The following is a 115343-nucleotide window of genomic DNA, read 5'->3' as shown; positions in this document are numbered from 1 at the left end:
ACTGCTCAGATAAAGATCTGCTCCAGTATTTAGGATCATGGATTCCTAAGGACTCTATATAAAGATGTTGAATCTTAAGGTCTGTGAGTTTTTTATGAAATTTTCTGTTCATTTCAATCATTTGTGTGTCTTCCGTACCACAATCGAAAATGTACTGCTGTTCTGCTGTAGCCATAGTCTTCACTTTATTGTCTGTAAGAAATTTAGGATTTAATGATATTGCAGATCCTAATACTTTATCTACCTGATAATGAGTATACCCTTCCCCGAATGAATTGAAGTCCAAAGCACCACAAGAACTTCCCACAATGCCAAATGTATGATTGTATGCAGTCCCAATATTCACAGCACCATAACCTCCCATGCTCCAACCCAGGATACCACGGGTTTTTTTATCATTTTTCACCGGATAGTTTTTATTGACAAAATCTACAAGTTCCTGCCCAATAAAAGTCTGGTACTGGGAATCTTTAACCAACGGACTGTCTACATACCACGAATTATAATTTCCATCCGGCAGTACATAAATCGTCTTATATTCCTGTGCTTTCTGAACCAGATCCGGAATGTCCTGTTTGATTGTCCGTTCAGGATTCCCACTGTAACCGTGAAGAATATAAACCGATGGATAGGTTGCTCCCTGCTGCACATCCGGTGTGATGATAATCGTTTTAACGGTCTTATTCATTTTGGCACTGAAAACCTCTTGATGAGTGACTTTCTGTGCGGAAAGCTGTGCAGATACCGTCAATACACAGACGATGCTTACTAAATTTTTCATAGGATAGAATTTAATTGATGAACTGGTACATCTGAAATCAATTGAAGCGGTCTTATTTTAAAATGAAATTTTATTGCTTTCACTTTTTTTGACGCAAAGATTTACTACTATGATGATTATTTAAGTGAGCTAAGAGAGAATCAATTAGCATTGATTCTATGAAGCGGACTCATCATCTTTTTTTTCTCTTTCTCTTGTTCTTATTTAGACGTTCAATTGTTCTTATTTATAGGACAAAGATGGGGCTCAGAAAATAAAAAAGCCTCAACATATGTTGAAGCTTTTGTCAGTTTATTTCTTTTTTTATGCGGCTCAGCTGAGTGGGTGTAATCCCCAGATAAGAAGCAATATGATGCTGTTTCAGTCTATCATGAAGCGGTTTGTTCTCCAGAAGCTGTAAATAACGCTGTTTGGCTGTTTCATGCTTTAAAGAGATCTCCAGCGGCTCTTTTTTTACTACCCAGTTTTTTTCCAGATAATGGATGTGAAATAATGCCAGGTCGTGGTATTGATTGATGAGTTCTCTGAAAGCTTTTGCCGGATATTTTATCACTGAACAGTCTTCTAAAGCAATGATATTAAAGTCGCTGGGCTTATCTTTGATAATAGCTGCCGTAGAAGCTACAAAACTTTTTTCTTCAAAGAAAATCTTATACACAGAATCTCCCTGCTCGTCTACAGTATAATATCCTACCAATCCTGATTTTATAAAATAATAGTATCTGGCGGCAGAGCCAGCTTCCTGGAGAAGGTCATTTTTGTGATATGTTTCCTCCTTACAGATATTCATCAGGGCTTTCACCGTTTCTTCTGACAGCGGATAATAACTATTAATCTGTTCTAAAAGGTCTTTCAAAGCTGATAATAATTTAATCTAAAATTTTCTTCATCATTAAATCAGTCTGGTCTTCATCACCCAGCCTGAATGTGTGGCTTCCGAATTCCTCAAAACCATTTTTCCTGTAAAATTGAAGGGCTCTCAGGTTTTTCTCCCAAACTCCTAACCATAGATAACTTTTGTTCAGGTTTTGAGCAGTTTCCAGAGCCTGGTCATAAAGCAATTGGCCTACTTTCTGTCCATGATGGCTTTTTTTGACATAAATACGCTCTATTTCCAAAGAAGTATCGTCTTGTAGCTCAGTTTGCGCAGCACCAGAGTTTAATTTAAGGTACCCAACAGGATTATCCTCTTCCCAGGCTATAAAGAAATAGGAATCAGGATTATTTAATTCCGACTTTACTTTTTCCGTACTGAAACTTTCTTCGAGATATGTTTTCATTGCTTCCTCAGTATTATTTTCTGCAAAGGTTTCTGAAAAAGTCTGTCTGCCTATATTTTGAATGGTTTCAAGGTCTTGTATTCCTGCTTTATGAATGATTATTGATGGCATATTATACATTTATTGCTCTAATTTATTAATAAGATTTTTTATTTCAGGTATGCTTAATTCTGTTTTTGTTTCTGTATTTAAAATATTTTTTAAAATTTTAAGATGAGCAGCCTTTAAAGCGTCTTCAGCTTTTACTTCCTGATCAGGAATCACGCCGACAGGTTCCCAGTTTTTATGGCTTATGACGGATTTTATTTGCCCAGCCGGGACCAATAGTAAATATTGATTTTGGATGATGAAATGATCTACCGGATTGGCAGCACCCCCTGTTTTTTCCCCGATTACTTCGGCCAGCTTATGTTCCTGTAAAAAGTAGGCAAGGCCTTCTGCTGCTGAAAAACTTTTTTTACTGGTTAAAATGTAGACTTTTTTATGAAGATATTTCTGTCCGGCAACTTTAGATTGGGTACTGTTTATCACTGTTTCCTCTTTATTTCTGAAGTATGTAGTATAAAGATCCGTTTTTTTATCAAAAAAATAACTGCAGAATAACAGAAGCATGTCATTGTCTCCGCCGCCATTCTCTCGCAGGTCAATGATCAGGGAATTGGTATTGGCAATAAAATTCATGGCAGCAGCCAATATTTTTTCACTGGATTCCCGCGATGCAAAGCCTTTGAAGTTGATATAACCGATATTACCTTCCAGGCGTTGAACGTTTTCAAATCCAAAATTTTCAAGGCTGTTATGAAAATTGTTTTCTTTTTCTCTTTCTTTCTCATCAACAGCTTTTTGTGGACTGTAGTTTTCGAGGTATTTAACAAAAAAATGTTTGTCTTTTATAGTTGTTCTCAACTTTTGAGTCAGAAAGGCAGCAAAGTCTTTTTTACTCAAATTCTTAAAAGTTCCTTTTTCAGATTCATTTTGAAATAAAGAATCTACTTTTTGGTAGGCTTTCTTATCAATATAGTGACTCTTCACTTTTTCTGTAATATCAGAGAGCACTACACTGGTGTCATCTTTCTGTGCATAAGAAACCAGAGAAAGGGAAAGGAAAATGCCGGACAGTATTTTTTTCATTGAAATATGATTTAATATTTCAGTAAAAGTATTTCAATGATCATACTTTAAATTGTAAAAATGGAAACTTAGATAAACAGCCAGATATTATTTTGTTCAATATCTACATTTTCAAAAAACTTTTTGGGACTAATTTTAGTGAATTCTTTAAAATCTTTAATAAGATGGGACTGGTCGTAAAAAAGATTTTCATAGGAAAGCTCTGTGAGGTTCCTTACTTTTTTATTGGATATCAGAACTTTACGAAATCTTTGTATTTTTCTGAATTCAGTCGCCGGCTTACCCAGATACCGCTTAGAAATTTTATTCAGATATTGTCTGGTTATACCATTTTTTGCTGCAATCTCCTCAATGCTGAGTTCAGTTTCAAAATCAGTCAATATGGAGTAAGCTAACGTTAAATCTTTATATTGAAATTTTGAAAGCCAATATTTTTCCAGCATTTCAATTTGTTTTTTTCTGTGGGGCTCATTAAAAACTGTATTCGAGATTTCTTTAAAATCCGAAAAATGGATATGTTCCTGCATAATATCACTGTTATCTGCCTCAAAAAACTGATACATTCCCAACGGCTTAAAATAAACCGTAATTTCATTAATAGACTGCTGATAAAAAATTTCAGTAGGAACAGAACATCTGGCAACAAAGTCAATCACTAAATTTTCGGATAAAGACCTCCGGATTTCCACCCATCCTTTATCCTGGGCAATAGTCACATTCTGACAGGCTGATACAATGAAATAGTTGTCCGGAAAAGTAAGATACCTGACCGGTTTATCGCTATCATCTTTTTCTACAAAATAATATCCTTCAATATATTTTTTAAGTATAGGATTTACCGGTTGATAAAAAGTAACTTTCATATAATCGCAGACTGGATTTTAATAACAGACACAAAATAATGTTCGAAAGTTTCCTCAGGACTTATGCTATGAAAATAATATTTTTTTAAACGCTTCAGAAGCCAGGTGTACCTGAACTGCCCAGTCGTCTGCGGCATCACTTCCTGCATCATCAGAAATATATTTCAGACACAGAAAAGGAATATTTTCTTTTTTTGCGATCAGGGCAAGCGGATACGCTTCCATATCTACAATATTATAGTCTGTTTCGGAATGATTCATCTCAAAACTGTCGCCGCTGCCGCAAATTCCTTCTTCCAGCCCGTTCATTTGAAGACCATATTCCAAAACTGGAGGAATGCCGGATAAAGGCGTTTCATAAAGACTGAAACCGAGACCTCTTACATCCATATCTCTTTGAATAAATTTGGTACAGCATACTACTTCACCCTTTCCAAAACTTTTACTTCCTGCGGAACCCAAATTAATGATCAGTTTAGGTTTTCGGAAATGAATTTCCCGGGTAAGCTCAATAGCAGCGTTTACTTTTCCTATTCCTGTTACCAGTTTATTTTTTCCTTCAAAAGCCTGTCCGGCCTCCGAATCCAAAGCAAAGACAAACAGGGTCTCTGAAACAGGATAATGAGCTTCGGTATTGATTTTTATCATTGAACATAAATATTTAAACAAAAATAAGGATTGAACACCTAAAACAGGAATTCTTTCTTCTTTTTTTATTAATCTGTATGGAATAAAAAAAACACCCCGGTTTGAGGTGTTTTTTATATTGAATATGCTAAATTATTATTCATTGAAACACTAATGTCACTAATCTTTTCACAAATTCCACGAATGTTGCTGACATTCAATAGTAACATTCGTGAATCTATTAGTGTTATTTGTGGTTAGGAAATTAACATAGTCAGGAAGCTGAAAGAGGAAGGTTGAAAGTAATTTTAGCCAATAAAAATTAAGAAATTAATCTTAAAAATTTAATAAAGTACATTGTCATTCTGTAGTTGGAACTCAATAACTTCTCTCTTCCAGCTTCAGGCTTCCTTACAGTATTACACACTGCATCCATCAGCATCACACGATGCACCTCCTTCTTTGGAAAGGTCTTTAAACGGACTTACTGTTTCTTTGTACGTCTGCTGAAGGGCATCAGCAAAAACTTCTGCAGGCTGTGCCCCGGATACGGCATACTTTCCATTCAGGACAAAGAAAGGAACACTGGAAATACCATTGTTTTTGGCCTCTTGAATATCCTGACTGATTTCATAATCAAACTGATCTGATGTTAAAGCCCGTCTTGCCTCATCTTCATCAATATTTAAATTCTTAGCAAGAAAAATAAGTTCTTCAATATCTCCTACATTTTTTCCGTCAATAAAGTGAGCTTTAAAAAGAGCTTCTTCCATCTCATTCGATTTATCATACTTTTTGGCAAGATGAAGTAATTTATGAGCAGTAAAAGTATTGATGATCAAAGCTTTTTCAAAATTAAAATCGATTCCTGATCCCTTTCCCATCTGGGCGACCTGACCAATCATTTGAGATGCCTGGTCTGCCGGAAAACCTTTTTTTTCTTTAAAATATTCAATTGTATTCTGAGGATGAGCAGCATCTAGGGTTGGATCTAGCTGAAAGCTCTTCCACTCTACTTCTACTTCGTCTTTGAATGGCAGCTTTTCAAGAGCCTGTTCAAAATTATGTTTTCCGATATAGCAGAACGGACACATAATATCTGACCATATTTCTATTTTCATTCTTTATTTATTTTAATTCTGATAGAATTATCAGACTACAAAATTAATACATTTCTTAATTGTAACAAAATTGATTACATTAAAGTGTACTTGTAGTTAACTTTTACTACTTTTTAATTATTGCCCCATCAAAATTTGTTACATTATTGACAGGGAATAATTGTTTTTTTCTTTTCAGTTCTTTTTTCCAGAATACTTCTCCATATAATCATTAAAAAAGCCAGCATACCAAATACAAAACCGATCCATGGATTGTAAGCGGCCCCTTTAGTCACGATCATCCAGCCTCCCAAGGTAGTCCCCAGTGTTACCCCCAGATTTCCAAAAGAAGTAGCTAAGCTGTTGGCAAATTCAAGAGAACCCGGTACAGAAGAAATCATATAGGTTGAAGCATTTTGAAAACTTGGAGAATACAGGAAACCCCAGATTGCTATACTGATAATATTGGCGAGCAGACTGTCTCCGGAAAAATACAGTAAAAATGGCATGATGACCGTACCGGAAAGAAACAGAGCCGTTGTTTTTGATACATCCCAGCTTAACATTTTCCCTGCTATCCAATTGGAAAAAACACCAATGATTCCAAACAGAAAAAGCATATAACTGATCATAGGTCCATCCATTCCTTTAACTTTATTCAGATAATCTGCAAAATAGCTGTAGGTAGAAAACCAGGCTGTTATCATGAAAAAATTCATAGCAGTACTGATGAGAAATGTTGGCTGTGTCAAAATTTTAAGCTGACTTTTGTAAGATTTTTTCTCTTTGACAGGCATTGGAGGAAGTAAAAAATAGATAACAGCCAAAGCTATCATACTGACCGCACTCTGGATAATGAAAGAAGATTCCCATATCCATACACTGGCCAGCCATGTTGCAAAAGGAACTGTTGTCACCATAGCCAGGGCAACCCCTATAAAAATAATCCCCATCAGTTTGTTAGCCTGCTTTTCATCAGCACCGGACACAGCGACAGACAATGCTGTGGCAATATAGACAGGCTGCAGAAAAGCCGGAAGCACCCTCACCAGCATCAGAAGCCAGAACGGTGGCGACAGTGAGGAAACTAAAGCAGCAAACAAAAAGATAAAAATTGCGGCAAGCATCACTTTCCTGCGATCAAACCCGGACATTAGTAAAGTCATGAAAGGCCCCGTTAAAGCAACGATCAAAGCAAAAGCACTGAGCAGCCACCCTGCTTTATCTACACCTATTTGATAATGTTCCGCGATTTGCGGAAGAATTCCAATGACCCCAAATTCAGTGGTAATAACTGCAATGAATCCAAGGCAGCCGATATATGCATATTTTTTCATGCTTATTTTCCTGCAGTTTTAAGATGTTGATGCACAAACTCTGCTATTTCATCAGTAGCCTTTTGGACCTCATTCAGGATCTCTCCCATATGCATGAAACCATGAACCATATCTTTATAAAAGCTGATACGAACAGGAATTCCTGCGTCTTTCATATGCTGTGACAGCTCTTCTCCTTCATCTCTCAAAGCATCATGTTCTGCAATAAGAACTAATGTAGGTGGTGTATTTTTAAAATCTTTGATCAAAATTGGTATTGCCAAAGGATTTGGATGGTCTGCTCCTTCAGGATGGTACCATTTCCAGGCTTGGATACCTCCTTCTTTATTAAGAACAGGGCCTGTTTCATACGTCTCCCATGATTTTGTATTGAGCTGATGATCTGCAGCAGGATAAATCAGTACCTGAAATTTCAACAGCTCTCCTATCTGGGTAGAAACACCTGTTGCAAGTGCGCCTCCGGCACTGTCCCCGATAATACCGATCTGGTTGGCATCAATTCCCAAAGATTCCGCATGGTCTGCGACCCATTTTACAGAATCGATGCAATCGTTTAAGCCTGCAGGAAAAGCATGTTCGGGAGCTAGGCGGTAATCCACAAAGATCACCACTGATCCGGTTTTATTGGCCAGTTTCCGAACTACAGCATCGTGGGTTTCAAAACTGCCGGCAATAAACCATCCTCCATGAATATAAATGATTGCTGATGAATTTTGGATATCCTTCCCTTTTGGGCGGTAGATCCGGACCGGAATCTGATGGTTTGCCAAAGGAATATTCAGCTCTTCTATCATGGCAACAGGTTCTTTTTTTCTGCTAAGCTGAAGGGACATGGTTTCAAGGTATTTTCGGGTATCCTCTAATGGATTCTTGGCATTGAATGAATGTATTTTTTCTAAGTGATTTAAAATCTGATTGATAGGTTCTGTTAACTGCATTGTTCTTATTTTTTATGTGAATACTATTTTTGGAACGTTGAGCGCTCTTGTTCCGGAACTGCTGTTTATTTTCAGTTTCTGAATGCAAAATTAATTTTCAAACCTTACATTTGCACTGTATACAGCTAATTGTACGGTACTAACAAATTTGTAAGCTATGGGAAAAATAAAGGAAAATTCAACGAATAACATCAATAAAAAGTACATACAGGAGTGTGATTTGTCTTATGCTGTCTGCAAGATCGGAGGCAGGTGGAAGCTTTTGATTTTAAACAGGTTAAAAGACGGAAAACTGCGTTTTAGTGAAGTGCGCGACCGGATCTGTGGAATTACCGAAAGAATGCTCACACTTCAACTCCGGGAACTGGAAAAAGAAGGGTTGGTAAAAAGAACAGTACATGCTGAAGTTCCGCCAAGAGTAGATTATGAGCTCACGGATATTGCCAGAGAACTGATCCCGATCTGGGAAGATCTGGAAAAATGGGGAACCAAACACAGGGACTTGGTTCAGGAAAATATGGGTAAGGCAGAGGCTGAAAATTAAGGCTGGGGTGCGTTTACTTTATTACTGAATACAAGATGAGCTAAAATGGCCAGCAGTCCAAAAGATGCTCCTACAAAGCATACTCCCTCCCACTGTGCATATTGCCAGGCTATAGAAGCCAGCCACGTTCCGAGGGATCCGCCGATGAAATAAGAAACCATATAAACAGTATTCAATCTGTTAACCGCATTGGATTTGATTAAAAAGTAATTGGTCTGGTTCATAATATGGCTGGACTGTACGCCCAGGTCTACCAGGATAACGCCAACGATCAGGCCCCAATAAGTTTCCCCTGCAAAATAGGTAAATGCCCAGCTTCCCACTACTATAAAAAGTGAGTACAATATGATTCTGTTGATATCCAGGTATTTCTGAAGTTTACCCACTTTTGCGGCGGCCAGTGCTCCTACAGCTCCGGCGAGCCCGAAGCTCCCTACTACGGAAGAGCCCGCATTGAAAGGCGGCTTTTCCATATGAAAGACCAACGTTGTAAATAAAGCACACATAGACCCGAAAGCCATCGCTCCCCGGAATGAAGCGAGACGTAAGATAGGCTGTGTTTTTGCCAGATGAACCACGGACTGCATTAGTTCCTTGTACGTTCCTTTGAAATTTGGCTGCATTTCCGGAAGCATTTTGTATACGGCGATCCACACTACGATCATTAATCCCGCTGCAATTCCGAACATAGCTCTCCAACCCCAGACTTCGCCTACGATACCGCCAATAAAGCGTGACAAAAGGATTCCAAGAAGCAACCCGGACATTACAAGTCCAATATTGGAAGATTTTTCTTTATCCGAAGATAATTCTGCTGCAATAGGCACAAACAGCTGTGGAATGACGGAAGTCGCTCCTATCAGCAGGCTTGCTGCGTACAGCATCCATAATTCGGTGGCAAAGGTCATCCAAAGCAACGATCCGAATACAAGAACCAAATCAAATAAGATTAATTTTTTACGGAAAAATTTATCTCCCAAAGGCACCAGAAGTAAAAGCCCCAGCGCATAGCCTACCTGGGTAAGCACAGAAATTCTTCCTGCTGCACTTTCAGAAACATGAAGATCGTCCGAAATCAGTGCCAATAATGGCTGGTTATAATAGTTATTGGCTACCACAAGACCTGAAATAACAGCCATAAGCCAGATTACAGTACGGGAGATGCCAGAGGATAAATTTGCCTGCATGATATGATTAGAATTATGAACTGCTAACGTTTAAGGGTTGAAACAGCCAAATAAAAAGTTCAGCTTAAGATCAGCAAAGATAATGAATTTATAAAAAAGAGGCCGTTTATTTGGAACGGCCTCTTTCAATCAACTATGGCATTTAATCTTAAAATAATTTGTCAGCAGTAAAAGCGGGAATTGTTTTTCGTCAGTTAATAGCTTTACAGAAAGTCAGCCATGTATTTTGTGTCTTATCTCTAACGTAAAGTATCTATAAATATTTTGTAGTTGCTTTTCTTTTTTTAAGATTATTAAAGTGATTTTTTTAAAGTCTCTATGTAAAGGATTTTTAGTTTTTTTTCAGCAAATTTGTAATAAGACACAATCTCAGATTAGTTCCATGGATTTTAAACAACAGCTTTTACAGCAATCTGCCGAGGCAAAAGAAATTTTCCTGCCTCATATTTCAGCCGATCCCGTTATTTTCGGATTTGAGCATAATGAACTTAAAGTTCTGCTTCTAAAGACCAATTACAGGCAAAAATGGCTGCTGCCGGGCGGCTATGTTAAAAAAGATGAAGATCTGGATGAAGCTGTTAAAAGAATCCTCAAAGAAAGAACCGGTGTTGCAGATGTTTATCTTGAAGAATTCGGAGTGTTCGGAAGAAAAAACAGAAGTGAATCTTATTTTGAGGATTTTGATGAAACTCTTTTTCAAAAACAACGGTTTATTTCTGTAGGATATTATGCACTTTATAACCCGTCAATGCTTAACATCATTCCCGATCAATACAGTGAGACCTGCGAATGGATCTTCCTCAGCAAACTGCAGGAAATTGAACTTGCGATGGATCACCGTGAGATCATTGAAAAAGCTCTTCTCATATTGAGGCAGAAAATTGCAGCAATACCTATCGGGCGAAACCTTCTTCCGGAAAAATTTACGCTTCCTGAACTTCAGAAATTATATGAAGCTGTGTTGGGAAAAGAACTTAACCGTGGGAATTTCTATACGAAAATGAAGTCTTTGGGAATCCTGAAAAAGCTTGAAGAACAGAGACGCGGTGGCGCCCATAAAGCTCCTGACCTCTACTCTTTTGATGAAGAAAATTATATCAGAGCTCTGAACAACGGGTTGAACAGCTGGTAAGATGATTGTTTTTTCCGATGAGCTCTATTGAAAAAAAGGTTTTCAGGTTTTAGAAATATTTGGGAAATTTGCAGAATGAAAATTATTCCGCTCAAAGAAGGCAACTTCTCGGCCAGCAAAACAAAGGACTTTACACTATTGACAGATGAAAATTTTGATACAGTGAAAGGAATTAAAATGTCTGTGCAGCCGTTTCTTATTATTACAGCCAATGATTATATCCTTCTTGATGCTGGCATAGGTTGGAAAAACGCTGAAGGAAAAACTGTCATTTCCGAGCTATTGGAAAAAGAGTATATAAAACCGGAACAGATCACAAAACTTCTTCTTTCACACCTTCATAAAGACCATATTGATGGGAGTATCATACGGAACGGCAATGATTTTCAGCCGGCATTTCCCAACGCAGAAATTTATATTCAAAAAAGAGAACTGGCTTTTGCAATGGAAAATAAAGGGAATCCTTCTTTTGATTTTGATACATTGGAAAAACTGATCAGCCTTCCCAATATTGTATGGATGAGTGAAGATCAGGGAGAGATCGCTAGCGGGATTTCTTTTGAAGTGGTGGGTGGCCATACCCCTTTTATGCAGGTATTCTGGATCAGAGAGAACGGTGAAACTGTTTTTTACGGAGCGGATGATCTTCCCCAGGAGTCTTACCTTAAATACCATCTTGCTTATAAAAGTGATTCTGATGGTAGAAAAGCAATGGAATTAAGACTGAAATGGCAGAAAGAAGCTGCTGATGAGCAATGGAAAATACTGCTTTACCACGATCTGGCCAAAGCAGTAATCCAAATATAATCTAATGCAAAAAATTGTTTTTAAAGATCATTAAACCACTTGTAAATATCCATTTCGGAAGGAATATTAAGTTTTTTCCGGATCCGGTTTTTTCTGTTCTGAATGGCTTTTGGAGTCACAAAAGTATAAGTTGCAATTTCCTTAGTAGTGAAGTTAAGTTTTAGATAAATGCAAAAAATCAATTCAGAGTTTTTGAGATTGGGGTGTATTTTAGCTATTTTGTCAAAAAAATCAGGGTAAACTAACCTGAATTTATTCAACAGACGTGGTGAATTTTCTTTAGCTAAAGTGATAATTTCGTCCTGCATAAAAATCTTTTGATTCAAATCTTCTAAATTAGATTGCGGTTTTTCGTTTTTCATAATATTTTCTCATCTCTACTTATTTCCGGTGCTTTAGTATGTACAGCACCAGTACCTATTCTTCTTTTCCTGTTATTGTAACAGTTGTTTATGGTGTTATGGAAGTTTAAGATTACAGTCTATAATTTATAATTCTAAATACACTTTCCGGATCGGTATTTTTTCTTGCAAACCTCTATCTGACGCTCATTCTTTAACTATTTTAAAAGCAACAAAGAAAGAGAAAATGATTAAAATTCTACAGAATTAAAATACCACATACATACCACGCCCCGCTTATAATTAGTGTATTTATTATATTTCCAGCTCAAAATTTAGGTTAAACTATACTTTTATATTTCAACAAATGTAGCAGATGTAAATTTTGTTTTTTATGATCTTAATCAATGTTCTTAAGGATTGTATTCTCTATTACCGGTGAATATTAAAAGATTTTAATATGAGGCCATCAAAATATTGTGGTATGTATGTGGTAGGACATATTGAAGAAACTCATTAAAATTGCCGTTCTTTACATTATTGAAATTTTCAGCTTTTCTGTTTATTGCATAATGAAAGACATGAATGGTTAAACATTTGTTTAAAATTTTAATTAGCTTATTATACCATGATTGTAGAAGATTTATTAATTTCATTTGGAGCAGAAACTAAAGCATATAAATCGAGTGATATCATTTTCCGCGAAGGAGAATTTCCTATGTTTTATTACCAGATTAAGCAAGGGCAGGTTAAGCTCAATAATTATACGGAGAACGGAAAAGAATTTATTCAGAATATATTTTACGACGGATACAGTTTTGGAGAGTCTCTTCTGTTTATAGACCGTCCTTATCCAATGAATGCAATCGCTATAAAGGATTCCCAAATTTTCAAACTTCCAAAATCGAATTTTTTGAATTTAATAAAGGAAAACCAGGAAGTTTCCCTGAATGTCTATCAATGTATGGCAGAAAGAATGTATTACAAATATATGATGCTTTATAATCTTTCTTTCCAGAATCCTATGCTGAAGCTGAAACAGCTAATGGATTATTTCAAAAGCTATGATGAGGACAAAACACCCTATTCTTTCCAAATTCCTCTGACGAGACAACAACTTGCCTCCCTTACCGGTCTGCGCGTAGAAACAGTAATAAGAGCCATAAAAAGTATGGAAAAAGATAAGATTTTGAAAATAGAGAATAGAAAAATTATGTACTGATTCTTACTTTAATAAATAGAATTTTACAGGATTTAAAACTCATCAAGCTGCTTCTGAAACTCTTCCAGATATCTCGCGATATGAATTCCATCCGCCAGCCCGTGGTGAGCTTCCACAGAAACCGGAAGAAACTTTCTTCCGTCACGGATGCTGAATTTACCGAATGTAATTTTCGGAACGGATTCAGAATTGTTATAACTGGTAGGATGAAGCAGGGCGCTGAAAGAATTCCATGGAATGGTTGAATGCCTGATGAGATCCTTACCAAGTTCACCATTATTCATCCTGATCCCTGATGTACGCTGTACATCCTCTATTTCCTCCTGCATAATACCATTGAACGTATTAAAGTCGTTTGAAAAAGGGATAAATGCAAAACCAAAAGTCCCGTCTGCCCTTCCTATTGTAGTTCCTGCATGAATGGCATCATATAAAACCACCTGATTGTCTACAATCCGTAATTTCAGCTCATCTACGGCATTTACGGCTACCATTGACCTGTGAAGATAGGTCGCGAAAAAAGAATGGCCGTTTTCCTTTGCATAGGCATAAGCTTTTGTACAGTCTACTTCTGTGGTAAATCCAAAGTATGGGCTGTCCATTTTTGAGAAAAATTCAAAATGCTCTTTCCTGTTCCATTTTTCGACGTCTATAATCTTCATTGATTTTTATTTGCTGCAAATTTCCGTAAGTTTTCCGGGTTTTAAAAGTTAATCAACAAAAAATATTGTAAAAATACAGCCTTGCTTTGGTCGGTTTTTTGATGCAAATAGAGCAGGTTTACATGATGAAATTCATTTTTCCAGTGTAAATAATTTTATATTTTGGCTTTAAATGCCATTGTTTAATCGCCGTAAAAAAATCAAGCATGGAGAAAGAGAAAATAGGATTCATAGGGCTAGGAAATATGGGCCATCCTATGGCAAAAAATATTGAAAAAGCAGGATTCCCGCTTTCAGTTTACAACAGATCATCTGAAAAAACTAAAGATTTTAAAGAAAAATCAACCGTTTACACTCAGATTTCAGATCTGGTGGAGAACAGCACCATCGTATTTACAATGCTTACCGATGACCATGCTGCCAAAGCAGTTTACGAAGATATCCTGAAATCGGACATTACTGGAAAACTTTTTATAGACATGAGCACGATCTCTCCACAGGCCACGGCAGAGCTCAGCGGAGCTGTTAAAATAAAAGAAGCAGCTTTCATCGATGCGCCGGTAGCCGGAAGTACTGTTCCTGCAGCAGAAGGAACGCTGATCATTATGGCAGGTGGTGAAGAAAAAGATCTTTCACGGGCCATGCCATATCTTGAAAAACTTGGAAAAGCAGTTAAGCATTTAGGTGAAAACGGAAAAGGAATTGCAGGAAAACTTTCCATCAATTATTTCCTGTCTGCTATTTACCAGGGATTGGCGGAAACCGTTCTGTTTGCAGATCAATTGGGAATTGACCGAACGGCCATGCTGGAAATCATCAACGAAAGTGCCAGCGGAAGTGGCGCTACCAAAGTAAAAACACCTATGCTGATCAAAAACCAATATGAGCCTGCTTTTGCTCTCGATCTCATGCTGAAAGATATTTTATTAGCTCAGAATGCCGGTGCTGATTTTCCTCTATCTGAGGTTCTGAGCAAAACCTACCAGTCTGCCCATGATGATGGTTTCGGTAAGGATGATGTGATCGGAATTATTAATTATTTGAAGAATCAGCCTGAAAAATGATACAATGATACACCTTTTTTATGCAGAAGCTTATTCTTTGCTTTGAACAATTTCATTCTGAGCCGTCGCTTTACTGAAAACAGTTGTTCCTATACTGGCTACAATGACGCAACTGATTGAAATCCATTGTAAAAAACTCAGTTCTTCTACCAGAAATACCCAACCCGAAAGAGCTGCAAATGCAGGTTCCAGGCTCATCAGAATACTGAAGGTCTTTGCGGGAAGTCTTTTCAATGCCATTATTTCCAGTGAAAATGGCAACGCACTAGACAAAATAGCCACTCCTAAACCTTTTACAAAAATAGAAGGCGTAAGATTGAATACAGCTCCGTCCCATATGGTAAAAGGGATGATAACCAGACTTGCGAATACCATTCCGGTGGTAACCGCATCTTTTCCATCCATAATTTTAGCCACTTTTCCACCCATGACGATGTATACCGCCCAAAACATTCCTGCAAGAAAAGCCAATCCAATTCCAACCAGATCAACATGATCGCTCTGCCACGGAACAATGAGTAATATCCCAATACAGGCCAGCAATGCCCATACTACGTCCAGCAATTTCCGGGATAAAGCAATGGCCAAAAATAAAGGCCCTGCAAATTCTACCGTAACCGCCAGCCCCAACGGGATCCTTTGAATAGCCATGTAGAAAACGAGATTCATCGCTGCCAGACCAATCCCATACATTGCACAGTACTTCCATTTTTGTGCGGTGAACTGCAAAAATTTCGGACGGTTAATCAAAATGAGCAACACAGCAGAAAGCCCGATCCTCAAACTAACAGTCCCAATAGGGCCTATCAGAGGAAAGAGCTGTTTAGCAATGGAAGCACCTCCCTGTACACAGATAATCGCTAGAAGTGTTGCTGAAATTGCCAGGTTTGAATTTTTCATTTCTAAATTTAATATTCGTAAACAACCTATAAAATGAATTTCAGGGTTAAACGAATTTTATTCCATAAGTTATAATCCGGATTTATCATCTAAGATAGCCACCCCAAATATATTAAAACTTTGCTTTTCCGGACACTTGCAATTATAGGTTATAATTTTAAGCATGTTAACAAATAAAAGGAGCAACGGTAAGCTGCTCCTTTTTTATAGATATGTGTTTTTATTAAACCTTGCTGGTCGTTAAACCAAACTTTTGTTTAAAAGAATAATAGAAATGGGACAGATTTTCAAATCCCAGTTCGAGATAAATATCAGATGGCTTTTTATTCCTATGCCGGATCTGGTAATACGCTTCTTCCAGTCTTTTTTCTTTAAGCCATTGTTTAGGCGTCATGTTGAAAGCTTTATTGAAATCACGCTTAAACCCCGAAAGACTGCGGCCTGTAAGCCTTGCAAATGTTTCCACCGGCACATTGAATTTGAAATTCTTATTCATAAACTCCTTAAGATCGATCTTATGCGGTTCTGAAAAATCAAAAAGCAGGTTTTTAAAATCAGGATTGGCCTGCAGAATCAGCTCAATTGCCTCTTTAACCTTTAAAACCGCCAGTCTGGAAGTGGCTGTTTTTGTTTTGTCAATATACGGAAGCAGTGAAGTAAAATATCCGCTGAAAAATTCATCAGACTCAAAAAAAAGCCTTTCATTATCTGGAAATCTTTCGGATGGGATCATTTTATATTCTGCTGCATACTGACGGAGCGTTTCCTGGTCGAGAGTTATGGACAGAAACTGGTACTTTTTATTCTTTGAAGGATGTTTTACCGTTCGGATCAGTTGATTTTTTCTGACGAGCACTACTGTATTCTCCTTTATAACAGTTTTGCCTTTGTCATGAAAAGCATGGGTTTCACCGGACAGCTGATAGCCCAGAAAATGATCGGGAATAAATTCCTCGTGCCCCCTGTACATTTCAAAAGCACAGGAATATACCAGTTTATCGAATATGATTTCCGAAGTTTTCTCCATACTACAAATATCTGAAATTTAAGCCATAACAGCAGCACCTGCCTCTGCAATCTCTTTATCCTGTTCAGGAGTTCCCCCGGAAGACGCTATTGCACCTATGATTTTTCCCTCAGCATCTTTGATGACTACTCCGCCAGCAATGGTAAGAAGCCCGTCATTGGAATTCAGCATGCCGTATCCATGAATGTCTGCTCCCGCAATGATTGTTCCCATTACATCACTGTCGACACCGAACATTACTGCAGTTTTCGCTTTCTTAACTGCAAAATCTATAACACCGTAAACACTGTCCAGTCTTGCCATGGTCACAAGATGTCCTCCTGCATCCACAACGGCAATACTTACAGGAATATTGTTGGATTTTGCTTTTTCTGTGGCTGCCTGAAGCGCTTTTGCAGCCTGGTTATACGTTATACTCATTGTTTAACTTTTTGCAGTCCATGCATCGGCCTGTAATTGTTTTACAAAATCTTCCGTTTCTTTAGGGTGTACATTCCTGAAATTAGAATTGTCATCCAGCGCTACATTCACAATCACCTCTGCCATAGACTGCGGATCCAGCTGGTGGGCAAGAGAATCGGCCGCCCCGTCAAAAGCAGATTCAGGAGTAAAGTTCACTTCAGGATTATACCATCGGAAAATAGAGTCTACTCCCCTGTCATTAAACCCTGTTCCAAAAACGCCCGGGTTACAGGTTGCGATCTTGATATTGAACGGAGCCAGTTCGGTTTTTAATCCCTCAGCAATAGCTTCCATAGCATGCTTTGAAGCACAATAAGCTGCTACATATGGAACCGTCCATAATCCTCCCATTGAAGTTGTGAATACAATCTTGCCTGGCTTCTTTTGTTCAATGAATTTTTTAACAAAGCCTTGTGCTAGTTGCAATCCGCCAAAAACATTCACATCGAACATAGAACGGATAAGCTCCAGTGGCTGCTCGGCAATAGGGCCTCCTTCCATAATACCGGCATTGCTGATCAGAATATCAATATCATATTTTTTAAGGATATAATTGATGTCCTGTGAATTCGTTACATCCAGTTTATCAACCGTAAGTTCGATTCCCTGTTCGGCTGCTTCCCTGATTAAATCACTCATCTGTGGATACACCTGTGCTGTTGCAATAACCTTGTGGCCTTTTTTAGCCAGATCAAATGCGGCTATTTTTCCGAAACCGCTTGCTGCGCCTGTAATTAAAATTGTTTTGCTCATTTTGTTTTCTTTTTTGTTACAGGACAAAGTTCATAGATTTCAGTAAGATATTTATTGCTGAAAAGTTCAATGTTTTATTGCTGGAAAGCTCTATATAAAAAACAGATTTATACTGATCATTTCAAACTGAACAGTATTTAAATCACTTAAAAATGCATGGGGAACAAGAGAGTTTAAGCTTGTGGAGAGATGATCATTAACTTTTGTCAATGACCGTAAGGAATACAGAACACTTTTGCCTTAATGTTTGTGTAATTTATGAATGGTATTTGAAGGCGGATATGTTATTCAGGTTTCTGCTTTTTTAATTCCCGTTTCTGTTTATAAAAATTTTTATCAGCAATGTAGATTGTTTTCTTTATTTCACAGTAAAGGGTTTCTTTATTTTTATCTGTAAGTTGTGTTGTTTTTACAATGACAATTTCATTTTCATTTTTTATCCGTTCTTTTATTTCATCCAATTCCTCTTTTGTGTAAATAAACTCCGCATAAAGGTCATTATTGGCAGGGCGCTTGAAATAGATTTCTGCAGATTTATCCCAAATAACGTATTGATGGTTGGTAAGATATATCAGCTGTACCATTGGGATGGGATCTACTGAAGAAAACATGCTGCCTCCAAAAATGGTTCCCATATAATTTTTGTTCTTATAACTGATAGGAAGTTTTATGCAGATCTTTGATAAATCTTCGGATACAGACTGTATTCTGGCAGTGCTTCTGCGGTACATAGGAGATACATTGAAGGCCCATTTAAAGAGCTTCGGCAGTCCGATAATCTTTGCTCCGTATTTGCTTACATTTTGGTAAAAACTCATTTTTAAAGTTTTAGATTATTAATAATTTCATCCATTAAAAGTTGAATATCTTCTTTCGCATATAATCTTCCTACCTGTGCCAGCCCAACTAACAGAGATAAAAGTTCCAAAGCCTTTAACCGGCAGTTCTTAATCATACGGAATTCTTTTTTTTCAATTCCTGATTCCAGAATTGCTGTTGTATGGGAAAGAATGGTCTCGTTGAAGTCTTTTAGTTTCTCTGTGATTTTTTCATCCAGTGAATTATAATCAGAGGCTAAAGTACCGGTCAGGCAGATCTGCTGCTTATCAATTAGAAAAAGGTAATAATTAAAAAGTTTTTGCAGTTTTTCCGTTGCTGAGAATGTATTCTGGGAATCTTTCAGACTCAGGATCCGTTGCCGGTGCAGCTCAATAATGGCCAGGCAAAGCTCTGCTTTGGATGGGAAATGGTAGTGTATAGAAGATGTTTTTATATTAATGCTTTTTGCTATATCAGCATAGCTAAAGGCATTATAGCCTCTTTCAGTGAGCAGTTTATTTCCTATTTCAATAATCTTATCTTTCGTGTTCATTTATCTATCTATTAGTAGGTAGATAAAAATACAAAATAAAATTGATTTTAAAGTTTTAATTTCAAACTCTTTAATATTTTCATACAAAATGCAGGATTGGTTAGATTTTTGAAGGCTAAAACATAACCAAACTTCTATAAATACAGAACGTTTTATAGAAAATCAAAATATTTTCCATTGAAGCTAATAACATTTACAAAAAAAGGCATTTACTGTCCTCAGGGTAAATTTTATATTGATCCCTGGAGACCTGTAGACCTGGCGGTCATCACACACGGACATGCCGACCATGCCCGCTGGGGAATGAAGAAATACCTTTGCCATCATTATACAAAACCAATTCTTTACCAGAGAATCGGCCCTGATATCGAGTGCCAGGGCGTTGAATACGGTGAAACCATAACCCTGAATGGAGTAAAAGTTTCGCTGCATCCTGCTGGACATATCATTGGCTCAGCCCAGATCAGATTGGAATATAAAGGATATGTTACCGTTATTTCCGGCGATTATAAAGTACAGGAAGACGGTTTGAGTACCCCGTTTGAGCTGGTGAAATGCAATGAATTTGTAACTGAAAGTACTTTTGGATTGCCCATTTACAACTGGCTGGAGGTCCCTGATCTCAATAAAAAACTTCAGACCTGGGTCCTCAAAAACCAGGAAAATGCAAAAACATCAGTATTTATAGGGTATTCTTTAGGAAAAGCACAGCGTATTATGAAAGCGGTGGAGGGTTTGGGAAAAATTTATGTTCACTATTCCATTGGAAAACTCAATGAAGCCTTTGAATCTGTCGGAATTAATCTTCCGGATTACACAGTCGCTGATTTCAGAGAGAATGCTAAAGAAGTTCAGCATGAAATTGTTATTGTTCCCCCAGCATTGCTTGACAGCAATATTATTAAAAAAATACCGGATGCAGCCACAGCAATCTGTTCCGGCTGGATGCAGGTCCGTGGTGCCAGAAGATGGCGAAGTGCCGATGCAGGATTTGCCATGAGCGATCATGCTGACTGGAAAGGGCTTTTGCAGGCCGTGAAAGCTACGGAAGCTGAAATTGTACATGTCACTCACGGACAGACCGAAGTTTTTTCGAAATATTTAAATGAAATTAATATCAAGTCAGATGTTGTACAAACCCAGTTTGGAGAAGATGAAGAAGAATCTGAAAAAGAAATCATTGAAAACCCCGGGCCATGAAACATTTTGCAGATTTGATCAACGCCTTGGAAACTACCAATAAGACCAATGCGAAAATAGACGCCATCATCGATTATCTGGAACGGGCTCCGGATGAAGATAAAGTATGGTTTATTGCTCTCTTTACAGGAAAAAGGCCTAAGAGAAATGTCAATACCAATTATATGAAAGAATGGGCCCTGGAGATCACACAGCTGCCGTTCTGGCTGTTTCAGGAAAGCTATTCTTCAGTGGGAGACCTGGGAGAAACACTTTCTCTCATCCTTCCCCCACCAGCCGAAAAAATCGACCGTACCTTATCCCAATGGATGCTGGATATTGTTCATTTAAAAGATAAATCAGACGCTGAAAAAAAAGAATTTGTATTAAAATCATGGAACGGGCTGGATTATACAGAACGCTTAATTTTTAATAAATTACTGGGCGGAAGTTTCAGGATCGGTGTTTCGGATAAAACACTCATCAATGCGCTGACCAGATTTTCTTCCCAGGAATCCAGCACTCTTATGCACAGCCTGATGGGTAAATGGGTACCCGGTGAAGTTACATTTCAGGAACTGATTTCGGCAGAAAATGTTAATCCTGATAATTCAAAACCCTATCCTTTCTGCCTGGCTTATCCGCTGGAAAAAGAGCTTGAAGAACTGGGAGATCCTGAAGACTGGCAGACAGAATACAAATGGGACGGAATCCGTGGACAGATTATCAGGAGAAATGATGAAGTCTTTATATGGTCAAGGGGTGAAGAGCTCGTCACAGACCAGTTTCCGGAAATAAAAGATACCGTACAGGCCATGAAAGGTAATTTTGTTTTAGATGGAGAAATACTTGCGGTGAAGGATTCTAATGTTTTAAATTTTAATGAATTACAAAAAAGATTAAACAGGAAAACTTTAACCAAAAAAATGCTGGCAGATATTCCTATTGAAGTTTTTGTTTATGACTTACTGGAGCTTGAGGGAACCGACCTCCGTGAAAAATCAATGGCAGCCAGACGGGCAATGCTCGAAGAATTACTGCTGAACGAAACCCCTCAAAATATTAAGCTTTCCCAGGTCATTAACTTTGAAAAATGGGACGATCTCAATACAATAAGGGAAGCATCAAGAGACATCAACAGCGAAGGTTTAATGCTGAAACAAAGAAACTCCCCTTATCATGCCGGCAGGAAGAAAGGTGACTGGTGGAAGTGGAAAGTAAGTCCGCTGACGATTGATGCTGTTTTAATTTACGCCCAAAAAGGCAGCGGAAGACGGAGTGCCTATTACACAGACTATACATTTGCAGTAAAAAACGGCGATGCTCTTGTCACCATTGCAAAAGCCTACTCCGGACTTACCGATAAAGAAATCATGGAAGTCAGTAAGTTTGTTAATAAGAATGCCATAGAAAAATTCGGGCCTGTCCGTACAGTAAAAGCTGAGCTGGTCTTTGAAATCGCCTTTGAAGGTATAGGATTCAGCAGCAGGCATAAAAGCGGTGTTGCCTTAAGGTTTCCAAGAATTGTAAGGTGGCGGAAAGATAAAACCGTGGAGGAAATAGATGAACTGGAAGAAATAAAAAAACTGATCCAATAATTGAAAGCATTTGAAAATACAGACGGGTTCAGGGTCATTCAGCAATGGATGGCTGATAAAGGTATTTCCCCTTTTAAATTCCAGGTAGATACATGGCAGAAATTCGGGAACGGATACAGTGGAATGGTCGTTGCACCAACCGGATTTGGAAAAACATTTTCTGTTTTCCTGGCTTTGATTTCAGATTTCATGAATCATCCTGAAAACTATAAGAAAGGACTGAAAATGATCTGGATCACTCCCCTGCGCTCCCTGTCCAAAGATATTGCCAAAGCGATGCAGGAAGCCATGGATGAAATTGGTCTCGACTGGACCGTTGGCGTACGAAACGGGGACACAGACCCGAAAGTCAGACAGCAGCAGGTTCGTAATATGCCGGAAATTTTGGTCGTTACTCCCGAAAGTCTGCACCTGCTCTTAGGACAGAAAAATCATGACCGTTTCTTTCAGAATCTGAAATGTGTTGCAGTCGATGAATGGCATGAATTGCTGGGCTCAAAACGTGGGGTTATGGTTGAGCTGGCTATTTCACAATTGAGAAAATACGTCCCGAAAATAAAAATATGGGGAATCACAGCAACCATTGGAAACCTGGAAGAAGCAATGGATGTCTTAATTCCTTACGATATTAAAAAAACAAAAATAACGGCCAGAGAACATAAAAAAATAGATATTCTTCCGGTTATTCCTGATGAGCTTGACATTCTTCCATGGGCAGGACATTTGGGTGCTAAATTAGCCGATAAAATTGTTCCCATTATTCTGGATTCAAAATCTACCATTGTTTTTACCAATACACGGAGCCAGAGTGAAATGTGGTATCAGCTTTTGCTGGATGCTTATCCTGATTTTGCAGGCCAGATTGCCATCCATCACAGTTCTATCGATGCCCATCTCCGGATCTGGATCGAAGAAAATTTAAGTGCCGGAAAACTTAAAGCCGTAGTATCGACTTCCTCGTTGGATCTCGGAATCGATTTTAAGCCTGTAGACACCGTTATTCAGATCGGTTCGGCAAAAGGAGTTGCCAGATTTCTTCAGCGCGCAGGACGAAGCGGGCACTCCCCTTTTGAAACCTCTAAAATCTACTGCGTCCCCACTCATTCTCTTGAGCTAATCGAGGTAGCAGCACTCAAGGAAGCAGTAAAACAGAAAGTGATAGAACCCCGGGAACCCCAGGTTTTGTGCTTTGATGTGCTTGTACAGTTTCTGATGACCTTAGCTGTGGGAGACGGATTTTACCCTGAAGAAACATTCGAAAGGATTAAAAAAGTATTCGCTTTTCAGGAAATGACCGATGAAGAATGGAAAAGCATTCTTGATTTCCTTACCATTGGCGGAAGTGTTTTAAAAAGCTATGAAGAGTTCCATAAGATCGTCATCATGGAAGACGGTCTTTATAAAGTAACCTCCAGGAAAATCGCCATGCTTCACCGTATGAACATGGGTGTTATCGTGAGTGATGCCATGCTGAAGGTAAAATTTATCTCCGGAGGCTATATCGGAATGGTGGAAGAATATTTTATTTCAAAATTAAAAAAAGAAGAAAAATTCATTCTGGCCGGACGAACGCTTGAAGTAGCCATGATCAAGGATATGACCGTATATGTGCGGGCTGCAAAAGGAAAAGCAATGGCTCCAAGCTATCTGGGCGGAAGGCTTCCGTTAAGTTCGAATTTAGGGCATTTTTTAAGAGAAAAACTTTCCCATGCTTTAAACCCGAAAGCTTCAGAAAAAGAGCTTAAATTTTTACATCCGTTATTAGCCAGCCAGGAAAAAAACTCCCATATTCCTAAAGATGATGAATTTCTCGTAGAGCTGATCAAAAACCGTGAAGGCTATCATCTTTTCATGTATCCGTTTGAAGGACGCCTCGTACATGAAGTAATGGCTGCGCTGATTGCCTATCGTGTCTCAAAGCTGGCTCCTATTTCCTTTTCCATGGCTATGAATGATTATGGTTTTGAACTGTTCAGTGATAAGGAAATTCCTTTAAATGAAGACAATCTGGATAAAATATTGACCAGGGAAAATCTGATGAATGATGTGATAGCCAGTATCAATTCTGCAGAAATGGCAAGAAGAAAATTCCGGGATATTGCAGTAATTTCAGGAATGGTCATCCAGAACTATGCAGGAAAGCAGCGCTCCAACAAATCCCTTCAAAGCTCTGCAGGCCTGATTTTTAAAGTGCTGGAAGATTATGATCCCAATCATTTCCTTGTCAGACAGGCCTATACCGAAGTTTTCAATATGCAGCTTCAGGAACCGCGTCTGGTGGAAGCATTTAAAAGAATAGAAAAATCAAAAATCATTTTAAAATATTCCCATACCTTTACACCCCTGAGCTTCCCTATTAAAGTAGACAGCCTCAGACAGACCCTTTCAAGTGAAAGCCTGGATTCGAGAATCAAAAGGATGGTGGAACAGGCAAGGAAAAGAGGTTGAGAATTTCAGTTCCCGCTTTCAGACTGGAAGTATTCCGTCCAACCTTTCTCGATCCCCATTCCCCTTCTCTGAAGGGGTGGATTTTTGCAAAGCAAAAAGACGGGGTAGTTAAAATAAAAACTATACAAAAATTGAATATTGCCACTAAAAATATCACTCTTAACAGCGAAGTTTTCACTTTAACCAACCAGCGTGCAGCCTTTTGGAAAAAAGAGAAAGCCTTAATTTTATCCGATCTTCATATTGGAAAAACCGCTCATTTCCGGAAAAACGGAATTGCTCTGGCCAATCATATCATGAAAAGTGATTTGGAAAGGCTCTCTGTTCTTATTGAATATTTTCAGCCGGAAAAATTTATTGTGGTTGGAGATCTGCTTCATGCAGGGGATAATTCTGATGTAGATGAGTTCTGCAGCTGGAGAAATCAGTATCCGGATCTTCAGTTCTGTCTTATTAAAGGCAATCATGATCGCTTGTCATTGGAATTGGAAAAAAAATTATGCTTGAATTTTAAATCCGAATCTCTTACCATTGATGGCTTTACTTTCGTGCATGATTTTGATAAAACCCTTTCTGAATTCCAGATCACAGGGCATATTCATCCCGGTGTTGTCCTGAATTCAGCGGTAAAAAACATCAGGCTGCCGTGTTTCGTGCAGACAAAAGATCAGCTGTTGCTTCCTGCGTTCAGTGAATTTACCGGTCTGGATACTAAAAATATTCCTAAAGGCGGAAAATTCTATGTTTTTACAGATTCTGAGATTCATGAAATATAAGCCGTATCAGCCTTCAATTTTAAAATAAAAGGACTGCCCCCGTTAAAAGACAGTCTTTGAAAATATACCAAAGGTGAAAACTATTTTTAATTTTTATTTAAACGGATGCTGTATAGGGTAATCAGTACAGTAGCCAACAGGAATAAAGCTCCGATCCATGGTGTACTTGCCAGGCCTAATGAAGATGTTACAACAATTCCTCCGGTATATGACCCTATCGCTATTCCTATATTGAACGCGGCAATATTGATCCCTGATGCTACATCTTCGGTTCCCGGAAGTTCTTTTTCTGCAATCTGTACCACCAGAAGCTGAAGCCCCGGCACACTGGCAAAAGACAAGCCTCCCAGAAGAAATAAGGTAATAATGCTTAAAACCTGATCACCAGCTGTGAAATAAAAGGCAAATAATACCAGTCCCTGAGCTGCAAACATCCACAGAAGTGCTTGTAAAGGATTTTTATTCGCTGTTTTTCCGCCTAAAAGATTTCCCAGAGCAATGGCAATTCCATAAATAAGCAGGATAAAAGTAACCGTAGACTCCTGGAATCCTGTGATCTGCTGTAGAATGGGTGATAAATACGTGAAAACAACAAATGTTCCTCCATACCCCATTGCTGTCATTAAAAATGCGAAAATCATACGTCTGTTTCCCAATACTTTGGGAAGGCTTTTTAAAGAAGCCGTCTGATCACTTTTAAGGTTTTTGGGAACCAAAAGCATACTGGCCAGCAACCCTATGATTCCAAGGAGAGAAACACCGATAAAAGTAGCCCTCCAGCCGAAATGCTGCCCTATAAAAGTCCCCAGGGGAACTCCCGTTACAATAGCCAGGGTAAGTCCTGCAAACATAATTGAAATAGCCGTTGCCCTTTTTTCTTCCGGAACCAGCGATGCTGCAATAGTAGAGCCAATGGAAAAGTAAACGCCATGTGCAAACCCGGTTAAGATTCTGGCCATGACCAGAGTAATAAATCCCGGGGCGATAGATGCCAGTCCGTTTCCGATAACAAAAAGGATCATGATTGAGATTAAAAGTATTTTGCGCGGTATTTTCCCTGTCAGTGCTGTCAGTATCGGAGCTCCTATAGCTACCCCGATGGCATACAGGCTTACCAGAAGCCCGGCTGATGGAATGCTGATTCCCAGATCTCCAGCCACTGTAGGAAGAAGCCCTACAATTACAAATTCTGTAGTACCTATTCCAAATGCACTTATGGTTAATGCCCATAATGCTGCCGGAAGTCCTTTGCTCTTCACAGCAGAATTGATATTCATCTGTATTTCTTTCTGATTATTCATTGCGTTGTAATTTTGTTGAATTGACTATGCAAATTTCCGATGAATAATTGTATTATAAAAATTATTTAAATTCTAGTTTATTATCAGAATAATAATATATTTGGTTTTTAAAATTTCCGTTCCTTTGCAGTAAAGACAGCTTATCCCAATGAAAAAATCAGAAGCCACCCGATTGAATATTCTTCAGAAAGCCTTTGAACTGATCTATGTAAAAGGGTATCAGACCACAAGCGTTGATGAGATCATTGCAACGACCCAGGTAACAAAAGGGGCGTTCTATTACCATTTTAAAACAAAAGATGAAATGGGATTGGCTATTATTAACGAACTTCTGATCAGTAATTTCAAAAGCACTTTCATTGAACCCCTGAAAAACAGTGACCATCCTTTGGAAAGCATTTACAAACTGATGTACGGAATTTTAATGGAAAACGATTTCTTAAAGGTTGAATACGGCTGCCCGGCATCTAATTTCACACAGGAAATGGCCCCATGGAATATAGAATTTACAAAAGCATTGAACACACTTTCTGCTCATTGGGAAAATGCAATCATAGAATGTATTGAAACAGGTAAGAAAAATGGGTCCGTAAAAGCAGATACCGATGCAAAAGAAATTGCTGTTTTTGTAATGTCCGGCTATTGGGGAGTAAGAAATTTAGGAAAACTGGAAAATTCAAAATCAGTGTATCTTATTTATTTAAAAGGACTTAAGACTTATTTTAAATCCTTTCAATAATTTTTTATCAAAAAACATACTAATTAGTATGTTTTTATATACCTTTGGAATGTTATAAAAAATTCAAAATGTACCAGACGCTTACATTTCTGCATTCCCTCTTCCGTTGGGTGGTTTTATTAAGTCTTATTTATGCCATATGGATTTCCTTTAAGGGATATTTTTATCATAAAACATTTACAAAAAAAGAAGATCTGGTCAGGCACTGGACAGCTACAATTGCTCATGTTCAACTGATTTTCGGGATCATTCTCTATACGAAAAGTCCAATTGTAAAATACTTTTGGAAAAATTTCAGTGAGGCCAAAGCATCATTAGACCTGCTTTTCTTCGGGATGATTCACATCCTGCTTATGATTACGGCTATTGTTCTGATCACCGTCGGTTCCGCTTTAGCCAAACGGAAACCTACGGACAGAGAAAAATTTAAAACCATGCTCATCTGGTTCACAATTGCACTGGTAGTTATATTTATTGCCATTCCGTGGCCGTTCTCCCCTATTGCCAACAGACCTTATTTCAGATAATTATGATACATTTATTAAAAACAAAAACCGGACGCCTGAGAGTTCTGGCCATTCTGGAAGGAATATCCCTGCTGATCCTCGTATTCATTGCTGTACCTGTGAAATACTGGCTAGGAAACCCTTCTTTTGTGAAACTAATGGGACCAGTTCACGGAAGCCTGTTCCTGCTTTTTCTGTTTAATACGTTAAGCGTTGGTGTAGAACAGCAGTGGAAATTCCGGGAGACTACCTGGAAAGTAATTCTGGCGTGCTTTATTCCTTTCGGAACCTTTTATATTGACTATAAAATACTAAGCAAATTATGAAAAATGGGCTGATTTTTTGCGGAATTATTCTTACGGTCTATATCGTTTACAGGGTGTACAGATACCAGACGTTAGATAAAGGCCTTGATACATTAATCCAAAAAGGAGCCATTATTCTGGACGTGAGGACAGAGAAAGAATTTAAAACGGGTCATATTGAAGGTTCTGTTAATATTTCTTTGGGAACCATCAGAGAAAGGTATACTGAACTTAACCGGGATAAAACTTATATCACAGTCTGTTCTCATGGCTTACGGAGTATAAAGGCTGAAAAGATCTTAAAGGAAAGAGGTTTTAGGCATGTGCATAACGGCGGTGCCTGGAGTGATCTTCAGGGATTGATAAAGTAAGGAGTTGGGAGCTGGAAGATGGAAGTTATTGAGATTAAAAACAGTTATGATTCTATTTCATTAAATTTTTTATTGAATAGACTATCCTGAGGTAATTTCGAGGAGTGCCTTTGACAAAATATCTTCCATCTTCCAACTTCCAGCCCCTTAAGTCAGATTAAATAGCATTATCCTTCATCCACACCACTTTCTGCTCCGGATGATGGGGCATCCCAATGATATCCCTGTACAGTTCAGGTCTTCTTGCCTTGATATATCTGCTTCCGCCGGCCTGATGCAGCTTTTCAGGAAAAATGGTAGCGGTTTCAGAACTGTCATCGAACGAACGGCATTCCGCAATAATATCCCCAAAAGGATCAATGATCATAGAACAGCCATTTTTAAGCTGATCATCATCCATCCCGATAGGGTTTGAGAAAACCACATAAATTCCGTTATCATAAGCTCTTGCAGGAAGCCATTTCATTAGCCAGTCTCTTCCTTTCATTCCATCAAATTCAAGGCGGAGCGAGGTAGGATCAGATTCCCTGTTCTTCCATAATTCCGGATCTACGAAGCCTGCTCCCGGTCTGGTAGAAGGTGTACACATGGTAACATGCGGCATGAAAATAAGATCTGCCCCCAAAAGTTTTGTAGCTCTTACATTTTCAATGATATTATTGTCGTAGCAGATAAGAATGCCACATTTCCACCCGTGAATGTCAAAAACACAATATTCATTTCCGGGTGTGAGATGAGGATTAATAAACGGGTGAAGTTTTCTGTATTTGGCTTTCAGTCCGGTTTCATCAACACAAACATAGGCTTTGAAGATGTGGCCATTTTCATCTTTTTCGAAGAGCCCTGCCAATATTGTGATGTTATGCTCTGCAGCGATTTGCTGTAATTTTGTTATGCTTTCGCCTGCAGGTATAAATTCTGCAATATCCAGAAGCTGTTCTTCGGAAAGGTTTCTGGCAAAAGTGTATCCGGTAACCGAACATTCGTGAAAGGCAATGACCTGTGAGCCCTTAGCCGCTGCTTCAGCCGATAGCTTTTCTATTACTGAAAGATTATATGCTTTGTCACCGTTTTTATTTTCAAATTGTGCAGTAGAAATTTTGAGATTGTCCATCTTTTTTTCTGCAAAGCTATCATTCAGGATCACCTGAAGATTGTAAAAAACCGACATTTCAGCGTAACTGGATAAAATTGACTGCCAGCTTTTCTGTTTTTAAATATTGATTGGGAGTAAGTCCTGTATTGCTTTTAAAGTCTTTAATCAGATGGGACTGGTCGCTGTAGCCTGAATCATAAGAAAGACTGGCCGTACTTTCACTTCCTGCATTTTCCTTCAAAAGATTGATGAAATGATGAAGCCGGATGATATTTCCGTATTTCTTCGGGGTAATGCCCATATAATTTTCGAATTTCCTTTCAAGATGCCGCTCAGAATACCCTGTGAACAGCTCCAGCTCTTTTGAAGATACCGAACCTTTGTTTTTAAGCATAAACTGTTGTACAACCCTGATCAGCTCATCATCGGAATTCATTTTTCCGGACATGAATCTGCTAAAGAAATGATTAAGCTTAATAATGATAAACCTGGGATCTGTTCCGGACAGAAGGTCTTCCTGAAAAGACAACAATTCATTTTTTAAAACATTTTCAGCTGAAATGATTTGGTTTTTCACCTCTTTTGCAGAAAGATTAAGAAGAACATTAAAAAAATATGGCTGAAAAACGACTGCAATCATGGAAAATGAACCTGCTGCTGTAAAATCTTTATATCCTGCAGGTTGTCCGTAAAAAAATGAAGAAGGAACCTGATCATTTGAACCAGCTGCATAAAAATTCCGGCTGCCGGATAAAATCAGCCCGGTACTGCCATCTGTAAATAACCTTAGCTGTTTACACTCATTTCCTGCATTTTCTAAAAAGATATAATGCCGGATATATGATGATAAATGCTTGGATGGCTTGATCTGCATGATGCAAAGCTACATAGAATAAAACATCTTTTATTTATGTTTTTAAAGAATTTTTTTAACTGTTACTACCACAAAAAAGTGGTGTTTGGTCAGGTATTTGAATATTTAATGAAATAAATATTATTGATTCCAGCTCCTGAGGAAATCAATTTAATTCAATACCAATCACTAAAATTATAATATTATGTCAACACAGAATTTAACCCACCTGGAAGCTATTAAAAAGATCAAAAAACTGTCGGAAAAGGCAAGAATATGCATGTTCTGTACAGAACTTGAAACCATACCGGTGAATTCCCGTCCCATGACCCTACAGGAAACGGATGATAGTGGAAATTTATGGTTTATCAGCAGTGCTTCAAGCAATAAAAATTTTGAAATAAAGGAAGACCGGAGGGTGCAGCTGTTCTTTATGAACAACAGCGATTCCCAATACCTTTCTGTTTATGGTGAAGCCTCTGTCTATAAAGACAAAGCCACCATTGAAGACAAATGGTCGCCAATGGCCAAGGCATGGTTTGACGGAAAAGATGATCCGAACGTTACCATTATCCGCGTAGAGCCTAAAGAAACTTATTACTGGGATACAAAAGCCGGGAAACTTGTCAGTCTGTTCAGTTTTGTAACCGCTGCTATTACCGGAATTAAAACAAATAATTCTGACGGTGTAGAAGGCAATGCCGTTATTTAAAAGAACAAAAACGGCCTTGGTTTCAGTATTTTACTGTACTAAGGCATATTAATATCCAATGCTAAAAACTCTGGCAGCCCAAAATTCCGGCTGCCAGAGTTTTTTTAATGATAAAAGCAATTTATTCTACCTCAAAAACAGCCTGTATCTCCACAGAAGAATTCACGGGAATAGAGGAAGCTCCCAAAGTGGCTCTGGCATGTTTTCCTTTTTCTCCAAAAATCTCTACGGTAAGATCCGAAGCTACATTCATCAGGTCCGCATGTTTTGTATAATCATCTTTTGTATTGAAAATTCCTGTCAGCTGTACACATTGTTTCACCTTATTGAGATCGCCGCCTACGGCTTCTTTCAAAACAGCTATAACATTGAGCATGGTAGCTTTTGCAGCCTCTTTTACCTGTTGTTCGGTAACGTCAACGCCCAATTTGCCGGGATTTAAGATTTTACCTTCTTTCAAAGCAACCTGATTGATGAATACAAGATTGCCAGCGCGTACAAACGGCTTGTAATTACCGGCAGGCTGCGGAACCTGCGGAAGAATGATATTTTTCTGCTTCAAAACATCATTGATATCCTGGGATTTTTCTGGAATTGTTACTGCTGCCAGTTTTTTAGAGAATGTTCCTTTAAGGGCTAAAGCTGTTTTGGCAAAATTCCTTCCCTGCAGCTCTGCCAGTCCACGCTCATCTTTTGTAGGTCTTTCAACATCTTTCAGTGATGCCATGCTTGTTACACCTAACACGGTATTTCCCTGTGGAATAGCTTTGTTGATATTATCTGTTCCTCTGATTCCGTTGGAAACCAAAACCATTCCATGAACCGCAAGGCTGTTCCAGAAGGCATTCAGTGCAAGTTCTTTTCCTGCCCCGCTTCCGGCAGACATAAAAACTGTTGCAGGCATCCCTTCCAGTGCATGACTGGTCCATAATTGAACAGTTTTGGATAAAAACTCACTCATTCCAGTACTGATATTCCCAAAATAAACCGGAGATCCGAAAGCAATTCCATCATAGGAAGGCAGTTCATCTACTGACGCTACAGGAATGTTCTTCAGTTTAGGATTGGAAGATTCTTTAACCTGCTTGATAACTGCAAATGCATTTTTACTGCTTTCAATACCGGATGCTATTTCTTTGGCCAGTTCATAGGTTCCGCCGTTGTCCGAGTGAATAAGAACCAATATTTTAGCTTTACTGTCTTGTGCCATGACTGTGGTGATTTTTAATAATAGAATTAATACAAAAACCGTACTTAGTTTTTTCATTTTTTGATGGAATAATAATTACAATACAAAATTAGTATTGTCGTTTTTATTAAATTTGCCAAAAATTCTATGCAGAACGACATCGTAAAATGCGGTTTAACAGAACAGACCGACAGCCGATTTGTAGACACCATTGAAAAAGAAGCTTATGTCTGGTGTGAAAAAGGCTGGAAACATGATGATCATGAGCATGCTCACCAGCGCTCCCAGCTTACGTTTGTGGAAGAAGGGTATCAGTATTTCCATATAGACCAGAAGATCTATCTTGTGCCTCAGCATCATGTGATCTGGATTCCTTCAGGAAAAGCACACAGGATAACTTCAGAAGCAAAAACGGTCAATTTAATGGTTTTTCTGTTTAAAACGGTTTTTGATGATGATTTCTATCAAAATGTTTGCGTCTTTGCTGTTCCTACTGTTTTGAAGGAAATGCTTTTATATGCCTCAAAATGGAATCAGCTGATTGAAGAAGATGAGGAACAGGATTTGTTTTTTAAAGCCATTCTAAAAAGTCTTCCCAATTTCTGCAGAGAAAACAGCTATCTTGAGATCCCGGTTCCGTCGGATGTCCGTCTTATTCCGGTCTGTACCTCTATTAATTCAAATTTTAAATACAGCCTGAACACTGATGAACTGACAGAAAAAGCACAGATGTCTGTAAGGAGTTTACAGAGGATTTTTAAGAATGAAACAGGAATTACCCTTCAGAAATACTTGCAGCTCGTCAGAATATTAAAAAGCATAGAACTGATTGATACGGGGCAGTATACTTTAAGCCAGATTGCTTATAAAGTGGGTTACCAAAGCCTGTCTGCCTTTACATCTTCTTATTATTCTATCATGAAAGCCAAACCCAAAGTAAAAAAACTAAGTTAAGGAGTTTCATCATGAGCCATATCTACCGGTTTGGATTCCGGTGATCCTTTTTCACGGAGCCATATAGAAAGAATGACTAAAGAGGCAACAGCCAGAAATTCACTCTGCCAGTTCTGAAAAGACTCAAACCAGAACCTGGACCCTGATATATACTGTACTGCAGTAACGGTGGGTTCTTTTTTTATGACCTGTTCTTCATTGAATTCCTTCATACTTCCATAGAAATGCATTGCTAAGCTGAGAATAAATAAAATAGCAAAAGCTAAGGATAAGGAATGCTTATAAATACTCAGCCATATTCCGCCTTTTTTTACCGGCCACGGAGCATTGGCATGGACTTTTGGTTCCCTGTCTACATCTTCTTTTTCTTCCAGGGATTTCGATTCACTGGAACCTTTCTGCCTTAGCGAGACCGTAAGTACAACATACAGCATCATCTGAAGAAATTCACTTTCCCAGTTTTCGAAGGTAGCCTGTATAAAATGTCCACTTCGGACATAGGCTCCCAGGCTGAGCATTGAGCTGCCTTCTTCTGCGAGGTCCTTATTCAGTGTTTTCCATCCCATGAAAAACTGTCCTACAAGGCTCAAAAGCATTAATGAAAGCAAAACAATACTTAAACTGTTACGGTAAAAGAAACTTTTTTTAGACATAATCAGCAGGTTAAAGATTTAAGATCAAAATTATAATCCCAAAGCTGGATATTGCTGCAGAATTTTATCCGTTGACAATCAGACCGCCGTTCGGGTGAATAACCTGTCCCGTGATCTGGGCGGCACCATTACCTGCAAGGAATAAAAAGCTGGCTGCAACTTCTTCCGGAGTAGCATTTCTTTCGAAAGGAGGTTTGTTAGGGTCTTCTTTTTCCTCTCCAAAGGTTTTTTTAGTAAGTGGTGTTGCAACCGGGCCTGGTGCAACTGCATTAATGCGGATTCCGTTTGGTTTGGCCTGAAGTGCCAGAGAACGTGTAAAAGATACAATAGCACCTTTGGTTGCGGCATAGTCCAGAAGCTCGGGATGCCCCTGATAAGCCGCTGCAGAAGTCGTATTAATGACACTGCTACCTTCTTTCAGGTAAGGAAACACAACTTTTGTCAGCAGGATCATTCCTATAATATTGGAATCAAAAGTTTTCCTGATATTTTTTTCTTCAAGATCTTCTATGTTTTCTGCCGGAAACTGTACGCCTGCATTATTGATGAGGATATCAATGCCTCCAAATTCGGAAACTACTTTCTTTGTGGTATCTTCACAAAAATCGTAATCATTGATATCCCCACTAAAAATGATGCATTTTCTGCCCAGCTGTTCAATCTGTTCTTTTGTTTTTTGGGCATCATTATCATCTTTATAATAAATAATGGCAATATTGGCCCCTTCCTTTGCAAAAAGTAACGCTGTTGCCTTACCTATTCCACTGTCTGCACCTGTAATAAGAACGGATTTATCTTTTAATTCCCCCATCTGAAATTACTTTAAAATTAGAAGTTGGTTAATTTCACTTTTAAAGCATCCTAAAATAAATTCTGTATAATATAACTGTGCATTCAGAGCCTGGGTTTTAGGATGCAGCTCCAGCTTTTTGGTAAGAATGATCTCCCCTTTATAAGAAAAAGCAAAGTAAGCAAATATCTTATAAGATGAGTTTCTGATGGGCGTACAGTATCCTGTGGTTGCAATTGACCAGTCGGATTCAAATATCTTGGCTACATTAAGAGCCATAGTTCGTGCAATATTTTCTGATACACAGTCGCATTCTTCAGCTTCCTGCCTGTCTACATTCAGCAGTTTTACTTTCTGAGGGAGCGTATAGGCTGTCATGCCTCCTTTATAAAACAGGGAGGCATTCGGCATCTGTGAAAAAGCCAGCTGCAGACATCCTGATGTAACGCTTTCTGCAATTGAAATTGTTTCATCCGCAGTCATGAGGGACTGGCTTATATATTCTAAAAGGCTTTTTTGAAATTCCATAATTTTAAATATTTAGTGGTGTGAAGGTGTGTTGTATTTTCGTCTACATATTTCTTTCCATTTCAAGGTCCCAGACTCTGTGTCCGGCTATTGCTGTCATAAACTGCTTATCAGTTCCGCCGTCTTTTGAAATAATCACAGCACGATCTTCATGTTTTTTCATGGCTATATTGCTGCTCTTATACAGTTCTTCTGTGCCTGCCCCGAAATAAATGGCCTTGCAATGCTTATAAGCTTCATTGATGAAGCGAAGACTAAGATGCTTGTTTTCGGGAGCCATCAATTCTGCTGCCGACTTTTCTCCAGCACCGATGTACAAAGCATCAAAGCAGACACTGGCCGTACTGGTAAGAGAGTGCTTTGGAATTACTGGTCCGTTATCGGTTCTAACGGGAGCCAAACTCGGTGCAATAATTTCTACTTTTGCCCCTTTACTTTCAAGTTTAGTTTTCAGATCAGTAAGAGCGGCTCCATCTGTACCATCGGCAATAATAAACCCGATCTTTCTGCTTTTGATAGTGTCCTTAACGGTATCCTTCATGCTTAATGCCTGGGATATTTTCGTCTTTGGCTCTCTTTCTTCACTCTGAAGGTCTGCGATATTAGCATCAGCAGGAATACTGTGGTTAGGCTGTTCTAATTTTTTAACTTTCACACCTAATTTTTCGGCTACTTTTTTGGCAAGATCATGATCAATAAAATTCAGCTGTCCTACCATTCTTTCCCTGATCTCGGGTATTGTTACCTTCGAGAGTTCAAAAACAAGGGCGTTCTGAAGATGGGTCTGTTCAGGAGCCGACTGGCTGTTATAGAATAATTTTGCCTGTGAGTAATGGTCTACAAAACTCTGACTTCTTCTTCTGACCTTTTCACCCGAAACTCTTTCCTGATGGGAAGTAAATCCGCCTTCTGACATCATGGCCTGGAAAGGACATCCGCCTCCGATGGAATTGGGTTCATAACTTACTTTTCCTTTGGCAATCTGCTGTCTCATATGCCCGTCACGCTGGTTGTTATGAACTGTATTGATAGATCTATTGATCGGTATTTCATGAAAATTAGGCGATCCTAATCTCGATAACTGGGTATCGGTGTATGAAAATAATCTTCCCTGAAGCAAAGGGTCATTACTGAAATCTATTCCGGGAACTAAATGTCCTGGATGGAATGCTACCTGCTCTGTTTCTGCAAAGAAATTGTCAGGATTTTTATTGAGGGTTAAAGTTCCGACGATCTCTACGGGAACTTCTTCTTCGGGAACCAGTTTTGTAGGATCCAGAAGATCAAAATCAAATTGATGTTCGTTCTCTTCCGGGATCAGCTGCACACCAAAATCCCATTCCGGATAAGCTCCGTTTTCAATGGCTTCCCATAAATCTCTTTTATGGAAATCAGGATCTACTCCGGAGATTCTCTGAGCTTCGTCCCAGGCTACAGAGTGTATTCCCAGTTTAGGTTTAAAATGGAATTTAACGAAATGAGCTTTTCCTTCGTCATTAATAAACTTGAAGGAATGAACTCCAAAGCCTTCCATCATTCTCAAACTTCTCGGGATGGCTCTGTCGCTCATGAGCCACATAATCATGTGCATGCTTTCCGGCATCAGCGAAATAAAGTCCCAAAATGTATCATGTGCAGAAGCAGCCTGCGGAATCTCATTATCCGGTTCTGGTTTTACAGCATGAACCAAGTCAGGAAATTTAATGGCATCCTGAATGAAAAAGACTGGCATATTATTCGCGACAAGGTCATAATTTCCTTCTTCTGTATAAAATTTGATGGCAAAACCTCTTACATCTCTCGCCAGATCGGTACTTCCCTTACTTCCGGCTACAGTTGAAAATCTTACAAAAACAGGAGTTTCTTTCCCTACCTCTGATAAAAATTTCGCTTTAGTATAGGCGCTAAGGCTTTTTTTGAGTTTAAAAACACCATGTGCTCCGGAGCCTCTTGCATGAACAATTCTTTCCGGGATTCTTTCGTGATCGAAATGGGTTATTTTTTCTCTAAGAATGAAGTCTTCCAGCAAGGTAGGACCTCTGTCTCCGGATTTTAACGAATCCTGATTATTGTTGATTTTCAGCCCCTGGTTGGTTGTTAGTTTTTCGTTTTCATTAGAAGTGCTGTGTGCTTCCAACTGGTCTAACTTCTTGTTGTTTTGGATATCCTTTTTCATATCAATTTATCTTTTAATGTGGTGTGAAGGTTAAAATCAAACTAAAAATCTTTTATGGATCATTCTTTTTCTGCCCTGTCTTTTTCCAAAGTGCTTAGCAGTTTATTGAGGTATTCTTCTTCTTTTAATACTTTATAGTATGCTGTTTTGGCATAGAGCGTAAAGTGTGAATTTTCAATATTTATTTCTGTATTCAGGTTTTCCGGAGGTAACGTAGTTTTACCATGATACTCGCTGATATTCAGAATATATTCTTTAATATAAGTGTCAATTACATTTTTCAGAATGTCACATTTTGCATTATTTTTTATCTTTTCTAATGATTTGATCAGAAAAGCGGTAACTCCGTAAGAATTGATAGCACTTGGGAAAAGAGATTCATTCTCTATCATATTGTTTTTATCATATAATCCGGAATGTATTAAAGTGTCGTTTTCAAATATCATATTCGTAGCGGTTATTAGTTATCGGAAATTTTTAAATATTTCTCAAAATAATGAAGGTCCTCCTTGTCTTTGATTGAAAGATAGAACATGATCTGCTCCGGTTCTTTCAGCCCTATACTGCCGAAACAGTCGAAATGTGCAATCAGAGCCTGTATATTCTCAATCTCTATGTCTTTCAGGATCACAAATAATAAAAAAATATTATTCTTTATTTCTTTGGCATAGATAGCTGCACCATCTTCAAACCAATTTCCTCTGTTAGAAACTTTAATGAAATCCTTATGCTTTAATGTTTTTACTATTTTATGACAATCCATATTTGAGTAATTGTGGTTATATACTTTCGGGAGAAGTTTCAACATCAATTTCTCTGAACTGCTGCTATTTTCAGTATTGTCACTGAGTTTTATAAAATCAATATGAATGGCATATGGCAATCTGCTGCTTCATGCTGTAGAGCAATGACCGGAATTTTTAATCATCTGAAAAGCCTGAAGCTTTAAACTGCCCTTACCTGGTTTAAGAATTGTATTGAAACTTATATTTCAAATGTACGCCTGAATAATTCACTTTTTTATGACCTCAGTCATATTAAGCCCTGCATTAATAAATAATTTTCCTGTTTTCTATGGTAATGCTTCCCTCTTTTTCCATTTTTTTTAAAGCTCTGATCACTGTTTCTACGCGTAAACCTACCAGATTGGCGATCTGCTGTCTTGTAAGCTGTACATGAAAGCAGCTTCCACAGCTGTCATCATGATAGCTTTTAAGATAATTAAGAAGCCCAGTGAGCCTTGAAGTAGGATTCAGAGAGGCCATATTCTGCATCATAATTGCTTTAAAATAAAGCCTATGGGAAAGACATGCATTCATTTCCAAAGAAAGCTTTGGGTCTGTCTTTATTAATTGGAGAAACTGGTCTTTCGGAACTCTTATAATTTCCAAAGGACTGATACAAATGGCATTCATAGGATAAAACTTATCCAAAAAGAGCATTGAATCCCCAAAGCTCTGATTTTTTCCGAGAATGTTGTGTATGAATTCTTTTCCTTCTTCATCATAATTGTTCAGCTTCACTTTTCCCTCTGTAATCTGTAAGTAATAAAGAGAATGGTCTCCCTCTCTGTATATAATCTCACCTTTTTTGTATTGTTTGGTTTCTCCTCCATATGAGTATAGCACTTCTTCAGCTATATTCATGCAGCTTATTGTCTTCATAGTTTTTTTATTTTATTTTCAATAAAAAATAGTGAAATTTATTATTGAAACCACGTTTAAAATAAATTTTTCAGATTAAAATATTTGAAAATTTATTTTCTGCTCTCTATCTGCTATCCTAATGGTTTTAGTAAAAAATTTATGAAATCAGATTCAATCAAACCAAATACAAATATTGAACCTTATTAATTTGTAAACTGTTAAAATAAGTTAAATAAATTAGCAAAAACAAAATATATTATTGAATTCTTAGAGATTAAATCATCATATTAATAAATATAAGTTTTCAATATAAGCTATAATCCCGACAGCTGCTGGAAAAGACATTAAAACCCGCTTTAAATAAAACGGGCTTTAAAATCTATGAATGATAAAAATTATTTTTTGATAACCTTAGCTGTATCTGTTTTTTTGGTAGCTGCAGGATTTGCAGTATGCAAAGTATCGGAAGGCACAGGAGTGGTAACAACAGCAGTGTCTGCTGGTGCCCTATCAATAATTACACTGTCTGTTGTTGTGGTAGAAGTGTCTACTTTTGTTTCCTTTTTGCAGCTCAATACAGTCAAGCCTAATAGCATTAATGCGATGGTAAATTTCATAATAGATATATTTTGTAATGTGTTCCAAAGATAATTCATTACTAAATGTCCTTTTATGACTTGGATCATAATGCTTTATTTTGATTATTTCGCAAACTTTTTGGTTCCTGCAACACATAAAATAACCCCAATGGTTACTCCCACCATACCTATGCTCACCTGCTCATGAAGAAAATAAGCTGCGAGTGCCAATCCGAAAAAAGGCTGCAAAAGCTGTAGCTGTCCTACCGTAGCAATACCACCCTGCGCCAGACCTTTGTACCAGAATATAAATCCAATGAACATACTGAAAAGGGAAATGTAAGCCATCCCAAACCATCCCTGGAAACTTACGGTCTCGATATGATCTGGAAAATAAATGAAAAATAGAGGAATCATTACCGGCAAAGCTAATACCAAAGCCCAGGAAATTACCTGCCATCCTCCTAATGTTTTTGAAAGTTTTGCCCCCTCGGCATATCCCATACCGCAAAGGATAACCGCAAGAAGCATTAGGATGTCGCCAACAGGTGAGGCGGATATTCCCTGCGAAACAGCATATCCTATTACCAAAAGGCTTCCGATAACAGAAAAAAACCAAAATATAGGATGTGGTCTTTCCCCTCCACGAAAAACTCCGAATACAGCAGTTGCCAAAGGAAGCATTCCTAAGAATACAATGGAATGTGCCGAAGTAAGGTATTGAAGTGCCAATGCGGAAAGAAGTGGAAAGCCAACTACACAACCGATAGAAACCAGCAAAAGGGGAAATATCTGATTCTTTTCAGGCCGTTTTTCTTTATAAATCATCAGAACGGAAAGCGCCAGAATTCCTGCAATAGCAGCACGGGCTATGGTAACAAAAATCGGGCTCATTTCCATTACGGCCAATTTGGTAGCAGGCATAGATCCACTGAATAGCAACACACCTATAAAGCCGTTAATCAACCCGCTTATATTTTCATCTTTAGAAATTTTATCTGTCATCATTTTCTATATTTTTTTGATAATTCAAAATTAAAGCACTGAAATAAATAAACACAGTCTCAGTTTTGTATATTTGTATGAGTACAGTTGTGAAAAATGAGCAAAGAATTTATCTATACAGAAATTGCTGAGGGAATTGCTTCCCAGATCAGAAATGGCGTCCTGAAGGCCGGAGACAGGTTACCTTCAGTAAGAATGATGTGCCAGGAACATCAGGTAAGCATGAATACGGCAAAACGTGTTTTCCTTGAGCTTGAGTCACAGTCTTTAATTGAGTCCAAGCCTCAATCAGGTTATTTTGTAAGCAGACTAATGTCTGTGAAGCTTCCTCTTCCCGAAGTAAGCCGGCCTTCTCTGATTGCCAATAATGACGAACCAGATGAACTGATCAGCAAGGTTTACGAAAATATGGGTAAAAAAGGGCTGAAATTTTTTTCTATCGGAATTCCTTCGGGAGACCTTCTGCCACAGGCCAAATTAAAGAAGGAGATCATTAATGCAACCCGTGAATTAAAAGATGGCGGAACGGAATATGAGGAACTTCAGGGAAATTTAAAGTTGCGGAGAATGATTGCAGTGCGTTCACTTCAATGGGGCGGAAATCTCAGCGAAAATGATTTGGTTACCACAAACGGTGGGATGAATGCCTTATCTTTCTGCCTGATGGCCTTAGGCAAACCTGGCGATACAATAGCCATTGAAAGCCCTTGTTATCCGGGTATTTTACAGCTGGCACACGGATTGGGTTTAAATGTACTAGAACTTCCTACCCACCCGACAACAGGTATTGAAATAGAAGCCCTGAGAAAAGTGATTCCACAGATAGATCTGTGTTTATTAATTCCCAATTTCAATTCACCGCTGGGAAGCTGTATGCCGGATGAAAATAAAAAAGAGATTGTGAGAATTCTTTCTGAAAATGGGATTCCTCTGATAGAAGACGATGTATACGGTGATCTTTATTTTGGAGCGAGCCGTCCGAAATGCTGTAAGTCGTTTGACAGAGACGGAAATGTGCTGTACTGCAGCTCAATTTCAAAGACGCTGGCTCCGGGGTATCGCGTAGGATGGATTGCACCCGGAAGATATAAGGATAAAATAATGAAGCTCAAGCTGCTCCATTCTACGTCATCTATTTCTATTGTTAATGAAGCGGTAGCCAATTTCCTCAAGTCCGGAAGGTATGAAAAGCACCTCCATCAAATGCGTAAAGCTCTTCAGAACAATTATCAGAATTATGTGCAGACTATCGCAGACTATTTCCCTGAAGGCACAAAAACAAGCCGCCCGCAAGGCGGTCTTTCCCTGTGGGTGGAGTTTGATAAAAATATCCGTACCACTGAACTCTATGATCTGGCCATTAAACAGAACATCAGTATTGCTCCGGGCAGGATGTTTACCCTGCAGGATCAGTTTGAAAACTGCATGCGTCTGTGTATCGGTCTTCCGTGGACAGAAGAAACCAGGCTATGTCTTCAGCAGGTTGGAACGCTCGCAAAAAGGATTTGATTTATCTGTCAGGAACAAAATTTTTCCGTGCCAGCTCTTTTCTTACCCTGCTCAGGCTTTCAGGCGTGATTCCAAGGTAAGATGCGATCATCCATTGGGGAACTCTCAAAAGAAGGTCAGGGTACATTTTAATGAATTTCATGTATCTTTCTTCTGCTGTTTCGCCCAATAAAGAATTGATCCTGTTCTGGAGGCTTCTGATGTGCTTCTGTAAAAGAAAATCACTTCTTTCGATACTGTTAGGAAATTGCTCTACGAGATTATTGAAAAAATCGGGGTGCAGAAACAGAACCTCTGTATCTTCCACCGCTTCTATATAGTAAATTGATTTTTCGTTGAAATAAAGGCTGCTTCGGTCAGAAATCAGCCAACTCTCAGGGGCAAACTGTATAATGTGCTCTTTTCCGTTCTTGTCAATGGAATACATTTTCAACAACCCTTTTTCTACAAAGAATATATGCCTGCAGATTTCACCATACTGTAAAAGAAACTGATTCTTAGGTATTTTCTTCACTTCATAGTGTAAGCTGCACATGTTCACTTTTTCTAAAGGAACATTTAATACTTTGGCTAAATATGTGTTAATATTCTTCATTATGAAATCTGGCTTGCGGATATATCTTCATGCGATGCACTGTTAATGACTTTTCCATCTTCAATTATGATCAGCTGAGGACTCTCATGCCTGATTCCAAAGTCTTCGGAAATTTTATTGGAAATGGATCTGTATTCCAGCAAATCTAAGAAATATAAATCCAGCTTATTATCCAAACTATCTATTTCTTTTTCAAAGTTTTTCAATACTGTTTTGCTGATGAAGCAGCGTGTTGAATGTTTGAAAATAGCAATTTTATGGTGATGGGATGCTTCAATGGCTTTGGCCAGGTCTTCCTCAGATTCTATTTTTTTCCAGAAGGATTGATGCTCAGGGTTGTTTTCTTTTCCTCCGAATATTTTATCAAAAAAACTCATACATTAAATTGTTTTAAATGATGATCAAGATGTTTGTATTCTAAAAATCCCCAGTCTTTTTCAGTCATTTTCCCGAATAATCTGTGGTAGTCCGGAAGATCTTTATTTTCAGATGTTGTCCGGAAGTCCTTCAGTGTATTCAGCAGATTGGTTTTTGATTCATCAAAATCACATTCAAAATTAACGATTAGTTTTTGAAAAGTAGGCATGTTTCGGGGAATTCCGTTATTAAAGATCTGCATTTCTATTTTGGTTACTATTCCTATTGCAGCAAGAAAGAAATTAAGTTCCGGAAGTTCAACTTTTCTCAGAGCTATCTGAAGAACAAAATCACAGTGTCTCAGCATTTGGGAAACGTTCATTTTCCCCCATCTTTGTGGAGTATTTTTAGTAAGAAGAGAAATTCTGTAGACAATTTCTTCAAAATAAACAGGATTATGCAGACTTTTCTTTACCACCCTTTTTCTCTCTTCAGATTTTCAATGTGGGCAAAATGATGATTACAGTGCCATACATAGAAAGCAAGATAATGTCTTAAGTCATAATCTTTATTCTGTTCAGGATGTCGGAAAGTTCTTTCGAATTGTTTATTGGTAAGAGTATTAAGCAGAACCGTCCATCTCTGATGCGTTCCTTTAATCATTCTCATCGCAGGCTTTACAGGCATATTGGCACTATCCTGAAGTTCTGCCCATTTGGCTTCATCATAAGGTTTGATCACAGGATTATCTTCTGTAAGGGCCAGCTTAAAACGTATAAAACTATTGATATGGCTGTCTGCAATATGGTTAACAAGCTGGCGGACCGTCCATCCTCCTTCTCTGTAAGGGGTATCTAATTGCTCATCCGTGAAATTCTCAATCAGATCTTTCAGTTTTGCCGGGAAATTCTTGATGACTTTAATATGCTCATCCAGCTTCGTGTCACAGATATTTTCAGACTGCTGAAACTGGCCGATGGGAAATTTCTTTTGCTCTAAATCGTTCATTTTTAATTTTCTTGGTAGTATGTTTAATCAAGTTTTCTGTTGTGATAAAATTACTACAAGAAAAGCAGAAAGACAATAAAAAATAAAATTTCAAAAAATTATACTGAGTGAGAAAATAAAAAAGCCTCAATTCTAAATTGAAGCTATATAATTAAATTCATCTGCTAATAACCATGCAGATCAATTCCCTCCGTTCTCTGTAAAGTCACTTTCCTGCCCATCTTTTTTTGGATCACCCTGAAATGCTGCAGTTCGTCATCCGTCAGAATATTAATGGCAGTTCCTTTTTCGCCTGCACGTCCCGTTCTGCCAATCCGGTGAATGTAATCTAAAGGCGATCGCGGCAATTCATAATTGATCACACAAGGTAAAGATTCGATATGGATACCACGGCCAATAAGGTCTGTAGCAACTAAAATCTGAGCTCCATTTACTTTAAATTCTTCTAAATTATTTCTACGGGCACCCTGTGATTTCTGACTGTGAATGGCTAAGGCTTTAATTTTATTCTTTTTAAGCTTTTCCACTAAATTATCTGCAGATCTTGTAGAGGAAACAAATATCAGCGCTTTTTCAACCTTCTTCTCTTTAATTAGATAGCGTAAAAAAGGACCTTTATTTTCCGGAGAAACATGATAGGCCAACTGCTCGATATTATCAATTTCTACTTCTTCTTTTTTAATTTCAATAATTACAGGATTAATGGATAACCGTTCCTTCATTTCAGAAACCTTATCATTTAAAGTTGCTGAAAACAGGGTCGTTTGTTTCACTACAGGCATCAGTGCGAAAAGCTTATCCATTTCTTCACCAAAGCCTAGCTGAAACATTTTATCTGCCTCATCAATCACTAAATGCTGGATTCCTGAAATACTTAATGCGTTATGATCAAGTAAATCCAATAAACGGCCGGGCGTTGCAATAAGAACTTCCACTCCAAACATTCCTTTCATCTGCGGATTGATGGAAACACCACCATAAACAGCCATAGTACGTACCTCACGTTTCAGATTTTCGGTAAAAGCCCTGAAAACTTCATCAATCTGAATGGCGAGCTCGCGTGTAGGAACCAATATTAAAACCTGAACATTACGGTCTTTTTTAACTTCTGAATTCTGTAATTTTTCTAAAATAGGCATCACAAAACAAGCCGTTTTTCCGGAACCCGTCTGTGCAATTCCCATCAGATCTTTTCCCTGCAGAATTACAGGAACAGCCTTCTCCTGAATCGGAAATGGCTTCAGGTAACCTAATTTGTTGACAGAACGAATAATATTGTGTGATAATCCTAACGACTCAAATGGCATAAAATACTTATTTGGTGCAAAGATAAGCTATTGATATTTGACAGATAGCCCGAAATTGTATCTCCTACAAGCAAAAGTCTAATAATTTTAACCTGAGTTCGGGATAAGAAATTAAGATTGAAGTGCTGGAAGCAGGAAGAGGGGTGCTTGAAGTTACTATTGGACTATAGTTAAAATTGAATTATTATTCTTAAAAAAATTAATAAAAAACCGAGGTATAGTTATTTTTTACGACCTCAATAACTTCCCTCTTCCAGCTTCAGGCTTCCTTACCATGTTAAAAACAGAAATGCCTTATCCCGCACTCAGGTTAATTTTAGTTTTCTCAGACCTTGCTCCTATCTGTTTTTTAAAAATTATATTGCCGATTTGTCCGATAATTCAGTTTTGGAGAGTTTTTTGAGTAATTTTATCCAAAATTCGAGAAATCTAAATATGAAAAAAGCGTTAATAATCGTAGATGTACAGAATGATTTCTGTGAAGGCGGCGCATTAGCAGTTCCTGAAGCCAATGAGGTCATCCCCTATATTAATCTTCTGATGGAAGAAAATGAATATGACCAGATCGTCCTTACACAGGACTGGCATCCTGCCGATCATAAAAGCTTTGCCAGCAACAACAACAGAAAAGTTGGCGAAAGCATTATCCTGAACGGCGTGCCACAGTTCATGTGGCCGGATCATTGTATCCAGGGTACTTTCGGGGCAGAATTCCACAAAGATCTGAACAGAGATAAAGTAACCCACATTATCCAAAAAGGAAAAAATTCAGAAATTGACAGCTACAGTGGATTTCAGGACAACAATCACTTTATGAAAACAGGGCTGGATGATTTTTTAAAGTATCATGAAATTCAGTTGCTTGAAATTGTTGGCCTTGCAATGGATTATTGTGTGAAATTTACGTGTACAGATGCGCTTGCAAACGGATATATCACATGCCTTCATTTCAATGGAACGAAAGCCGTTAATGTAAAGCCTGATAATGGCAGAGATGCTATTTATGAGATGATCCAAAAAGGAGTTACAGTTCTCGGATAGGATTTACATATAATTTTGAAAGCCATAAACTGTTTTCAATTATAAATATACCGATAAGAAAAAGGCGCAGAAATAAAATTTCTGCGCCTTTTTAATACGTATAATTTCCTTAAATGATTTAAGCCGAATATTCAATTATGATGCAGAATCAGCAGATTCGTCAGTCATAATTTATAACTCAAACTTATTAAAGCATTTTAAGATTATTAACTTCCAGATCTGTAAGGATTCTCCAATGGCCACGTTTGATGTTCTTTTTCGTAAGGCCTGCAAACATCACTCTGTCCAAAGCTTCCACTTCATATCCAAGTCTTTGGAAAATTCTTCTGATCACACGGTTCCAGCCAATATGAATTTCGATTCCTATCTCATTTTTAGGTTTTCCTTCAATAAAAGAAATCTGATCTACAACGGCTACCCCTTCATCAAGGCGGATCCCTTCCACAATCAGTTTCATATCTTCATGGGTCAGTTTCTTATCCAGGGTTACGTGGTAGATCTTTTTGGCATCAAAAGAAGGATGTGTCAGCTTTTTCGTCATGTGCCCGTCATTTGTCAAAAGAATAACTCCGGTTGTAGAACGATCCAGTCTTCCTACAGGAAACAAACGGTATGGCGATGCATTAGCAACCAGATCCATTACTGTTTTTCTGGCTTTGTCGTCCTTAGTTGTAGATATGTATCCCTTTGGCTTGTTTAGAAGCACATATACCGGTTTTTCCGGGGTAATACCCTGGCCGTCGAAAACTACTTTATCAGTCTTCTGAACCTGATATCCCATTTCAGTTACCACCTGTCCGTTTACTTCCACAAGTCCTTGCGTAATCAGTTCATCAGCCTCTCTTCTGCTGCAGATTCCGGAATTGGCAATATACTTGTTCAGACGGATGGTGTCCTTATGAACATCTTTCTCAATTTTGTTTAACCTTCTTTTCTGTACAAAAGATCTTGCCTTATCATCATTTTTGTCATCTCCAGCGGATGGTCTTCTTCCGTATTTCAGGCTGCCTCTTTCATACTTGTCTCTGGTATCAAAACTTTTTCCGCCTTTTTTGGGTGCTGACTTACCAAAAGTTTTTCTCTCACGTCCTTCACTTGAATTGGTAATATAAGCTCTGCTCTCAGTTTTTGCCCCGGAGTCCTCATCTCTGTTCGTAGGGTTATCTCCGCTTTTCTTAAAAGGTTTCGGCTCAAACTTCGAATTGCTTCCTTTATAGTCAGTATTTCTTTCACCAGCTTTTGGAAAAGGCTTCTTAAAAGGTTTTGATCCTGAAGAATTTCCAGATCTAGAAGCACGAGAATCATCAGAATTGTTTCTTGTTGAAGTTCTTGGTCTTTTTGGTCTTTCTGAATTATTGTTATCTCTGCTCATTCTAAAAATTTCTGCAAAGATAGTAATTTAGTTACGAGTTAAAAATTAAGAATCATAACTTTGCAGAATAGTTTTATTTTAATTTTAAAGAAACTCCAATAATGATAACAATATTAAACGATGATTTTTCTCAATTAAATAGTTTCCTTCACGAAAAATCTTTCAGTAAGATCTTTATTTTAGTTGATGAAAATACCCATGAATATTGTCTTCCGGTTCTATTAGGCAATATGGAAACAGACCTAAACTTCGAAATTCTTGAGATTGAGGCTGGTGAAGAAATGAAAAACATCCAGACCGCCAACCAGCTATGGGAGATTCTTACCGAAATGCAGGCAGACAGAAAAGCGCTTGTCATTAACCTTGGTGGCGGTGTAATTACGGATATGGGTGGTTTTGTAGCCTCTACCTATAAAAGAGGAGTCCAGTTCATTAATATTCCTACTACCCTTTTATCAATGTGTGATGCCTCTATCGGAGGAAAAACAGGGATAGACCTTATGCATTATAAAAATATGGTAGGAACTTTTGCCTTTCCGGAACAGATTTTCATTTATCCTAAGTTTCTGGAAACACTTCCGTTTAAAGAATTGCGGAGTGGTTTTGCAGAAATGCTGAAGCATGGCCTTATTGCTGACAAAGCGCATTGGGAAAGTCTTATTCAGATCCACAAACTTGATGTAGAAGCTGTAGTTCCCCATATTCAGACTTCAATGGATATCAAGCAGGACGTCGTGGAAAAAGATTTTCATGAAAGAAACATTAGGAAGACCTTAAATTTCGGACATACAATCGGGCATTCCGTAGAAAGTCTTTGCCTTAGTCAAGGAAACCCTATTCTTCACGGTGAAGCTGTTGCCATGGGAATGATCTGTGAAGCCCATCTGGCTTATCTTGAAGATCTTATTACCCAACAGGATGCCGCGGATATTGTGGAAAACATTCAGAGATACTACCCTTATCTTGACATCAATGATTTTACGGATGAAAGTATTACTGCTCTTTTGCTGAACGATAAAAAGAATACAGACCGCAAAATTAATTTTTCATTACTTTCAGGAATCGGTTCGTGTACCTATGACCACCAATGCAGTGAGGAAAACATTTTGAAGTCTCTGGATTTTTACAGAAAATTGAATAACGCTTAAATTATTTATACAAAAGAATCATTCTTCTTTACTATTTTAATGGAATTAATAATTTAGATTATCTCTAAACAAACGTTTGTTTTTTAATGTAAATTATTAATAATCAATATTTTAAATAAAAGCAGCTTGTAATTTAGGCTGCTTTTTTTACTGACTTTTATCATGTTATCTGTTTTTGGCAAGCAATTTGAAAGATAATCTGCGTCAAACTCAGTAGTAAGTTTTTGACAGTAGTAAAATTTAAAATTAGAATAGTAAAATATTAAAAAAATTAAAGTTATGAAAAAGTTAATTTTAGGATTGGCAGTAACTGCAAGTTCATTAGCGTTTGCTCAGCAGACTCCGTCATCTTCTTCTAACCCGGTAACATTTGGTGTAAAAGGTGGAATGAACGTATCTTCTCTTTCTAAAGACGAAGGTTTGGATGATCAAAAATCTAAAATCGGTTTCAATGCAGGTGTATTTGCTAATATTCCAGTAGCAGAATCATTCAGTGTTCAGCCGGAGGTATTGTATTCTCAATATGGTGCAAAAGCAGATTACACTCTATTAGGGACTAAGTATTCTTCTTCAACTAAATTAGATTATATCGCTGTACCGGTAATGTTCCAGTACAACCTGATCCCTAATCTTTATGTAGAAGCAGGTCCGGAATTCGGATTCTTGGTAAGTGCAAAAAACAAAATTAAAAACGAAAATAACGGAAACTCTTCTACTTCCGATAACTACAAAGATGATTTGAAAACTTTCAACTTTGGTATTGGTATCGGTGCAGGGTATTACTTCACTCCGAACTTCGGACTTACAGCAAGATATGTTGCTGGTCTTACAGACGTTGCTAAAGACAGACCTAACGGATCTGATGCAGTAAAAAACAATGTATTCCAAGTAGGATTAGCTTATAAATTCAAATAGTAAGCTTAACATTCAGAAACAAATTTTATATTCAATAGAAAGCCGGATTAATTTATTTAATTCGGTTTTTTTATGCACACAATATCTTCATCTTTTTTGGCAAGAATTTTGCCATTTGTAGATAAGCTGAAAGCATTTATATTTTATAAGTGTCTACAGCAAAGTTTCTTCATATATAAATTGATTTCAATAGAAAAGGTCAGGTTTATTTATTTAAGCCTGACTTTTTCGCGTTTAACATGATTTTTGTCATTTTATTCTCTTTGGCGGGAATTTTGCTGAAGTACGGAGAAATAAGTTAAAACTTTATAACCATGAAAAAACTAATTTTAGGATTAGCAATTGCAGCAAGCCTTTCGGTTAATGCTCAAGAAAAAACAAAATCTTCTACACCCGTTACTTTTGGGGTTAAAGCAGGATTCAACGCTTCAACACTAAGCAAAGTGGATCAGTATGATAATGACCAGAAACTGAAGCCTGGTTTTAACGCTGGAGTATTTGCCAATATTCCGGTAGCAGAGAAATTCAGCATTCAGCCGGAGCTTCTTTTCAATCAGCTAGGTTCAAAAACTGAAGAAAGAGAAGTGTATTACTCCAATTCTGACAGATACACCAGAGAAGTAGATTATAAAAAGACACTGAGCTATCTTGCCGTACCTGTAATGGTACAGTACAATATCCTTCCTCAGCTTTATGTAGAAGCAGGTCCGGAATTCGGATTTCTGTTAGGAGGAAAAGATAAAGGTGATATTACCACTACCAAAACTTCCGGAAATACTACGACTACGCAGACAACAACATTTTCAGAAAAAATTGTTAAAGATTTATATAATAAATTCAATTTCGGGATCGGAATTGGAGCAGGATATTATTTTACACAGAATTTTGGGGTAACAGCCAGATTTACTGCGGGTATTACAGATATCTTTAAAGAAAACAGTGCAGATACTGTTAGAAATAATGCATTCCAGGTGGGTGTGGCTTATAAATTCAAATAATAATATGAGAAAGTTATTTTTAGGATTAGCCGTTACGGCAGGCTCATTGGTATTTGCACAGGAAAAAACAGAGATTATATCTAAATCTCCCATTACTTTTGGAGTAAAAGGAGGAATGAACATTTCTTCTCACACTGATGGAAATGAGGATACTTATTATTGGTCAAATTATGAGCGAAAGTCAAAGATTGGATTTAATGCAGGAGCTTTCGTCAATATTCCGGTTTCAGGCAAATTCAGTGTTCAGCCGGAAATATTATATAACGGATTGGGCTCAAAAACAGAAAGCACCATCAACTTTGATATTCCTGACGCCAGAATGAACAATAAAGAAACCCTTTCTTTAAGCTATCTTTCAGTACCATTAATGCTTCAGTACAATCTGTTGCCTGAACTATATGTAGAAGCAGGTCCTGAATTCGGATTCCTTCTGGGTGGGAGATCCAAAGGTGACCTCACTCAAACCAGTAATCAGGACGGAGCAAGCAGTACACAGAGTTATTCTGATAAAATTGTTATGGACTTATTCAATAAATTCAATTTTGGAATAGGTATCGGAGCCGGTTATTATTTCACTCAAAATCTTGCAGTTACAGCCAGATTCACGGCCGGAGTTACAGATATCTACAAGTACAATTCATACGATGCCGTTAGAAACAACGCATTACAGGTTGGTTTAGCTTATAAATTCAAATAGAGATATATTATTTTCAAGTTAATGTCGGATCTTTTTGGTCCGGCATTTTTGTATCCTATCAGGGAAACAACATTTCATATTTCCAATTTTAACTTTGTGTCAAATCATCAACATAAAGTCAATTTCACTTACAATCATCTTTCAAAAACAAATTTTCATAATATAATTTTTCTTAAAAAACAGTTAAAAGCATAGACAAGGCAATGTGAAAAACCTTCATAAAAGCCCTTTAAATAAGGGTTTTTGGAGTTTGGCAAGCATTTTGCAAAATAAATCAAGTCTGATTGAAAAATCAGGTGAAAAGTAAAATAGTAAAATTAAAAAATAAAATTATGAAGAAGTTATTTCTAGGGTTGGCAGTTGCTGCTGGCATGATGACGTTTGCTCAAGAAACAAAAACAGTAAGCACAGAGCCAATCAAAAAAGAAACACAACCTATCAGATTCGGTATTAAAGCAGGTGGAAACTCATCTTATTTCAGTGAGCAGAAACTAAGCCTTAACAACCAGAAAATCGGATTTCATGCGGGGGTTTTAGTTAATATTCCACTTTCTCAGAAATTCAGCTTACAGCCGGAAGTTTTATACAACCAGTTAGGAGCGAAAAGTGTAATCTCTTCCACTGATGTAACTGTTGGTGATACTAATATTAAAACGAAAAGCGATTACAAAACTACCATGAACTATATTTCAGTTCCTTTAATGGTACAGATGAGACCTACAGAGAAATTTTATGTAGAAGCAGGTCCTGAATTCAGCTATTTCATTAACGGGAAAAATTCCGGAAACAGTACTATTTCTACAACTACAGGAGGAGTTACAACCACTCAGTCTGTATCTAACTCTGAAGACATTAATAAAGATAATGTTAACAAGTTTAACTTAGGTCTCGGTTTAGGTCTTGGATATGATATTACTCAAAATATTGGGATCAACGCAAGATATATCAACAGTCTTACGGATATGAGAAACCAAAAGCCAGAGGGTACTGAGCCATTGAACCACAGAGCGTTTCAGTTGGGCTTGAATTATAAATTCTAATAGAGGACAATCAATTATTTAACCTATAGTAAAGTCCGGACTTAAAAATTTTAAGTCCGGACTTTCGTTTTTACTGACGTAGAAAGTGATTTTAGAATAATGAGTCTTATACCAATTGTCAACGGCACCCAAAACTCACTGACTCTCAAACCCGTACCCGCATAACTCAAATTATTAGAATATTCGTGGATCATCGCTGATCACTCCATCTACTCCCATGTCTTTTAATTCTTTTAGCCTTTCTTTGGTATTGACAGTCCATGGTATAACTTTCATACCCAACGCATGGCATTCCTGTACAAGCTCTGAAGTAACAAGTGTGTGATCAGGACTGTAAATGGTTGGGGTAAAACTCAGAAATTTCATATCTCCTGATACACCATTCAGATGATCAGGATACTGCCTGAATTTCTCTGCAGGAATATTTTTGAAATGAGCCTGCTGTTGTGCCAACTTTTTATCATCAACTTTTTCCACCAGCAAAGCAGTCATGATCTTAGGGTATTCCTTATGAATGATTTCCAGTGTTCTGGGGTCAAACGACTGAATGATTACCCGGTCCTGAATTCCTTTTTTTAGAATAATGCTCATCATCAGATCTACAAATTCTTTTGGTTCAGGATGAAATATATGGTCAGAAAAAGGACGTGTTTTGGTTTCTATATTATAAAAAGGTAAAGGTCTTTTCAATTTACGGGAGTAAGCCTCACATGCATCTATTACTTCTGAAAAGAGAGGCTTTTGGGCCTTTATTTTCTTTTGATCAGGATAGTTATCAAGTTTCTTTAAGCCTACGTCAAATGTTTGAATTTTAGCATAAGGCATATCATAAATTTTATAGTAAAAACCTGAGTCTTTGGGAATATAAGTTCCATCGGGCTTTGTTACTAATTCGGGAGAAAGAAAAGCGTCATGGGAAAGGATTACTTTTTTGTCCTTTGTAATAGCAAGATCCATTTCCAGCGTTGTGATGTTCATTTTCAGAGCATTCTTCATAGCCGGAACTGTATTTTCGGGATATAAGGACTTTCCTCCGCGGTGTGCCTGCTTATCGAAAGACTGAGAGGAATACAAATGGGCAAATACCAGAAAAATACCTGTTAAGAATACGTTTTTCATATGAAGTTTTAATAGCATAAAATTAAAACTTGCTTTTATATTGTATGATACAGGAATATTAAACTTTTGATACATTTATAAAAACAAAAAGAGCCAGATATAAAAATCTGGCTCTTTCATTTATTTCAAATGGATAGAATATTAATTAAACAATTCTACCTCCTCTCCTTTTCCTACCGGATATTCTTCTGTAAAACATCCGAAACAGTGGTTGGAAGATCCTAAAATCTCTTTCAGGCTGTCTGTACTTAAAAATTCCAGAGAGTCTACCCCCAGGTAATCTCTAAGCTCTTCGGTAGTCATGTTGGCCGAAATCAGATCATCTTTCGAAGGGGTATCTATTCCTAAGTAGCATGGAGCAATAATAGGTGGAGAAACACTTCTGAAATGGATCTCTTTTACTCCTGCATCTTTCAGAATTTTTACTAATCTTTTGGAAGTGGTACCTCTTACAATAGAATCATCTATGATCACAACTCTCTTGCCTTTGATCTCAGAAATGATAGGATTAAGCTTAAGGTTCACTACCCTTTCTCTCATTTCCTGTGTCGGAACAATGAAACTTCTTCCAATGTATCTGTTTTTAATCAGAACCGGACGGAAAGGTATTCCTGAGGCCTTGGAGAAACCAATAGCAGCCGGAACTCCTGAATCGGGAACTCCAATTACTACATCAGCTTCTACAGGGGCCTGTTCCCAGATCTTTTCACCGGATTTCTCCCTGATCTCGTATACATTGATATTTTCTAAAGTAGAGTCAGGTCTTGCGAAATAGATGTATTCAAAAGAACAGATCCTTTGCTTGCCTCTCGCTTCATTGACCATGTAAGAATTAAGCTTACCCGGTTCGTTTTCATTCGTATAAATGATTTCACCAGGTAAAATATCACGTACATACTGGGCACCTACGGCATCCAATGCAACAGATTCGGAAGCAACAACGTAAGTTTTTTCGTCAACAGCTCCTAAAACCAACGGACGGATTCCGTTGAAATCCCTGAAAGCAAAGAATTTATTTCTTGTCATTCCCACTACGGAATACGCGCCTTCAATTTTCTCCATGGTCGCCTTAATGGCTCCGCGAAGTCCTAAATCAAGATTTTTTTGAATTAATCTTAAAATAACCTCAGAATCGGAAGTAGCTCTGAAAACTACGCCTTCAGCTTCCAATTCATTTTTTAATTCTCTCGCATTGGTAAGGTTACCGTTATGCGCTATAGAAAGAATAATCTGGTCATATTCGTTTTTCGCGAAAAATGGCTGGAAATTATACTTCTTTTTGTCACCTGCAGTCGTATAACGAGTGTGTCCGATTGCAGAATTTCCCATAAAAGCTTCAGGATCCTGGATCTCTTTATAAACATCCAAAACCAAACCTTCATCTTTCATATTGGTAATTTTTCCGTCTTTTAAAACAGAAATACCACACGCCTCCTGACCTCTGTGCTGTAAAGCAAAAAGCCCGAACTGCGAAAGAGAAAACGTATCAAGATCATTATCAGAATACATTCCGAAGATTCCGCACTCCTCATTCGGAGCGTCCAATCTTTCTTCTTCCTGCGTTCTGAAAAGATTTCTTCCGTAGGTTTGAGTCTCAAATTGTTTTAAATATTCACTTTTATGAATGTCTAAACTTTTCATTTCTATTTTTTCTAAATTAGAAGTTAGATATTAGATGTTAGAAATTAGTCTAAGTTAACTTCAATTATAATTTTAAACTTGTCTTTAATGAATAAATCATTTTCTGTATCTCAGCTAAAAGTTCTTTTAAGGGAAGAATTTTAGTTTCAGAAATAAAATTTAAATCTATTAATAACTGCAACTGAGTTTGCAATTCATATGTTGAACCAAACGCAATTCCGAGAAATTGATAAAATTCATTCTTATTATTCCTTCCTGCTCCTTCTGCAATATTAGAAGGTATTGAAACAGCACATCTTCTAATTTGAGACAATAAGCCAAATCTTTCTTCGTTTGGTAATTCTGTAGTCACCAAATAAACTTCTTTTACCAAAGCCATTGATTTACTCCAAACTTTAAGATCTTCTATCCTGTGCGATTTCATACTAACCTCTAATATCTAACTTCTAACCTCTAAACTTTACTTATTCAGTAAAGTTTTCAATCTGTTGTAGATTTCTACATAAGCCTCGGTAACTTCTCCTAAATCTCTTCTGAATCTGTCTTTATCCAGCTTTTTCATGGTGTCTTTGTCCCAAAGTCTGCAAGTGTCAGGAGATATTTCGTCTGCCAGGATAATTTCACCGTCAGAAGTTTTTCCTAATTCAATTTTGAAATCGACCAGGATAATATTCATTTTGTCGAAAAGATCAATCAGGATTTCGTTGATATCAGAAGTAAGCTCATACATCTCATCAAGCTCTTCATAGGTTGCAGCACCTAAGAAAACGGCGTGGTGATCGTTGATAAGCGGATCTCCCAATTCGTCTTTTTTGTAGCAGATATCGAAAATGGTAACCGGAGATTTAATTCCTTCTTCCACTCCTAATCTTTGAGCCATGCTTCCTGCAGAGTAGTTTCTTACCACCATTTCCAAAGGAATGATTGATACTTTTCTTACCAATTGCTCTCTCTCGTTCAATTGTTTAATGAAATGAGTCTTAATCCCTTTTTCATTTAAATATTCAAAAATCAAAGTTGTGATGGCGTTGTTCATTTCACCTTTCAAATCAACAGATCCTCTTTTTTGAGCATTAAATGCTGTAGCATCGTCTTTAAAACGTACTACTACTTGATCAGGATTATCGGTAGCAAATACTTGTTTTGCCTTACCTTCGTACAACATTTCTTTCTTTTCCATTTCTAAATTCGTATTAGTTAGATTTATTTTATATTACTTAATTAAAATTCCTGTTAAAACAGCCAGTCCAAAACTCAGCAATGTGCCAATAAGCACATATTCCGTCAGTTTTCTCTGCTTAGCTTGTGCCAGATCACTGAATCTGAAAACCGATTTGGCAGCAACCATAAAACCCACACCTTCCCAATGATTCACCATAATAAAGGTGAAAACCAAGAGACGTTCCAAAATTCCTATATATTTTCCTGCACTCGACAGAGATTCGGTTTGTATACTGCTTTGTGTTTCCGGGGCCGGAGTCCAGGAAGACAATGCTATCTTAATAAAAATTGAAGCCGGTGTTGTAAGGAACAATACAGCCATCAATATTTTCAAAAATTGCTGATTCTGCAGAAAATCAAAACTGAATTCTTTGAAATAAAATGAGATCCCAGCAATGACAAGAATATGCAGCAGCTGATCTATGAAGAACCATCTTTTCTTGTTCTTTACAGTCTGGAAGATCAGTTTTGAGGCATCAATAATAAAATGGGTAATCCCGACAAGCAATGAAACCCACCACAGATCTGTATTCCAGAGAAAAACAAAGCTTAAAACGGTATGGATCAGAACATGAAGATACAAATATGGGCTTTTCAGCTTACGGCGTTCCTTATCTGCAACCCAGGAATTTGGCTGAAGAATAAAATCTCCGAGTAGATGTGCCAATATGAGTTTAGTAAAAATCATGCTTACAGTTCTGAGATTTTCTTTCTAAAATATTGATTAGTTTCTACGATAAGGTCGTAGTTGGCGCGTTTCAGTCTCTGGCTTACCGAGGACTGTGAAATAGCAAATTTTCTGGCGAGATCTTCCTGTGTGATATCCTGGTTCATGATCATTTCGTGAATGATCTCTGCCGTGGCTACCGTCCAGCTGTCGAAATCTTTTGAAGACCATTTCAGAAGGATATTCAGATCCCTGTCTACAGCTTCGTTTGAGGTTTTTATAGAAACGGTGTGCCCGTCACTTTTAAGGTCGTTGAGCAGTCTTCCGGAATGTACATAGGCCGTTCCGTTGGATTCGGTGATTTTTTCAGAGGAAAAATTCTCTTCACCGATGCCTATTGCAATTCTTACATCTAAATTTTCCTGACTTCTTATGAGGGACTTAATGGCTAGAAAACGCCAAAATACTTCATCAATACTGCACTTGAACTGAAATTCATCTCCTCTGTAGATTTCCCATGCAAGTGGTGAGCTTCCCCAGTTTTCCAGGAGATTCTTGAGTCTGGTGATCCAAACTTCTGTGTCTGCATGCTGTGAATTTATAATATCACCGGTTATGACCGCTATCATTATGCAAATATAAGCATAATTACTTATAAATAAAAAATATAAGCAGAAACACTTATAGATATTGATTATTAGTGAATCTGCTTATATCAATGATGCTTTAAATAATAACTTCATCAGTATATTTTATGAGATTGCTTCGCTCCGCTCGCAATGACATTTACTTATTTTTTGATAAACTGATACGTTTTATCATCAAGTTTTAAGAGATATAATCCTGTTGAAAGATTCTGTATGGAAATATTTTTCTTATTTCTGAACGGATCATTTTCTGTATAAATTACTTTCCCCGAAAGATCCAATACCTGAGCTGTTTTTATATCCTGAGTTTCTCCGCTTACAAAAAGATCATCATGAACAGGATTCGGATATATTTTAAACTCTTTGTTGGAAGTAATCAGATCGGTTGCAGATAAGGTTCCCCCCAGATTCTGACAATAATTTGCGGGATAGGAATCCCACTCACCGACAGTGAAAGTAGTTGTTGGCTGGCTTACCGTAGCTTTTCTGTAAAGAGAAACATCTCCGTATGAATTACTTACAAACTTGCTTCCTATAGCATCAACTGTTGCTGACTTATAGGCCAGCTCTACATATTGGGTTCCTGCAAAAGTCAAAGCGTCACCTGCTGTAAGAAAGCGTGCATCATTATTGGTGTAACATGATAATGCAGATTTAGGGTTTAGAATGACGAAATTTTCGTTATTAGGTATTTTTCCTTCAAGTTCAAAACTGTTACCAAAATAATAAGAATCATTTACACTATTGTAATATTGTACTTTTATGCTGTAATTGTTTAAATCTACTTCATGGCCCGTCTTATTTACAATTTCCAAAGCTTTGTTGTTACCCGTCCCTTCAATATATTTAACGATAAAAAGATCCTTTGAATTTGTATCTGCAGCTGATGTGGATACAGTAACTGCATTACTGTCAGGAGACTGCAAGTAGCCCTGATCATATGCTTTTACCGTAAATGAGTAAGAGGTAGAAGGTGTCAGATGATCAATAACTATTGATGTAGATTTTGTGGTGGTTAATAAAATGCCATTCTGATAAATATTATATCCGATAACATCTGAGCTTGTACTTGGTGACCATGTTAAATGAGTAAAATAAGCTCCGGATTGAATGGAATTTAAATTTAAAGGAGCCTGTGGCGACAAAGCATCAGGGGTCTGCGCCCAAATAGAATTTACCCATTGAGGGTTATCAATAAAAGGATTTCTGTTTTTCTGAATGGTATAAATGGCATTATTTCGGTCTGTTTCCCTTTGAGATACAGGATCCTGAAGGTGCCATTGAAGAAGCATCGAAATATAGGCAGGATCAAAAGCCCGTTCTGCAGTTCCATCCAGGGGAGATCGGTCTATCGCAGGATTAATATTGGTTGAGTAATTAAATGAAGGCAGTTTACCTTCATATCTTACAGCAAAATAGAGCAGCATCCTAGCAACATCTCCTTTAAATTCATCCACAGGCTCATACACTCTATTCGTATAAATATAACCGGGAATAGCACTATTGGCAATTTTGGATGAGTTTGTAAATGTATAATGAACCGTGGAATTTCCGACACCATAAGGGTAATTATTTCTAAGCTGATTGATTCTTGCATCCGTAGGGATCACAAAATGTAAATCAGAATACATAGGATAATCACTGTTAAAAGTACTTTGCGGAACTACATGTTCTCTGTTGTATCCCAATCCTTCAGCACCTGAAGTACTTATTAAGCTGGCTGATGTATATTCATAAGAATCAGGGCCGGAAGGGATCTCTGAATAAATATCCAATAAAATAGTAGTATTGGCTGGTCCATGATCATAATATTTATCCAGATCTGTCTGATTATATAGATTGGGTAAATCACCATAATGCCAGTTGACATTTTTTTCAGAAATAATATCGTGCAGCTTAGATTTCAGTGCATAGCCTGTAAGCCCTACTGTTCCGTCATAATAACCGGCAGGAGCCTGGGCAACAGCAAATGATGAAATTAAAATGACAGGTAGTAAAAGTTTTTTCATCCTTAAAAATTGGGTGACTAAAATAGTAAATTAAAACACTTGAAGTTCTGAATTTTTTATTAAAAAATCATTAATTATCAAAATATAAAAAATTGATTATTAAAATATTGCGTATATAGCCCTATGAGCTAAATAATTATTTTTGGCTTTCCGTCAATTTAATTATCTTTGGGAACTAACTATTTTATCTATATGAACACAGAGACTATTGACAACATTAAAATGATAGCAGAAACAGCAAGAGAATTTGCTGAGAAAAATATCAGACCGAATATTATGGAATGGGACGAGAGCCAAACGTTTCCAAAAGACTTATTTCACCAGTTGGGAGAAATGGGATTTATGGGAATTGTAGTTCCTGAGCAGTACGGAGGTTCCGGTTTAGGCTATCATGAATATGTTACTATTCTGGATGAAATCTCTCAGGTAGACCCATCAATTGGTCTTTCTGTGGCAGCACACAATTCACTTTGCACCAATCACATCTATGAATTTGGAAATGAAGAGCAGAGAAATAATTGGCTTCCGCAGCTTGCTTCAGGAAAAGTGATCGGAGCATGGGGATTAACAGAGCACAATACAGGTTCTGATTCAGGAGGTATGTCTACTACTGCTGTAAAAGACGGTGATGAGTGGATCATCAACGGAGCGAAAAACTTTATTACTCATGCTATTTCAGGAGATATTGCCGTAGTAATGACAAGAACAGGTGAAATAGGTGCTAAAAATAACTCTACTGCTTTCGTTCTGGAAAAAGGAATGCCTGGTTTTACTTCAGGAAAGAAAGAAAACAAACTGGGAATGCGTGCTTCTGAGACCGCTGAACTTATTTTTGATAATGTGCGTGTACCGGATTCACATCGTTTGGGAGAAGTAGGAGAAGGATTCAAACAGGCTATGAAAATTCTGGACGGGGGTAGAATTTCTATTGCAGCATTAAGTTTAGGAACTGCAAGAGGAGCTTATAAAGCGGCTTTAAAATATGCTAAAGAAAGACATCAGTTCGGAAAAGCAATCGCTGAATTCCAGGCTATCAACTTTATGCTGGCAGATATGGCTACTGAAATTGATGCTGCTGAACTTTTGATTCAGAGAGCTTCAACATTGAAAAATGCTAAGCAGAAGATGACCAAAGAGGGAGCAATGGCAAAACTGTATGCTTCTGAAGCTTGTGTAAGAATTTCCAACAATGCTGTTCAGATTTTCGGAGGTTATGGATATACAAAAGACTTCCCTGCTGAGAAATTCTACAGAGATTCTAAATTATGTACTATCGGTGAAGGTACATCAGAGATCCAGAGACTGGTAATAGGAAGAGACATTACAAAATAATTTAAATACACTCACAAATGATCAAACAAGCCCTCCTAGGTGAATTTCTGCATGAAGCAGAAAGCACAAGAAATCTTTTAAAAGCAATTCCTGATAGTGCTTTAAACTGGAAGCCATCTGAAAAAAACTGGACTACCGGACAATTAGCTTCTCATATTGCAGAAGTGTATAACTGGTATGATTCTACCTTTAATCTTGATGTTTTTGATATGGGAACTTATCAATATGACAAAGGTGATATTTCTAAAGCCGAGAATATTTTAGCAAAATTTGAAGAAAACGTTGCCAAAGCTCAGAAAGTTTTAGAAAATTCAGATGAAGGCAACTATTTTAACGAATGGAAAATGGAAATGGGTGGAAATGCACTTTTTCCTCCTATGCCAAAAATTCAGGTGATCCGTTCTTTTTTATACAATCACTTATATCATCACAGAGGTGAGCTGATTGTTTATCTGAGAGCAACAGGAAATACCGTTCCTGGTTTATACGGACCGACTGCTGACGACCAGATGTAAATTTAGACTTATATTAAGATAAGTAAATAGCATACGTATTTTGCGTATGCTATTTTCTTTTTTTGAGATAATATATTTTCAATGTATTGCATAATAAATTAGATGTATACTCTAAATTTTTCTTAAATATTTTTGTTTTTCGTAAATTATTTTTTATTAGCTTTGATATTCCACAATCTAAATGAATAATTTATGAAAAAACAACTATCCATGATTGGAATGCTTCTTATTACGGGCATTTCTTTCGCGCAGACTGATCGTCTCTGGAGTGAAGGTTCAAAAAAAGCACCTTCAGAAATTTTTGAAAACAAAACCTCAATTAACAATCCGAAAATCTATAGTCTAGATTTTGAAGGATTAAAAAACGCTCTCAACAGAGCTCCAAAAAGGCTTGCCCCGGGAGAAAAATCAGAAATTATCATTTCTTTTCCTAATTCTGAAGGAAAGATGGAGAATTTTAAAGTAAGAGAAAATTCAAATTTTGACCCTCAGTTAGCTGCGAAATATCCGGATATTAAATCTTATGTAGGTGAAGGCCTGACGGATTCCAATTCAACAGTTTATTTCAGTATTTCCTCACTTGGTCTTTCTTCTATGGAGATTTATGGTGACAAATCTGCAGTTTTTATTGAACCCTACGCCAAAGATCTTTCGTCTTATGTTGTATACAGAAAATCGGACAAAAAAGACGATCTCAATAAATTTGAATGTACAGTTATCGACGTAGCTCAAAAAGGAGTATCCAATAATACCCAAACTGCCAGACCGAATGCAGATGATGCCAAGCTGAGAACATTCAGGTTAGCTCTTTCAACTACAGGAGAATATACAACGTATTTTGGAGGTACTAAAGCAAATGCTCTTGCTGCTATTAACAATACAATGACCCGTGTAAACGGTGTTTTTGAAAAAGATTTTGCAGCAAGAATGGTTCTGATCGCCAACAATGACGCTGTCATTTACACCAATGCTTCTACAGACCCCTATTCTGCAGCTTCAGGAATGAGCAACTGGAATTCACAGCTTCAAAGCACACTGACTTCAGTGATCGGGGAAGCCAATTATGACATCGGGCATTTATTCGGAGCTTCCGGAGGTGGCGGAAACGCTGGGTGTATTGGATGTGTTTGCACAAACGGTTCAAAAGGAAGCGGATATACTTCACCGGCAGACGCTATTCCTTCAGGAGATAATTTTGATATCGACTATGTTGCCCATGAAATGGGACATCAATTTGGAGGAAACCATACCTTCTCTATGAATAATGAAGGAACCGGTGCTAATATGGAACCGGGCTCAGGATCAACCATTATGGGCTATGCAGGGATTACTGCTCAGGATATCCAACCTCATTCCGATGCATTTTTCCATGCGATAAGCATTCAGCAGATTACCAATAATATTAAAGCTAAAACATGTCCGGTAAGCACTTCTACAGGAAATGCCATTCCTACAGCGAATGCCGGCCTTGATTATACCATTCCGAAAGGAACACCGTTTATGCTTACGGGAACAGGAACTGATGCTAACGGAGATTCATTAACTTACATTTGGGAACAGATGGATAATGCATCATCATCCCAAACCGGAGCAAGCTCTGCAGCAAGTGCTACCAAAGCATCAGGTCCTACTTTCAGATCATGGACCCCTACCACTTCTCCAACAAGATATTTCCCAAGAATGGCATCCATCTTAACAGGAGGCACTACTACTGCAGGTTCAGAAATTACAGTGGAAGCACTGTCCAATGTAGCAAGATCTTTAAATTTCAGATTTACCGTTCGTGATAACAGAGCCGGAGGTTCAGGAAATAATTCTGATGATGCCCTGATTACTGTAAATGCAACAGCAGGACCTTTCAGTGTTTCATCACAAAATTCAGCTACTACCTATTCAGGAGGAAGCTCACAAACCGTAACATGGAATGTGGCGGGAACAACAGCCAATAATGTAAATGCGGCGAATGTAGATATCCTTTGGTCAACAGACAGCGGAAATACATGGACTACCCTTCTTGCCGGAACTCCAAATGATGGAACGCAGGCTGTAACTATTCCAAATTTGTCTACGACAACAGGAAGAATTATGGTAAAAGGATCCAACCATATTTTCTTTGATGTAAACAATGCAAATATCACTGTAAATGCAGGTTCAGGAGGCACAGATACGGTAGCTCCTACGGCTCCTACCCTTGCAGCTTCCGGAACTACATCTACTACGACTAATCTTTCCTGGAGCGGCGCTACGGATAATGTGGCGGTTACAGGTTACGATGTTTATCAAGGTGCTTCATTGATCGGTTCCACAGCATCTACAACCTATACGGTAACAAGTTTAACACCTGCCACAACATACAGCTTTAGTGTTAAATCTAAAGATGCAGCAGGAAATGTATCGCCTTCAAGTAATACAGTAAGCGTTACAACACTTTCCGGAGGTACGGTAACTTACTGCTCTTCTTCTGCAAGCAATACAGCAGATGAAAGAATTGGAAATGTGAAATTCGGAACTATTAACAATACTTCAACAGGAACTGCGGGATATGAAAACTTCACTTCAGTTTCCACCAATGTAACAAGAGGAAGCGCTTACACTATCTCAATAACTCCAACATGGACTTCAACTGTTTACAGCGAAGCTTATGCTGTATATATTGATTACAACGGTGATGGTGACTTTACGGACAGCGGAGAATTAGCTTGGTCTAAAGCGGGTTCTACCACTACTCCTGTAACAGGAAGTATTACTATCCCTGCAACTGCAACTGTTGGTGCTACAAGAATGAGAGTCATGATGAAGTATAGTTCTATACCTACTTCTTCATGTGAAGCTTATACTTATGGTCAGGTTGAAGATTATACCCTGAATATCGTTTCTTCAGGAAGAGGAGAGCTTACTGATACCAAAGATCTGATCACTGATATCAAGTTATATCCAAACCCTGCAAGAGATATATTACATATTTCAAACACGACGTCAGAAGATTATAAAATCTTCGATATGGGTGGAAAACTAATCAATTCAGGAAAATTGGAAAGAGGTAGTGTAAATGTAAGCGGACTTATCAAAGGCGCTTATATGATCCAGGTTGGAGAAGCTGCCAAGAGATTCATTAAAAATTAATAACCATTAAGTAAATACTTTGGAAGACTGCCTTCGGGCAGTCTTTTTTTATGCCAGATGATTTTAAAAATTCCCACGGAAATTTACAATGCAAATTAAACTTCAAAAACAACGCATAAGTGTTTAAAATTTACTTATAATTATTTATTTAAATAAAATTCATTAAAATTTAAAAATTTTAATTTAAATTTATCATTCAAATTTCTTTGTACCGTTACTCGATCAGGCTAGATACATTCTTATATTGGTCTTTCAATTCATAACATATAAGCCTCTCATCCTAATTTTTATTTCTCAAAATGATCCTGCAATGATAAATTGTTGAAGTAAGCTTATTTCATAAAACCAATATTTTAAATTAAAGAACAGCTTTAAAAAAATAACTATAAAAACTTTTACCATGAAACATTTATTTAAGTACATCTTTTTATTGACAACTGTATTATTTTCAGTTGCCTGTAGTTCGGACAATGAAGAAACTGATCACCCTACGGGAGTCGTTACCCATGTGTTCTATAAAAACGCAGATGAATTCGCTTTAACCTACGATCCGACCGGAACTGTAAGCCAGGCCATCAGAAATCAGGCATTTGATTTGTATAAACTGGGGAAATGGAGTGAGTTAGAAGCATTATTCAACGCTAATAATCTTAATGGTGGTTGGCCTCCTGCAAACGGCGGGTACAATATCGTTGATGATGTCCCGTTTCAGGCAGGGCAAAAATTCGACAGGTATAGTGGCGCTATTGGCAGCTATGACGGAACAGGCGTTCCTACTTTAGGAGGAAGCTTTACAAGCCCGATCATCAATGGATATGTATATACTTTCTCACAAAGAGCTTTAAATCAGCCTGAAAATAAATATGATTTCTACTATGAAATAGATGTCCTGAATAATTTACTACCTTTCAAGTCTCAAACGGCTGATGTCATTCCTTGGTTTAACCAGATTGGCGGAGGAAAACAGACGATGTGGAAAATCCCGATTGATGTTACAACAGGCTATCAAAAAACATGGAATAAGCTGGCACAGGAAGGATATGTAAAGATTACCATCAAGAAAAGTCCGAGCGGAAAATATAACAATCAGATCGGCACAGTGATTCAGCAATAAATAAACTCAGATGTATTCAATATCAAAAAAAATAAAACTTATCAGGCAGGCGGCTATTGAAAAAAATCATTTCAGCAATGATGAAACAGTTCCGGCTGCTGAAACAAAATTTACATGTTGTGATTGTGGTCAGGAAAATTCAATTGAAATATTTCCTTATAAATCCGGATTCCCGATTTTTGAGATTTACAATGAAGATAAAGTTTTATCCAGAAATGAATTATTAGAAAACAAAATCGTTACTGAAACTTCCCGTAGAATATTATATCTTGGAGAGTTAACGGTAAGTGATTTACCTACCCTATATTTTGGAACAGACTGCAGATTTTGTCAATCAAAATATATCTGCGTATTCAGTTACGGGGAATGGCAGCCGGGATTAACACTTTTAAACATTTCCGGTATCTGGAAATATGAAGAACTGGAATAGCTGTTTATATTCTTAAACCATTAAGAAAAGTTAAGAAAAATCAAGAGAATTTTTCAAGTAAATCCTTAAAACGGCGAAGCTCATCTTAATATCCTTAAAAGCTTAATCATCCTTAATGGTTTAGAATTAAAGGTTCAAAAATTTTCATTAATACATTTCAAAATTAAAAATATAATCCACAGTTTAAACTGTGGATTGTTAGTGAAAACACGTTTGTAGTCAACGATTATTTAACCTTTTATCAGAACAGATATCTAATGGGTATTATACATTTTCCAAAATCGTTTTCTATCTTTGCTGTAAATAATAAAATTCATGGATAAAATTGACAGTCTGAACCAAGTTGCAGAATTCCACACCACTTTTAAAGCCCCTATTTTAGATACACCACAAATCCCGTCTCAGGAAAGATGCAACCTTAGAGTTGAGCTTCTTCAGGAAGAATTAAATGAATTAAAACAGGCTATTGCTGATAATGACATCGTAGAAATTGCTGATGCCCTGTGTGATCTTCAATATGTTTTAAGCGGAGCTGTACTGGAATTCGGACTTGGCAATAAATTTGTAGAGCTATTCAACGAAGTACAGCGTTCCAATATGTCTAAAGCATGCGATAATGCAGAACAGGCAGAGGAAACTGTAGCATTTTATAAAGAAAAAGAAGTAGAATCTTTTTATGAAAAATCAGGAGAGAAATTTAACGTCTACAGAAAAGCAGACCATAAAGTTCTTAAGAATAAGTACTACTCCCCTGCAGATTTAAAAACAATTATCGAAAAATAATATGAAAAAATTTATTACCAATATTGTTGCCGTTTCATGTCTTGTTTTGGCTTCCCAGCAGTTCAGTGCCCAGAAAGTAGTGATGAACCGTGAAGTAGAAACTCAGAACGATGGCAAAATGCTTTTGGGAAATCAGTTCAAAGAGCAGTTCTTAAAGGCTCCGTATGCAGACTGGTATGTGAAAGAGCATGACGAATATGCCATTGACCAAAAGGCAATCGGTGAACTTAGAAAAGCCAAACTCACTTCGTATTCTCTTGTTGTTTTTATGGGGACCTGGTGTGAAGACAGCCACAGAGATTTCCCAAGACTGATGAAAATACTTGAGGAATTGAAATATCCTGATAACAAACTGACGATCATTGCTGTTAACCGCAAGAAAGAATCTCCTACCGGAGACGAGGTACGCTATAATATCCAGAAAGTCCCTACTATTATTGTAGAAAAATATGGCAAAGAGATCGGAAGAATCATAGAAATGCCTACCAGCGGATATATTGAAAGAGATCTGGTAAACATTCTGAAAAAAGATGACAGTTCGGTAATCAAAGAAATTTTTAACAAATAGTGTTGAGAAATTACAAAGTAATCCTATCATTTGCAGCGGGAATTCTCGCTATGCTGATCCTGTTTTTCGGGCTTAAATCATGTTTTAATCTTGGTGAAAAGACGGAGAAATCGGATTATTATATTCTGACCAACCAGATTTCTAAAATGAACAAAATGGTCGTCATGGAACAGAATGTGTCCAGCATGCAGAAAACCAAGATGGGCTATGAGGTGTTTGGTAAAGAAGTTTCAAACAACAGCATTATTACCTACACCAAAACCAATGCACAGGTTTCTTATGATCTTAATAAAATGAAGATAGAAGTAGATTCTATCAACAAAAAACTGGTTATCACTGAGCTTCCCGATGCGGAAATAAGAATTACTCCAAGCGTTGAGATCCAATCGCTGGACGATTCTTTTTTCAACAGGATCTCTGAAAAAGACATTAAAAATGTGACCCAGAAGGCTAAAGAAACTGCGGTTAAATCTATTAATGAGAATCAGCTGAGAACGGAAGGCCGCAAACAATTAATGGAAAATCTTAATAATATTTTCGTTTTGGCAAAAGCTTTGGATTATACCATAGAAGATGAAACCGGCAAGCTCGGTGTTTTAGGACTCTAAAAAATGTAAAGCTATGAATTCAGAAGACAACAAAAAAAAGGAATCTGCCAATTCAGCAGAAACGAAAAAGCAGAATCAGGATTTTCAAAATATTCCTGCTTCCTCCGAAAAAAGCAATCCGCCTGATATTGATAAAGAAGATGTTCAGAAATCTTCCAAAAATAAATCGGGAAAAACGGATAACACTAAAAAATAAACGAAAAGATTCCACTCAAGTGAGTGGAATCTTTTTTATTGGAAATTTTAAACCATAAAAGTCACAAAAGTTTTTTTGTTTTTTTAACACTTTAGAACACTTTAGTTTCAAAGTTTTATATCCTGAAAATATTAAGTACACATAAACCTAAAATCAAAGATTTTAATATAACTTAAGTATACTTCATATGCGTAATGTATTAACCTTAAAATAATTAAAGTGTTCAACTAAGCTTTTGTGACTTTTGTGGTTTAAAAAGCATGTTCTTGTAAATCTTAAGCAGATGAAAACGAAAGATTCCGCTCAAATGAACAGAACCTTTCTTACTAATCTATTATTATATGGACTTAAATGATCATACGATGGTAGATTTTCCGATCTTGATATTTTCAAAATTGTAATAAGATTTCTCAGAATACTTAATATAATCTGCAATGAAACTACCTACTTCACTTGTAGAATAATGTTGCTCAGCATTAAGGTCTACCGTAACATACCTGTTTTCAATAGCATGCTCTACTGCCCTTCTTAATTTATCTGCCGCTTCCGGAAGTTCAAGATAATCAAGCATCATAGCTGCGCTTAGGATTGAGGCCACAGGATTAGCAATACCTTTTCCTTTAGCCTGTGGATAAGAGCCATGGATTGGCTCAAACAAAGCATTCTCTTCACCTATTGATGCTGATGGCAAAAGCCCGATGGACCCGCCAATAACACTGGCTTCGTCAGAAATAATATCTCCGAACATATTTTCGGTCAGGATAACATCAAACTGTTTGGGGTTCAGAACAAGTTGCATAGCCGCATTATCAACAAATATATAATCCAGCTGTACATCAGGATATTGAGTGGCAATTTTCTGGCAGGTCTTTCTCCAAAGTCTCGAAGTATCCAGAACATTAGCCTTGTCGATCAGCGTAAGCTTCTTTTTCCTTTTTTCAGCTTCCTTAAAAGCCATATGGGCAATAGGAACAATCTCTTCCGTGCTGTATTTACAGACATCATAAGCATATTTACCATCCGGATCTGTAAATTTTTCACCGAAATAAATACCACTCACAAGCTCCCTGAAGATCTGGATATCCGTTCCCTCGATAATCTCTCTTTTCAAAGGACTCTTATCAATCAGTGAAGGATAAGTTTTCAGAGGTCTGATGTTAGCATACAATCCCAGTTCTTTACGGAGCTTCAATAGTCCCTGCTCAGGTCGTACCTTTGCTTCAGGATTGTTATCAAAAACCGGATCTCCAATCGCTCCAAACAGAACAGCATCCGAATCTTTGCAAATCTTTAATGTTTCTTCTGGAAGTGGATCACCAGTTTTAAAAATGGCTTCAGCACCCATTAATCCATAGGAAAACTGGAACCGGCATTTAAAGACTTCAGCCACAGCATCCAATACTTTAATACTTTCACTGACCACTTCCGGCCCAATCCCGTCGCCGGGAAGAACTACTATTTTAAAATAACTGTTGCTCATACTTTTGTGTTTTTAGTTCAAATTGTTCTATAGCCTGCTTTTTGCTGATTAAAAAATCAATATCATCATAGCCGTTCAGCAGGCATATTTTTTTATAGGAATCAAGCTCAAAAGTTTCGGTTGTATCCTTAAAGCTTACCGATTGTAATTCCACATCAATGGCAATTTCATTATCAGGATTTTCCTGGATTCCTTCCAGAATTTCTTTTAAAAATTCTTCAGAAACTTTCACAGGGAGAAGTCCGTTGTTCAGGGCATTTCCTTTAAAGATATCAGCAAAATAGCTTGATATGATTACTTTGAAGCCATAATCTGTCAAAGACCAGGCCGCGTGTTCACGGCTGCTTCCACAGCCGAAATTATTTCCCGCAACAAGAATTTCACCACTGAATTTAGGATTGTTTAAAACAAAATCCGGATTCGGTTCTCCTGTATGAATATTGAATCTCCAGTCTCTGAACAGGTTCTCTCCAAAACCTTTTCTGTCAATGCTTTTAAGAAATCTTGCCGGAATAATTTGGTCTGTATCTATATTTTCTGCCGGCAGCGGTACTGCACGGGATTTTAAAACAACTAATTTTTGCATGTACTTTTTAATGGATTTAGTTTAAATTTTCAAAAGCAGAAATTTTACCTTCTATCGCTGCTTTTGCTGCAGTAAGCGGACTGGCAAGAATTGTTCTCGCGCCTTGTCCCTGTCTGCCTTCAAAATTCCTGTTTGAGGTTGAGACACAGTATTCTCCCTCAGGAATTTTATCATCATTCATTGCCAGACAGGCAGAACATCCAGGTTGACGGATCTGGAATCCAGCATCATTGAAAATCTTATCCAATCCTTCTTCATGGATCTGCTTTACAACCTGTTGAGAACCCGGAACAATTAAGGCCTTTACATTTTCGGACTTACTTTTTCCTTTGATATACTGTGCTGCAGAGCGGAAATCTTCTATCCGTGCATTGGTACAGCTTCCGATAAATACATAATGTACTTTAATGCCGGAAATTTCCTGGCCAGCCTTTAATCCCATGTATTTTAAGGCTTTTTCTTCAGATTCAGTCTGAGGAACCGGAATGACTTCGTGTACTGAAATTCCCATTCCCGGGTTGGTTCCGTAAGTAATCATTGGGAAAATATCCGAAGCATCGAATGTCAGCTCTTTATCAAAAACAGCGCCTTCATCCGTTTTTAAAGTTTTCCAATAGGCCAGTTTATCTTTCCATTCTTCTCCTTTAGGCGCAAATGTTTTTCCTTTTACATAATCGAAAGTGGTTTGATCCGGTGCGATCATTCCTCCTCGTGCTCCCATCTCAATACTCATATTGCAGACAGTCATTCTTCCTTCCATGGACATTTCTTCAAAAACATTTCCGGCATATTCACAGAAATATCCTGTTCCACCATCAGTTCCGATTTTGGAAATAATATAAAGGATGACATCTTTTGCCTGAACATTATCATTAAGTTTTCCATTGACTGTCATCCTCATTGACTTCGGTTTATTGAGCAGCAAGCACTGACTGGCAAAGACCTGAGCAACCTGGCTGGTTCCAATCCCGAAAGCTATAGCGCCAAAAGCGCCGTGTGTAGAGGTATGACTATCGCCGCATACAATACTCATTCCCGGCTGGGTAATTCCCAATTCGGGAGCAATGATGTGTACGATTCCCTGATACTGATGTCCCAATCCGAATAATTCGATATTGTTTTTTTTGCAGTTTTCCGTCAGCTGTTCTACCTGATTTCTGGACAGTTCATCCCGAATAGGCTGTTCCTGATTAAGGGTCGGAACATTGTGATCTGCCGTAGCTACGATCTGCTTTGGTCTGAAAATTTCAAGATTTCTGGCTTCAAGTTCTGCAAAAGCCTGAGGGCTGGTTACCTCATGGATAAGGTGTTTATCTATATAAATGATTTGAGGGCCGTCGGGAATCGTTTCTATTACGTGAGCATCCCAAACTTTGTCAAAAAGTGTCTTTTTATTGTTGTCCATATTCAATTCTCGTTGATTTTAAATCAATATTATCCTATTTTCCGGCTGCATGTTTCCATGATCATGTACAGATCGTCATTTTTAACTTCTTTCTTTCGGTCCGCAATTTTTAAAAATTCCTGATACAAAAAGTCAAGTTCATTTTTGGTGATATCATAACCGATATGCTTAAATCTGTATGCTAATGCAGAACGTCCGCTTCTCGCTGTAAGAATAATAGATGAAGCATTGACGCCTACTTCTGCTGGATCAATAATTTCATAGGTTTCACGGTTTTTAATGACTCCATCCTGATGAATGCCTGAACTGTGTGCAAAAGCATTGGCTCCTACGATAGCTTTATTAGGCTGTACTGGCATTCCCATCAGATCTGAAACCATCAAACTCATTTCATTAAGCATTGTTGAATTGATATCTGTATGAAAATTTAAGTCCTTATGTTGTTTTAAAATCATGACCACTTCTTCCAATGCTGTGTTTCCAGCCCGTTCTCCCAAACCGTTTATCGTACATTCGATCTGGCGTGCTCCATTGATGGCCCCTGCAATGGAATTAGCTGTAGCAAGACCTAAATCATTATGGCAATGGCACGACAGAATTGCTTTTTCAATACCTTTTACATTTTCTTTCAGGTATTTTATTTTCCGACCATATTCTTCGGGAAGGCAATAACCTGTTGTATCCGGGATATTCAAAACGGTGGCTCCGGCTTTAATTACTTCTTCGCAGACTCTTGCCAGGTAGGCATTATCGGTTCTTCCTGCATCTTCCGCATAAAATTCTACATCTTCTACATAGCTTTTGGCATATTTTACGGCTTCTGCTGCCCGCTCCAGAATATCCTCACGTGTTGAATTGAATTTATATTTAATATGAGAATCAGAAGTTCCGATTCCTGTATGAATACGAGGCCTCTTTGCATACTTTAATGCCTCAGCAGCCGTATCAATATCTTTTTTATTAGCTCTTGTCAGTCCGCAGACTTTGGCATTTTTTACCAGTTTTGAAATTTCAGAAACAGATTCAAAATCTCCGGGGCTTGAAATCGGGAAACCGGCTTCTATTACATCAATTCCTAGCTTATCGAGCCTTTCTGCTATAATCAGTTTTTGTTTTGTGTTCAGTTTACATCCGGGAACCTGCTCCCCATCCCTCAGCGTTGTATCAAAAATTTCGATTTTTTCGGAATTCATAATGAAGTTTTTTACTTAATTTTGATCAAAACTACTGCTTACAATATTTTTACATTTTCACCTTGACTGAAAATTACAATATTCAACAGCCGGAAAAATAACTACATTTACTTAATAATCAATTTATTACATTTTATAAATTTACAATGGCAGAATTGCAGAAAGATTTTTTGTTTGTACTGATTAAGTCATTAACCACTTCTGAAAAACGACAGTTCAGGCTGTATGTGAATCGCCTCGGAATTAATGTTGATGCCAAATTTCTGCTCCTTTTTTCGGAACTGGATAAGATGAAGGAATATGATGAGCAGATCATCATTGAGAAAAAAATTTCTACCAAACAGCAGCTTTCCAATCTGAAAGCCCATCTTTATAAGCAGATCCTCGTAAGCCTACGAATGAATCCCAGTCATCAGAACTACAGGATACAGCTTCGTGAACAGCTTGATTTTGCAAATATTTTATATCAAAAAGGACTTTATAAACAGGCTTTGAAAATACTGGATAAGACCAAACAGTCTGCCCTGGAACTGGATGAAAAAAGCATTGCGTCTGAAATCATCAATCTTGAAAAAGTCATTGAATCACAATTTATTACCCGAAGCATTGAGGGGCGTGCCGATGAACTGATTAAGCAATCTACAGAAATCAGCAAACAGAATCATTATGCAACAGAGCTTTCTAATCTGTCGCTGAAATTATACAGTGAAATGCTTACGTATGGCTATGTGAAAAATGATACAGACCGGGAAAAAGTATTGAATCTGTTCAATGATCAGATTAAGAAAATTAAACTAGATCACCTGAATTTCACAGAAAAGCTTTGGTATTTCAAAGCTCATGTGTGGAAAAACCAGTTGCTGCAGGATTATAAATATACCCTGAAATATGCCTATCAGTGGGTAGATCTCTTCCACAAGAAACCAGAGATGATCATCAGCCATCCGGTGTGGTATATTAAAGGAAACACTTACCTGCTGAAAATTCTGTTCCTTTATGGAAATATTGATATCCTGGAGGAGCATTTTGAGCATTTCAATACGATGGTCAATTCACAGAATTTTGCTCAGAATGAAAATCTGCAGGCACTGATCTTTCTTACCCATTACAATACTTTAATGAACATTCATTTTGTAAAAGGTGAATTTTTCACAGGGACAAAACTTATCCCTGAGATTGAACTGAAGATGGAAAGACTTCGGGAAAAAATTGACGAGCATCATTTTATGATCCTTTATCTGAAAATGGCAGCCATGTTTTTCGGAAGCAAAAAGTTTAAAAAATCCATCGAATATTCCATGAAGGTTGTTGAGTGTAAGGGTAATGTTCAGGAAGATCTTCTATTCCACACAAGAATCCTGATTCTAATGGCGAAATATGAATCCGGGAATGATGAAGATTATGATGAATTCATCAATTCTACCCTTAAGTTTGCCCGAAAAATGAAGAAACCGGAAGCATTTCATTTTGAAAGCATTCAGTTTTTTAAAAACATTAACAGTCTGGTATTAGATCAACATCATAAAGCTTTTGATGCTTTTGATGAAGTGCTTGATGGATTTTCTAAAAATGAATATTACAGGAGATCACTGTTCTATATTGATATCCATGGCTGGGTAAAATCTAAGGTGAAAAACGTGGATGTGATAGAGATTATCAAGCAGAAAGTAAGATATAAGAGAAAGAGTTAAAAATCCTGCAGATGGCTCCGATAATTTCAACCAACTACAGGGTTTTCGTTTTTTTTAACAGTATCTGATGGATGAAGAGCCGAAGCCACCAGACTAAAACTTAAATCTTTCTATAAAGTCCAATGCATTTTTATGACTGATCTTTTCCATTATCTCTGTGGAAAAATCTTTTTCAATTCTGCTGTTGGTGGTGTTAAATAATGATGCATTATCATAGCCTTCAAAGAAAAAGGGATAGCGGGATTTATCCGGATGCCCTTTGTCGTAGAAAAAATCTGCACCATAGGCAATGGCATCCTCTCCTCCCAGATCAAGCCCATGTCGAATATGTTCATATAATCTCTCCGGATTCTTTTCATCAAGCCATTCACGGATAAGGTTGAGCCCTATCAGCCCTTTCCTTTTAATAATTTCTTTCGCCAGTTCATCCGGAAGATTTCTTTTTTTGTTCTGAATATTCCTGTAATTGGAGTGGCTTGCTAAAATAGGAATGTTATAATTTTTTTGGTCTACATAATTAAGAATATCATATGCCAGCTGATCACTTGTGTGGGAAAGATCAATAGCAATTCTCCGGTCTGCAATATAGTCGATCAGGACTTTTCCGTCATCCTTCAAGCCGGCTTCAGAGTTGTTCCCTCCCCCAAAACGGTTTTCAGTGTGGTGGGTAATTCCCAGGTAAAGAATTTTTTGTGTGTTTTCGATGATGGTTTCCAGATTTTTAAACCCTGCTTCCAGAGTATCATCTTCTCCGCAAAAAGCAGATGCATTTTCAATGGAAGCTATAATACCTACTCTATCTTTGTTTTCAGTATTTTTATAATTCCCGTTTTCAAACAGGAAGAAGTTTTCATCCTTTAAAAGGTCTGAAAATATTTCACTCTGTTTTACACCCTCAACGGTACTGTTTGCATCTGTTGATGCATATATTGCCATAACCTGGAGTTTTACATTCCCTTCTTTTAGATACGGGAGTGAGCATCCCAACTCTCTGTCATCAATTGTGGAGCCCGCTTTTAATAAATAGTATAATAAATCACAGTGCAGGTCAATATTAAAGTTTTTCATATCATCGTACATATTATCGTTTCTTTTTCTTTGAATTATCATAGAATTTACAGCACAAAAACCTCATTATCACAGCATTGTTACTACAAAATAACGATAATGTCAGTGTATTTCTTTATGAAAAATTCAGATTGGGGATAGATACATTTAAAATAACGGATCTAAATTTGAAGATTCAATAGTAATTCTTAATTCAAATATACTTTAAAAATAGCATATTATTTAAAAAATGCGTATTTTTGCATCTTAAAATTTCTTAGTAAACAATGATAAAAATTACACTTCCAGACAATAGTGTCAAAGAATTCGAAGGAGAAGTTACTCCTTTAGATGTGGCAAAATCTATAAGCGAGGGATTGGCTAGAAATACCATCTCCGCAGTTGTAAACGGCAAACAAGTAGAAACGACCACACCTATAACCACGGATTCAACGGTACAATTGTTAACCTGGAATGATGATCTTGGAAAGAAAGCGTTCTGGCATTCTTCTGCCCACCTTCTGGCGCAGGCTATCCTTGAATTTTATCCTAATGCTAAGCTAACCATAGGACCTGCCATTGAAAGCGGATTCTATTATGATGTGGATTTCGGGGACGAGAGCTTATCTGAAAAGGATTTCGAGAAGATTGAAAAGAAAGTTTTGGAAAATGCCAAGAAAGGTTCCACATTCTCTTTATATCCTGTTTCCAAAGAGGAAGCATTAAAAACATATGCAGATAATCCTTACAAAGTTGAGCTTATTACGAATCTTAATGACGGAGAAATCACTTTTGTAACACACGATGATTTCACAGATCTATGTCGTGGAGGACATATTCCCAATACAAGTATTGTAAAAGCGGTTAAGATTTTAAATGCAGCGGGAGCTTACTGGAGAGGAAATGAAAAAAATCCTCAATTAACAAGAGTTTATGGTATTTCTTTCCCTAAACAGAAAGAGCTTACTGAGTATCTTGAAAAACTGGAAGAAGCCAAGAGAAGAGACCACAGAAAACTGGGTAAGGAACTGGGCATTTTTGCATTCTCTGAAAAAGTGGGTGCAGGTCTTCCGTTATGGTTACCAAAAGGGACTGCTTTAAGAAGAAAATTAGAGAATTTCCTTTCTGATGCTCAGAAAAAAGGAGGTTATGAGTTCGTCATGTCACCACATATCGGGTCAAAAGAATTGTATGTGACTTCCGGACACTGGGATAAATATGGTGCAGACAGCTTCCAGCCGATTAAAACTCCGAATGAAGGAGAAGAATTCATGCTGAAGCCTATGAACTGCCCTCACCACTGTGAGATCTACAAAACTTCGCAATGGAGCTACAGGGATCTTCCGAAGAGATATGCAGAATTCGGGACTGTTTACAGATATGAGCAAAGTGGAGAGCTTCACGGGTTGACAAGAGTTCGTGGATTTACTCAGGATGATGCCCACCTTTTCTGTACTCCGGATCAGCTTTCAGAAGAGTTTGAAAAAGTAATTGATTTAACACTTTATGTGTTCAAATCATTAGGTTTTGAAGATTTTGTAACTCAGGTGTCTTTAAGAGATCCTGATAACAGAGAAAAATATATCGGTTCTGATGAAAATTGGGAAAAGGCCGAAAACGCAATCATCAATGCAGCTGAGAAAAAAGGATTAAAAACCATTGTGGAATACGGAGAAGCTGCCTTCTACGGTCCAAAGCTGGATTTCATGGTAAAAGATGCCTTAGGAAGAAAATGGCAGCTGGGAACCATTCAGGTGGATTATAATTTACCGGAAAGATTTGATCTTCACTACATCGGAAACGATAATGAGAAGCACAGACCGGTGATGATTCACAGAGCACCATTCGGTTCTATGGAACGTTTTATCGCAATCCTTTTAGAGAATACTGCAGGTGATTTCCCGTTATGGCTAAGCCCTGATCAGTTCATTATTCTCCCGATCAGTGAAAAATATGTAGATTATGCAAAAAAAGTTTCACAATTTTTGGAAAATCACGATATTAGCGGTCTGATTGATGACAGAAATGAGAAAACAGGGAAAAAGATCCGTGATGCAGAGTTGAAAAAGATTCCGTTCATGTTGGTTGTAGGTGAAAATGAGGAGAATGACGGCACAATTTCTGTAAGAAGACGTGGTGAAGGTGATCTTGGAGTCATGAATATGGAAGATTTTGTTTCTTACTTTAAAAAAGAGGCAGCAATCTAAGAACATTTAAAGAATAAGGAATTGAAATAAAAAATTCATCTTTTTAATTTTAAATGTTTCAATTAAAATTAGTAATTAACCAATAAAATTATAATACAATAGCACAAAGATTTAACAACAGGGGCCCACAGAGACGTCCGGTACAGGAGGACTTACACTTGATCAACGATAAAATTCGTGTGAGAGAGCTTCGTTTGGTGGGCGATAACGTAGAGCCGGGAGTTTATCCGATTGACAAAGCAAGACAACTTGCCACAGAGCAGGAACTTGATCTGGTAGTAATCTCCGATAAGGCTGAGCCTTTCATTGCAAGGATATTAGACTATAAAAAGTTTTTATACGAGCAAAAGAAAAAGCAGAAGGAACTAAAAGCTAAGCAGGTAAAAGTGGTTGTAAAAGAGATCCGTTTCGGACCTCAGACTGATGATCACGATTATGAATTTAAGAAGAAGCATGCTGAAAAGTTTCTTGAAGAAGGTTCAAAATTAAAAACCTACGTATTTTTTAAAGGACGTTCAATTATCTTTAAAGACCAGGGAGAAATTTTGCTTCTAAAACTTGCTCAGGAATTGGAGCATGTTGGAAAAGTAGATCAGCTTCCAAAACTTGAAGGAAAAAGAATGATCATGATGATGAGTCCTAAAAAACCAGCTAAATAGTTTTAACAGACTCAATGTCTGTTACTTATTATATAAAAAACCTCAAAATATTTTGAGGTTTTTTTATATTAAAGTTTTCAGGGAAAGTTTTAAAAGATATAGAAAAAAATAGTTGATCCGGATCAATCGTTAAAGTTGAGGAAGCTAAATTTACTTACGAATAAAATGATTATATAGTATTGTGTTTTTATATAAGTAGATCATTTTAATGTAAATTTCTTTGAATAACTAAAGATTCTCCCTCAACTTTTAAGATTGATATGTTGTGAGTCAACTGCTTATTTTCAAAATAATTTATAAGATTGTGTTATCCTTCAAAATCTCCACAATCATGCTCTTTGAAAAGAGACAAAGCTTTGTGGGTTGTAAAATATCTGGATATTCTTTTATTATTTAATTCCAGCTTTTGACCTTCTATAGTCAGCTCGTAGACAGGTGCTTTATCTATTTGGGTTAAAATATATGTTCTTTCTGATGTTTTTAAAATAGTTTTGCTTCCTTCGATAGAGAATGAGAACTCATCAATTTTAAAAGTATCATTCTCATCGCAGACATTGGTCCATATCATTTTATCCTTAGTGATGGATAAGCTTGCCAAATCGCATGAATAACAATTGCCGGAAAATTCTATACCATATTTTTCATACGTATTTGTGCTTTTGCTGTTTAATACATCAATAGGAACCAACGCTGAAAAATCAGTCGGCATATCAGCTTTTGAAATACGATCCTTTACCGAACCGGACGTCTGAACAGTATCTTTTTTTACCGTTGTAGAAGCTAACTGGTCTAATTTTTTTTCTGTAGAAGGTGAACAAGAAGCCAGCAAAGCTATCACAAGTGAAAAGTTGATTATTATATTTTTCATGTGTCTACAATACTTAATTTATCTTTTGTAAAATTCTCTAAAATATACCATTTAACATATCCCTGCTTTCAGCCATTTATATCTATCTTAAGCCGTTTTGTTAGTTGATGCTTTGAATACACCATCCCCTTAAAAACAAGATAAAAAACCCCTGAAACCAGCCAGTGTTTATGGAGCTGAAGTCCAATATCTTTGCTGCAGTTATTTAAAGAGATATAATGAAAAAAGTAAGTTTAACCCTCCTTTTTTGTTTACTAAGTTGTTTGTTTTTTGCACAAGCGTTAAAAGTAGTTATTAAACAAGACGGCAAAGTCATTGAACCTGTCAATGATGTTTACGAACTGAACAAAACTGCTTTCCTATTCGAAATTACTTCTGTCAATCTGGAAGGTTTTTTAATTGGAGCCACTACGGATAAGGATATCTATACGGCTGCTGCAGGTCTTTATAACCCCGAGGTTCCATGGTTTCAGAATACGGGAATGGCGGAGGAATTATATAACAAAGACAAAGAGCTGTTTTTGATGGATACGGCACCATCCTATTGGTATTATACCGATGCCAAAGATCATAGGTTCGATAAAAACCCTAAAGGCAGTTTAAAACAATGGACGGCTACGCGTACCATTACAAGGTTTTATGACATTATGGCGGACCAGGCAATCAATTTAAAAGATTTTGACGGAAATGCTTATGTATTCATGTATGAGTCTATATATAATGATGAATATGACTTAACAGGAAAGAAAAACCTATTTCAAGCTGTATTGAAATTCAAAGATTAATTATTACACACCTAATTATTTGATTTATATAAAAAAGGTCTGCTTTACGATGTAAGCAGGCCTTTTTTGATAAGGATTTCAGTATCTGATGTTATATTTAAGCAAATACTTCACTGCTTCTTTCTAAGCATATGCGTATCCTTAGAGCTTCATCAGCGACTTTGTCGTTTTCTTAGCTCCCTTATTAATAATTAATCAAATCTTATCTTTGCGTTTTATAAAAATTCCAGATTTCAGTTCACAAGAGTCCTATCTATTCGATAATCAAACCGTATTCTATGGCCAGTTTAATGGCTGAACTAAGATTAGAAGTCTGAAATTTTTCAATAAGGTTTTTCCGGTGACTTTCTACGGTGTGCGGGCTGATGAAAAGCTTTTCTGCCATTTGATTGGTCGTGAGTCCTTTCGCTACTTCGGCTAAAATTTCTTTTTCTCTTCTCGTCAGTTTTGGAATCTGATGTAGCCCATCCGCGGATTTTTTCTCCAAAACAGACTTGGTTTGCGAGCATAAAAACCGGTTACCTGCATATACAGCATTAATACCTTCAAGAATTTCGGAAACTGAAGCATTCTTCTGGATGTATCCCAAAGCGCCTTCAGCCAGAGTGCTGTTAATCACAGGCAGCTCATTATGAACGCTAAGCATAATAATCCGGAGATTCCCGTACTTTTTCTTTAAAGGTTTTATGAGTTCGATACTGTTGGTATCTACCAGGTTAATATCCAGCAACAAAATATCGACAGCCTGTTTTACCAGGCCTGCATTCATTTCTGAAACGCTTTTGAAACAATCTACTACATCTATCGTATCGCTGTTTCCTAAAATATTCTTTAATCCTTCCAATAGAAGTGGATGATCGTCTGTTATGGCTACTTTTATCATGTTAATGAATAGGAATTTGAAGTTCTATACTGGTCCCGATATTCAATTCGGAGGTGATGTTCATCGTTCCTTTTAAAAACTGGACCCTTGATTCTATATTATGAAAACCTGCCGTTTTTCTTACATCTAAGCTTGCAGGGTCAAAACCTTTACCGTTATCCTCCACCGTAAGATGTAATACATTTTCTTCTTCACTTATCTGAATAATAATTTCAGAAGTATCGGCATGTTTTATGGCATTATTGACCAATTCCTGAATGATCCTGTATAAGATCAGTTGCTTGTCTTCTGGTATGGAGTTACTGTAATTAATAAATTCGGTATGGATGTCTAATGCGCTGTTGGACATGCGAGTGGCAAACTCCTGGATAGCTGCTTCTAAACCGTATTTCATTAATAAATCGGGCATTAAATTATGTGCTACACGTCTCAGCTCTTCCACAGCACCATCAATCTGGTTAATTGATTTTGAAATTCCATCCTCTATATTTTCGGATTGATGGAGATCTAAAGAAGACAGCTGAAGTTTAGTTCCAGAAAGCAGACCGCCCAATCCGTCATGAAGATCACGGGCTAAACGGCCTCGCTCCTGCTCCTGTCCCTCCAACAATGCAGTAAGCGTAGATATTTTTGAATTCTGTTTCTCTTTTTCCATGGCTAAGGCATGCAGCTCGTCTCTTTGTTTCATCGATTTTGCACGTTGCTTGTAGGCATACAGCAATAAGACGATCAAAACGATGAAAATAAAGATAAAAATAATGTAATAGGTATTGATCTTTTCCTTGAATGTCAAAAGCTTTTTATAGTTGCTGATGTCATTATTTTTTTGCTTGGTTTCTAATTTTGCCAACCGGAGTTGCTGCTCTTTTTTCTCCGATTCAAGCTCTGAAAATTTCAGTCGTTCCCGCTGGTTTTCTTCCACCAGTTTTAAATTGTTGTAAACCTGTTCACGTTGTGCCCGAAGAATATTGATCAACCTGATTTCTTGTGCTTTTTTATCACTTTCCAGCTGGAGCTTTATGTACTTCTGTTCCTGTCGTTCTTTATCAAACTGCGATTCCAGCCTTTTGGTAATATCCAGTTTTTCCTGATCGTAAATACTTTTGTATTTATCTACATAGCTTTTATAGTATGTCAGCGCTTCTTTGTAATTGCCTTGTTCTTCGCTAATTCGGGATAAAGATTCAAGAATAGATAATTCTATATTATGATCTCTGACCGGGCTTTTCTCAATTTCCATAGAGGCTTTTAGAAAGTAAGACTTGGCTAAATCATAATTTTTACTCTGCAGGGCCAGTTCTGCCAAAATCCCAAATGAAGAAGCAATATGAATGGCATCACCGGTTTCCAGGCTCACACTATTGGCTAATTGCGCATATTGCATTGCCCTATCTCTATTAAACTCAGTATATAAATTCGCTAAATTGATGGCGGCATATGAAAGACTGCTCCTGTTGAGCATAGCCTCTTTATTTTTCTTGAAAGTTGCAATAGACTGTAAATAATATTGTTCTGCCTTATTTCTCAACGCTGTGTCCGATGGATTTTGAGCGTATTTCTGTTCATATACGTAACCCATCCGCATATAGGCATCGAAGATGAGATTAGGGTCATTTTGCCTGGATGCCAACAGCAAAAACTGTTTACTGTATTTTTCTTCCAGCTGGTATTCATTAAGGTTAGAATAAATAGTGGACAACTCTTTAGCCGCGTTGCCAAATCTTCCGTACAGTGTAGAAGTTGTGGGCGAGTTTTCGTAATAGTCGATGGCTTTTAAGTAAGCAGCAACAGCATCGGGCGTTTTATTATTACGGATCAGAATCCAGCCCTTTGCATACTGGAAGTAGCCTTTAGCTTCGCTGCTGCTCGTTTTTAAACTATATATCCTTGCCATGTCCAGGCTTTTTAAAGATTCAGTTTCTTTATTATCAAGCCGATAATTCATAGCCTGTACAGCATACAAAATGGTAGCGTATTTTCCATCGGCCTGTTTGGTTGCAATGGGAATGCTTGTTTCTAAAATCTGGTAAGATCTAGATTTAAATTTATGGAAAAATAAGGCAGTAGCGAATTTGGGAGCCAGATTTAATTGCTCTGTCGTATTTTTTGAAGCATGGTCATATTCCTTTTCTAATTTGCTTAAAACATTCTGTGCCTGAGCAAAAAACGGACAAATACATAAAGTAAAAATAAGTAACAGCCTGTACATCAAACCCTTGTCTCTATTAAGTTTTATTCAATTAAAAAACGTAAATATAGGAAAATACCCGCTAACCTGTTTCGAAATAGTGTTTCTCAGGCCATAATCGTTGAGTTAAAGATAATCAAAGGTATTAGATAAAAATATCCCTGATAATGGGGTTTTTTAGTTTATTCCGTTTTATCAGTTATACTTTAATCGCATAAGATACTGTTTTCCTTAGATGCTCTATTAATTTAGCGTTAATAATGCATTATGTTGCTTTATATTTTAATCAATATATTATCTTAGATCAACATATTGCAAATATTTTCCATATACATTTGTGATATATAAACACTATTCATTTATTAATCATAAAAAACAAAAACAATGAGCACACTTACATTAAAAGACGGAACTGAAATTTATTACAAAGACTGGGGAAAAGGACAGCCTGTATTTTTTCATCACGGATGGCCATTATCCAGTGATGACTGGGATGCGCAGATGCTGTTTTTCCTGGAACAGGGCTACAGAGTTATTGCTCATGACAGAAGAGGCCATGGAAGATCTGAACAGACTGCAGAAGGACATAATATGGACACCTATGCTTCTGATGTTGCAGAAATTGCAGAAGCTTTGGATCTTAAAGATGTTATCCATGTAGGACATTCTACCGGAGGTGGTGAAGTGATCAGATATGTGGCACAGCATGGAAAAGGAAGAGTGGCAAAAGCAGTTTTAATAAGTGCCGTTACGCCAATTATGGTTAAAAACGAAAACAATCCGAATGGTGTACCCATGTCTGTGTTCGATGATATCCGTAATAATACTGCTCATCACAGACAGCAATTCTATATTGATCTTACATTCCCTTTTTACGGGTATAACAGAGAAGGAGCTAAAGTTTCTGAAGGTATCCAAAGGAACTGGTGGAGACAAGGAATGAATGGATCTATCAAAGCTCATTATGACTGTATTAAAGCTTTCTCTGAAACAGATTTCACAGAAGACCTTAAAAGTGTAGAGGTACCGGTTTTGGTATTACATGGTGAAGATGACCAGATTGTACCATTTGAAACTACCGGCAAGATTGCCGCTACCCTTCTTAAAAACGGAAAATTAATTTCTTATCCCGGATTTCCACATGGAATGCCTACTACAGAAGCAGAAACGATCAATAAAGATTTATTATCATTTTTTCAATCATAATCAATTTACATTATAATATTTTAAAGCCGTCATTTGAAAAAAATGGCGGTTTAATATTTAAAATACACTTAATAGTGTGTTAAATTTAATTTAAAAATACCATTAATAAAGGATTTGTTTACATTAATTTAATCTTACAATTGTGATTTAATATTATAATTACTATTTTTGCAATGTTAAATCATAACCTATGAAAATTAAATTACTGACTTTATTAAGTCTTACGATGCTTCTTGCATCTTGCGCTCAGGATGATGCTCTTGACAATGTAAATACGAATGTGCAAAATGAAAAGCACAACATGGCAGGTAAAAACAATGAATCCCGTATTTTGGATCTTACACGCTATACCCTTTTAAAAGAGAGCACCAACCATCCGCAGATATTAGAAGCCGGACAATCCATCACTATGGAATACGGCGGCAGCACTTACAAATTTATCATGCAGACGGACAATAATCTTGTTCTGTACAGGGAAAGACCAGGTCTAACTAATGTAATCTGGCATTCCAATACCTACAGAAGCTCAGGTACTCCTAGGCTTATTGTACAAAACGATGGAAATATGGTGATTTACAGAGACGGAAATGCTCTTTGGAGTTCCAATACCGCAGTTAACTATTATGTAGCCAATCCGCACGTTAAGCTTCAGCTTTATTCAAGAACCGGAGCTGCAATTCCTTCAGGATTCAGAATTAAAGTTATTTTAGGTGGAAATAATGAAGAAAGAAACGATATCATCGTTGAAGACTTCTTATAATAAAAACCTTTATTTATAGCCGTTTCATTGAGAAACGGCTTTTTATATTTATATCTGACAAAATCACAGATAATGAAAGTTTGGATTGATTTTTTTTGTATCTTTGCAAACTGTAATTCCTCTGTATTGCAGGAATCAAGGACAAGATATTGATAACAAAACAATAAAAAAGCAGAACAATGCCAAAATTAAAAACGAAATCAGGTGCTAAAAAGCGTTTTAAACTTACCGGAACTGGGAAGATTAAAAGAAAGAATGCTTTCAAAAGCCACATCTTAACTAAGAAAGAAACTAAGCAGAAGAGAAATCTTACGCAGACTTCTTACGTTGCTGCTGTGGATACAAAAAGCGTTCTACGTCAATTAGCCATTAAGTAGTTTTTATAAATCTATATTCGGTTTATAAGAATTCAAACAAATTCAACAATTTAACCCTGAAATGGTGCCACTAAGAGCAGTTTAACTGCCGCCCCTTTCAAAAAAACAATTTAAATTATGCCAAGATCAGTAAATGCAGTAGCTTCAAGAGCTCGCAGAAAGAAAATTATTAAGCAAGCTAAAGGTTTTTTCGGTAGAAGAAAGAACGTTTGGACTGTAGCTAAAAACGCGGTAGAAAAAGCAATGCAATATGCTTACCGTGGAAGAAAAGAGAAAAAGAGAAACTTCAGATCACTTTGGATTACTCGTATTAATGCGGGTGCCAGAGAGCATGGAATGTCTTACTCTCAGTTTATGGGAGCTCTTAAAAAGAACAACGTAGAGCTTAACAGAAAAGTTTTAGCTGATTTAGCAATGAATCATCCTGAAGCTTTCAAAGCAGTTGTAGATCAAGTAAAATAATGTAGAATTTTTTGTTATCAATATAAATCCCGGGCTATGTCCGGGATTTTTTATATCCATATAAATTAAAGGAATTTCGTGTTTCGGAAAGCAGATTAAAAAATAAAATCATATTAGAAAGTTTTCATTTTGGATAAAATAAATTGATTTTTATTATCTACATTTGCTGAATTATTAAATCTATAAATCTTTAGTTAAAAGTGAAAAAAATAACGACTCTTTTACTCCTTTCTTTATCAGCTTACAGTCTTCAGGGCCAGAATTTTATACAGGCTTATCAAACAAGGGTTGATAAGATATCCCAAGCCAATATTACAGCAAACCTACAGAATTTTGGAGATCTTGGTGTAAAAGCGACTGGTACCGTAGAAAATACAAATGCACTGAACTGGCTCAAAACCAAATACCAGTCTTACGGGTATGATGTAAGCCAGATCACAGAAGACAGTTTCACCTATAACGGCAACACTTCAAAAAATTTAATTGTCACCAAAACAGGAACCGTCTATCCAGACACTTATGTGATCATCTGTGGTCATTATGATACCATAGTTGGCCCCGGAGTAAGTGACAATGGCAGCGGAACTTCTATTATGCTGGAAGCAGCCAGAATTTTAAAAGATGTACCTACAGAATATTCTGTGAAATTTATTCATTTTTCCGGTGAAGAGCAGAATCTTTTGGGAAGTACACACTATGTCAATAATGTTGTTTTCCAGAATAATGTACGCCAGCTTAATCTGAAAGTTGTATTCAATATCGATCAGGTTGGAGGAAAACTGGGGAATGTAAATAATAATATTAAGTGTGAAAGCGATCAGAGCGGGCAAACCGGAAATAACGCAGCATCATTGGCGATGACACAACAATTGGCTACCTGTACCACGTTATATTCGCCGCTTCAGACGACCATGTCAAATGCCTATAGTTCGGATTATATGCCATTTGAAAATAAAGGGGACATTATCACAGGATTTTATGAAACAACCAGAAGCTATAACGAACATACCGTTAATGATACTTTTGCCAATGTGGATCCTGTTTATGTATTTAATGTCGGAAAAGCGGCTTTAGGGGCATTGCAGCATTTTGCAGTAGCTTCAACCGTTACCCTAGCAACAGATGATGTACATACCAAAAATTCATTAGAAGCAATCAGGATTTATCCTAATCCGGCCCGTGATGTTCTAAATATTGAGTTGCCAAAGGACCTGGGTCACTTTAAGGTAGAAATTAGTGATATGAATGGCCGCTTAATTTTAAATGCAGAAAACGAAAAGAAAATGAATACTTCCGGTCTGGCAAACGGAGCGTATATGGTCACTGTAAAATCCGATAAAAACAGCATCACCAAAAAAATCATTATAGAAAAATAATCACACACCAACCCAAAATATTTAATATGAAAAAACGTACCATCTTTTTATGGGCTGCATTAGCGGCCGGAAACGTCAGTGCCCAAACTCTCATTCAGGCTTATAAGAACAGGGCCGATCTGGTTTCGCAGACCAGCATAACAAACAATCTTCAGGAATTTTCCAATTTAGGGATAAAAACGACGGGATCATTCAATAATGCCAATACCCTGGCCTGGATCAAGAATAAATATACCTCTTACGGATATTCTGCCAGCCAGATTGTAGAGGATCCATTCACTTTTGGAAGTACAAGCTCCAAGAACCTGGTTATTACCAAAACTGGGACTTTGTATCCTAATAAGTATGTGATTATCTGTGGACATTACGATACGATTACTGGTCCTGGAACCAATGATAACGGAAGCGGAACTTCGGTTATTTTAGAGGTAGCTAAAATTCTAAAAGATATTCCTACGGAATATTCCATCAAGTTTATTCATTTCTCAGGAGAGGAACAGGGCTTATATGGAAGTTCTCATTATGCCAACAATGTTGCGTACCAAAGCGGGGTAAAAAAATTGGATATCAAATTAGTTTTTAATCTTGATCAGGTAGGTGGTAAACTAGGCAATCTCAACAGTAAAATCATCTGCGAAAGAGATACTGCAGGCCAGTCTGGAAACAATGCAGCTTCCAACACCGTTACGCAGCAACTGGCAACATGCACTACCCTATACTCTCCTCTTCAGACCAGTATTTCCAACGCCTATTCCTCAGATTATATGCCTTTTGAACAAAAAGGATATGTGATCACCGGTTTTTACGAATATACAAGAAGTTATACTGAACATACGGTGAACGATACTTTTGCCAATGTAGATCCTGTTTATGTATTTAAAGTAGCCAAAGCTGCGGTAGGTGCCATGCAGCATTTTGCAACAGCATCTTCAACCGTTACAGCCGTTTCTGCAGGTAAAGAAAAGCCAGTAAAATCATTGGAATCTGTAAAAATTTATCCAAACCCGGCGAAGGATATTTTAACAGTAGAATTACCTGATCCAGCAATAAAAGATTTCACCGTTGAAATTACCGATCTAAAAGGACTTTCTCTATTGAAAGTAGAAAACCGGTCTCAGGTGAATGTTTCACATTTAAACAACGGAATTTATTTATGCACTGTTAAAACCGAAGGTTCAAGTGTTACCAGAAAGATCATTATTGAAAAGTAAATAGACCTTAAAGTCCCGGCATTTATCCAGGATTTTATTGTTCAGATTCACACCAATCACCACAATCTTAAACTAATTAAAATGAAAAAAACAATCACGATGCTGTCTGTTTGTCTGGCAGTATTCAGCAGTAAGGCCCAGACTTTTATACAGGCTTATCAGGACAGGGTCAATCTGGTTTCACAAACCAATATTACCACGAATTTACAGCAGTTCTCAAACCTGGGCATCAAAACTACGGGTTCACTCCAAAATGCCAATGCATTAACCTGGCTGAAAAATAAGTATACTTCATTTGGATATTCTGCCAGCCAGATCGTAGAAGATCCTTTCACATTTGGGAGTACAAGTTCTAAAAATCTGGTCATTACTAAAACGGGAACGGTTTACCCTAATAAGTATGTGATCATCTGCGGGCATTTTGACAGTATCTACGGCCCTGGGGTGAATGATAATGGAAGCGGAACCTCTATTATTTTGGAAGCTGCAAGGATTTTAAAAGATGTTCCTACGGAATATTCAATTAAATTCATCCATTTTTCCGGTGAGGAACAGGGATTGAGAGGAAGCACCCATTACGCTAATAATGTAGCTTATCAGAACGGGACAAGGGTATTGGACATCAAGCTGGTATTCAATCTTGACCAGGTAGGCGGTGTTATGGGCAACAACAATAATACGGTATATTGTGATCAGGATCAGGCTGGGCCAACTAGCAATAATGCCGCTTCGGCAGCAGTAACGCAGCAGCTCAGAAACTGTACGACACTATATTCTCCTCTTCTGACTGCTGTGGATCCTGCAGAGGATACAGATTACATCCCATTTGAAAGAAAAGGAGAAGTGATCACTGGCTTTTTTGAAAGAATAAGAAGTACTTACCCGCATTCCATTGATGATACTTTTGCCAATACAGACCCTGTTTATATTTACAAAATAGGAAAAGCAACGGTTGGAGCGCTACAGCATTTTGCAGTTGCCACTTCGGTAAGTTCCATCGTACTGGGAGCAAAGGAAACCGCTTCAAATCATTCTCTTGAAACAACTCTATCCATTTATCCCAATCCTTCTAAAGATACCATCAATATTGAGCTTCCCGATACCGGCAGAAAAGATTTCAGCTTCGAAATTACAGATCTTTCAGGAAAATCACTTCTTAAGGCTGCTAATGAAAAGACAGTCAATGTTTCAGGACTGGCCGCAGGAGCTTATATTGGCGTTATTAAAGCTGATGGACAGACTGCTGTACGAAAAATTCTGATTGAAAGATAATTGAAAAATTAAATATGAGATGTGAGCAGGAAAAATCTTTCCTGCTTTTTAATTTAATCTAATTTGAATTTAAAATCAAAACTATAGGTCAGTTTTTTAATTTCCTTTTCTAATAAACTATTCCTGGATTAGTATGGAGACAGATACGATCAATATTTCTTAAACCGAACCCATATATTCTTAAGGGTCGCAAAGGCGGAATCGATTTCTGGTCGATTCGACTAAGCCTTCGTTTTATTCTTCCCACAGTGTATACTTTCCCTGTCTATTTATCCCTGCTTAGAAGAACTGTTTCAATATCCTCCATCTCAAATCCTTTTGCCTTAAGCAGGATCAGGAAATGGTAAAGCAGATCTGCCGCTTCGTTCTTAAAAAGATCATCATTGCTGTCTTTGGCTTCAATAACCAGTTCTACAGCTTCCTCTCCTACTTTCTGAGCCATTTTATTGATGCCTCTCTGATAAAGGGAATAGGTATAGGAGCCTTCTGTCTTATGATCTATTCTTTCAGCAATTTTTGCTTCTAATTCATATAAAAATCCTTTGCTTTCTTTTTCACCGAAACAGCTGAAGCTTCCGGTATGGCAGACTGTATTTGTAGGAACTGCCTGAATCAAAATGGTGTCCTGATCACAATCTATACTTATGTTTTTTACGGTCAGAAAATTGCCCGATTCTTCTCCCTTAGTCCAAAGCCTGTTTTTAGAACGGCTGAAAAAGGTGACAATACCTTCCCTTTCCGTCTTTTTATAAGCTTCCTCATTCATGTAACCCAACATGAGTACCTGCTGTGTTCTGCTGTCCTGGATAATGACCGGGACAAGTCCGTTATTTTTATCAAAATCTATTTTCATCGTACGGGTATTTTTTGATTTTTTAAGTATTGTTTTAATTCCTGAATGGGCACTTCATTGAAATGGAAAATACTGGCTGCCAGAGCTCCTGTTGCTTTTGTTTCATCAAATACTTTAATGAAGTCATCTGCGCTTCCAGCTCCTCCTGAAGCAATCACAGGGATAGAAACAGCCTCTGAAACCAGCTTCGTGATGCGGATATCAAATCCGTTTTTTGTTCCGTCACCATCCATCGAGGTCAACAAGATTTCTCCGGCTCCCAAAGAAGCTGCTTCCTTTGCCCAGTTTACAGTATTTAAGCTGGTAGCCTGTTTTCCACCTCTGACGTATACAAGATCTGATCCGTCTGTAAACCGGGTATCAACAGCTACAACCACGCATTGGCTTCCGAATTCTTTGGCAAGCTCATAGATCAGCTGCGGGTTTTTAACGGCAGAAGAATTGATGCTGATTTTGTCTGCTCCGGCTTCCAGAAGCTTCCTAACGTCGTCCACAGAAGAAATTCCGCCACCTACTGTAAATGGGATGCTCAATTCCCGGGCAATTTTCTTTACCAGATCTGCAAATGTTTTTCTGTCTTCCAGAGTTGCCGTAATATCCAGAAAAACCAGCTCATCAGCTCCTTCCATTTCGTATTTCACCGCAAGCTCAACAGGATCTCCGGCATTCCGGAGCCCTTCAAAATTAATTCCTTTTACCGTTGTTCCGTCTTTAATATCCAGACAGGGAATGATTCTTTTTTTAAGCATTTTCAATAAATTTCTGAAGTTGTGATAAACTTATTTTTCCCTCATAAATAGCCTTTCCGATAATTGTTCCTGAACATCCGATTTCCTTCATGCTGTACACATCTTCCATACAGGAAATTCCACCGCTGGCCGTAAGCTTTACTGAGGTTTTACCCAATATTTCTTTGTACAGATCTATAGATGGCCCCTTCAGCATTCCATCTTTTGAAATATCGGTACAGATCGTTTGGCTGATTCCTTTTTCCTGATACTGAAGGAGAAAACCTATGATATCTAAAGTACTTTCTTCCAGCCATCCGGACGTTTTGATCTTTCTGTTCTCACAGTCAGCCCCTAAAATGATCTTGTCATTGCCATATTTTTGAATCATTTCAAAACAGAATTCCGGATCCTGTACGGCAATGCTACCAAGGGTTATCTGCTTTGCTCCTGAATTAAAAGCAATTTCTATGTCATCCCCGGTCTTTAATCCACCTCCAAAATCAATATGAAGAGAGGTTTCCCTGGCTATATTTTCCAGGACTTTTTGGTTCACGATATGCTTGGATTTAGCTCCGTCGAGGTCAACAAGGTGAAGAAATTGGATTCCAAAGCTTTCGAATTCTTTGGCAGTCTCTACAGGATCTTCACTGTATATTTTTTTGGTAGAATAATCTCCTTTTGATAGGCGGACACATTTTCCGTCAATAATATCAATAGCTGGAATAATTTTCATCATTTACAATTTTATAAAGTTGTTTAATATTCTGCTGCCCGTTACCCCAGATTTTTCCGGGTGAAACTGTACCGCAAAAAAATTATCTTTCTGCAAGGAAGCACTGAACGGCAGAATATAGTCACATACCGCAGCGGTAGACGCTGATTGCCCACAATAATAGCTGTGAACAAAGTAAAGATCACTGTTATCTTCAATTCCTGAAAAAAGTGGAGATTTCAGCCCGGAAATAGTATTCCAGCCCATATGGGGAACCAGATTTTCGGGCGGAAACTGTTTAACTTCCACATCAAAAATTCCTATTCCTTTTGTGTTACCCTCTTCATTATCACCACACATCAGCTGCATTCCCAGGCAGATTCCCAAAACAGGCTGTTTCAAACTTGGAAGAAGCGTATCAAGACCTTTTTCCTTAAGGACTTTCATTGTTGAAGAAGCTTCCCCAACACCCGGAAAAATAACTTTATCAGCTTTTAAGATGAGTTCAGGATCATCTGTAATGATGGAACCAATACCGAGCCTGGCCAAAGCATTCTGGACCGAGCTTACATTCCCCCCGTTATATTTTATTAGTGCAATCATATTATAAGCTTCCTTTAGTTGATGGTAAATTAAAACTGCTGTCCGACTGGTTCACCGCCATTTTAACGGCTTTTGCAAATGCTTTGAAAACAGCTTCTATTTTGTGGTGCTCGTTACTGCCTTCCGCTTTGATGTTCAGATTGGATTTTGAAGAATCTGTAAATGATTTGAAAAAGTGAAAAAACATTTCTGTCGGGACATCCCCTATTTTTTCTCTTTTGAAATCAACATCCCAAACAATCCATGGCCGGCCTCCGAAATCAATGGCAGCCTGAGCAAGACAATCGTCCATCGGAAGCAGAAACCCGTATCTTTCAATCCCTTTTTTATTACCCAGCGCTTTTAGAAAAGCCTCTCCTAAAGCAATTCCTGTATCTTCAATGGTGTGATGCTCATCCACATTAAGATCTCCTTTAACTTTAATTTTAAGATCTAAATTTCCGTGTCTGGCGATTTGGTCCAGCATATGATCAAAAAAATGAAGTCCCGTTGAAATTTCTGCAATTCCCTTCCCGTTGAGATCTATTTCAATATCAATTTCAGTTTCATTGGTCTTTCTGTAGACTTTAGCCTTTCTTGATTCCTGCTTTAAAAAGCGATAGATCTCAGACCAATCTGTTGTTGTAAGTGCCGTATTTTCATTAAAGCTTTCATTGATAAAAATAGCTTTAGTTCCCAAATTTTGAGCAAGTTGAACATCTGTCATCCTATCTCCGATAACGTAAGAATTTTCAAGATCATAACTTCCGTAAATGTATTTTGAAAGCATTCCAATGCCAGGTTTTCTCGTAGGAAGGTTTTCATGCTCAAAACTTTTGTCGATCAGAATATCACTGAAAATAATTCCTTCGTTTTCAAAGGTCTTCAGCATTTTTTCCTGTGGTTTGATAAAATCTTCATAGGGAAAACTTTCTGTTCCTAAACCATCCTGATTGGTTACCATTACCAATTCGTAATCCATTTCCCTAACAATTTTGGAAAGGTTCTGAAAAACTCCGGGATAAAATTCAAGCTTTTCCAGCGAATCTACCTGAAAATCTTCGGGCGGTTCTATAATAAGAGTTCCGTCACGGTCTATAAAGAGTACTTTTTTCATGATGCAATTGCTTTTAAAACATTGATTAATTTTTCGTTTTCTTCACGGGTTCCTATGTTGATCCTGATACAGTCCGGGATCGCAGGTGCTCTTTTACTGGTAAGAATTTCTTTTTCAAACATTCCATTGTACACTTCTTCAACATTTTTCATTTTAATCAGGAAGAAATTGGCATCCGTTGGAAACACTTTTACGATACATTCAATGGCTTTAAACTGCTCTTCCAGCCAGGTTCTTTCCTTGAGTATACTATCAACATTTTCCTTAAGCTTATTTTTATCGTCCAAAAGGTTTAAAATAACTTCCTGGCTTAGGGCATTCACATTATAAGGAGCTTTCACTGTATTGATCAGGCGAATAACCTCTTCGGATGCATAAGCAGCTCCTACTCTCGCTCCGGCTGTTCCCCAGGCTTTAGAAAATGTCTGCAAAACAATTAAGTTGGAGTATTTATTCAGCAGTTCAATTCCAGATTTGTTTCCTGAAAACTCAATATAGGCTTCATCAATGACAACAATACCATCAAAGTTCTGGATGAAAAATTCGATATCCTCAACGCTATTTCCCGTCGGATTATTCGGTGAGCACAGGAAGAAAATTTTAATCTCACGTTCTTTTGTAATCTTTAAAAAGTCATCTTTTACCATTTCAAAATTTTCATCCAGATCCAGCTTGAGAACTTCATTTTCATTCACTGCAGCGTAAAAGGCATACATAGCAAATGAAGGGTTCATCATCAGAATAGCATCTTTTTTAGGTTCGCAGAAAATTTTGATGATCAGATCGATCAGTTCGTCGCTTCCGTTCCCTAGTGCGATCTGATTGGATGAAACGTCTTTAAGTTCCGCCAGCTTTTTCTTAAGTTTTTTTTGTGTAGAATCCGGATACCTGTTGAATTCCCCGAACGGACATTCATTCGCATCCAGCATTACAGGAGCATTGAATTCATTATGATCTCTGAAACTGATGTAAGGCTGTAGGCTCAGTATATTTTTTCTTACTAAAGTATTGAGGTTAAATTCTTTCATTATATTATTTTAATCTGATAGATACTGCATTTTTGTGGGCAATAAGGCCTTCGGCTTCTGCCATTATTTCAATTGTTTTTCCTATTTTCTTTAATCCTTCTTTAGACAAATGCTGAAAGGTGATTTTCTTGACAAAGCTGTCGAGAGAAACCCCACTGTAATTCTTTGCATAAGCATTGGTTGGCAGTGTATGATTGGTTCCGCTGGCATAATCTCCGGCGCTTTCACAGGAATAATTTCCGAGGAAAACGGATCCTGCATTTTCAATCATTGGCACATATTGATTAAAATCTTCCAACGCAAGAATAAGATGTTCCGGAGCGTACAGGTTACTGAATTCCAGAGCTTCATCAATAGAATTGACCAGAATAAAAAGACTGTGATCCAACGCCTGGCCGGCCATCTCATTTCTCGGAAGCTTTTTGATCTGCTTTTCAACGGCTTCAACGGTTTCTGTAAAAATCTTATAATCTGTGGTGATAAACACGACCTGGCTATCACTTCCGTGTTCTGCCTGCGACAGCAGATCTGCTGCACAGAACCCGGGAACGGCTTTATTATCTGCGATAACAAGAACTTCACTGGGGCCTGCAGGCATATCAATCGCCACACCATAACGCTGTGCATATTCTTTCGCTGCAACGACAAATTGGTTTCCGGGTCCAAAAATTTTATACACTTTCGAGATGCTTTCTGTTCCCAGAGCCATCGCTGCAACGGCCTGTGCTCCTCCGGTTTTAAAGATTTTTGTAATACCGCAAAGCTTTGCTGCATACAGAATAGCCGGATTAATATTCCCATTGCTATCCGGTGGCGTACAGAGAATAATCTCTTTACATCCTGCCAGATTGGCTGGTACTGCAAGCATGAGGACTGTTGAAAATAAAGGTGCTGTGCCTCCCGGAATATAGATGCCTACTTTTTCAATTGCACGGTTTTCTCTCCAGCAGATTACTCCTTTTACCGTTTCAATTTTTTGTGTTTCTACAATTTGAGAAGCATGGAATTTTGAAATATTTTCTTTTGCCTGCTGAATAGCCTTCTTTAAATCTTCAGAGATTTCATTTTCTGCATTGGCCAATTCGGTTTCTGAAACTGTTATTTGTGGAGTTACTGCTTTGTCAAATTTTTTATTGAATTGAATAAGTGCCTGATCCCCATATTTTTCTACAGATTCAAATATTTCTGCAATAAGTCCGGATATTTCTTTACGCTCAAAAACAGGTCGTTGTACAAGATTCGTCCATGTTTTTCTTTCAGGATATCTGTATATTTTCATAATTAAATAACCATTTTATCGATTGGAATAATGAGTATATCCTGGGCTCCGTTTTCTTTCAGTTCATCAATCACGTCCCAAAATCTTTCTTCGTCAATTACGGAATGGATGCTGCTCCAGCCCTTTTCAGCTAAAGGAATGACGGTAGGGCTTTTCAATACGGGAAGAACCGAAGCAATATCGCTGATTTTATCATCAGGAACATTCATGAGGATATATTTCGAATTTTTGGCTTTTAATACGGATTTAATTCTGAACAGGAATTTATCCAGAATGGCTTCTTTTTGAGTATCGAGCAAAGAGGTTTTTGCTAAAACTGCTTCTGATGTCAGAATCGTAACGGTTTCCCTTAATCCGTTTTTAAACAGTGTGCTTCCGGAACTTACAATATCACAGATGCCGTCTGCCAGACCAATATTCGGGGCAATTTCCACTGAGCCGGAAATAATGTGGATATCGGAAGCAATTCCTTTTTCCTCAAGGAAATTTTTAAGGGTATTGGGATAAGAGGTAGCGATTTTTCTACCCTGAAAGTAGGAAAGATCATCGGTTTCCACATCTTTGGGAACGGCTAAGGAAACACGGCATTTTGAGAATCCAAGCTTCTGGACAATCTGGATATTTTTCTGTTTTTCTGCTAAAAGATTTTCGCCGACAATGGCAATATCTACCACCCCGTCTTCAAGGTATTGTGGAATATCTGAATTTCTGAGATACATGATCTCCATGGGAAAGTTGTCTACGGAAACTTTTAGCTGGTCTTTCCCGTTGTTAACAAAAATACCGCAGTCTTTGAGGAGCTGAAGAGAATCTTCGTAGAGCCGGCCACTTTTCTGAATCGCAATTTTTAATTTACTCATTGTATTATTTTAAGATAAATCTGAGTAAATGAAAACTGATCTGTTGGATACGTCCGGAAGAATCCGGGAAACAAAAAAACCGTCTGTTTACTCAGACGGTTTTAATTATTTTTTGATTTTAACACATGTTTCTATCAACCAATTCCGTCTTAGCAGAGATGATGATAGTAATGATGAAGTGTTAAAAAATTCGGTTTCATTGTATTGAATTGTGGTACAAATGTAGGATTTATTTTTAAACTGCAAAGTTTTTTTACAGATTTTTTTTGTAGAGATCCATCAATTGCTTGGCAATAGGCTCGTCATTAAATTTCTGAACAAACTCGAAACTCTTTTCTGCACGGCGTTTTCTTTCGGATTCATTTTCCCAGAGAAATTTTATTTTGGCACCGATATCGAGATAATTGGCAGGATCGATGTAAACGGAGTCTTTTCCTCCTGCTTCCGGCAAGCAGCTGGCATTGCTTGTGATTGTCACTGTCCTTGAAAAAAGGGCCTCTATTACCGGAATTCCAAAGCCTTCAAAAAAGCTCGGGTACACAAAGATGTCTGCCAGTTTGTAAATTACAGCCAATTCATCCATGGAAACCCCTTCCAGAAAGATCACCTGTTTTTCCATTTTGTTCTTCCTGATAAAGGCTTCTACTTTTTTGTAGTAGTTAGTCTTTCTTCCAACAACAACCAGCGGAATATCTGTTCCGCTGATTCCTTTAACAATATTGAGAAGGTTTTTACGGTCTTCGATGGTTCCAACGTTTAAAATATAGCGTTCCGGAAGACTGAACTTTCCCTTTACCTCCTGAGTAAATTCATTAGACTGCTGTTCTTTAAAAGCTTTGTGGCATCCCTGGTAAATAACTTCAATTTTGCTTTCAGAGACTTTTAAATAGGTGATAATATCTCTTTTGGTCTGTTCTGAAATAGCAATGATCTTATTTGCTGAAGAAGCAGCTTTTTTAAATTTCCACAGGTGTATTTTCCGGTCAAAAAAGGAATAATACTGCGGATATCTCATAAAGATCAGGTCATGGATCGTTACAATTTTTTTGATAGGTTCTTTCCCCCATTTCAACGGAAGTTCACCGGAAAGACCATGAAATATATCTGCTCTCTGTTTTTGGGCATCTTTTCCCATTTTAAGCTGTCGGGAAAGATTTCCTTTTGAGGTAGATACAAACCGGACATTTGGTTTTTCCAGGATTTCTTTACCTCTCTCTGAACTGTTTTTGTTCAGCAGCAGGTATTCGTTTTCAGGATAGTATTGAGAAAGAATCCTGACAAGGTCCCTTGAATAATTGCCCAATCCGGACGTATTGTGAAAAAAACGTTTTGCATCGAAGGCAATTTTCATATCAAAGTTTTTAATAAGCTTTTTTAACTGTTTAAAGGTATAAATAAAATAAACCCTAAATGACTATTCAGGGTTTATTATATAAATTTTAAAATGAAACTTTAAAATTTAGGGAAAACACAGCTTATACGGCTACATTATTCTCTCTTAAAGCATCATTAAGGGATGTTTTTTTATCTGTAGATTCTTTTCTCTGGCCGATAATCAATGCACATGGAACCTGGTATTCTCCTGCAGGATACTGTTTTGTGTAGCTTCCCGGGATTACTACTGAACGGGCAGGAACTCTTCCTTTGATCTCAACAGGCTGGTCACCTGTAACGTCAATAATTTTTGTAGAAGCAGTCAGTACAACATTAGCACCCAATACGGCTTCTTTTTCTACGTGAACACCTTCAACAACGATACATCTTGAGCCGATGAAACAATCATCTTCAATGATAACAGGAGCTGCCTGTAAAGGCTCCAATACACCACCGATACCAACTCCACCACTCAGGTGAACATTTTTACCGATCTGTGCACAGCTTCCTACTGTTGCCCAGGTATCAACCATAGTTCCTGAATCTACATAAGCTCCGATATTTACGTAAGACGGCATCAAAATCACTCCTGAAGCAACGAAAGATCCTTCTCTGGCAATTGCATGCGGTACAACTCTTACTCCTTTTTCGGCATAATTTCTCTTCAAAGGAATTTTGTCATGAAATTCAAATGGACCTACTTCAATAGTTTCCATCTTCTGAATCGGGAAATACATTACTACGGCTTTCTTCAGCCATTCATTCACCTGCCATCCGTTTTCTGTAGGCTCAGCAACACGAAGCTCACCTGAATCCAATAAAGAAATAACTTCTCTTATCGCTTTCTTGCTGTCTTCGTTCTGTAATAAATCTCTATTATCCCAAATGTTTTCAATAGTTTGTTGTAACGACATGTTTCTTGTTTGATTTTAGTATAAATTATCCCTGCAGCTTCCCACAGTTCTGAAGGCCAAAAATACAAAAGATTGTCATAGTATACAAGTTAAGTCACAGACCCTGCATACTGTTATTCACAAATAATAGTCTTAGTTATAGTACTCTCTGAGCGTGGAGATAGGCTTTATTCCAGTATTTTTCGTTTAATGAAGAGATAATCACCCCTTTTGAAGTTGAAGCATGGATGAATTTCACTTCTCCATCTGCCCCGATATCGTGAACAATACCTACATGGGAAACCCTGCTTCCTCCGGCTGTTGCAAAGAAAAGCAGATCTCCGGGCTTTACTTCCTTGATGTCAATCTTTTTACCAGCATCAGCCTGGTCTGATGATCTTCGCGGAAGGGAGAAATCATTTTCTTCAAAAACTTTTACGGTGAATCCTGAACAGTCAAAACCTGAAGATGTATTTCCTCCAAATCTATAAGGCGTTCCGATATATTTTTCAGCATCTTTCAGGATATCGCTGACTGATCTGGAAATGCTTCCGTTAAACTTTGAATCTAGTTTTCTGAGATTCTCAGTTTTTACAACAGTTTTATTTCCTGTATTTTTTTTGGAAGATACCTTCTTTGAAGATCCGCAGGAAACTGCAATAACAGAGGCAATCATAAGAACGGAAAGCTGCTTTATTCTTAAGTTTTTTTCAAATAATCCCGGTATCATAGTCATCTGATTTTAAATGAAGTAACTAATTATATGGCAAATATACATTTTTATATTTTAACTATAGTATAACTATACTACAACTATATAATAAATATATGTTAAAATTATAATTTCATATATTTATTAGTATATTTGAGTCCAATTTTGTGATATGGCAACGTACGAAAGTTTAATAAAGATCAATGGAAGCGTGGGCGATCTGGTTTTTTACAGCCTGAACGGGAAAAATGTGGTACGGAAGAAAAGTGGATTCAATAAAACGGCTTTCAAGAAAAGTCCTACTTATGAAAAAGTAAGGCAGAACAGTTCTGAATTCGGGCATTGCTCGAAAGCAGGAAAAACGATACGAAGCTGTATTGAAAACTATATTAAGGAAACCGGCGAGCCTCTGCTCTACCAAAGGTTTGCGAAACTGATGACCGCGATTAAGGATTATGATGCTGTTTCAGAGAAAGGAAAAAGAACCGTGCACAACGGTCTTCTTACTGAAAGAGGAATGACGTTTCTCAAGGAATTTAAATTTGGAAATAAAAAGAATTTCAGCAGTGATTTTTTTGTTTTTGAAGAAAAGGAAGATATGGTCCTGAATGTAGCGGATAATCTGCCAGCAGATGAAATAGTAATAATCACCATACATCCGGATCTGGAAATATACTCTGCTGAATATTTTGAAGATCAACTTTTGGTAAAGCAGGATGCAGAAATCCGTTTTAGGAGGCATTTTCAGGATGCCGGGCTCCTACTCTGTTTTTTAGTGCTTAGAAGTAAGGGAGAAACTACCCATATGGGATTTATTGAAATAAAAAAGCCTGCAGGTTAATCTGCAGGCTTTCTTTTTATTGTTTGTTTCCTGTCCAGGTTCCGGATCTAGCCGGTGTAGGAACAGCATTTGACCAATTTCCGTTTCCATTTTTTTCTCTTGAAAGAGTTCCTTTGAATTCTCCATCGGAAGGAAGCCCGACTACAGCAGTAAGATCTCCGGTATCAGTTAAATTTCCGGAAATGTTATAATTTTCGTCATTGACTGTAGAATGCATTGTTCCGGTTACCTTTCCGTCACTGGCAACCACAAGATTCCAGGTTCCATCATCGCTTCCGGTATATTTTCCTGACCATGTTCCTATATAATCATAAATAGTATCATCATCAGAGCTGCATCCGATAAATAAAAAGGCTGTTAAAAGAAGTAAAAAAAGTTTCTTCATAGTTTCTAATAGTTTATAAGCTAATCAAATTTTATTGTTATTTATTCATCTTCTACTTTAGAAATAGAAAAACTGAATAAGTATTTTGGCTTGTTCCGTGCAAATCTACTAATTTTTTTGATTCAGATTGTCTGAATTTTAATCAGCTGTTTATATTTTTATGAATAAGCTGCATATTTTGGCTAAAATACAATTATTTACTAAATGGAAACAAGCAATTACACAGTAAGATATTAAAAATAGGTGTAGTATTTCATTGTTTCAATAGCAATTACTTTAATTAATTATTACACGACTCAACTTTTCATGATTTTTTTCCTGCCAAAAATAATTTATATGAAATTTGTTTTCAAGATTATAAATATTTCTTACTTTAGTGAAAAATCTAAATAACTATTAAAATTCAAATAATAAGATGAAAACAGGATTAATATTTTTTGTTGCAATAGCCTTTTCCGGCGGTGTGAAATCACAGGTAGGGATTAATATAGAATCACCTACCCATACCCTGGATGTCAACGGGCTGGTTCGGGTGAGAGGGCTTGCCAATGCGGAAAGAAAAATAGTTGCTGCAGATCCGCAAGGAGTTTTAACGTTAGTTTCACCTGAAGAAATTTTCTCTCCGAAAGCATTATTAAACACCTCCATGTCTCCTGCTGAACAAAGGCTGACCGTTTATGAAGGAAAATGTTTCCAACCGACTGATAATGCCTCTTCCTGCACGGTTAGTGTAAATCATTATAGCTCATGCGCTGGTTTTACGAAGGCAATAGATACTCAAATCGTGGTAGGGCAAACTATTAATACGGGTAATGGACAGTTTTTGGGAACCTGGGCTGCGCGCTTTATTGATAATAAAGGTTATGTAGGCGGACTAACAGCCGCTGAACAGGTTGCCCCCGATTATCCCAGAATCTCCTACCCTGTTGCGAATGCGGCCAATTATTTGGGAAGCGGATCCTTCTCCGGGCAATGCAATGCGGACCTGGTAACCACCATCAATCAGACAACTGGTGATATCAAAGTAGAGTCTGTGAAAAGAAGTATGTTTGCCCATCTTGTCTATCTCTTATCTATATCACGCTCAAGAAGTAACTAGTAAACATTTTTTATAGAAAGAAAATAGCTGTATTTTATTATGCGGCTATTTTTTTTTGAGAATGCATAATTCTAGTTTCTAGTTAAAATTTAGATCATTGCAAAGACAGCCAATAATCACTAAATCGATATATTATTTAATATTACGGCGGATATCCTGATATTGTTCCGTAAATAATTCCGGAGTAATTTTCGTCTCTAAAAGCAATAAAATCTTGCTGAACTTTACTTTGAGATAGAAACCTTTATCCAGTTCCAGTTTTCTGTCAGAATAATGGATGATTACTTTGGGTGTTTTGTATTTTCCTAATCTAACCATATCTACTTTTATAATATCGTTCCAGGAAATAACATGTTTCCTCAGTCCACCGGTAAAACAAATTCCTTTATCGGAAATAACCAATTTTAGCCTGGTATAAAAAAACATAGAAACAGCAATTAGAAATATCAAGGGAACCAAAAAAATAACCTCCCCGACTGCATCTTTAAACACTAATAAAGTAATTTCCAGCAATATTAAAGCAGGGCTCAAAATATACACTATAATTTTTAGCCATTGGGGTGCTGAAAAAGATTCTTCATGTAAGATTAATTGCATTATGTAAAAATATGTTTTTTTGACATGAGTTTATACTCTTCGTATTACTTAAATCAAGAATTATAATTATGCATTACTGTAAGTTCAAATGAATTGAATTTTCGGTCATAGCAGGGTTTAATTTCAAGCAAGGTCAAATAAATTCGGAATTTCTAACAACTTCTGAAAAGTTCACCATGTTTAGACATAACTAAATAGTCATATTTGTATGTACAAAAATTAAAAACAATATTATGTCGAAAAATAATTTACAGGGCAAAGTTGTATTAATTGCCGGAGGAGGCAAAAACCTGGGAGGATTACTAAGCAAAGATTTTGCAGCTAAAGGAGCAAAACTTGCCATACATTACAACAGCGAAAGCTCTAGAGCAGAAAGTGAAAAAACTTTATCTGAAGCTCAGGCTTTAGGAGCAGAAGCATTTTTATTTCAGGGTGATCTCACCAAAGTGGAAAACGTTACTAAATTCTTTGATGAAGCTATTGCTAAATTCGGAGGTATTGATATTGCTATCAATACAGTGGGTATGGTATTGAAAAAACCGTTTACAGAAACTACTGAAGAAGAATATGATAAAATGTTCGGAATCAACTCCAAATCAGCCTATTTCTTTTTACAGGAAGCCGGTAAAAAGCTAAATGATAATGGTAAAATCTGTACTATTGTAACTTCATTACTGGCTGCTTATACAGGTTTATATTCCACTTATGCAGGCGCCAAGGCTCCGGTAGAACATTTTACAAGAGCAGCTTCTAAAGAATTCGGAGCCAGAGGAATTTCTGTAACAGCTGTTGCTCCAGGTCCAATGGATACGCCTTTCTTCTACGGACAGGAAAGTGAAGATGCAGTAGCTTATCACAAATCGGCATCAGCATTAGGTGGATTGACGAATATTAATGACATCGCTCCGCTGGTAGAATTTTTAGTGACTGACGGTTGGTGGATTACAGGCCAGACTATTTTTGCAAACGGCGGCTATACAACAAGATAAGCCGGATTAGCTTTTATGGATCAGATAATGGGTAATTAGGATTACAAAGTCTAATTATCCATTTTTCTAAGCATTTTTATTTATTGAAATATTTATTTTTTAACAGCTATACATTCAATTTCAATACTTGCATTTCGAGGCAAAGACACTACTTCAATAGTACTCCTTGCGGGGAAATGATTATGAAAATACTTGCTATATATTGTATTGACTATTTCAAAATGGTTCATATTGGTCATAAAAATGGTTGTCTTTGTGATATGTTCAAAATCGGAATGATTGTCCTCGAGAATAATCTTTAAGTTCTCAAAAATCTGAACTGTCTGCTCTTCAATTCCTGCTTTTAAACTGTTTGTTTTCTGATCCAATCCGATCTGGCCTGAAATAAATATCAGATTCTCATAATGGGTTGAATGGCTATAAGGGCCTATGGGGTTTGGTAAATCAGTATGTTTTACCGCCATAACTTCTTTTTTTATACTGCATGACACCAATGTCAGCGAAAACAGTAAAAATATAAATTTGCTCATGTTAATTGATTTTATGAGATAAAAAAGAAGTTAGCTTGTAGAAAACTAACCTCTTTTGTTTTTCACTTACTTTTTGATGAAGTTGAATAATTCGTTATTAAATTTTTCCAGTTCCTCGATGAAAAGGGCATGACCGCTTTTTTCGAAAGGCACCAAAGTGGCATTTTTAAGTAAGGCTTTCATTTGTTCAGCAAGATCATAGGAACAGATTTTATCCAACTTACCGTGTAAAATCAGTGTTGGAATTGTTATTTTTTTCAGGTCATTACGCAAGTCACTGTCTCTTAAGGTTTTTAGCCCTTCTATCATTGCGTAAGGTGATGCCTGAGCCTGAATATTTCCTAACCAGGCTCCATGCCCTTGAGACACACTGGTGTCATTTGCAGGAAAGATTTTACCGAATGTGGAGAATAGCTCTGGACGGTTTGTATTGTTGAGATTAATCAATCCATTAACATCCTCTTTGGTCCATAAACCATAATTAAAATCCGCACGTTTTGTCCATATAGGTGCCGCTGCTCCAAACAATGCCATTTTGGAAACATGGGCCGCATTATATTTGGCTACATAATGAATGACCGTTGCACCTCCCATCGAAAATCCACCGATTGTTGCATTTTTAATGTCCAGTTTATCTAAAACGACCTTAATATCATCCGCAAAAACATCATAGTTATACTTTCCTCCGGGTTTATCGGATAATCCGAATCCTCTTAATGTAATTCCTATCACCCGGTAACCCTTTTGAATAAAATCGGCATATTGATATTCATACATAGCATCGCTCAATGGCCATCCGTGAATTAAAACAATAGGCTCCCCCTCACCAAGGTCGGTTACATGAAGCCGCACATTCTTTTCTACTTCAATATATTCTTCCCTTCCAAAGGAGGCGGGGGTTCTTTTAGTTTGTGAAAATACTAGGCTTGAAATTAATGTTGTAAATAATACGATTGCTAAAATTAAATTTTTCATGATTTTTAAATATTTAGTTGTTGTTATAATTGTTATTTTTTGATAGTACAAAGTTGGGGGAATTGTAAGGTCATATCAATGGATGGTTTTCGCTTTGAATTGCACTTTTTGCCTAACCGGGTTTAGGGGTACATATGAAAAAAGCACAATCTGACGGATCGTGCTTCATTGGGATGGTATATAAAAGATGGTTCTTTAAAACTGTTTTCTGAAACTGGTTGGTGATATTCCAACATGTTTTGTGAAAAAGCGGACAAAGTAAGCATCGTCTTCATAATTCAGACTATAGGCAATTTCTTTCACGTTCATTGCTGTATGTGCTAAAAGCCGTTTGCTTTCAAGAATAATGCGGTTTTTTATAATTTCATTGGGAGTGTCTTTGCTCACTAATCCTATTTTTTTGCTCAGATTTTTTGGGGTAACGCACAGCAAATCTGCATAATCCGCAACAGTATGAAGCGTTTTATAATGTTGCTCGACCAATTTGCTGAATTTTCTTAAAAACTGCACATCAGCCTGCTGCTCTTTGTCAGATAATTGATGCTGCTGTTTCCAGATTCTAGTAGATTTCAGAATAATTAATTTTAAAAGGGTCCTTAACATCTCTTCTGTACCGGAATCTTCATTTCTTAGCTCAGACTGAATATCTCTGATGATCTTTTGAATCTCGGTAGACTGTTCTTCGTTTAAATTTATAAAAGGGATTTCAAACACATTATTGTACAAAATACCATCGCATGCCACTTCCTGATCATGAATTTCTACACAATAAAAATCTCTGTTAAAATGCATTAGCTGACCTCCGATGGTTTCACAGGGCTTCAAAATGACGTGGGGATTAATGAACAACAAGGTGTCGGTTTTCATTTCTATTTCCTGAAAATCCACTTGAATAATAGCGTTTTGAGGAATAAACAGGACTTTGATATGTTCATTTATTGTTGTGAGAGCATCATTTTGAATTGAGTTTTTGCTGAATTCCAGGTTGCCAAATTTTTTGTATGAAAATTCCTTTATCATTGTAGGGTTTGAAAAGATTGTTGTTAATTTATTCGCGTTAACATCTTCTTGTAAAATTAATAAATTATAAAATACGGGCTTTCTTCAAATGGAATTAAAGTTCCGAACCCCAATATAGAAAATATAAAGCAGCTACCTTAGCCGATGAAACAGGGTTTTCTTCACCCAATAAATTTACGACGGTATTTAAAAAAGTAACCTCTTTGTCTCCATACTTGTTTATAAGCTATTTAAAGAAAGAATCTGAAACAGAATTTGATAAAATAAATAATTGATTCATTTCACGATAAAATTGCCTTCAAATCAGATTGTTAAGCTTATTTAAAATTTTGTATCGCATATTAAAGCATTAAAAATCACTATAAATTCTGATAAATAAATGAGAAAAAATTTGGAAATATCGTTTAAATACTTACTTTTGTACCGCTTTAAGGAAAAGGGGAATTAGCTCATCTGGCTAGAGCGTTAGACTGGCAGTCTAAAGGTGACGGGTTCGATCCCCGTATTCTCCACAAGAAAGCGTAGACTTAAACTTATCACAAACGCTTAAAAGCTTTGAAACCTGTAATTAAAAACTACAGGTTTCATTTTTTTCAATCATTCCATTTCTTTCTTCATCTGCATGGCACGCTGGTAAAAAGACTGCATAGCAATTTTTTCTTCCGCCTCATTAATAGCTGACAAAAGATGATTTTCATTATCTGCAATTTCTCCCAATACTTTTGACACCAACTCCCAAACCGGTTTCATTTTTTCGATGAGTTCAAGACCTTTTGGAGACAGTACAATCAGTCTTTTTCGCTCATCCTGTTTATCTTTTTTCGATTGGATAAGCTTCTGCTTTTCCAGCTCTTTTAGTAAGCTTATGGTTGAAGGATGTGTGTATCCTATTTCGTTGGCAATCTCTACCACACTCAGCATTTTTTTGTGATGTAAGGTAAAGATTACAGGAAACCATTTGGGCTCAAAATCAATTCCGAATGACTTATAGATCAAAGCACCATCTTTTCTGAGCTGCTCACTGAGACGCTGCAATCTCGTTGATATGGCCAGGATTCCTGATTCATTTATTATATTCATACCGTGTGGTTTATATGTAAAGAATAAAAAACATTGTCTGCACTCATCAATGGAAAGCGGTTGGGTAAATTTTCCTTTTCAACCTGTAAAAAATGATTTCTTTCATAAAATCTCATGGCAGCCTTTAACACATTAACCGTTCCCAGGTATATGGCATCTATTCCGTTTTCACGACAGTAAGAAATCAAAACTTCCAAAAGCTCCTGGGCAATATTCAGCTCTTTTCCTCTGAATTCTTTTTTTACGAACATCTTCCTTACGGCTCCTTCCCTTTCATCATATTTAACCAATGCTATAGAACCTACCAGCTCGCCTTCTACAAAAGCTCCCCAGAAATTTCCTCCTGGTTCCATATAAAAACTTTCAATCTGCTTAAGATCTGGCTGATCTTCTATCGTAATAGGCACGTTAAATTCTTTTTGCTGGATCGTCAAAATGAGATCAATCAGCTGATCCGAATACGTATTATTCAGTTGTTGAATATGTACTTTCATATCATTGTTATTTTTAAAATATAAAACTACGTAGTCTACTACATATATACAAACAAATATTTCTTTTTTATAAAAATTTTAACAATATAAAAGTCTTACCAATAAAAAACGTATGCCATTTCGGACATACGTTTTTACTATTTTTAGCTGAAAATTATTATTTCCATCCACCACCAAGAGCCTGATAAAGCTCTACAGCGGCTTTCATTTTGCTGTATTCTGCGTTGGAAATATTCAGTTCTGCATTTAATGAGTTAACACTTGCATTGAGCACTTCAAGATAGTTTGCCATACCGTAGTTGACAAGTTCCTGAGAGTATTCAACAGAATTTTTGTAAGCATTCAGCTCTTTCTGTTTTAAGTCTATAAAAGAATCCTGAACAGAAAATACACGGATGGCATCTGAAACTTCTTTTCCCGCTGTAAGAACTGTTTTTCTAAAGTTCAGATATGCCGTTTCCTGATTGGCCAGACTTACTTCGTAATTGGTTTTGATGGCTCTTCGGTTAAGGATCGGCTGAGCCAGACCTCCTACCACACTTGCAAACAGTGAATTGACACTGAACAAATGATCAATATCAAGAGACTGGATTCCTCCGCTTCCTGTAATTTTTAAAGTAGGATAAAACTGAGCTTTTGCAGAATTGGTCAGTTCAAAAGCATTCATTAAATTGTATTCCGCTCTCATTACATCAGGGCGGTTGGCCAATAGCTGGGCAGGATATCCCAGTCTTAAATCAATGGGAACTTTCTGACTTTCCAATGTTGATCTTTCAATGGTATGAGACGGCTCTCCCATCAGCAAACTCATTGTGTTTTCCAACAGCTGAATTTGCGTATCCATATCAATTAATAACGATTTTGCATTGAAAACCAACGCCTCACTTTGCTGAACGGCAACCTCTGTTACTGTTCCTGCAATTTTTAAAGCCTTAGTAGTCTCTAGATTTTTCTCACGAACTTTAATGGTCTCCGTAATGATTCTTTTTTGATCATCAAAAGTCAGTAATTGATAATAAGCGGAAGCAATAGATGCCACCAAATCACTTTTTACGGCCTTATGAGCCGCAACAGTTCCCAAATAAGTAGCCAATTGAGCTTTTTCCTGAGCTTTCATTTTGCCCCAGATATCCGCTTCCCAGCCTAAACTTGCTGTAATATCAAGCTGATTGATATAACGTCGTTGCCCAAACAACTGTCCGGTTTGTGTATTTAGAGACTGAGTCTGAAATGCATAACCGGGGCCTACTGTTAAAGTAGGCTCATAGGCTGCTTTACTTTGCTTTAAATAAGCTTCTGCAGAATTGATACTTTGCAGGGCAATTCTAATATCCAGATTGTTATCTAAAGCCTTCGAAATATGCTTTTGAAGTATAGGATCGGTAAATATTTCTTTCCAGGAAATATTGGCAACTGTTGTACTGTCTGAAGGCAACATATCCGTACGGAAAAGCTTTTCGTCTACAACACTTTTCGGTCTCTCATACTCTTTTCTGGCCATGCACGATGTAATGGCGCCCAGTATGACAGCTGAAAAAGTTATTCCTTTTATGATGTTTAATAAACTCTTCATTATTTGAAATTAGAAGTTAGGTATTAGAGGTTTAGAAGCTAGATTTAGAGCTAATTTCTAATATCTAACCTCTAACTTCTCTAATTAATTTTATTCTGCTAAATTGATTTCTTCTTTTTTAATCGGCTTCACTCTTTCTTGTAAAGTTTGGAAAATCACATACAAAACCGGAATTACAAATAGCCCTAAAATTGTACCTATTAATAATCCAATTGCTGCACCCGTTGCAATAGATCTGTTACCTACCGCACCAATTCCACTCGCCAGAACCAATGGTAATAAACCGAAAATAAAAGCAAATGAAGTCATCAAAATTGGTCTCACCCTGGCTTTAGCTGCATTAATGGCAGACATAACAATGGTTTCGCCATGATGCCTTCTCTGGACAGCAAATTCAACGATAAGGATTGCGTTTTTCGCTAATAATCCCACGAGCATGATCAGGGCGATCTGGAAGTAAATATTGTTTTCCAAGCCCATAATCTTCTGCCCGAAATAAGCTCCCATTACCCCAAGAGGAAGAGAAATTACAACGATTAGCGGAAGGATATAACTTTCATACTGAGCAGAAAGAATAAAGTAAACAAAGACTAAGCTTAATCCGAAAATCAGAAGGGTCTGCGAACCGGAATTTAATTCTTCTCTGGTCAATCCGGTAAATTCTACCGCATAATTCTGGTTCAGCGTTTCACTGGCCACCTGCTGTACAGCGGTAATGGCATCTCCGGAACTGTATCCTGCAGAGTTAGCTCCCGTTACCTTTACTGAAGTAAACAGGTTATAACGGCTTACAGACTGTGGTCCGTATGCTTTTTTCAGAGTAACGAACTGTGAAATAGGAGACATTACTCCTGATCCTGTTTTTACATAGAGCTCATTCAGGTTTTCAATATTTTTTCTGTTTTCAGGAAGTGCCTGAACCATTACTCTGAACTGTTTTCCATACTTTGTAAAGTCGGCAGTATAAATACCTCCGATATATCCCTGCATGGTAGCCAGGATATCACTTACGGAAATGCCAAGCTGTTTCGTCAGAGGAACATTGATTTCCATCTGATACTGAGGATATTTTGTATTGAATGAGGTTTGGGCAAATTCTATCTCAGGTCTTTCCATCAGCTTTCCGATGAACTCATTTGTTTTGTTATCCAGATCTGCATATTCTCCGCCTGATTTATCCAAAAGGACCATCTCAAAACCGGCGCTGTTACCAAAACCAGGTACACTTGGCGGCTGGAAGAATACAACTTTGGCATCAGGAACAGATCCTACTATTCCAAATAGTTTTTTAGTGATATCATCAGAGGTCTGACCATCTTTTTTCCTTTCATCAAATGGCTTTAATTTTACAAAGGCAAGGCCGTTGTTACTTCCGTTTCCGGATAAGAATCCTCTACCGGTGGAAATCGTGACATTCTGTACACCCGGAACTTTTAAAGCTTTGGCCTGAAGGGTCTTCAGAGCATTGTACGTTCTTTCCATAGAAGCTCCCGGAGGAAGCTGAACGTCTGTAAAGATAATTCCTCTGTCTTCTGTAGGGACAAAACCTTTTTTCATGGTGCTGCTCGCCCAGAATAAAATACCTCCGGTAACCGCGAAAATAATCAGCGTTACCCATTTATGTCTCAATAAAAATACAAATCCTCTTCCGTAACGTTCAGTGGTTGTCTTGAACGCAATATTGAATTTATAAAAGAATTTCTGAAGGAAATTAAGATTGCTGTATTCTTTATGATGTTCTGAGTGAGGCTTTAAAAACAATGAACATAAAACCGGGCTCAGGGTCAAAGCGTTGATTGCAGAAATAATGATCGCAATAATAAGAGTAATCCCAAACTGCTGGTAGAATACTCCTGTAGGACCTGTAATGAAAGTCACCGGAATAAATACCGCCGCCATTACCAGAGTAATAGAGATAATAGCCCCTGTGATCTCATCCATAGCTTCTACAGTTGCTTTCTTGGCATCTGCAATACCATGTTCCATCTTGGCATGAACGGCCTCGACGACGACAATGGCGTCATCCACCACAATACCAATCGCGAGTACCAATGCGAACAGGGTTAACAGGTTTAGTGAATATCCAAATAAATTCAGGAAGAAAAATGCTCCCACAATAGATACCGGAACCGCAATAGCCGGGATCAGGGTAGATCTGAAATCCTGAAGGAATATATATACAACGATAAATACAAGAATAAAGGCTTCGATCAGGGTATGTACTACTTTTTCAATAGAAGCTTCCAGGAATTCATTGGTATCAAAGTTATAGGTGTATTTAATTCCCTTCGGAAAGGTTCCTTCAACTGATTTCAGATAGGTTTTGATATTTTTAATGATCTCCTGGGCATTAGATCCAGGAGTCTGGAAAAGTCCCATACTGATGGAAGGATTGTTCCCATTTTCTCCGACACCGGAATAAGACTGGCCTGCCAGCTCTACTTTAGCCACATCTTTCAGCATTAGGTTCTGTCCGTTTCCAAGAGATTTAATAATGATATTATCATACTGCTCCTTATCATTGAACTTACCTACATATTTAATGATATATTCAAAAGAGCTTCCGCTGTTCTGTCCTATAGAACCCGCTGCTGCTTCTCTACTCTGCTCGTTGATGGCATTGGTAACATCTGTAGGCGTTACACTGTAAGCAGCCATTTTTGCAGGATCCAGCCAGATTCTCATGGAGTAGTTTTTACCGCCGAAAACGTTGGCATCCCCTACACCATTGATCCTTTTAAGATTAGGGATGATATTGATATTCAGGAAGTTTTGAAGGTAAACATCATCCAGATCCTTGTTTTCAGAATAGAAAGACATATACATCAGTGCACTGGTCTGCTGTTTCTGCGTTACGACCCCAGAACGTGTTACCTCGGAAGGTAAAAGTGGTGTAGCTCTTGCCACACGGTTCTGTACGTTTACGGCCGCAATATCCGGGTCTATTCCCTGTTTAAAGAAAACCTGAATCTGTGCAGAACCATCATTTCCGGCACTGGAAGTGATATAATCCATCCCTTCTACCCCGTTGATCTGTTCTTCCAGAGGTACTACAACACTTTTCATTACAGTTTCCGCATTAGCTCCTGTGTAGTTTGCTGAAACGCTTACTGTGGGAGGTGCAATGTCAGGATACTGTGTGACCGGCAGCGAGATAAGCCCTAACACCCCGAGTATAACAATAATAATTGATATAACGGTGGATAAAACCGGTCGGTTTATAAAATTTTTAATCATTTTAGAATTTCGGTTTTATTGATTGAACAAGGCTATCCATTTTCACTTTTTTAGGCTTAACGGCTGTTCCCGGTTTTAATCCTCCAATACCAGCTGCAACAATGATTTCTCCTTTGCTGACACCAGATTTTATAATAGCCAGATTATCTATCCTGTCAATCACATTGATTACTACATTTTTAGCCGTGTCTTTATCCACTTTGTAAACATAAACAATACCTTGCTGCTCGTAGGTTGCACTTTCCGGCACCACCAATACATTATCATAATGTTGTGGGAACCTGATGGTTCCACTGTTACCGTTGCTTAATAATTTCTGGGCATTGGTAAAGGCTACTCTGAACTGGATGGTTCCGGTTGTAGGGTCTATCTGTCCGGTAATTGCTTCAATTCTTCCTTTTTCGGGATAAAGGCTTCCGTTTGCCAGCTGTAGTTCTACCATCGGAAGATTTTTAATCTTTTCGGGCATAGATGCACCCGGCGATTTTTCAAGGAAATCAAAATATTCTTTTTCATTCATTGAGAAATAGGCAAAAATCCCGGAAGTATCGGAGATCGTTGTCAATGCAGTCTGGTCAGTAGGTCCCACTAAACTTCCCACTTTCAGTGGAAGCCTTCCGATCACTCCGGAAATAGGGGCACGGATGATAGAATATTCAATATTGGCTTCTACTCCTTTATAATTGGCAACTGCCTGTCTTTTTGCAGCATTGGCCTGTTGCAGCTGGGCCTGAGCCTGGGCCAGATTTGCCTGAGCCGTCTGCAGCTGTACATTACTGATGATATTTTTCTGAACAAGAGGCTTCAGCTTATTGACTTCTACCTGTGCTGCATTTACAGAAGCCTGTGCTGCGGCAATTGTAGATTCTGCGGCACCGATGCCGGCTTTGGAAGCAGCGGCGTTTTCGGTCAGGATATTGGTTTCCAGACGGAATAACGGCTGTCCTTTTGTTACATACTGCCCTTCGTCTACCAGGACCTGCGTAATATATCCCTGTATTTTTGCACGGACATCATTGTTGACCCTTCCCTGTATGGTGGCCGGAAAGGTCTGATAGCCCACTATATTTTTTGACTCCACAGAAACTACAGGATAAGGTTTTGGGCCATCCTGTTTTGGAGCTTCTTTTTTGCAGGCCGTCAGTGAAAGCGCTGCAATAGAAAGTATAACTAGCTTATTATTCATTTTAAAGTTTATTAAGAGATTCCTGAATATTTTCTATGTTTTTGTATAAAAGTGCTTTGTAAGCTTCTACCCGTTCGTTGTATTCATTATCATGATTTTTTTTAAAGTTGTTTAAGTCATCCAGTAGTTTGAGTTCGTCCTCCATTTTTTGAACAATTTTTTCAAATCTGATTTTTTTATACTCATCATTGATGAAAAAATACCGTTTTCGCTCATCCATTTTGTTGTGGTCAATAATCAGCTGTGCATTCAACAGTAGTGATATACTGGTAGAAACAGAACTTTTACTCGCGGAGAGTACTTCCACAAATTCGTCAAAGGTAATTCCCACTTTCTCATAATCGAAAAGCAGGTAAGCATAAATCTTTGAAGCTAATGGCGGTAGGTTGAAAACGGTGCCGTAAAATTTTACAGCATCTTGAAAAATTTTTTCATCAATTTCTATACTTTGGTGCATAATATAAAAATTTTGACAAAAGTAGAAATTAGTTCAGAACTAAACGAACAAACATGATAGAGTTTATAAATGAAGATTCTTTTAAAAATTCAATGAAACATGATTTAACTTTTGGCTTAAATTATAATCTTTTCATAGGCTTTTCTCATTCCTCCGGCCAACAATACTTCACCACAATAGGAATAACCCT

120 protein-coding genes and 1 tRNA gene (2 of these 121 running past the window's edge) are annotated in these 115343 nt (G+C 37.4%); 46 read left to right on the top strand and 75 right to left on the bottom strand.

Translation table 11 applies throughout. The features are described from left to right. The 9 genes from ACTJIV_RS13755 to ACTJIV_RS13715 form a co-directional block, all read right to left on the bottom strand. A protein-coding gene (locus ACTJIV_RS13755; protein ID WP_440628125.1) for an alpha/beta hydrolase crosses the window boundary here: on the bottom strand, positions 1-781 show its 5' portion. The gene continues 32 nt to the left of window position 1, outside the view; 781 of the gene's 813 nt are visible here — the first part of the coding sequence; it begins with the start codon at positions 779-781; the stop codon falls past the left edge of the window. A 286-nt stretch (positions 782-1067) separates the two neighbouring features. Beyond that, the gene (locus tag ACTJIV_RS13750) at positions 1068-1637 is read right to left on the bottom strand and encodes a Crp/Fnr family transcriptional regulator (protein ID WP_223559472.1); all 570 of its coding nucleotides are present in this window, start codon (positions 1635-1637) and stop codon (positions 1068-1070) included. A gap of 13 nt (positions 1638-1650) precedes the next feature. Then, complete coding sequence (locus tag ACTJIV_RS13745; RefSeq protein WP_440628123.1) at positions 1651-2172, bottom strand: N-acetyltransferase family protein; 522 nt, start codon at positions 2170-2172, stop codon at positions 1651-1653. 9 nt (positions 2173-2181) lie between these two features. Continuing rightward, positions 2182-3192: a S41 family peptidase gene (locus ACTJIV_RS13740; protein ID WP_440628121.1), complete on the bottom strand. Its 1011-nt coding sequence runs from the start codon at positions 3190-3192 to the stop codon at positions 2182-2184. A gap of 68 nt (positions 3193-3260) precedes the next feature. Beyond that, the gene (locus ACTJIV_RS13735; RefSeq protein ID WP_440628119.1) at positions 3261-4055 is read right to left on the bottom strand and encodes a helix-turn-helix domain-containing protein; all 795 of its coding nucleotides are present in this window, start codon (positions 4053-4055) and stop codon (positions 3261-3263) included. Positions 4056-4121: 66 nt separating this feature from the next. Continuing rightward, positions 4122-4703, bottom strand: a complete 582-nt coding sequence (locus ACTJIV_RS13730) for a 5'-methylthioadenosine/S-adenosylhomocysteine nucleosidase family protein (protein WP_440628117.1) — start codon at positions 4701-4703, stop codon at positions 4122-4124. Between the two features lie 398 nt (positions 4704-5101). Beyond that, on the bottom strand, positions 5102-5803 hold the full coding sequence (locus ACTJIV_RS13725; protein WP_440628115.1) for a DsbA family oxidoreductase: 702 nt from the start codon (positions 5801-5803) through the stop codon (positions 5102-5104). A gap of 143 nt (positions 5804-5946) precedes the next feature. Then, positions 5947-7119, bottom strand: a complete 1173-nt coding sequence (locus tag ACTJIV_RS13720; protein ID WP_440628113.1) for an MFS transporter — start codon at positions 7117-7119, stop codon at positions 5947-5949. Between the two features lie 2 nt (positions 7120-7121). After that, complete coding sequence (locus ACTJIV_RS13715; RefSeq protein ID WP_440628112.1) at positions 7122-8057, bottom strand: alpha/beta hydrolase; 936 nt, start codon at positions 8055-8057, stop codon at positions 7122-7124. A 157-nt stretch (positions 8058-8214) separates the two neighbouring features. On the opposite strand from ACTJIV_RS13715, the gene ACTJIV_RS13710 reads away from it, so the two are divergent. Beyond that, a complete protein-coding gene (locus tag ACTJIV_RS13710) occupies positions 8215-8601 on the top strand; it encodes a winged helix-turn-helix transcriptional regulator (protein WP_223559485.1) in 387 nt (128 codons plus the stop codon). Here the strand turns inward: ACTJIV_RS13710 and ACTJIV_RS13705 are convergent. Further along, positions 8598-9788 carry an MFS transporter gene (locus ACTJIV_RS13705; RefSeq protein WP_111953615.1) on the bottom strand — a complete coding sequence of 397 codons (1191 nt, stop codon included), beginning with the start codon at positions 9786-9788 and terminating at the stop codon, positions 8598-8600. The two genes, ACTJIV_RS13710 and ACTJIV_RS13705, sit on opposite strands and share 4 nt — an antisense overlap. A 382-nt stretch (positions 9789-10170) precedes the next feature. Between ACTJIV_RS13705 and ACTJIV_RS13700 the strand changes: the two genes are divergently transcribed. Then, positions 10171-10920 carry an NUDIX hydrolase gene (locus ACTJIV_RS13700; protein WP_111953418.1) on the top strand — a complete coding sequence of 250 codons (750 nt, stop codon included), beginning with the start codon at positions 10171-10173 and terminating at the stop codon, positions 10918-10920. A 75-nt stretch (positions 10921-10995) separates the two neighbouring features. Next, the gene (locus tag ACTJIV_RS13695) at positions 10996-11727 is read left to right on the top strand and encodes an MBL fold metallo-hydrolase (RefSeq protein ID WP_440628109.1); all 732 of its coding nucleotides are present in this window, start codon (positions 10996-10998) and stop codon (positions 11725-11727) included. 20 nt (positions 11728-11747) lie between these two features. On the opposite strand, the gene ACTJIV_RS13690 is transcribed toward ACTJIV_RS13695, so the two are convergent. Continuing rightward, positions 11748-12089 carry a helix-turn-helix transcriptional regulator gene (locus ACTJIV_RS13690; protein ID WP_111953414.1) on the bottom strand — a complete coding sequence of 114 codons (342 nt, stop codon included), beginning with the start codon at positions 12087-12089 and terminating at the stop codon, positions 11748-11750. A gap of 607 nt (positions 12090-12696) precedes the next feature. On the opposite strand from ACTJIV_RS13690, the gene ACTJIV_RS13685 reads away from it, so the two are divergent. Beyond that, the gene (locus tag ACTJIV_RS13685) at positions 12697-13290 is read left to right on the top strand and encodes a Crp/Fnr family transcriptional regulator (RefSeq protein ID WP_111953410.1); all 594 of its coding nucleotides are present in this window, start codon (positions 12697-12699) and stop codon (positions 13288-13290) included. Positions 13291-13322: 32 nt separating this feature from the next. Here the strand turns inward: ACTJIV_RS13685 and ACTJIV_RS13680 are convergent, their stop codons facing one another. Continuing rightward, entirely contained in the window at positions 13323-13952 is a 630-nt protein-coding gene (locus ACTJIV_RS13680; protein ID WP_440628107.1) for a CatA-like O-acetyltransferase, read from the bottom strand. 206 nt (positions 13953-14158) lie between these two features. On the opposite strand from ACTJIV_RS13680, the gene ACTJIV_RS13675 reads away from it, so the two are divergent. Then, complete coding sequence (locus ACTJIV_RS13675) at positions 14159-15016, top strand: NAD(P)-dependent oxidoreductase (RefSeq protein ID WP_440628105.1); 858 nt, start codon at positions 14159-14161, stop codon at positions 15014-15016. Positions 15017-15046: 30 nt separating this feature from the next. On the opposite strand, the gene ACTJIV_RS13670 is transcribed toward ACTJIV_RS13675, so the two are convergent. The 6 genes from ACTJIV_RS13670 to ACTJIV_RS13645 all read right to left on the bottom strand — a co-directional run bounded on the left by ACTJIV_RS13670 (position 15047) and on the right by ACTJIV_RS13645 (position 19530). Then, positions 15047-15916 carry an EamA family transporter gene (locus tag ACTJIV_RS13670; RefSeq protein WP_111953404.1) on the bottom strand — a complete coding sequence of 290 codons (870 nt, stop codon included), beginning with the start codon at positions 15914-15916 and terminating at the stop codon, positions 15047-15049. A 223-nt stretch (positions 15917-16139) separates the two neighbouring features. After that, entirely contained in the window at positions 16140-16943 is an 804-nt protein-coding gene (locus ACTJIV_RS13665) for a helix-turn-helix domain-containing protein (RefSeq protein ID WP_111953402.1), read from the bottom strand. Positions 16944-16961: 18 nt separating this feature from the next. Then, the gene (locus ACTJIV_RS13660) at positions 16962-17363 is read right to left on the bottom strand and encodes a GlcG/HbpS family heme-binding protein (RefSeq protein ID WP_223559492.1); all 402 of its coding nucleotides are present in this window, start codon (positions 17361-17363) and stop codon (positions 16962-16964) included. A gap of 3 nt (positions 17364-17366) precedes the next feature. Next, complete coding sequence (locus ACTJIV_RS13655) at positions 17367-18158, bottom strand: SDR family oxidoreductase (RefSeq protein WP_436806470.1); 792 nt, start codon at positions 18156-18158, stop codon at positions 17367-17369. A gap of 284 nt (positions 18159-18442) precedes the next feature. Continuing rightward, positions 18443-18976, bottom strand: coding sequence for a DUF4442 domain-containing protein (locus ACTJIV_RS13650; protein ID WP_440628102.1), 534 nt, complete (start codon positions 18974-18976; stop codon positions 18443-18445). Positions 18977-18978: 2 nt separating this feature from the next. Continuing rightward, on the bottom strand, positions 18979-19530 hold the full coding sequence (locus ACTJIV_RS13645) for a TetR/AcrR family transcriptional regulator (RefSeq protein WP_440628100.1): 552 nt from the start codon (positions 19528-19530) through the stop codon (positions 18979-18981). Between the two features lie 177 nt (positions 19531-19707). Between ACTJIV_RS13645 and ACTJIV_RS13640 the strand changes: the two genes are divergently transcribed. The 4 genes from ACTJIV_RS13640 to pdeM are packed head-to-tail and all read left to right on the top strand — an operon-like array spanning position 19708 to position 25531. Beyond that, on the top strand, positions 19708-20730 hold the full coding sequence (locus ACTJIV_RS13640; protein WP_440628098.1) for a ligase-associated DNA damage response exonuclease: 1023 nt from the start codon (positions 19708-19710) through the stop codon (positions 20728-20730). Further along, positions 20727-22307: an ATP-dependent DNA ligase gene (locus ACTJIV_RS13635; protein ID WP_440628097.1), complete on the top strand. Its 1581-nt coding sequence runs from the start codon at positions 20727-20729 to the stop codon at positions 22305-22307. The genes ACTJIV_RS13640 and ACTJIV_RS13635 overlap by 4 nt, the downstream gene beginning before the upstream one ends. Further along, positions 22308-24755, top strand: a complete 2448-nt coding sequence (locus ACTJIV_RS13630) for a ligase-associated DNA damage response DEXH box helicase (RefSeq protein ID WP_440628095.1) — start codon at positions 22308-22310, stop codon at positions 24753-24755. Next, complete coding sequence (gene pdeM, locus ACTJIV_RS13625) at positions 24752-25531, top strand: ligase-associated DNA damage response endonuclease PdeM (protein ID WP_440628093.1); 780 nt, start codon at positions 24752-24754, stop codon at positions 25529-25531. Before ACTJIV_RS13630 ends, pdeM begins: the two co-directional genes overlap by 4 nt. A gap of 86 nt (positions 25532-25617) precedes the next feature. Here the strand turns inward: pdeM and ACTJIV_RS13620 are convergent, their stop codons facing one another. Further along, on the bottom strand, positions 25618-26832 hold the full coding sequence (locus ACTJIV_RS13620) for an MFS transporter (RefSeq protein WP_440628091.1): 1215 nt from the start codon (positions 26830-26832) through the stop codon (positions 25618-25620). 148 nt (positions 26833-26980) lie between these two features. On the opposite strand from ACTJIV_RS13620, the gene ACTJIV_RS13615 reads away from it, so the two are divergent. The 4 genes from ACTJIV_RS13615 to ACTJIV_RS13600 all read left to right on the top strand — a co-directional run bounded on the left by ACTJIV_RS13615 (position 26981) and on the right by ACTJIV_RS13600 (position 28753). Next, the gene (locus ACTJIV_RS13615; RefSeq protein WP_440628089.1) at positions 26981-27571 is read left to right on the top strand and encodes a TetR/AcrR family transcriptional regulator; all 591 of its coding nucleotides are present in this window, start codon (positions 26981-26983) and stop codon (positions 27569-27571) included. A gap of 68 nt (positions 27572-27639) precedes the next feature. Continuing rightward, positions 27640-28098, top strand: a complete 459-nt coding sequence (locus ACTJIV_RS13610) for a hypothetical protein (protein WP_440628087.1) — start codon at positions 27640-27642, stop codon at positions 28096-28098. Between the two features lie 2 nt (positions 28099-28100). Next, positions 28101-28403: a DUF3817 domain-containing protein gene (locus ACTJIV_RS13605; RefSeq protein ID WP_111953374.1), complete on the top strand. Its 303-nt coding sequence runs from the start codon at positions 28101-28103 to the stop codon at positions 28401-28403. Then, positions 28400-28753 carry a rhodanese-like domain-containing protein gene (locus tag ACTJIV_RS13600; RefSeq protein WP_440628085.1) on the top strand — a complete coding sequence of 118 codons (354 nt, stop codon included), beginning with the start codon at positions 28400-28402 and terminating at the stop codon, positions 28751-28753. The genes ACTJIV_RS13605 and ACTJIV_RS13600 overlap by 4 nt, the downstream gene beginning before the upstream one ends. A gap of 157 nt (positions 28754-28910) precedes the next feature. On the opposite strand, the gene ACTJIV_RS13595 is transcribed toward ACTJIV_RS13600, so the two are convergent. Beyond that, a complete protein-coding gene (locus ACTJIV_RS13595; RefSeq protein WP_440628223.1) occupies positions 28911-29867 on the bottom strand; it encodes a nitrilase family protein in 957 nt (318 codons plus the stop codon). 58 nt (positions 29868-29925) lie between these two features. Beyond that, positions 29926-30723: an AraC family transcriptional regulator gene (locus tag ACTJIV_RS13590; RefSeq protein WP_440628083.1), complete on the bottom strand. Its 798-nt coding sequence runs from the start codon at positions 30721-30723 to the stop codon at positions 29926-29928. A 184-nt stretch (positions 30724-30907) separates the two neighbouring features. Here ACTJIV_RS13590 and ACTJIV_RS13585 point away from each other — a divergent pair, with 184 nt between their 5' ends. Continuing rightward, entirely contained in the window at positions 30908-31414 is a 507-nt protein-coding gene (locus ACTJIV_RS13585; protein ID WP_440628081.1) for a pyridoxamine 5'-phosphate oxidase family protein, read from the top strand. A gap of 121 nt (positions 31415-31535) precedes the next feature. Here the strand turns inward: ACTJIV_RS13585 and ACTJIV_RS13580 are convergent, their stop codons facing one another. Continuing rightward, positions 31536-32681: an Atu1372/SO_1960 family protein gene (locus tag ACTJIV_RS13580; protein ID WP_440628079.1), complete on the bottom strand. Its 1146-nt coding sequence runs from the start codon at positions 32679-32681 to the stop codon at positions 31536-31538. A gap of 69 nt (positions 32682-32750) precedes the next feature. Here ACTJIV_RS13580 and ACTJIV_RS13575 point away from each other — a divergent pair, with 69 nt between their 5' ends. Continuing rightward, a complete protein-coding gene (locus ACTJIV_RS13575; RefSeq protein ID WP_440628077.1) occupies positions 32751-33557 on the top strand; it encodes an AraC family transcriptional regulator in 807 nt (268 codons plus the stop codon). Here ACTJIV_RS13575 and ACTJIV_RS13570 read toward each other — a convergent pair. The 9 genes from ACTJIV_RS13570 to ACTJIV_RS13530 form a co-directional block, all read right to left on the bottom strand. Beyond that, positions 33554-34210 carry a DUF6766 family protein gene (locus ACTJIV_RS13570; RefSeq protein ID WP_440628075.1) on the bottom strand — a complete coding sequence of 219 codons (657 nt, stop codon included), beginning with the start codon at positions 34208-34210 and terminating at the stop codon, positions 33554-33556. The two genes, ACTJIV_RS13575 and ACTJIV_RS13570, sit on opposite strands and share 4 nt — an antisense overlap. 64 nt (positions 34211-34274) lie before the next feature. After that, positions 34275-35021, bottom strand: coding sequence for an SDR family oxidoreductase (locus ACTJIV_RS13565; RefSeq protein WP_440628073.1), 747 nt, complete (start codon positions 35019-35021; stop codon positions 34275-34277). 6 nt (positions 35022-35027) lie between these two features. Next, entirely contained in the window at positions 35028-35528 is a 501-nt protein-coding gene (locus ACTJIV_RS13560; RefSeq protein WP_111953356.1) for a CinA family protein, read from the bottom strand. Positions 35529-35571: 43 nt separating this feature from the next. Continuing rightward, entirely contained in the window at positions 35572-37704 is a 2133-nt protein-coding gene (locus tag ACTJIV_RS13555) for a catalase (RefSeq protein WP_440628070.1), read from the bottom strand. A 59-nt stretch (positions 37705-37763) separates the two neighbouring features. Beyond that, positions 37764-38150 (bottom strand): hypothetical protein, encoded by a 387-nt coding sequence (locus tag ACTJIV_RS13550; protein ID WP_111953352.1) that lies wholly within the window; start codon positions 38148-38150, stop codon positions 37764-37766. Positions 38151-38164: 14 nt separating this feature from the next. After that, positions 38165-38467: a hypothetical protein gene (locus tag ACTJIV_RS13545; protein WP_146896905.1), complete on the bottom strand. Its 303-nt coding sequence runs from the start codon at positions 38465-38467 to the stop codon at positions 38165-38167. 286 nt (positions 38468-38753) lie between these two features. Continuing rightward, on the bottom strand, positions 38754-39368 hold the full coding sequence (locus ACTJIV_RS13540) for a Crp/Fnr family transcriptional regulator (RefSeq protein ID WP_223559511.1): 615 nt from the start codon (positions 39366-39368) through the stop codon (positions 38754-38756). A 377-nt stretch (positions 39369-39745) separates the two neighbouring features. Then, on the bottom strand, positions 39746-39967 hold the full coding sequence (locus ACTJIV_RS13535; protein ID WP_111953348.1) for a hypothetical protein: 222 nt from the start codon (positions 39965-39967) through the stop codon (positions 39746-39748). An 84-nt stretch (positions 39968-40051) separates the two neighbouring features. Continuing rightward, positions 40052-40936: a DMT family transporter gene (locus tag ACTJIV_RS13530; protein WP_223559512.1), complete on the bottom strand. Its 885-nt coding sequence runs from the start codon at positions 40934-40936 to the stop codon at positions 40052-40054. A 93-nt stretch (positions 40937-41029) separates the two neighbouring features. Here ACTJIV_RS13530 and ACTJIV_RS13525 point away from each other — a divergent pair, with 93 nt between their 5' ends. Next, complete coding sequence (locus ACTJIV_RS13525) at positions 41030-42442, top strand: PLP-dependent aminotransferase family protein (RefSeq protein ID WP_440628067.1); 1413 nt, start codon at positions 41030-41032, stop codon at positions 42440-42442. Position 42443: 1 nt separating this feature from the next. Here ACTJIV_RS13525 and ACTJIV_RS13520 read toward each other — a convergent pair whose 3' ends face one another. From ACTJIV_RS13520 to ACTJIV_RS13500, 5 genes are all read right to left on the bottom strand, one after another. Continuing rightward, a complete protein-coding gene (locus tag ACTJIV_RS13520; RefSeq protein ID WP_111953342.1) occupies positions 42444-43037 on the bottom strand; it encodes a Crp/Fnr family transcriptional regulator in 594 nt (197 codons plus the stop codon). Then, positions 43037-43414, bottom strand: coding sequence for a bacillithiol system redox-active protein YtxJ (gene ytxJ / locus ACTJIV_RS13515; protein WP_336379445.1), 378 nt, complete (start codon positions 43412-43414; stop codon positions 43037-43039). Before ytxJ ends, ACTJIV_RS13520 begins: the two co-directional genes overlap by 1 nt. Beyond that, positions 43411-43872, bottom strand: a complete 462-nt coding sequence (locus tag ACTJIV_RS13510) for a DUF1569 domain-containing protein (RefSeq protein ID WP_440628064.1) — start codon at positions 43870-43872, stop codon at positions 43411-43413. Before ACTJIV_RS13510 ends, ytxJ begins: the two co-directional genes overlap by 4 nt. Further along, on the bottom strand, positions 43866-44402 hold the full coding sequence (locus tag ACTJIV_RS13505) for a YfiT family bacillithiol transferase (protein WP_440628063.1): 537 nt from the start codon (positions 44400-44402) through the stop codon (positions 43866-43868). The genes ACTJIV_RS13510 and ACTJIV_RS13505 overlap by 7 nt, the downstream gene beginning before the upstream one ends. A gap of 164 nt (positions 44403-44566) precedes the next feature. Next, on the bottom strand, positions 44567-45709 hold the full coding sequence (locus tag ACTJIV_RS13500) for a DEAD/DEAH box helicase (RefSeq protein WP_440628061.1): 1143 nt from the start codon (positions 45707-45709) through the stop codon (positions 44567-44569). A 435-nt stretch (positions 45710-46144) separates the two neighbouring features. Here ACTJIV_RS13500 and pncA point away from each other — a divergent pair, with 435 nt between their 5' ends. After that, the gene (gene pncA, locus ACTJIV_RS13495; RefSeq protein ID WP_111953334.1) at positions 46145-46750 is read left to right on the top strand and encodes a bifunctional nicotinamidase/pyrazinamidase; all 606 of its coding nucleotides are present in this window, start codon (positions 46145-46147) and stop codon (positions 46748-46750) included. Between the two features lie 187 nt (positions 46751-46937). Here pncA and ACTJIV_RS13490 read toward each other — a convergent pair whose 3' ends face one another. After that, positions 46938-48122, bottom strand: coding sequence for a pseudouridine synthase (locus tag ACTJIV_RS13490; protein ID WP_228452530.1), 1185 nt, complete (start codon positions 48120-48122; stop codon positions 46938-46940). Between the two features lie 101 nt (positions 48123-48223). Here ACTJIV_RS13490 and aroB point away from each other — a divergent pair, with 101 nt between their 5' ends. The 5 genes from aroB to ACTJIV_RS13465 all read left to right on the top strand — a co-directional run bounded on the left by aroB (position 48224) and on the right by ACTJIV_RS13465 (position 52920). Next, on the top strand, positions 48224-49270 hold the full coding sequence (gene aroB / locus ACTJIV_RS13485) for a 3-dehydroquinate synthase (protein ID WP_440628058.1): 1047 nt from the start codon (positions 48224-48226) through the stop codon (positions 49268-49270). A 279-nt stretch (positions 49271-49549) separates the two neighbouring features. Then, positions 49550-50185, top strand: a complete 636-nt coding sequence (locus ACTJIV_RS13480; RefSeq protein WP_111953330.1) for a porin family protein — start codon at positions 49550-49552, stop codon at positions 50183-50185. 314 nt (positions 50186-50499) lie between these two features. Then, entirely contained in the window at positions 50500-51183 is a 684-nt protein-coding gene (locus tag ACTJIV_RS13475) for a porin family protein (protein ID WP_111953328.1), read from the top strand. A gap of 4 nt (positions 51184-51187) precedes the next feature. Next, positions 51188-51880 carry a porin family protein gene (locus ACTJIV_RS13470; RefSeq protein WP_440628056.1) on the top strand — a complete coding sequence of 231 codons (693 nt, stop codon included), beginning with the start codon at positions 51188-51190 and terminating at the stop codon, positions 51878-51880. A 332-nt stretch (positions 51881-52212) separates the two neighbouring features. Further along, positions 52213-52920: a porin family protein gene (locus tag ACTJIV_RS13465; protein WP_111953607.1), complete on the top strand. Its 708-nt coding sequence runs from the start codon at positions 52213-52215 to the stop codon at positions 52918-52920. Positions 52921-53094: 174 nt separating this feature from the next. Here the strand turns inward: ACTJIV_RS13465 and ACTJIV_RS13460 are convergent, their stop codons facing one another. The 7 genes from ACTJIV_RS13460 to ACTJIV_RS13430 all read right to left on the bottom strand — a co-directional run bounded on the left by ACTJIV_RS13460 (position 53095) and on the right by ACTJIV_RS13430 (position 60224). Then, the gene (locus tag ACTJIV_RS13460; RefSeq protein WP_336379440.1) at positions 53095-54039 is read right to left on the bottom strand and encodes a glycerophosphodiester phosphodiesterase family protein; all 945 of its coding nucleotides are present in this window, start codon (positions 54037-54039) and stop codon (positions 53095-53097) included. Between the two features lie 141 nt (positions 54040-54180). Then, positions 54181-55680, bottom strand: coding sequence for an amidophosphoribosyltransferase (gene purF / locus ACTJIV_RS13455; RefSeq protein ID WP_111953326.1), 1500 nt, complete (start codon positions 55678-55680; stop codon positions 54181-54183). Between the two features lie 64 nt (positions 55681-55744). Next, positions 55745-56104 carry a four helix bundle protein gene (locus ACTJIV_RS13450; RefSeq protein WP_111953324.1) on the bottom strand — a complete coding sequence of 120 codons (360 nt, stop codon included), beginning with the start codon at positions 56102-56104 and terminating at the stop codon, positions 55745-55747. A 36-nt stretch (positions 56105-56140) separates the two neighbouring features. Beyond that, a complete protein-coding gene (gene purC / locus ACTJIV_RS13445; protein ID WP_047402036.1) occupies positions 56141-56860 on the bottom strand; it encodes a phosphoribosylaminoimidazolesuccinocarboxamide synthase in 720 nt (239 codons plus the stop codon). A 33-nt stretch (positions 56861-56893) separates the two neighbouring features. Beyond that, positions 56894-57589: a DUF3307 domain-containing protein gene (locus tag ACTJIV_RS13440; protein ID WP_440628053.1), complete on the bottom strand. Its 696-nt coding sequence runs from the start codon at positions 57587-57589 to the stop codon at positions 56894-56896. A gap of 2 nt (positions 57590-57591) precedes the next feature. After that, a complete protein-coding gene (locus ACTJIV_RS13435; RefSeq protein ID WP_111953320.1) occupies positions 57592-58197 on the bottom strand; it encodes a SatD family protein in 606 nt (201 codons plus the stop codon). A gap of 161 nt (positions 58198-58358) precedes the next feature. Beyond that, the gene (locus tag ACTJIV_RS13430) at positions 58359-60224 is read right to left on the bottom strand and encodes an endonuclease (protein WP_440628050.1); all 1866 of its coding nucleotides are present in this window, start codon (positions 60222-60224) and stop codon (positions 58359-58361) included. Positions 60225-60416: 192 nt separating this feature from the next. On the opposite strand from ACTJIV_RS13430, the gene ACTJIV_RS13425 reads away from it, so the two are divergent. The 9 genes from ACTJIV_RS13425 (at position 60417) to ACTJIV_RS13385 (ending at position 68893) form a co-directional block, all read left to right on the top strand. After that, positions 60417-61556: an acyl-CoA dehydrogenase family protein gene (locus tag ACTJIV_RS13425; protein ID WP_440628048.1), complete on the top strand. Its 1140-nt coding sequence runs from the start codon at positions 60417-60419 to the stop codon at positions 61554-61556. 17 nt (positions 61557-61573) lie between these two features. Further along, the gene (locus ACTJIV_RS13420; protein ID WP_111953314.1) at positions 61574-62071 is read left to right on the top strand and encodes a DinB family protein; all 498 of its coding nucleotides are present in this window, start codon (positions 61574-61576) and stop codon (positions 62069-62071) included. A gap of 192 nt (positions 62072-62263) precedes the next feature. Further along, positions 62264-65194, top strand: a complete 2931-nt coding sequence (locus ACTJIV_RS13415) for a reprolysin-like metallopeptidase (protein ID WP_440628046.1) — start codon at positions 62264-62266, stop codon at positions 65192-65194. Between the two features lie 400 nt (positions 65195-65594). Then, entirely contained in the window at positions 65595-66308 is a 714-nt protein-coding gene (locus ACTJIV_RS13410; RefSeq protein ID WP_440628044.1) for a hypothetical protein, read from the top strand. Between the two features lie 10 nt (positions 66309-66318). Then, positions 66319-66738, top strand: a complete 420-nt coding sequence (locus tag ACTJIV_RS13405; protein WP_440628042.1) for a hypothetical protein — start codon at positions 66319-66321, stop codon at positions 66736-66738. Positions 66739-67053: 315 nt separating this feature from the next. Beyond that, positions 67054-67521 (top strand): nucleoside triphosphate pyrophosphohydrolase family protein, encoded by a 468-nt coding sequence (locus ACTJIV_RS13400; RefSeq protein WP_073063272.1) that lies wholly within the window; start codon positions 67054-67056, stop codon positions 67519-67521. Between the two features lies 1 nt (position 67522). Further along, positions 67523-68089: a TlpA family protein disulfide reductase gene (locus ACTJIV_RS13395; protein ID WP_223559529.1), complete on the top strand. Its 567-nt coding sequence runs from the start codon at positions 67523-67525 to the stop codon at positions 68087-68089. 2 nt (positions 68090-68091) lie between these two features. Then, positions 68092-68697: a DUF4230 domain-containing protein gene (locus tag ACTJIV_RS13390; RefSeq protein ID WP_440628039.1), complete on the top strand. Its 606-nt coding sequence runs from the start codon at positions 68092-68094 to the stop codon at positions 68695-68697. A gap of 13 nt (positions 68698-68710) precedes the next feature. Further along, a complete protein-coding gene (locus ACTJIV_RS13385; protein ID WP_034730159.1) occupies positions 68711-68893 on the top strand; it encodes a hypothetical protein in 183 nt (60 codons plus the stop codon). Between the two features lie 355 nt (positions 68894-69248). Here ACTJIV_RS13385 and leuB read toward each other — a convergent pair whose 3' ends face one another. The 4 genes from leuB to ACTJIV_RS13365 are packed head-to-tail and all read right to left on the bottom strand — an operon-like array spanning position 69249 to position 73557. Then, positions 69249-70373: a 3-isopropylmalate dehydrogenase gene (gene leuB, locus ACTJIV_RS13380; RefSeq protein WP_440628037.1), complete on the bottom strand. Its 1125-nt coding sequence runs from the start codon at positions 70371-70373 to the stop codon at positions 69249-69251. Then, the gene (leuD, locus tag ACTJIV_RS13375) at positions 70354-70959 is read right to left on the bottom strand and encodes a 3-isopropylmalate dehydratase small subunit (RefSeq protein ID WP_223559533.1); all 606 of its coding nucleotides are present in this window, start codon (positions 70957-70959) and stop codon (positions 70354-70356) included. Before leuD ends, leuB begins: the two co-directional genes overlap by 20 nt. Positions 70960-70975: 16 nt before the next feature. Next, positions 70976-72364 (bottom strand): 3-isopropylmalate dehydratase large subunit, encoded by a 1389-nt coding sequence (leuC, locus tag ACTJIV_RS13370; RefSeq protein ID WP_440628035.1) that lies wholly within the window; start codon positions 72362-72364, stop codon positions 70976-70978. A gap of 29 nt (positions 72365-72393) precedes the next feature. Continuing rightward, positions 72394-73557, bottom strand: a complete 1164-nt coding sequence (locus tag ACTJIV_RS13365; RefSeq protein ID WP_440628033.1) for a 2-isopropylmalate synthase — start codon at positions 73555-73557, stop codon at positions 72394-72396. A gap of 146 nt (positions 73558-73703) precedes the next feature. Between ACTJIV_RS13365 and ACTJIV_RS13360 the strand changes: the two genes are divergently transcribed. Then, positions 73704-75248 (top strand): hypothetical protein, encoded by a 1545-nt coding sequence (locus ACTJIV_RS13360; protein ID WP_440628031.1) that lies wholly within the window; start codon positions 73704-73706, stop codon positions 75246-75248. A gap of 93 nt (positions 75249-75341) precedes the next feature. Here the strand turns inward: ACTJIV_RS13360 and ACTJIV_RS13355 are convergent, their stop codons facing one another. Beyond that, a complete protein-coding gene (locus ACTJIV_RS13355) occupies positions 75342-76358 on the bottom strand; it encodes a dipeptidase (RefSeq protein ID WP_440628029.1) in 1017 nt (338 codons plus the stop codon). A 224-nt stretch (positions 76359-76582) separates the two neighbouring features. On the opposite strand from ACTJIV_RS13355, the gene thrS reads away from it, so the two are divergent. Together thrS and infC are read left to right on the top strand one after the other, a co-directional pair. Then, entirely contained in the window at positions 76583-78502 is a 1920-nt protein-coding gene (thrS, locus tag ACTJIV_RS13350) for a threonine--tRNA ligase (RefSeq protein ID WP_111953290.1), read from the top strand. A gap of 158 nt (positions 78503-78660) precedes the next feature. Next, the gene (infC, locus tag ACTJIV_RS13345; protein WP_172617123.1) at positions 78661-79161 is read left to right on the top strand and encodes a translation initiation factor IF-3; all 501 of its coding nucleotides are present in this window, start codon (positions 78661-78663) and stop codon (positions 79159-79161) included. Between the two features lie 307 nt (positions 79162-79468). Here infC and ACTJIV_RS13340 read toward each other — a convergent pair whose 3' ends face one another. Next, positions 79469-80029, bottom strand: a complete 561-nt coding sequence (locus ACTJIV_RS13340) for a hypothetical protein (RefSeq protein WP_440628026.1) — start codon at positions 80027-80029, stop codon at positions 79469-79471. 263 nt (positions 80030-80292) lie between these two features. Here ACTJIV_RS13340 and ACTJIV_RS13335 point away from each other — a divergent pair, with 263 nt between their 5' ends. Next, complete coding sequence (locus ACTJIV_RS13335) at positions 80293-80814, top strand: hypothetical protein (RefSeq protein WP_440628024.1); 522 nt, start codon at positions 80293-80295, stop codon at positions 80812-80814. A gap of 253 nt (positions 80815-81067) precedes the next feature. Here ACTJIV_RS13335 and ACTJIV_RS13330 read toward each other — a convergent pair whose 3' ends face one another. After that, positions 81068-81697, bottom strand: coding sequence for a response regulator (locus ACTJIV_RS13330; RefSeq protein WP_440628022.1), 630 nt, complete (start codon positions 81695-81697; stop codon positions 81068-81070). Between the two features lies 1 nt (position 81698). Then, complete coding sequence (locus ACTJIV_RS13325; protein WP_440628020.1) at positions 81699-83906, bottom strand: tetratricopeptide repeat-containing sensor histidine kinase; 2208 nt, start codon at positions 83904-83906, stop codon at positions 81699-81701. Positions 83907-84269: 363 nt separating this feature from the next. Between ACTJIV_RS13325 and ACTJIV_RS13320 the strand changes: the two genes are divergently transcribed. From ACTJIV_RS13320 to ACTJIV_RS13290, 7 genes are all read left to right on the top strand, one after another. Next, on the top strand, positions 84270-85091 hold the full coding sequence (locus ACTJIV_RS13320) for an alpha/beta fold hydrolase (protein ID WP_440628018.1): 822 nt from the start codon (positions 84270-84272) through the stop codon (positions 85089-85091). A gap of 190 nt (positions 85092-85281) precedes the next feature. Further along, entirely contained in the window at positions 85282-85851 is a 570-nt protein-coding gene (locus tag ACTJIV_RS13315; RefSeq protein ID WP_440628016.1) for a hypothetical protein, read from the top strand. A 179-nt stretch (positions 85852-86030) separates the two neighbouring features. Then, entirely contained in the window at positions 86031-86228 is a 198-nt protein-coding gene (gene rpmI / locus ACTJIV_RS13310) for a 50S ribosomal protein L35 (RefSeq protein ID WP_047453167.1), read from the top strand. A 117-nt stretch (positions 86229-86345) separates the two neighbouring features. Next, complete coding sequence (gene rplT / locus ACTJIV_RS13305; RefSeq protein ID WP_034705993.1) at positions 86346-86690, top strand: 50S ribosomal protein L20; 345 nt, start codon at positions 86346-86348, stop codon at positions 86688-86690. A 200-nt stretch (positions 86691-86890) separates the two neighbouring features. After that, on the top strand, positions 86891-88066 hold the full coding sequence (locus tag ACTJIV_RS13300) for a M28 family peptidase (protein WP_440628013.1): 1176 nt from the start codon (positions 86891-86893) through the stop codon (positions 88064-88066). Between the two features lie 26 nt (positions 88067-88092). Then, on the top strand, positions 88093-89277 hold the full coding sequence (locus ACTJIV_RS13295; RefSeq protein ID WP_440628011.1) for a M28 family peptidase: 1185 nt from the start codon (positions 88093-88095) through the stop codon (positions 89275-89277). An 81-nt stretch (positions 89278-89358) separates the two neighbouring features. After that, positions 89359-90549 (top strand): M28 family peptidase, encoded by a 1191-nt coding sequence (locus ACTJIV_RS13290; protein ID WP_440628009.1) that lies wholly within the window; start codon positions 89359-89361, stop codon positions 90547-90549. A gap of 265 nt (positions 90550-90814) precedes the next feature. Here ACTJIV_RS13290 and hisIE read toward each other — a convergent pair whose 3' ends face one another. The 11 genes from hisIE to ACTJIV_RS13235 all read right to left on the bottom strand — a co-directional run bounded on the left by hisIE (position 90815) and on the right by ACTJIV_RS13235 (position 100708). Beyond that, complete coding sequence (gene hisIE / locus ACTJIV_RS13285; protein WP_440628007.1) at positions 90815-91402, bottom strand: bifunctional phosphoribosyl-AMP cyclohydrolase/phosphoribosyl-ATP diphosphatase HisIE; 588 nt, start codon at positions 91400-91402, stop codon at positions 90815-90817. Further along, positions 91399-92151 carry an imidazole glycerol phosphate synthase subunit HisF gene (gene hisF, locus ACTJIV_RS13280; protein WP_336379421.1) on the bottom strand — a complete coding sequence of 251 codons (753 nt, stop codon included), beginning with the start codon at positions 92149-92151 and terminating at the stop codon, positions 91399-91401. The genes hisIE and hisF overlap by 4 nt, the downstream gene beginning before the upstream one ends. Then, positions 92144-92866 carry a 1-(5-phosphoribosyl)-5-[(5-phosphoribosylamino)methylideneamino]imidazole-4-carboxamide isomerase gene (gene hisA, locus ACTJIV_RS13275; protein ID WP_440628221.1) on the bottom strand — a complete coding sequence of 241 codons (723 nt, stop codon included), beginning with the start codon at positions 92864-92866 and terminating at the stop codon, positions 92144-92146. Before hisA ends, hisF begins: the two co-directional genes overlap by 8 nt. Before the next feature lie 3 nt (positions 92867-92869). Continuing rightward, a complete protein-coding gene (gene hisH / locus ACTJIV_RS13270) occupies positions 92870-93448 on the bottom strand; it encodes an imidazole glycerol phosphate synthase subunit HisH (protein ID WP_223559547.1) in 579 nt (192 codons plus the stop codon). A gap of 1 nt (position 93449) precedes the next feature. Then, on the bottom strand, positions 93450-94544 hold the full coding sequence (gene hisB, locus ACTJIV_RS13265; RefSeq protein ID WP_440628004.1) for a bifunctional histidinol-phosphatase/imidazoleglycerol-phosphate dehydratase HisB: 1095 nt from the start codon (positions 94542-94544) through the stop codon (positions 93450-93452). Then, positions 94541-95572 (bottom strand): histidinol-phosphate transaminase, encoded by a 1032-nt coding sequence (gene hisC, locus ACTJIV_RS13260; RefSeq protein WP_440628002.1) that lies wholly within the window; start codon positions 95570-95572, stop codon positions 94541-94543. The genes hisB and hisC overlap by 4 nt, the downstream gene beginning before the upstream one ends. Before the next feature lie 4 nt (positions 95573-95576). Then, the gene (gene hisD, locus ACTJIV_RS13255) at positions 95577-96851 is read right to left on the bottom strand and encodes a histidinol dehydrogenase (RefSeq protein ID WP_440628000.1); all 1275 of its coding nucleotides are present in this window, start codon (positions 96849-96851) and stop codon (positions 95577-95579) included. Positions 96852-96853: 2 nt separating this feature from the next. Beyond that, positions 96854-97711, bottom strand: coding sequence for an ATP phosphoribosyltransferase (hisG, locus tag ACTJIV_RS13250; protein WP_223559551.1), 858 nt, complete (start codon positions 97709-97711; stop codon positions 96854-96856). A gap of 253 nt (positions 97712-97964) precedes the next feature. Beyond that, entirely contained in the window at positions 97965-99062 is a 1098-nt protein-coding gene (locus tag ACTJIV_RS13245; RefSeq protein ID WP_440627998.1) for a glycosyltransferase family 4 protein, read from the bottom strand. Between the two features lie 124 nt (positions 99063-99186). Beyond that, positions 99187-99999, bottom strand: coding sequence for a 2,3,4,5-tetrahydropyridine-2,6-dicarboxylate N-succinyltransferase (locus ACTJIV_RS13240; protein ID WP_440627996.1), 813 nt, complete (start codon positions 99997-99999; stop codon positions 99187-99189). Positions 100000-100135: 136 nt separating this feature from the next. Continuing rightward, a complete protein-coding gene (locus tag ACTJIV_RS13235; RefSeq protein ID WP_223559553.1) occupies positions 100136-100708 on the bottom strand; it encodes a C40 family peptidase in 573 nt (190 codons plus the stop codon). A 154-nt stretch (positions 100709-100862) separates the two neighbouring features. On the opposite strand from ACTJIV_RS13235, the gene ACTJIV_RS13230 reads away from it, so the two are divergent. After that, on the top strand, positions 100863-101531 hold the full coding sequence (locus ACTJIV_RS13230) for a hypothetical protein (RefSeq protein WP_440627994.1): 669 nt from the start codon (positions 100863-100865) through the stop codon (positions 101529-101531). A gap of 16 nt (positions 101532-101547) precedes the next feature. Here the strand turns inward: ACTJIV_RS13230 and ACTJIV_RS13225 are convergent, their stop codons facing one another. Further along, the gene (locus ACTJIV_RS13225) at positions 101548-101916 is read right to left on the bottom strand and encodes a hypothetical protein (protein WP_111953252.1); all 369 of its coding nucleotides are present in this window, start codon (positions 101914-101916) and stop codon (positions 101548-101550) included. A 415-nt stretch (positions 101917-102331) separates the two neighbouring features. Here ACTJIV_RS13225 and ACTJIV_RS13220 point away from each other — a divergent pair, with 415 nt between their 5' ends. Further along, complete coding sequence (locus tag ACTJIV_RS13220) at positions 102332-103015, top strand: hypothetical protein (protein ID WP_111953250.1); 684 nt, start codon at positions 102332-102334, stop codon at positions 103013-103015. A gap of 132 nt (positions 103016-103147) precedes the next feature. Here the strand turns inward: ACTJIV_RS13220 and ACTJIV_RS13215 are convergent, their stop codons facing one another. After that, positions 103148-103612, bottom strand: coding sequence for a hypothetical protein (locus ACTJIV_RS13215; RefSeq protein WP_440627993.1), 465 nt, complete (start codon positions 103610-103612; stop codon positions 103148-103150). 233 nt (positions 103613-103845) lie between these two features. Here ACTJIV_RS13215 and ACTJIV_RS13210 point away from each other — a divergent pair, with 233 nt between their 5' ends. After that, the gene (locus ACTJIV_RS13210) at positions 103846-104601 is read left to right on the top strand and encodes an SDR family oxidoreductase (protein WP_111953246.1); all 756 of its coding nucleotides are present in this window, start codon (positions 103846-103848) and stop codon (positions 104599-104601) included. 92 nt (positions 104602-104693) lie between these two features. On the opposite strand, the gene ACTJIV_RS13205 is transcribed toward ACTJIV_RS13210, so the two are convergent. The 3 genes from ACTJIV_RS13205 to ACTJIV_RS13195 form a co-directional block, all read right to left on the bottom strand. After that, positions 104694-105131: a Rid family detoxifying hydrolase gene (locus ACTJIV_RS13205; RefSeq protein ID WP_440627991.1), complete on the bottom strand. Its 438-nt coding sequence runs from the start codon at positions 105129-105131 to the stop codon at positions 104694-104696. Positions 105132-105197: 66 nt separating this feature from the next. Further along, entirely contained in the window at positions 105198-106106 is a 909-nt protein-coding gene (locus ACTJIV_RS13200) for an alpha/beta fold hydrolase (RefSeq protein ID WP_440627989.1), read from the bottom strand. A gap of 195 nt (positions 106107-106301) precedes the next feature. Continuing rightward, entirely contained in the window at positions 106302-107126 is an 825-nt protein-coding gene (locus tag ACTJIV_RS13195) for a helix-turn-helix domain-containing protein (protein WP_440627987.1), read from the bottom strand. Between the two features lie 438 nt (positions 107127-107564). Here ACTJIV_RS13195 and ACTJIV_RS13190 point away from each other — a divergent pair. Beyond that, positions 107565-107638: transfer RNA gene (locus tag ACTJIV_RS13190), tRNA-Ala, on the top strand. Between the two features lie 85 nt (positions 107639-107723). Here the strand turns inward: ACTJIV_RS13190 and ACTJIV_RS13185 are convergent. From ACTJIV_RS13185 to ACTJIV_RS13155, 7 genes are all read right to left on the bottom strand, one after another. Then, positions 107724-108206, bottom strand: a complete 483-nt coding sequence (locus ACTJIV_RS13185; protein ID WP_440627985.1) for a MarR family winged helix-turn-helix transcriptional regulator — start codon at positions 108204-108206, stop codon at positions 107724-107726. Continuing rightward, positions 108203-108700 carry a GNAT family N-acetyltransferase gene (locus ACTJIV_RS13180; protein WP_223559613.1) on the bottom strand — a complete coding sequence of 166 codons (498 nt, stop codon included), beginning with the start codon at positions 108698-108700 and terminating at the stop codon, positions 108203-108205. The genes ACTJIV_RS13185 and ACTJIV_RS13180 overlap by 4 nt, the downstream gene beginning before the upstream one ends. A 157-nt stretch (positions 108701-108857) precedes the next feature. After that, the gene (locus tag ACTJIV_RS13175; RefSeq protein WP_111953234.1) at positions 108858-110273 is read right to left on the bottom strand and encodes a TolC family protein; all 1416 of its coding nucleotides are present in this window, start codon (positions 110271-110273) and stop codon (positions 108858-108860) included. A gap of 90 nt (positions 110274-110363) precedes the next feature. Then, a complete protein-coding gene (locus ACTJIV_RS13170; protein WP_336379407.1) occupies positions 110364-113510 on the bottom strand; it encodes an efflux RND transporter permease subunit in 3147 nt (1048 codons plus the stop codon). Between the two features lies 1 nt (position 113511). Beyond that, a complete protein-coding gene (locus ACTJIV_RS13165) occupies positions 113512-114696 on the bottom strand; it encodes an efflux RND transporter periplasmic adaptor subunit (RefSeq protein WP_440627981.1) in 1185 nt (394 codons plus the stop codon). Position 114697: 1 nt separating this feature from the next. Continuing rightward, complete coding sequence (locus tag ACTJIV_RS13160) at positions 114698-115153, bottom strand: transcriptional regulator (RefSeq protein WP_034727861.1); 456 nt, start codon at positions 115151-115153, stop codon at positions 114698-114700. 116 nt (positions 115154-115269) lie between these two features. Beyond that, a protein-coding gene (locus ACTJIV_RS13155; RefSeq protein ID WP_440627979.1) for an N-acetyltransferase family protein crosses the window boundary here: on the bottom strand, positions 115270-115343 show its final stretch. It continues 439 nt past the right edge of the window; only the last 74 of its 513 coding nucleotides appear in the window; its start codon lies beyond the right edge, outside the window — the gene reads right to left on this strand; it ends in the stop codon at positions 115270-115272.

Origin of the sequence: Chryseobacterium sp. 22532 (assembly GCF_052044665.1) — a bacterium.
Lineage (GTDB): Bacteria > Bacteroidota > Bacteroidia > Flavobacteriales > Weeksellaceae > Chryseobacterium > Chryseobacterium lathyri.
The sequence above is the reverse complement of the archived record's forward strand: the minus strand, read 5'-3'. Positions and strand labels throughout refer to the sequence as shown.

Coding starts and splice junctions, on each gene's coding strand:
- ACTJIV_RS13745 (WP_440628123.1), bottom strand. CDS start 2,172: ATGCCATCAATAATCATTCATAAAGCAGGAATACAAGACCTTGAAACC.
- ACTJIV_RS13740 (WP_440628121.1), bottom strand. CDS start 3,192: ATGAAAAAAATACTGTCCGGCATTTTCCTTTCCCTTTCTCTGGTTTCT.
- ACTJIV_RS13735 (WP_440628119.1), bottom strand. CDS start 4,055: ATGAAAGTTACTTTTTATCAACCGGTAAATCCTATACTTAAAAAATAT.
- ACTJIV_RS13730 (WP_440628117.1), bottom strand. CDS start 4,703: ATGATAAAAATCAATACCGAAGCTCATTATCCTGTTTCAGAGACCCTG.
- ACTJIV_RS13725 (WP_440628115.1), bottom strand. CDS start 5,803: ATGAAAATAGAAATATGGTCAGATATTATGTGTCCGTTCTGCTATATC.
- ACTJIV_RS13720 (WP_440628113.1), bottom strand. CDS start 7,119: ATGAAAAAATATGCATATATCGGCTGCCTTGGATTCATTGCAGTTATT.
- ACTJIV_RS13715 (WP_440628112.1), bottom strand. CDS start 8,057: ATGCAGTTAACAGAACCTATCAATCAGATTTTAAATCACTTAGAAAAA.
- ACTJIV_RS13710 (WP_223559485.1), top strand. CDS start 8,215: ATGGGAAAAATAAAGGAAAATTCAACGAATAACATCAATAAAAAGTAC.
- ACTJIV_RS13705 (WP_111953615.1), bottom strand. CDS start 9,788: ATGCAGGCAAATTTATCCTCTGGCATCTCCCGTACTGTAATCTGGCTT.
- ACTJIV_RS13700 (WP_111953418.1), top strand. CDS start 10,171: ATGGATTTTAAACAACAGCTTTTACAGCAATCTGCCGAGGCAAAAGAA.
- ACTJIV_RS13695 (WP_440628109.1), top strand. CDS start 10,996: ATGAAAATTATTCCGCTCAAAGAAGGCAACTTCTCGGCCAGCAAAACA.
- ACTJIV_RS13690 (WP_111953414.1), bottom strand. CDS start 12,089: ATGAAAAACGAAAAACCGCAATCTAATTTAGAAGATTTGAATCAAAAG.
- ACTJIV_RS13685 (WP_111953410.1), top strand. CDS start 12,697: ATGATTGTAGAAGATTTATTAATTTCATTTGGAGCAGAAACTAAAGCA.
- ACTJIV_RS13680 (WP_440628107.1), bottom strand. CDS start 13,952: ATGAAGATTATAGACGTCGAAAAATGGAACAGGAAAGAGCATTTTGAA.
- ACTJIV_RS13675 (WP_440628105.1), top strand. CDS start 14,159: ATGGAGAAAGAGAAAATAGGATTCATAGGGCTAGGAAATATGGGCCAT.
- ACTJIV_RS13670 (WP_111953404.1), bottom strand. CDS start 15,916: ATGAAAAATTCAAACCTGGCAATTTCAGCAACACTTCTAGCGATTATC.
- ACTJIV_RS13665 (WP_111953402.1), bottom strand. CDS start 16,943: ATGGAGAAAACTTCGGAAATCATATTCGATAAACTGGTATATTCCTGT.
- ACTJIV_RS13660 (WP_223559492.1), bottom strand. CDS start 17,363: ATGAGTATAACGTATAACCAGGCTGCAAAAGCGCTTCAGGCAGCCACA.
- ACTJIV_RS13655 (WP_436806470.1), bottom strand. CDS start 18,158: ATGAGCAAAACAATTTTAATTACAGGCGCAGCAAGCGGTTTCGGAAAA.
- ACTJIV_RS13650 (WP_440628102.1), bottom strand. CDS start 18,976: ATGAGTTTTTACCAAAATGTAAGCAAATACGGAGCAAAGATTATCGGA.
- ACTJIV_RS13645 (WP_440628100.1), bottom strand. CDS start 19,530: ATGAACACGAAAGATAAGATTATTGAAATAGGAAATAAACTGCTCACT.
- ACTJIV_RS13635 (WP_440628097.1), top strand. CDS start 20,727: ATGAAACATTTTGCAGATTTGATCAACGCCTTGGAAACTACCAATAAG.
- ACTJIV_RS13620 (WP_440628091.1), bottom strand. CDS start 26,832: ATGAATAATCAGAAAGAAATACAGATGAATATCAATTCTGCTGTGAAG.
- ACTJIV_RS13615 (WP_440628089.1), top strand. CDS start 26,981: ATGAAAAAATCAGAAGCCACCCGATTGAATATTCTTCAGAAAGCCTTT.
- ACTJIV_RS13610 (WP_440628087.1), top strand. CDS start 27,640: ATGTACCAGACGCTTACATTTCTGCATTCCCTCTTCCGTTGGGTGGTT.
- ACTJIV_RS13605 (WP_111953374.1), top strand. CDS start 28,101: ATGATACATTTATTAAAAACAAAAACCGGACGCCTGAGAGTTCTGGCC.
- ACTJIV_RS13600 (WP_440628085.1), top strand. CDS start 28,400: ATGAAAAATGGGCTGATTTTTTGCGGAATTATTCTTACGGTCTATATC.
- ACTJIV_RS13595 (WP_440628223.1), bottom strand. CDS start 29,867: ATGGACAATCTCAAAATTTCTACTGCACAATTTGAAAATAAAAACGGT.
- ACTJIV_RS13590 (WP_440628083.1), bottom strand. CDS start 30,723: ATGCAGATCAAGCCATCCAAGCATTTATCATCATATATCCGGCATTAT.
- ACTJIV_RS13585 (WP_440628081.1), top strand. CDS start 30,908: ATGTCAACACAGAATTTAACCCACCTGGAAGCTATTAAAAAGATCAAA.
- ACTJIV_RS13580 (WP_440628079.1), bottom strand. CDS start 32,681: ATGAAAAAACTAAGTACGGTTTTTGTATTAATTCTATTATTAAAAATC.
- ACTJIV_RS13575 (WP_440628077.1), top strand. CDS start 32,751: ATGCAGAACGACATCGTAAAATGCGGTTTAACAGAACAGACCGACAGC.
- ACTJIV_RS13570 (WP_440628075.1), bottom strand. CDS start 34,210: ATGTCTAAAAAAAGTTTCTTTTACCGTAACAGTTTAAGTATTGTTTTG.
- ACTJIV_RS13565 (WP_440628073.1), bottom strand. CDS start 35,021: ATGGGGGAATTAAAAGATAAATCCGTTCTTATTACAGGTGCAGACAGT.
- ACTJIV_RS13560 (WP_111953356.1), bottom strand. CDS start 35,528: ATGGAATTTCAAAAAAGCCTTTTAGAATATATAAGCCAGTCCCTCATG.
- ACTJIV_RS13555 (WP_440628070.1), bottom strand. CDS start 37,704: ATGAAAAAGGATATCCAAAACAACAAGAAGTTAGACCAGTTGGAAGCA.
- ACTJIV_RS13550 (WP_111953352.1), bottom strand. CDS start 38,150: ATGATATTTGAAAACGACACTTTAATACATTCCGGATTATATGATAAA.
- ACTJIV_RS13545 (WP_146896905.1), bottom strand. CDS start 38,467: ATGGATTGTCATAAAATAGTAAAAACATTAAAGCATAAGGATTTCATT.
- ACTJIV_RS13540 (WP_223559511.1), bottom strand. CDS start 39,368: ATGAAGACAATAAGCTGCATGAATATAGCTGAAGAAGTGCTATACTCA.
- ACTJIV_RS13535 (WP_111953348.1), bottom strand. CDS start 39,967: ATGAAATTTACCATCGCATTAATGCTATTAGGCTTGACTGTATTGAGC.
- ACTJIV_RS13530 (WP_223559512.1), bottom strand. CDS start 40,936: ATGATGACAGATAAAATTTCTAAAGATGAAAATATAAGCGGGTTGATT.
- ACTJIV_RS13525 (WP_440628067.1), top strand. CDS start 41,030: ATGAGCAAAGAATTTATCTATACAGAAATTGCTGAGGGAATTGCTTCC.
- ACTJIV_RS13520 (WP_111953342.1), bottom strand. CDS start 43,037: ATGAAGAATATTAACACATATTTAGCCAAAGTATTAAATGTTCCTTTA.
- ytxJ (WP_336379445.1), bottom strand. CDS start 43,414: ATGAGTTTTTTTGATAAAATATTCGGAGGAAAAGAAAACAACCCTGAG.
- ACTJIV_RS13505 (WP_440628063.1), bottom strand. CDS start 44,402: ATGAACGATTTAGAGCAAAAGAAATTTCCCATCGGCCAGTTTCAGCAG.
- ACTJIV_RS13500 (WP_440628061.1), bottom strand. CDS start 45,709: ATGCCATTTGAGTCGTTAGGATTATCACACAATATTATTCGTTCTGTC.
- pncA (WP_111953334.1), top strand. CDS start 46,145: ATGAAAAAAGCGTTAATAATCGTAGATGTACAGAATGATTTCTGTGAA.
- ACTJIV_RS13490 (WP_228452530.1), bottom strand. CDS start 48,122: ATGAGCAGAGATAACAATAATTCAGAAAGACCAAAAAGACCAAGAACT.
- aroB (WP_440628058.1), top strand. CDS start 48,224: ATGATAACAATATTAAACGATGATTTTTCTCAATTAAATAGTTTCCTT.
- ACTJIV_RS13480 (WP_111953330.1), top strand. CDS start 49,550: ATGAAAAAGTTAATTTTAGGATTGGCAGTAACTGCAAGTTCATTAGCG.
- ACTJIV_RS13475 (WP_111953328.1), top strand. CDS start 50,500: ATGAAAAAACTAATTTTAGGATTAGCAATTGCAGCAAGCCTTTCGGTT.
- ACTJIV_RS13470 (WP_440628056.1), top strand. CDS start 51,188: ATGAGAAAGTTATTTTTAGGATTAGCCGTTACGGCAGGCTCATTGGTA.
- ACTJIV_RS13465 (WP_111953607.1), top strand. CDS start 52,213: ATGAAGAAGTTATTTCTAGGGTTGGCAGTTGCTGCTGGCATGATGACG.
- ACTJIV_RS13460 (WP_336379440.1), bottom strand. CDS start 54,039: ATGAAAAACGTATTCTTAACAGGTATTTTTCTGGTATTTGCCCATTTG.
- purF (WP_111953326.1), bottom strand. CDS start 55,680: ATGAAAAGTTTAGACATTCATAAAAGTGAATATTTAAAACAATTTGAG.
- ACTJIV_RS13450 (WP_111953324.1), bottom strand. CDS start 56,104: ATGAAATCGCACAGGATAGAAGATCTTAAAGTTTGGAGTAAATCAATG.
- purC (WP_047402036.1), bottom strand. CDS start 56,860: ATGGAAAAGAAAGAAATGTTGTACGAAGGTAAGGCAAAACAAGTATTT.
- ACTJIV_RS13440 (WP_440628053.1), bottom strand. CDS start 57,589: ATGATTTTTACTAAACTCATATTGGCACATCTACTCGGAGATTTTATT.
- ACTJIV_RS13435 (WP_111953320.1), bottom strand. CDS start 58,197: ATGATAGCGGTCATAACCGGTGATATTATAAATTCACAGCATGCAGAC.
- ACTJIV_RS13430 (WP_440628050.1), bottom strand. CDS start 60,224: ATGAAAAAACTTTTACTACCTGTCATTTTAATTTCATCATTTGCTGTT.
- ACTJIV_RS13425 (WP_440628048.1), top strand. CDS start 60,417: ATGAACACAGAGACTATTGACAACATTAAAATGATAGCAGAAACAGCA.
- ACTJIV_RS13420 (WP_111953314.1), top strand. CDS start 61,574: ATGATCAAACAAGCCCTCCTAGGTGAATTTCTGCATGAAGCAGAAAGC.
- ACTJIV_RS13415 (WP_440628046.1), top strand. CDS start 62,264: ATGAAAAAACAACTATCCATGATTGGAATGCTTCTTATTACGGGCATT.
- ACTJIV_RS13410 (WP_440628044.1), top strand. CDS start 65,595: ATGAAACATTTATTTAAGTACATCTTTTTATTGACAACTGTATTATTT.
- ACTJIV_RS13405 (WP_440628042.1), top strand. CDS start 66,319: ATGTATTCAATATCAAAAAAAATAAAACTTATCAGGCAGGCGGCTATT.
- ACTJIV_RS13400 (WP_073063272.1), top strand. CDS start 67,054: ATGGATAAAATTGACAGTCTGAACCAAGTTGCAGAATTCCACACCACT.
- ACTJIV_RS13395 (WP_223559529.1), top strand. CDS start 67,523: ATGAAAAAATTTATTACCAATATTGTTGCCGTTTCATGTCTTGTTTTG.
- ACTJIV_RS13385 (WP_034730159.1), top strand. CDS start 68,711: ATGAATTCAGAAGACAACAAAAAAAAGGAATCTGCCAATTCAGCAGAA.
- leuB (WP_440628037.1), bottom strand. CDS start 70,373: ATGAGCAACAGTTATTTTAAAATAGTAGTTCTTCCCGGCGACGGGATT.
- leuD (WP_223559533.1), bottom strand. CDS start 70,959: ATGCAAAAATTAGTTGTTTTAAAATCCCGTGCAGTACCGCTGCCGGCA.
- leuC (WP_440628035.1), bottom strand. CDS start 72,364: ATGGACAACAATAAAAAGACACTTTTTGACAAAGTTTGGGATGCTCAC.
- ACTJIV_RS13365 (WP_440628033.1), bottom strand. CDS start 73,557: ATGAATTCCGAAAAAATCGAAATTTTTGATACAACGCTGAGGGATGGG.
- ACTJIV_RS13360 (WP_440628031.1), top strand. CDS start 73,704: ATGGCAGAATTGCAGAAAGATTTTTTGTTTGTACTGATTAAGTCATTA.
- ACTJIV_RS13355 (WP_440628029.1), bottom strand. CDS start 76,358: ATGATAATTCAAAGAAAAAGAAACGATAATATGTACGATGATATGAAA.
- thrS (WP_111953290.1), top strand. CDS start 76,583: ATGATAAAAATTACACTTCCAGACAATAGTGTCAAAGAATTCGAAGGA.
- ACTJIV_RS13340 (WP_440628026.1), bottom strand. CDS start 80,029: ATGAAAAATATAATAATCAACTTTTCACTTGTGATAGCTTTGCTGGCT.
- ACTJIV_RS13330 (WP_440628022.1), bottom strand. CDS start 81,697: ATGATAAAAGTAGCCATAACAGACGATCATCCACTTCTATTGGAAGGA.
- ACTJIV_RS13325 (WP_440628020.1), bottom strand. CDS start 83,906: ATGTACAGGCTGTTACTTATTTTTACTTTATGTATTTGTCCGTTTTTT.
- ACTJIV_RS13320 (WP_440628018.1), top strand. CDS start 84,270: ATGAGCACACTTACATTAAAAGACGGAACTGAAATTTATTACAAAGAC.
- ACTJIV_RS13315 (WP_440628016.1), top strand. CDS start 85,282: ATGAAAATTAAATTACTGACTTTATTAAGTCTTACGATGCTTCTTGCA.
- rpmI (WP_047453167.1), top strand. CDS start 86,031: ATGCCAAAATTAAAAACGAAATCAGGTGCTAAAAAGCGTTTTAAACTT.
- rplT (WP_034705993.1), top strand. CDS start 86,346: ATGCCAAGATCAGTAAATGCAGTAGCTTCAAGAGCTCGCAGAAAGAAA.
- ACTJIV_RS13295 (WP_440628011.1), top strand. CDS start 88,093: ATGAAAAAACGTACCATCTTTTTATGGGCTGCATTAGCGGCCGGAAAC.
- ACTJIV_RS13290 (WP_440628009.1), top strand. CDS start 89,359: ATGAAAAAAACAATCACGATGCTGTCTGTTTGTCTGGCAGTATTCAGC.
- hisIE (WP_440628007.1), bottom strand. CDS start 91,402: ATGAAAATAGATTTTGATAAAAATAACGGACTTGTCCCGGTCATTATC.
- hisF (WP_336379421.1), bottom strand. CDS start 92,151: ATGCTTAAAAAAAGAATCATTCCCTGTCTGGATATTAAAGACGGAACA.
- hisA (WP_440628221.1), bottom strand. CDS start 92,866: ATGAAAATTATTCCAGCTATTGATATTATTGACGGAAAATGTGTCCGC.
- hisH (WP_223559547.1), bottom strand. CDS start 93,448: ATGATTGCACTAATAAAATATAACGGGGGGAATGTAAGCTCGGTCCAG.
- hisB (WP_440628004.1), bottom strand. CDS start 94,544: ATGAAAAAAGTACTCTTTATAGACCGTGACGGAACTCTTATTATAGAA.
- hisC (WP_440628002.1), bottom strand. CDS start 95,572: ATGAAAGAATTTAACCTCAATACTTTAGTAAGAAAAAATATACTGAGC.
- hisD (WP_440628000.1), bottom strand. CDS start 96,851: ATGAAAATATACAGATATCCTGAAAGAAAAACATGGACGAATCTTGTA.
- hisG (WP_223559551.1), bottom strand. CDS start 97,711: ATGAGTAAATTAAAAATTGCGATTCAGAAAAGTGGCCGGCTCTACGAA.
- ACTJIV_RS13245 (WP_440627998.1), bottom strand. CDS start 99,062: ATGAAAATTGCCTTCGATGCAAAACGTTTTTTTCACAATACGTCCGGA.
- ACTJIV_RS13240 (WP_440627996.1), bottom strand. CDS start 99,999: ATGTCGTTACAACAAACTATTGAAAACATTTGGGATAATAGAGATTTA.
- ACTJIV_RS13235 (WP_223559553.1), bottom strand. CDS start 100,708: ATGATACCGGGATTATTTGAAAAAAACTTAAGAATAAAGCAGCTTTCC.
- ACTJIV_RS13230 (WP_440627994.1), top strand. CDS start 100,863: ATGGCAACGTACGAAAGTTTAATAAAGATCAATGGAAGCGTGGGCGAT.
- ACTJIV_RS13225 (WP_111953252.1), bottom strand. CDS start 101,916: ATGAAGAAACTTTTTTTACTTCTTTTAACAGCCTTTTTATTTATCGGA.
- ACTJIV_RS13220 (WP_111953250.1), top strand. CDS start 102,332: ATGAAAACAGGATTAATATTTTTTGTTGCAATAGCCTTTTCCGGCGGT.
- ACTJIV_RS13215 (WP_440627993.1), bottom strand. CDS start 103,612: ATGCAATTAATCTTACATGAAGAATCTTTTTCAGCACCCCAATGGCTA.
- ACTJIV_RS13210 (WP_111953246.1), top strand. CDS start 103,846: ATGTCGAAAAATAATTTACAGGGCAAAGTTGTATTAATTGCCGGAGGA.
- ACTJIV_RS13205 (WP_440627991.1), bottom strand. CDS start 105,131: ATGAGCAAATTTATATTTTTACTGTTTTCGCTGACATTGGTGTCATGC.
- ACTJIV_RS13200 (WP_440627989.1), bottom strand. CDS start 106,106: ATGAAAAATTTAATTTTAGCAATCGTATTATTTACAACATTAATTTCA.
- ACTJIV_RS13195 (WP_440627987.1), bottom strand. CDS start 107,126: ATGATAAAGGAATTTTCATACAAAAAATTTGGCAACCTGGAATTCAGC.
- ACTJIV_RS13185 (WP_440627985.1), bottom strand. CDS start 108,206: ATGAATATAATAAATGAATCAGGAATCCTGGCCATATCAACGAGATTG.
- ACTJIV_RS13180 (WP_223559613.1), bottom strand. CDS start 108,700: ATGAAAGTACATATTCAACAACTGAATAATACGTATTCGGATCAGCTG.
- ACTJIV_RS13175 (WP_111953234.1), bottom strand. CDS start 110,273: ATGAAGAGTTTATTAAACATCATAAAAGGAATAACTTTTTCAGCTGTC.
- ACTJIV_RS13170 (WP_336379407.1), bottom strand. CDS start 113,510: ATGATTAAAAATTTTATAAACCGACCGGTTTTATCCACCGTTATATCA.
- ACTJIV_RS13165 (WP_440627981.1), bottom strand. CDS start 114,696: ATGAATAATAAGCTAGTTATACTTTCTATTGCAGCGCTTTCACTGACG.
- ACTJIV_RS13160 (WP_034727861.1), bottom strand. CDS start 115,153: ATGCACCAAAGTATAGAAATTGATGAAAAAATTTTTCAAGATGCTGTA.